This is a genomic window from Azospirillum picis (genome assembly GCF_017876115.1).
GTDB lineage: Bacteria > Pseudomonadota > Alphaproteobacteria > Azospirillales > Azospirillaceae > Azospirillum > Azospirillum picis.
Genome location: NZ_JAGINO010000005.1, coordinates 229125 through 344467 on the forward strand (window position 1 = coordinate 229125; position 115343 = coordinate 344467).

Below are 115343 nucleotides of genomic sequence, written 5' to 3' on the forward strand. Positions count from 1 at the left end.
GCAACCGACGCCCGATACACGCCGTCCACCCTGAACCTCGGTCAACGATCCAGAACGCGGATTCGCGCACATCGCGAATCCGCGTTTGTTTTTGCACCGCAATAGGCAAGAACTCGGTCACATTTTTGTCTGAAAATTCGACGAAGCTGCGCCAAAGGAGAAAGGATAAAAGGGGAGACCTCGCCCGAATGGACAGTCGAACCTCGGCCAAACAGCACAGGTCCTCCCGATGAAACGACCGATCTTTCTGCCTATTCTGGCGGCACTGACGATCTTTTCAGCCGGGTCGGTTTCAGCGGACATTCTCTACAAGAAGGATAGCATTTCTGATCAGAAGCGCTTCTTTCAGGTCGATGTTTCCTGGGGGGAATTGGAAATCGGCCAGACCGACGGTGCGCGCAGCCGGCTGGTGGCAGCCGGGGCATTGCCGCTGACGGCGGCACCGGGAACCGGCACGGCCAAGCTGACCTATTACACGCCGCCGGTGCGTGGCTTCGAACTCGGCGCCAGCTATACGCCGCTGCCGCGCGGCGCCGCGGAACTCCCCGATCCGCGGGAGGCGCTGCATCTCGTCGAGGCGGCGATCCGGAAGACCGTCACCGTCGGCGGCGTCAATGCGCGGCTGACCGCCGGGACCAGCCGGGCGCGGGTGCGCGGCGACAGCTACCGCCTGCCGCGCCAGTCCTGGATCGTCGGGACGCAGTTCACCTGGCAGAGCGTGACCTTCGACGGCGACCTGCGCCAGCAGGAGGACTCCGGCGGCGTGGCAATGCGCAGCCTCAATGCGGCGCTGGCTTACGGCCACGGCAACATGAAGCTGTCCCTGCGGGTGCGGCATTCCGAGGCGGAAGGGGCGGACACCACGGACCGCTATCTTGCGGACCTGTCCTACCAGCTCACGCCGCGCTGGCAGCTCATGGCCGACACGGCGGTCGACAGCGGCGGCGAGTCATCGGGCACGGTCGTGAAGGTGGGGGCGCGCCTGGTGTTCTGAGGCCGGGATGGGGGGGCGGGAGACACCGCGGCCTCCCTTGCCCCTCCTCATGCGCGGCCTCAGGCCGCGCGGATGCCAGAGAGGAAGCGCTCCACCTCGGTCTTCATCATTTCCGACTGGCGGGACAGTTCGCCCGCCGCGCCCAACACCTGGGAGGCTGCCGAGCCGGTCTGGGTGGCGCCGCGGCTGACGTCGGTGATGTTGAGGGTGACCATCTCCGTGCCGCGGGCGGCCTCCTGCACGTTGCGAGCGATCTCGCCGGTGGCGGCCCCCTGCTCCTCGATCGCCGAGGCGATGGTGGTGGCGATCTCGTTGATGCTGCCGATGGTGGCGCCGATCCCGGTGATCGCCGACGCGGCCTCGCCGGTTGCCTGCTGCATCGCAGAGATCTGGCCGGCGATCTCGTCCGTGGCCTTGGCGGTCTGGTTGGCGAGGTTCTTCACCTCGCTCGCAACCACGGCGAACCCCTTGCCGGCCTCCCCGGCGCGGGCCGCCTCGATGGTGGCGTTGAGCGCCAGCAGGTTGGTCTGGCTGGCGATGTCGGTGATGAGCTGCACCACCTCGCCGATGCGTTGGGCCGCCTCGACCAACCCCTGGACGCGGCCGTTGGTCGCCTCCGCTTGGTTCACCGCCTGCCCGGCGATCGCCGTGGAACGAGCCACCTGAGCGCTGATCTCGCGGATCGAGGCCGACAGCTCGTCGGTCGCCGCGGCAACCGTCTGGACGTTGACCGATGCCTGTTCGGCGGCGGCGGCGGTGCTGGCCGCTTGGCTGTTGGTCTGTTCGGCGGTCAGCGTCATGCTTTGCGCGGTGGCGTCCAGCTCGGTCGCGGCGGCGCTGACGGTGCGCAGGATGCCGGACATGCCGTTGTCGAAGCCCTCGATCAGGCGCTCTACCGCGGCAGCCCGCTGCTCCTTGGCCTGGCGTTCGGCCTCCTCCGCGGCTGCCATGCGTTCACGGTCGATGGCGTTGCTCTTGAAGATCTCCATGGCACGGGCCATGCCGCCGATCTCGTCGCCACGCTCGCTGCCGACCACCGCGACGCCGAGGTCGCCATGGGCGAGGCGCGTCATGGTTCCGGTGATTTCCGAGATGGGACGGGCGATGCCGACACGGGAGATCACGATGCTGCCGGCCAGTGCCGCACCGATGCCGCCGACGCCGATGACCAGCATCAGCGTCAGCATGCGCGTGCTGTAGGCGTCCAACTCGTCGTTGGCACGCTGGATGCCCAGGTAGTTCTGCTGCGACCGCCGCTCCAGCTCCTCGCCGAGAGCCTTGCGGTTGGCGCGGGTGGCATTGGTGTTCCCGTATTTGTTCGCCTCGTCCGGTCCAGCCTCGGCGCCGAGGCGCGCCGTCTCGTTGCGAAGCTGGACGAACTCGCCGACGGCCTTCTCCAGCGCCGCAAAATCGGCCTTGCGGTCGGGCGGCAGCAGGGTCTTCCACTCGGCCATCCGGCTTCCCATCTGTGCGGTCGACTCGGTGATGGCCTTGGCGAAGCTCTCGATTTCGGCTTTCGATTGGGCGGCATAGAGGCCGCGGCTGTCCATGACCACCTTGTAGATCAGGCCATTCATCTGCTCGCCGAGCAGTGCCCGCTTGGACTGGCCCTGGATGTCGTCGACACGCTCGTTGTAGGTCCCCATTGCGACAACACCGAGAGTGCCCAGAAGGGCAGCCGTCAATGCCATCCACACGACCACGGCGCCGATTTTCATGCTGATGCTGAAGCGTGCGAGGAACCTGCTCATGCCCTGCCCCCAATCCCTAACATATGCCGTATGGCGGGTAGCATACCACCGTATGAGTTTCGAGAAGGTTACGGGTTGCGTCTAATTGAAACGATTGGTTATCAAGTCACACAATAGTCGCATGTCCAACGACCTGTTGGAATAATGCTCCTTTCCCGCAGCCATCATTTCGCCCGGCCGTGATCGATGGCGGGAAGTGCTGCGGCAGGAAGGACTGGCAATACGACTTTGGTCCCCATGGTGAAGCAATGGTTTCGACCCTTAACGAAATCCCGGCAGCTTGCCGCATCTGGGAAACTGCATGGTTCTTCAGAGCCGCATAGGCTTGATGACTGACGGGGCTATGCACGGAAGACCGGAGGCCGCCGGTCGCGACTGCTGTCGACGGGGTGCCAGGGCCCTCGGCACCATGATCCGCGACTGGCCCGGATAGCCGGCGACTGGGTGGAAGCGCCCCTGACGCCCTTGGCGAGGCTGGCCGTTTCCGCCGGAGCCATGATAGATCTTGCGGCTCTCCTATCGCGAGGGTCCCCCATGTCCCTGACCGACCTGCTCCTGCCCACTTACCGCAACATGCTGCGGACGCTTGCCGGGCTGCTGGCCAAGATGGAGCGGCAGATGCCCGATCGGGCCGAAAGCCTGCTGTCCGCGCGTCTGGCGCCCGATATGTACCCACTTGCCGCCCAGGTCCGCTTCGCCGCCTACCAGGCCCAGGAGGCGACCTTCCGCCTGCGCGGGGAGGCTGTTCCCGCATATCTCGATGCCGTGCTCGCCGAAGCGCGCAACGCGGGCGACAACCCCGGATCCTTCGGGGATGCGCAGGTGCGGGTCAGCGAAGCCCTGTCGTATCTTGATGGCCTCGCCGACGACGCCCTGGACGCCGGTGCGGCTCTGCCGATCGCGATCGAGCTTCCGGGCGGACTGACCTTCGACATGACCGGGGAGCAGTTCGCCCGTGACTGGGCGTTGCCGCAGTTCTATTTCCACACCGTCGCAGCCTATTCGATCTTGCGGAACCAGGGAGTCGAGGTCGGCAAGGCTGACTACGTGCCGCACATGTTCGCCTATATCCGGCCCGGGCCGGTGCCCGCGGCATAGTCGACCGGCAGGGTTCGCCCCGCTCGCGCGTTCGGCGCCCCGCGCGACCTGCGGCAGCCGAAGTCATATCACCCGATCCCGGCGCCTTTGCGATGGAGAGGCTCCGGATCGGCGAGCACCGCGGCGAGCCGGTCGGCGGCCCGGTCCACCTCCTCCGCCGTCGTTCCGTGGCCCAGGCCGAAGCGCAGGCTGCCATGGGCATCGCCGGCAGTCAGCCCGATGGCCAGGAGGACGTGCGACGGCTCGCCGCTGCCGCTGTGGCAGGCCGAACCGGTGGCGACGGCGATGTCCGGCAGGTCGAGAAGGCGGTCGGCGGCATCGACGCCCGGCAGCGTGATATGCAGGCAGCCGGCCAGGCCGTCCTCAGCACCGTTGCGCCGGATGCCCGGCAGCCGGTCCCGCAGGGCCAGCCACAGCCGTTCCCTCAGGGTCCTGAGGCGAAGGGCCTGCTCGTCGCGCCGCTCGCGCGCCAGGCGGCAGGCGGCCCCGAGCCCGACGCAGAGCGGCGTCGGCAGGGTGCCGGGCCGCCGGCCGCGCTGTTGTCCGCCCCCGGGGGCGGCCGGAACGGGACGCAGAGGCGCACGAGCGACCAGCGCCCCGATCCCCATCGGTCCGTACATCTTGTGGCCCGACAGGCTCAAGCCCTGCAACCCCAGCGCCGTCATGTCCACCGGCACCGTCGTCACCGCCTGCACGGCGTCGCTGTGCATCACCGCGCCATGCCGGGCCGCGACGTCGGCGAGCGCCGCCAGCGGCTGGAGGGTGCCGATCTCGTTGTTGGCCGCCATGACCGAAACCAGCGCCGGCTCACCGCCGCAGCCGGACAGGGCGTCGTCCAGGTCGTCCGGGGTCACGCAGCCGGCGCCATCCACCGGCAGCATTTCGACCGGATGGCCGCGCCGCCGCAATTCCGGCAGGCAGGCGAGCAGGCTGGGATGCTCCACCGCGGAGACGACGCAGCGTCCGCCGGGCGGCAGGCCGCCCAGCAGGGCCAGCATGTTCGCCTCGGTAGCGCCCGAGGTGAAGACCACGTCGCCCGGCTGCGCCCCGACCAGTGCTGCGACCTGCTGCCGGGCCTCCTCGATGGCGTCGGCGGCGCGCCAGCCGGCAGCGTGGGCGGCATGGGGGTTGCCGACGGAGCCCGGACGCATCCAGGGCAGCATGGCATCGAGCACCAGCGGATCGAGCGGCGTCGAAGCGAGATGGTCGAGATAGATCATCCCGCCAGTATCGCGCGATCAGGGCCGGAAGGGGAGGGGGGCCGCCGGCTTCTCCGTCGGCCCCTCCGCCGATTGCGGCGATCCGCTGCCGCTGACCCGCCAGACGGCGTTGCCGACATCGTCGGCGACCAGCAGGGCGCCTCGCCCGTCCAGTGCGACGCCCACCGGCCGGCCGAGCGCCTTGCCATCCTCGGAGAGAAAGCCGGTCAGCACGTCCACCGGCGGGCCGGAGGGCTTGCCGTTCGCGAACGGCACGAAGATCACCTTGTAGCCGCTGGGCGGCTCGCGGTTCCAAGACCCGTGCTGGCCGATGAAGGCACCATGGGTCAGCGCCTGCGGCAGGCTGCCCGGGCGCGAGAAGGCCAAGCCCAGCGACGCGGTGTGCGGGCCGAGCGCATAGTCCGGCGGAATGGCCTTGGCGACCAGGTCGGGACGCTGCGGCTCCACGCGCTTGTCGATATGCTGGCCGTAATAGCTGTAGGGCCAGCCGTAGAATCCCCCGTCCTTCACCGAGGTCATGTAGTCGGGAACGAGGTCGCTGCCGATCTCGTCTCTTTCGTTGACGGCGGTCCAGAGGATGCCGCTTTCCGGTTCCCATGCCATGCCGTTGGGATTGCGCAGGCCGGATGCGAAGATCCGGTGGGCTCCGGTCTTCAGGTCGATCTCCCAGATTGCCGCGCGGTCCTGCTCAGCCGAGATGCCGTTCTCGGCGACGTTGCTGTTGGAGCCGACTGTGGCATAGAGCCTGCCGCCGTCGGGGCTGGCGATAATGTTCTTGGTCCAGTGGTGGTTGATCGGCCCGCCGGGCAGGTCGACCACCTTGAACGGCTGGCCGGTGGCCTTGGTGTCGCCCTCGCGGTAGGGCACCTTCACCACCGCGTCGGTGTTGGCGATGTACAGGTCGTTGCCGACCAGCGCCATGCCGAAGGGCGAGCGCAGCCCCTCCAGGAACGGCGTGCGGCTGTCGGCACGGCCGTCGCCGTCGGTGTCGCGCAGCAGGGTGATGCGGTCGGCGCTCGGCGTCTTGGCGCCGGCCTTGCCCATCAGCAGGCCCATGACCCAGCCGCGGATGCCCGTGCCGTCCTCGGGCTTGGGCGGGGCGTTCGTCTCCGCCACCAGCACGTCGCCGTTGGGCAGGGGGAGCAGCCAGCGGGGATGGTCCAGCCCGGTGGCGAAGGGGGTGACGCTCAGTCCCTGGGCGGCGGTGGGCTGCCCTCCCTGCGGCCAGCCCACGGCATCGGCGATCTTCACCGTCGGGATCAGCGATGAGCGGGGGGCGGGCAAGGTCGGGTTCGGCCCGGTGCCCGCCGAAACCGGCAGCGTCGCCTCGTCGCCGCACCCGGCGAGCGCAAGCGCCGTCATCGCGGCGCCGAACGTGAAGGCAAGTCGTCGAGGGCTGAGCATGCGCCGCCTCCCGCAAGTGTTGGGCCGCTCCGGCATCGCACGCTCAACGACGGGGGGATTGTTTGGTTCCCCAGGGGAGGCGGCACAGGTCTTCCAGGTCGACCACGACGCCATGGCGGCGCAAAACACCTTGCGCATAGACCGTGTAGAGATGAGCAAGCGCCATGCCGGCGTCGAAGCCCGCTGCCGTGCCGGAGGCACTGGCTGCGCCGACCGCCTGCTCGACGTCCGCGATCACGCGGCGTATCGCTGTCGGATCGATTATCGACGCTCTCCGCAGTGGCGGGGGTGAAGGAGCATTTCGCCCCGGCATCCTCGCTGCCGGTGCCGTCGCTGCCACCCGGGGAACCAGGACCGTGCGCTCGGCGGACGACAGGATCATCGCTGCAATTCGCGCCAAATACAATCAGCAACCGGTTACAATGGTGTCATGCATCGCCGGCGCACAACCGCCGGAGTTCGCCGGCCAGGGCGATCGCCTGCCGCGGACCGTCGCACAGCGGGCCCTCGGCCATCCGTGCCCGCAACGTCCGCCGCAGCTCGGCCAAGCCCTGCGGATCGGACGCCCAGGCGACGGCCCGCTCCACATAGGCGGCGGGATCGGCGGCGACGCATCCCTCGACCCCGGCCACGCTCAGGAAGGCCAGGGAGTGGCGGCTGGAGAAGGTCTCTCCGGGCAGGGTGACGACCGGCACCCCCATCCACATCGTCTCCAGAGTCGTCGTGCTGCCGGAGAAGGGGAAGGGATCGAGAGCCACGTCGACCAGGGCGCAGTGACGCATATGGTCCAGGCTGGAGCTGCCGCCGGCCATCGTGACCCGGTCCGGCGCGATGCCGGCGGCGGTCAGGCGGGCGCGCCACAGCGCCGCCGTGTCCGGGCACGACAGCGCCTTCGTCTTCATCAGCAGCCGCGCCTGCGGCAGCCGGGCGAAGATCGCGGCCCAGGCGGCCAGAACGGCATCGTTCAGCTTGGTCAGGATGTTGAAGTAGCCGAAGGTGACCGGCGCCCCCGTCAGGCAGGGGGGGGGCGTCAGGGCCAGCGCCTCCTCCTCGACGGGCAGGCCGCCGGGAGGGTCGTAGGCGATGAAGGCGCCCGGCAGGCGCAGGATGCGCTCGGTGTAGAAGGGCTCCATGCCTTCCGGGACATGATGGCGGTCGGCGACCAGCGCATCCATGGCGGCCAGCCCGGTGGTCGCCATGTAGCCGGACCAGGCCACCTGGACCGCCGCCGGCTTGCGCGCGAACACCCCCGGCCGGCCGCGGGCGTTATGGCCGGCGAGGTCGATCAGCACGTCCGGCCGGTCCTGGCGGATGCGCGCCGCCAGTTCCGCGTCCGACAGGCCGGCAACCGGAATCCACCGCTCCGCCGCCCGGCGGAACCGGTCGGTCACGTCGTCGGAGTCCGTCTGGTTGGCGTAGAGTGCCAGACGGATGCCCTGGGCCGGCAGCGCCTCCACCGTGCGGACGGCGAACAGGCCGGCGGGATGGCGGCGGAAGTCTCCGGACAGGATGGCGACGGTCAGCGGCCCCGCCGCGGCGGTTGCCTGGGCCGCCGCCTTCCCCTTCGCCGCCACTGCCACCGTGCCTTTCCCTCGGGCCGACCGCCGCGGCCTCGCCCAGTGCCCGCGGTGCGGCGCGCCGTGCACGGCGTCCCAGTCGCGGTGCGCGGCGAGGACGGCCGCCAGGGTCACCCCCGGCCGGAAGAGCTGCAGATAGGCAAGGTTGGAGCGCACGTCGGCAAGCCCGGGGTCGAGCGCCAGCGCCCGGCGGTTGCCGGCCTCCGCCGCGTCCAGCAGCCCCTGGATCTGCCGGACCAGGGCCAGGCTGGCGTGCGCCTCCGCCAGCGCCGGATTGCGGACGAGGGCTGCGGCATAGACCTCCGCCGCCTTCCCCAGCCGGTTCCCCTGCTGGAGCACCTCTCCCAGCCGCAGCAGCGCCTCGTCCCGGTCGGGCCGGACCGCGACGGCCCGGCGGGCCGCGCGCTCCGCCGCTTCCCGCTCGCCCAGGGCCAGCAGTGCAGCCGCAAGGTTGGCCAGCGCCGGGGCATGGTCGGGCCGAAGGGCGAGCGCGCGGGCGAGTGTCGCGGCGGCATCGGCCGGGCGGCTCATCGCCAGAAGCAGTTGGCCGCGATTGGCATGCGCTTCGACGAAGCCGGGGTCATCGGCGACGGCGGCGCGCAAGGCGCTGTCGGCTTCCTCGCGTCGCCCGAGGGCAGCCAGCACGTTGCCGAGGTTGAAGCGCGCCTTCGCATAGCCCGGCTTGCGCGCCGCCGCCTGGCGGAAGGCTGCCGCCGCCTCGTCGAGGCGGCCGAGCGCCTCCAGCGCGTTACCGAGATTGTAGAGCGCCTGGGCGAAATCCGGCCGCAGCCGCAGGGCCTGCCGGTGCGCCGCCGCCGCGTCCTCCGGCCGGCCGAGCGCCTTGAGGGCGCTGCCGAGGTTGTCATGGTAGTCGGCGACGCGGTGGTTCGCCTGGATGGCGGTGCGGATCAGGGCGGCGGCCCGCTCGGGCTCGCCGGACTGGAGGTGGACGACCCCCAGCAGGTGGGCGGCGTCGGCATGGCCCGGCGCGGCGTCGAGCACGGCGTGGTACAGTGCTGCCGCTTCGGCCAGACGGCCGGCCTGGTGGTACGCCAGCGCCGCGTTCAGCGCTTCCTGGATGGTCGCCATGCCCTCCGTCTTAGCGGCTGCCCGCACCGGGCGCCAGTGCTTTCCCGGCCCGGCGCCCGGGCGATGGCGGAGCGGCCCGGAGCCGCCTCGTCCGGCGGACAGGTTTTCAACACTTGACCCGGCGGGCCGGGACGGTCAGCTTGCGGCCCGAGTGTTTCCCCGGCCGACGTCCATGAACCGACTGCAACGGTATCTGTTCCGCAACCTGCTGATCGCCACCCTCTACTCGACGGCGGGCCTGACGCTGACCATCTGGCTCAGCCAGTCCCTGCGGCTGATCGAGATCGTGGTCAGCGCCGGTGCGCCGATGGGCATGTTCCTGTGGCTGCTGCTGCTGACGGTTCCGACCTTCCTGGGCATCGTGCTGCCGCTGGCGCTGGTCGGCGCCATCCTGTTCACCTACAACAAGATGGCGGCGGACAGCGAGCTGGTGGTGATGCGCGCCGCCGGCGTCGGCCCCTTCTCCCTGTCCAAGCCGGCGATCCTCCTGGCCCTGGGGGTGATGGCGGTGGTCTTCACGCTCAACATCTGGATCACGCCGGCGGCCCATCGCGAACTGGTGCGCATGGAATATGCCGTGCGCAGCGACTACTCGCAGCTCTTCCTGCGCGAGGGCGTGTTCAACGAGGTGGGCGACCGCTTCAGCGTCTTCCTGCGCGACCGCGATTCCGACGGCAACCTGCACAAGGTGCTGATCCATGACGGCCGCCAGCCGGACAAGCCGGTCACCATCATGGGCGACAGGGCGGTGATGCAGACCGGGCCGGACGGCACGCGCTTCGTCGTCTATGACGGCAACCGCCAGGAACTGGACCGCAAGACCGGCCGCCTGTCCCAGCTCTATTTCGAGCGCTACGCCGTGGACCTGAAGGCGGTGGCCCCGCAGGAGGCCGACCGCTGGCCCGACGCGCGCGAGCGCTCGACCACCGACCTGATGTCGGGGAACGCGCCGGCCCAGGACGACCGCATGCGCCGCGGCCTGATCGCGGAGCTCCACCACCGCTTCTCGTCCCCCCTCCTGGCGCTGTCCTACGCGCTGGTCGCGCTGGCCTCGCTGCTGTCCGGCGAGTTCAACCGGCGCGGACAGTCTTCCCGCGTCACCATCGCCGTCCTCCTGGTGATGGGGCTGCAGGCGGCGGCATTGGGCCTGACCAGCCTCGCCGGCAAGGCGACGGTGTTCGTGCCGCTGATGTACGCCATGCCGCTGGCCGTCCTGCTGCCGGCACTGTGGGTGATGTCGCGCGGACTGATGCTGAGGGGCGGCCGGCCGAAGGCCGGAGGCGGGCAGGACGACGACCCGCAGCGGAGCCGGGAGGCCGGGGTGGCCGCGAAGGGAGCGTCATGAGTCGCATCCTCTTCATCACCTCCAACCGGCTGGGCGACGCCGTTCTGTCGACCGGACTGCTCGGCCACCTGACCGAGCGCTTCCCCGGCGCGCGGCTGACGGTGGCCTGCGGGCCGCTGCCGGCGCCGCTGTTCCGCGCGGTGCCGGGGTTGGAGCGGCTGATCCCGCTGCCCAAGCGCTCCTTCGCCCGGCACTGGCTGCGGCTGTGGCTGGACTGCGTGACGACCCGCTGGGACCTCGTGGTGGATTTGCGCAACTCGGCGGTCGGGCGGCTGGTGCCGGCCCGGCGCCGTGCCTTCCATGCCAAGGCCGCCCGCCCGATGCACAAGGTGGAGGAGAATGCCGCGGTGCTCGGCCTGTCGCCTCCCCCGGCACCACGGCTGTGGATCGACGCCGCCGCACGCGCCGAGGCCGATGCGCTGATCCCGGCCGGCACCGGCCGCTTCCTCGCCATCGGGCCGACGGCCAACTGGCAGGGCAAGGAATGGCCGGCGGACCGCTTCGCCCGGCTCGCCCTGCGGCTGACCGGGGCGGGCGGTCCGCTGGAGGGAGCGCGGGTCGCGGTTCTTGCCGCCGGACCGGAGCGCGAGCGGGCGCTTCCGGTGCTGGAGGCGCTGGGACCACGGGCGATCGACCTGACCGGCCGTACCGATCCGATGGCCGCCGCAGCCTGCCTGGAGCGGGCCGCGCTGTATGTCGGCAACGACAGTGGGCTCATGCACATCGCGGCCGCGGCCGGTGTGCCGACGGTAGGGCTGTTCGGGCCGGGCTATCCCGAGATCTACGGCCCCTGGGGTTCGGGGGGCCGCGCGGTGACCGGCAGCGTGCCGCGGGCGGATCTGCTGGCCCTCGTCGCCGCGGATGCCGGTGCCCGCGGGCTGATGGACGGGATCGCGGAGGACGCCGTGGCAGCCGCCGCGGACGATCTCCTGGAGGCGCGGCGCGCGGCCCGGCCCCCCGGGACGGCTGCAGGGTGTGACCAGTTTGCGGCAACGCCCGGAGAGGCGGTGGAAGTACCCCCGTTGCGTTGACAAAACCGGGCGGATCATCGACACTTCGGAAGCAACGTAAGGGGCAGGTACGCCCCGATCGGATGGGTTCTCCCCCGAAGGGTCTTGGAATGAAGCCGACTCCCACCTACGCCAACAAGCCGACCTCGGACAATCCGCGCGACGTCGAGGCGTGGGCCCTTGCAGAAGCGGCGCGCCGCATGATCGCCGCCGCCCATGCCAAGGATGAAAAGGCTTTCCGCGAAGCCCTTCAGCTCAATCAGCGGCTGTGGACGATCTTCCAGGCGGCGATCACCGAAGAGGATTGCGGTCATCCGCCGGAGGTGCGGACCAACATCGCCGCGCTCTCGCTGCTGGTCGACCGCGAAACGACCAGCCGCCTGGTGGACCTGGATTTCTCCAAGATCGACACGCTGGTCAACATCAACCGCAACGTCGCCAGCGGCCTGACCGCCCAGGGCGAGTTCGTCGCCGCCCAGCAGGCCGCAGCGGCGCCGGTGGCCGCCCCGGCGGCCCAGCCGCCGGCACCCGCCGCGCCGGGTGCCATGGCCGGGCGCCCGGCCATGCCGCCCCGCCCGCTGACGTCGTCGGTGTCCGATGCCCCGCCGGCCAGCCGGGAGTCGCTGCGGATTTCGATCTGACCATCTCCGGACATCGAGAGGGTTCCATGGAAGGCCGGCGCTTGCAAAACAGCGCCGGCCTTGCCGTTTCCGCCCCCGGCCTCGGGGATGCACGCCGCCGCGCTGTCCTCGGGCTTTGCCGCATCCTGCTCCCCATGGTCGGCCTCGCCGCCTGCACGGCCATGCCGGCCGAGCGGCTCGCCGAAGCCGATGCGGCGGCGCGCTCGGCGGGGCTGCTGCCGCACCGCTTCGACGCGCCGCCCTTCACGCTGGCCGGCTGGCTGCGGGCGGGCAACGAGGGGCCGCTGGTCGTCTACATCGAGGGGGACGGCTACGCCTGGCTCTCCCCGACCCAGCCGTCGAACGACCCGACGCCGCTCAATCCGGTGGCGCTCCGGCTCGCCCGCCGCGATCCGGCCGCGCGGCTGCTCTATCTCGGGCGGCCGTGCCAGTATGGCGGGGTGTCGGCCGATGCCGCCTGCCAGCCGCGCTACTGGACCTCGCACCGCTTCTCGCCGGAGGTGCTGGCCTCGCTCGGCCATGCGCTCGACGAGGCCGAGCGGCTGAGCGGTGCCGGGCAACTGGTGCTGGTCGGCTATTCGGGCGGGGGCGTGGCGGCAGCGCTGCTGGCGGCGCGGCGGAACGACGTCGCGGCCCTGGTCACGGTGGTGGCGCCGCTCGATCTGGCGGCCTGGGCCAAGGCCAAGGGGCTGACCCCGCTTTCGGGCTCCCTCGACCCGGCGCAGGAGGCCGGCCGTCTCGCCAGGGTGCCGCAATGGCACATCGCCGGCGGCAAGGACCGGGTGGTTCCGGCGATCGTCCAGCGCGGCTTCGCCGCCCGCATCGCCGCGCCGGTCACGGTGGTTCCGGGGATGGAGCATGACGGCGACTGGCCGGCGATCTGGCCGGACCTGCGCGCCGCCTTTCCACCCGCCGGCGCTTCCGCCGTGCGCCCTCCCTCCTTGCGGTGAGCGCGGGGTATTGCTCCATCGGACCGGGGTGGGCGAAACCGGGGTGGGCTAACCGGGACAGGCAGGCCGGCACCGGCAGATGCCCCGGCAACCGCCTCAACGCCTCAGGGGGCGGTGCTCCAGCTCCCGCAGATAGGCGCAGACCATATCGGCCATGGCATCGGCGAAGGCATTGATCTCTTCGGGCGTACGCGAGCTTTCGGAAAAACGCTTTCCCACCTGGCTGAGCGTCGTGGTGACAAGGTCGGCTGCCAGCGCGCGGGTGCTGTCCGGCGCGTTGGGCAGCGCCTCCCGCATGAAGGTCTCGACGATGCGCTTTCCCGAGGCCTTCACCTCCTGCGCCTCGGGCGCATCGCGATAGAATGGGGCGGCGTCATGGAGCGCCACGCGCATGCCGGCTTCGTCGCACTCCGAACGCACGAAGGCGTGAACCAGGGCGCGCAGCCGGTCGAGTGGTGCCTTGCCGGTGTCTTCGAGAATGGTGCGCAGCATCTCGCTGGTCTGCCGCCATTCCTCGCATTGGAGCCGGAAGAGGATCGCCGCCTTGTTCGGGAAATACTGGTAGAGCGAACCGATGCTGACGCCGGCCTTCTCGGCCACCCGCGCGGTGGTGAAGCGCGGTGCGCCCTCCTTGGCCAGAACCTGAGCCGCAGCCTCAAGGACGGCTGCGACGAGATCGGTGGAGCGGGCTTGCTTGGGCTGTTTCCGCGAGGAAATCAGCGCGGTTCGGCCGACGGTCATGGCGGCTCCGGCAATGCGAATAGGGAACCTGACGGATTAGTCGTATTTTCGGTCGGGCGCAACACCGCGCTCCATCCGGACCGGAGACCTGCATGAACACCCTGACCACCACGCCGCTTGCCCCACTTCTGCAGCGGCTGTTCGACGAGGCGGAGGCGAGCTCTCCCTTGGCAAGCCCTGCCTTGGCCACCCTGTCCCCCGCGGAACAGGCACGCCTGATGACGAGCAGGACCGATTACCCCGACTTCTACGGCCGGCTGAAGGATTTCCCGCTCGCGGTCTCCCGCGAGACCGGCCGGCTGCTCTACATGCTGGCGCGCAGTTGCCGGGCGCAGGCGATCGTCGAGTTCGGGACGTCCTTCGGCATCTCGACCCTGCATCTGGCGGCGGCGCTGCGCGACAATGGCGGCGGCCGCCTGATCACCAGCGAGTTCGAACCATCCAAGGTGGCGAGGGCGCGCGACCATCTGACGGCCGGCGGGCTCATCGACCTCGTGGAGATACGTGAGGGCGATGCCCTGCGGACGCTCGGCCGCGACCTGCCCGAGGCGGTCGACCTGCTGCTGCTCGACGGCGCCAAGGCACTGTATCCCGAGATCCTGGCGCTGGTGGAGGCCCGCCTGAAACCCGGCGCGCTGATCGTTGCCGACAATGCGGGCGACAGCCCGGACTACCTGGCCCATGTGCGCTCGCCAGCCGGCGGCTACCTGTCGGTTCCGTTCGGCGGCGACGTCGAGCTGTCGATGCGGGTCGGCTGAGGGCGGCGTCCCGGAGGCGGATGCGGGTGCCGTATTGACGCTGCCCGTGGGCCTCGACTAGGCTCCATCATTGCCGGATGATGCCCGAAGGGGAATTCCGGTCGTAAGCGTTTACGTCAACCAACGCACCCATCGACCCGCGTTCCGGCGGGGAGGGTGCGGATGTCTGCGTACCGCACTCCCGCTGGACGATGGTCTCCATGCGGAGTGTGCGAAGGTGTCTTCCACTGATCGGCCCGAGTTGGCCTATCGCCGCGTCGTCACCCTGACGGCGACGCTGTTCCTGTCCTATCTTGCCGTTGCGATGTCGCTCCCGGCGGTGCCGGTGCATGTCGTACAGGAGCTCGGCCTCAACAACAGCCTCGGCGGCTTGACGGTCGGGATTGCCTTTCTGTCCACGATCCTGACGCGCAACTATGCCGGCGTGCGTGCCGACCGGACGGGCGGCAAGCTGTGCATGCAACGCGGCCTGATCCTGTATGCGGCCGCCGGGCTGATCTGCCTGGCGGCCGGCCTGCCGGGCATGCCGGTGGCCGGGGGCTATGCCGTGCTGGTTGCCGGCCGCCTGCTGCTCGGCCTGGGCGAAAGCCTGACCATGGTGGGAATGGTGAGCTGGGCGATCGGCCTGGTCGGCCATGCCCGGTCCGGCAGGGTGATGTCGCTGGTCGGGATCGGCATGTACGGCGCCTTCGCGGCCGGCGGCCCGCTCGGCCTTGCGCTGCTGGACCGCCTGGGCTTCGCCGGGCTGATGGGCGTCTGCACGGTGCTGCCGCTGCTCGGCCTCGCGGCTGTCCACTGGATCCCGGCGGTGGCACCCCATGCCGGCCAGCGCGAGTCCTTCTGGCGCATCATCGGCCGGATCTGGCGGGCCGGCGCCGCCGTCGGCCTGCAGGGGGTCGGCTTCGCTGCGCTGGGCGCCTTCTTCTCCCTTTATTTCCTCAGCCGCGGCTGGCCCCATGCCGGGCTCGGGCTGACCTTTTTCGGCGTCGGCTTCGTCCTTGTCCGGCTGCTCTGCGGCCATCTGCCTGACCGGATCGGCGGAACACCGGTCGCCATCGCCTCGCTGGCGGTCGAGGCCGGGGGCCAATACCTGCTGTGGCTGGCTCCCGGTCCGGTGCCGGCGCTGGCCGGCGCCCTGCTGACCGGGATCGGCTGCTCGATGGTGTTCCCGGCCATGGGGTCGGAGGTCGTCAAGCAGGTGCCGCCCCACCTGCGCGGCACGGCGGTCGGCGGCTTCGCAGCCTTCCAGGATCTCGCCTACGGCGCGACCGGACCGCTGGTCGGCATGCTGGCTGACGCCAATGGCTATTCATCGGTGTTCCTCGTCGGCGGCCTCGCCGCGACGCTGGGCCTGTGGATGGCGATGAGGGCGCACCAGATGGCCCGCCGCCCGGTCGCCGCATGACGGGGGGACGCCGTTCCACGCCCCTCCATTGCCAGACGCGGATGCAGACACTATGATTTTGGGGCGGTCCGGGTCTGGTGCCCGGCGCGCAGCGCCGAGCCCCGTCGGGGCCGCTCGAGACATCGGAAGATCTGCATGGACCTTAACGACCTTTCCCTGGACGACAACCGCACCATCCAGGCCATCGGGATTCTCGCCGACGTGCTGGACGGTGTGGAGGGGCCGGGCGGGCTCGACACCGTGCTGGTGTCCAAGGCACTGCGTCAGGTCATCGCCACGAAGTCGCAGCCGGCCTTCGAGTTCGCCTCGCGCGCCTTCAACACGCTGGATCCGGAAGTGCGGCGCGAAGTGGCGGAGAAGTCGGACGAGGCGGCGCAGCATGCGGTGGAACTGCGCGGGCGCGTCGGCGGCTTCCTGTCGACTGCCCCAAAGAAGCCGGTCGCCCAGGGTCCTGTGGTCGGCCAGCAGCCGAACTTCATCACCGCCTTGAACCTGCGCTCCCGCCGCCGGCCCAACACGCCGTCGTAACGCCCGCCTTCACTGTTCGGACGCGCCTGCCTCCTGCGGCAGCGTGTCCAGCAGCGCACAGTCCCAGTACGGGCGCGTGCCGAAGCGCTGCACCAGGAAATCGACGAAGACGCGCACCTTGGGCGACAGGTGGCGGTTCTGCGGATAGACGGCGTTCACCGACAGGTCCGACCGTACGGCATGGTGCAGCACGCTGACCAGCTCGCCCCGCGACAGCGCCTCGCCGCACAGGAAGGTCGGCAATATCACGAAGCCAAGCCCGGCGACCGCCGCCTCGCGCAGCAGATCGCCGTTGTTGACGCGGACCGGACCCGAAACCCGGATGTTGCGCAGCTCCCCGTCCACGGTGAACTGCCAGAGATCGGGCGAGGGGACGTTGGTGTAGATCAGGCAACGGTGCTGCGTCAGGTCTTCCGGCGTCTGCGGGATGCCGTGCGCCTTCAAATAGGCCGGGCTGGCGCACAGCGCCATGCGGGCCGGCGCCAGCCGGCGGGCGATCAGCGAGCTGTCGCGCAGCCGGCCGATGCGGATCGCCATGTCGTACCCCTCGTCGATCAGGTCGACGTAGCGGTCGTTCAGGTCCATGTCGATCTCGATGGCCGGATAACGCTCCAAGAACTCGGCCACCGCCGGGGCCAGATGCAGGATCCCGAAGCTGACCGGCGCGTTGAGCCGCAGCCGCCCCCTCGGGGCGGCGTGCAGGTCGGCGACCGCCTGCTCCGCCTCCTCCAGGTCGGCGAGGATGCGGGTGCAGCGCTCGTAATAGGCCTGCCCGACCTCGGTCAGGCTGAGCTTGCGGGTGGTGCGGTTGAGCAGCCGGGCGCCGAGCCGGTTCTCCAGCTCGCCGATGCGGCGGGAGACGACCGATTTCGACAGGTTCAGCCTGTCGGCGGCGGCGGTGAAGCTCTTGGTGTCCACCACCTTGATGAAGGCGAGCATATCGTCGAGGCGATCCATGGCATTGTTCTACACCCGGAAACAATGAGGTGCCAAGATCCGGGATTACCGGACGCTCTTCCATGCCCTATGTCTGTTGGACCGCGGCCGGCCCCGCCGGCGGCGCGGTTCCGCAACGACAGACGACAGGGAGTGATGACGATGGCCAAGGTTCTCGTCCTTTACTACAGCAGTTGGGGCCATGTGTCGGAGATGGCGCAGGCGGTGGCCGACGGCGCCCGTTCGGTCGCCGGGACCGAGGTCGCGGTCAAGCGCGTGCCGGAACTGGTGCCGGAAGCCGTCCGCCAGGCCGCCCACTACAAGGACGAGAGTGACGTTCCCGTCGCCACCGTCGACGAACTGGCGCAGTACGACGCCATCGTCATCGGCACGCCGACCCGCTACGGCAACATGGCCTCGCAGATGAAGAACTTCCTCGACCAGACCGGCGGCCTATGGGCCAAGGGCGCTCTGGTCGGCAAGGTCGGTGCCGCCTTCACCTCGACCGCCACCCAGCATGGCGGGCAGGAGAGCACCATCCTCAGCACCCACACCGTGCTCCTGCATCTCGGCATGGTCATCGTCGGGCTGCCCTATTCCTTCCAGGGCCAGATGGGCGTGTCGGAAGTGATGGGCAACTCGCCCTACGGCGCCAGCACCATCGCCGGCGGCGACGGCTCGCGCCGGCCGAGCGCGGTCGAACTGGACGGCGCCCGCTACCAGGGCCGGCATGTGGCCGAGATCGCGGCGAAGCTGCACGGCTGATCGCCGCGCGACACTGACGAAAGGGAGGGAGCCGTGGGCCTGTTGATCGACGGACGGTGGCATGACCAGTGGTACGACACCAGCAAGAGCGGTGGTGCCTTCGTGCGGACCGAGGCGCAGTTCCGCGACCGCGTGTCGGCGGACGGCTCCACTCCCTATCCGGCGGAGGCCGGGCGCTATCACCTGATGGTGTCGCTGGCCTGTCCGTGGGCACATCGCACCCTGGTCTTCCGGGCGCTGAAGCGGCTGGAGGGGGTGATCGGCGTCAGCGTCGTCGAGCCGCTGATGCTGTCGGAGGGCTGGACCTTCGCCGGGCCGGAGCCGGTCACCGGCGTCACCCGCCTTTACGACCTGTACCTGCGCGCCAAGCCCGGCTACAGCGGCCGGGTGACGGTGCCGGTGCTGTGGGATGGGAAGACGAACACCATCGTCAACAACGAGTCGGCGGAGATCATCCGCATGCTCAACCGCGAGTTCGACGCCTTCACCGACGTCCGCGCCGACTACAGCCCGCCGGAGCTGCTGGAGGAGATCGACCGGGTCAACGCCTTCGTCTATGACCGGATCAACAACGGCGTCTACAAGGCCGGCTTCGCCACCGCCCAGGACAAGTACGAGGCGGCCTTCGACGCGCTGTTCGCGGCGCTGGACGAGGTCGATGCCCGGCTGGCAACGCAGCGCTGGCTGGTCGGCAACCGCCTGACCGAAGCGGATTGGCGGCTGTTCACCACGCTGGTGCGCTTCGATGCCGTCTATGTCGGGCATTTCAAGTGCAACCAACGGCGGATCGCCGACTACCCGCACCTGTCCGGCTATCTGCGCGACCTGTACCAGGTGCCTGGCATCGCGGCGACGGTCAGCTTCGACCACATCAAGCGGCACTATTACGGCAGCCATGCCACCATCAACCCCACCGGCATCGTGCCGAAGGGGCCGGCGCTCGACCTCGACGCGCCGCATGGCCGCGCTGCGCTGGGTCCCGATCCCGCGGAGGCGTGACGGAAACCGGTTCCGCTGGTTGTACCTGTGAAGGACAACCGAGCGAGGAACGCAACCGATGCGCACCTATATTCTTGCAGCCGCGGCAGCCCTGGCCCTGTCGTCGCCGATGGTGGCCAATGCCCAGACCGGCCAGTCCCAGAACAACGGCTGGGGCGGCGCGCTCGACCAGTTGAACCGCGCCGTCAACCCCAACAGCTACCCGCAGGACCGCACGGCCGAGGACCGGAACGTCAACCGAGACGGCCGCCGCTATGAGGGCTCCTCCGGCAACACCCGCCGCAGCGCCTACAGCGATTATTCCGACCGCGACCTGCGCAGCCAGTACGACCGGCTGGGCGAGGAGCAGCGCCAGATCCGCCAGGACCGCCGCGCCATCGAGGACGAGATGGAGCGCCGCGGCCTGAACCGCTAGAGTGTGATCGTTTCAAGCGGTAGCGCTTGAACCATGAATCAAACGGGAAGAGCAAAGGCCTAGCGTGTGGCTTTCCAACGGGTGCGCGGCGAAGCACCCGTTGGACCCCCGCGGCCTGCCGTCAGGGCTTGTAGCAGCGGGCCATGTCCTCCGGGTTCCCCATGGCCTCGCATTGGTAGCCGTTGGAAAACTTGAAGCGCAGGGGCCCGGTCTTGCGGACGCTCACCACCGGCTGCTTGCCGGCGTCCTGGAATTCCACCCAGGCCGAGCTGTCGAAGCGGGTCTGAAGGCCGTTGCTCAGGCGCACCCGGCCCTGGCTGTCCTTGATCACCCGGATGCCGGTGCTGAACAGCAGGTTCGGCCCGTCCTCCTTCGCCGACAGGCCGTTGGTGCAGTTCACCCCCTCGGGCTTGACCGCCACGCATTCGTAGGCATTGGGATGGCTTGCGGTGAGGACCATCGCGTAGACCGCGACCTCGAGGACATTCATCGGCATCGGCGTCGACCCGCGGAACAAGGAAACGGCGGCGCAGGCCCGGCCGGGCGGCGCCACCGTCCGTCTTACGGACATCCTGGTTACGAAAAGGATAATGCCGCGCCCACGGTCGCGCCCGCCGAAACCGTGGCGGACGGCGTCCGTGACCTTGGCCGCCCGTGCTCCCCGGTGCCTGGACTTGTGCGGTCCGGACCGGTAGAAGCGAAGGGAAAGTCGAACGGACGAGCCGAAAGGGCGGGCACATTCCCATGACGTTCCAACAACGTTTGATCCTTCTGGTCACCGGACTGGTTCTTCTGGCTGTGGTGGCGGTCACCGCCGCGATGGCCTGGACGACGCATGCCGCGCTGACCGGGCGGATCGAGACGGAGGCGCGTCTGGCGGCCGGCCTGCTCGCCCGCGGCGGCGCCCAGACCCGCGACATCCCGCAGGAGGTGGATGCCCTGCTGTCGGAACGCCTGTTGTCGGAGGCGACGCTGACCGCCCATCTGGTGGCGCTGGCTGAGGCGGCGAAACAGTCGCCGCGGGCGATCAACGACCGGCTGAAGCAGATCGCCGAGGCCGGCGGCCCGGACGAGATGTGGGTCACCGACAACCGCGGGCGCGCCTACCTGCACAACCAGCCGGGGCCGGATCCGACCTTCGGCCAGGACGCCAAGTCCGGCCCGCGCCATGCCGCTTTCGCCAATCTGCTCAATCGCCAGCCGACCTCGATGGTCACCGAACCGGCGATGGAGAACGGGCGGCTGATGAAGTTCGCCGGCGTCGCCGGCGTGGACAGGCCGCGCATCGTCCAGGTCGGTGCCGACGTCGGGCGCCTCGGCGACATCGTGCGCCGGTCCGGCACCGACGGGTTGATCGACGGGCTGCTCGCCGCCCGCGCGGTGGAGGCGGCCTGGCTGCTCGACCGCGACGGGCGCGTGCTGGCGCGCGGCGCCGTGGTCGGCGATGCCGCCGCCCGGCCGCTGTCGGAGGCGGCGACCGCCGCGGCCAGGACGGTGGCGCTCGGCAGCGACATGGAAATCCGGATCGATAGCGGCGGGCTGCTGGCGCTGGCGCCGGTCCGCTACGCCGCTTCCGCCCCCGCTGTTGCCGCAGGTTCCGGGGCCGCTCCGGCCGGCTCCCCTGCCGTGGCCGTGGTGCGCCTGCCCTATGACGAGCCGGGAGCGATGGTCCGCCGCCAGTTGAAGATCGGCGGGCTGCTGGCCGCGGCCGTGCTGGCCTTGGGCTTCTGGGCGGCCACGCGCTTCGCCCGCGACCAGATGGCGCCGGTGGAGCGGCTGAGCGAAGCGGTGAAGGCGGCCGAGGCCGGCCGGTTCAATCCCTTCACCCTCAACGAGGCCGCGGACCGCGACGACGAGTTCGGCCGGCTGTCGCGCATCTTCCGACGCATGGCGATGGAGGCGACGGCGCGGGAGGAGACGCTGGACGCCCAACTCGTCATGCGCGCGGCCGAACTGGAGACCAAGAGCGAGAAGCTGTCCGCCGCCGAACACCTGATCGAGGAGGAGCAACGGGCTGCCCGCGACGTCCAGACCAACCTGCTGCCGCGACAGCTTCCGGCCGGGCGCGACAGCCAGTTCTTCGGCACCCTTCTGCCGGCCCATGCCGTCAGCGGCGACTTCTACGACGTGGTGGAACTGGACGACCGCCACAGCCTGCTGCTCGTGGCCGGGGTGTCGGGCGGCGGCGTTCCGGCGGCGTTCCTGATGCTGATGGTGCGCGGCGCCCTGCGCGAGATGGCGCGTCCCGGCCTTTCGCCGGCGGCCATCCTGGCAGTGGCCAATGACCGGCTGTGCGGCGAAAGCCCGTTCAACGGCTTCGCCAGCGCCTTCGCCGCCGTCTATGACCGGCAGACCGGCACGCTGGTCCATGCCGCCGCCGGCCATCGCGGTGCCTGCCGCGTGGGCGTGGACGGTACGGTGCAGTTCCTGACCACCGCCGGCGGCCCGGCGCTGGGCGTGCGCCGCGGTGCCTCCTACGCCGAGGCGTCGGTGGTCCTGAACCAGGACGAGGCGCTGTTCCTGTGCACCGACGGCATCCTGCGGTCGGCCGACGGCCAGCACGAGCCCTTCGGCGAGGAACGGCTGGCCGCAGCCCTTGCCCTCGGCCGCGGCATGTCGGCCCGCGACCGGGCGGAGGTGGTGCTGCGCTCCGTCCAGGCCCATGCCGGCACCACCGGCGTGATCGCCGGCGATCTGGTGTGCCTCGTCATGCGCCGGCTGCTGCCGGTGGAGGGGGAGGCCGAGGCGGCGGAAGCCGCGGCGGTGTGACGGCGGGAAGAACAGGCCGGCCGGGCTCCGCCTCCCGGCCTTACCCTGCCGGCCTCTTTCCCGGCGCGGCCTCGCGCTTGCGCGGCGTGGTCTCGCGCTTGCGCGCCGTGGTTTCGCGCTTGCGCGCGGCGGTCTCGCGTTCCAGCCGCCCGCGCAGGAAGGCCAGCACCGCGGCCTCCTCGCCGTCGAGGCCGGACAACTCGTCGCGCAATTCGTCCTCGACCTCATGCTTCAGCGATTCCAGGAGGCTGCCGTCGAGATAGGCGTCCAGCACTTCCGGGTGGACGTAGCTCTTGCGGCAGACGCTGGGGGTGTTGCCGAGCCGCCCCGCCACCTGCTCGATCGCGCGGGTGACGTTGCGCTTGGCGGCGGCGGCGCTGTCGAAGGTCTCGAACTCCTTCAGCGCCATCGCCGCCAGCACGGTGCCGGCCCAGGTCCGGAAATCCTTGGCGGTGAAGTCGGCGCCGGTGGCCTCGCGCAGGTACGCGTTGACGTCGCCGGACGTGATGCTGTGCCGTTCCCCGGCGGGATCGAGGTACTGGAACAGCTCGTCTCCCGGCACGTCGCGGCAGGCGCGGACGACGCGGGCCAGACGGCGGTCGCGCAGCGAGACGTTCCAGGCCTTGCCCGACTTCCCCTTGAAGGAGAAGCGCACCTCCGATCCTTCGATCTCGGTGTGGCCGTCCCGCAGGGTGGTCAGGCCATAGCTCTTGTTCTCGCGGACGTAGCTCTCGTTGCCGACGCGGATCAGCGTGGTTTCCAGCAGGCGGACCACCGCGGCCAGCACCTTCTCCCGCGGCAGGCCGCGGCGGCCCAGGTCGGCGTCCACCCGTTCGCGCAGGCCCGGCAGCGCGCGGCAGAAATCGAGCATGCGGCCGAACTTGGTGCCTTCGCGCAACTCGGTCCAGCGCCGGTGGTAGCGGTACTGCTTGCGGCCGCGGGCATCGCGGCCGGTCGCCTGCAGGTGGCCGTCGGAGTCGGGACAGATCCACACGTCGCGGTAGGCCGGCGGGATGGCCAGCTTGCGGATGCGGTCCAGCGTGTCCTCTTCCGTCACCGTGGCGCCGTCGGGCCAGAGGTAGCGGAATCCCTTGCCGGCGCGCCGTCGTCGGATGCCCGGCGTGTCGTCGCAACTGTAGGTCAGGCCGGCGCAGGCCGCCTCCTGTTCGAAGGAGGCGGCATCGGCGGCATCGGCGGCGGTCCCGGACTTCGGCGCAGGCAGGGTGGTGTCCATGCTGCCTTCAACGGCCGGGACCGACTTTGGTTGCCGCCCCCTCCTTTGGGGAGGGTTACTTCGCAGTTGCGAAACCCATATCCTGGCATCACCGATCTCTGGAGGAACCGCGCGCATGGACCGCAAGCCGGACGAAACCACGCTGACCGCCCGCCTCCCCAACCTGGAGATCAGCATTCACCATCGCGACAGCCCGGAAGACGGCGCCGAGCTGGTCGCCATCCAGATCCGGGCGACACCGTCCTTCGACGCCGTCGCCGGCCTGCTGGGATCGGCGGTGTTCAATCCCCTGCTGCTCGCCGGTCCGGCTGCGGCGCTTCGCGGGCCGGCCGCCGAGACTGCCGACCGGATGGCCGGACCGGACGCCGCCGCGATGGCGGAGCTCTGGCTGGCGCCGATGCGGATGTGGGGCGATCTCGTCCGGCAGGCATGGCAGCCGTGGCTGTCCGCGCCCTGGATGACCGGCCCCCGCCGTCCCGGCCGCTGACCGGCGGGACAGGCATACGGCCGGGCCGGAGCCACGGGGTTCGAAGGCGCCGTGCCGGAAGGCGGGGCGTGGGGAAGGGGGCGGGTGGCGATACGGCCTGTTGCCGTGACGGAGGATGTGGGAGATCCTGGGGGCTCGCATCCTCTTTCGCTTTCCGTGCCGGGAAAACCAACGATGATCGCCGATGACGGGAATGGATCTGCCGGCCGCTGCCTGGTCGACGGCCATGCCGTCGGCAAGCTGCTCCATACCGATATGCCGCTCAGCTTCTGGGGTGGGGTGGACTCCTTCACCGGGCAGGTGATCGATCGTCATCATCCGCTCAGCGGCCGTTCGTTGGTCGGCAGCGTCCTCGCCCTTCCCAGCGGGCGGGGATCCTGCTCGGGGAGCGGCGTGATGCTGGAGCTGCTGTTGAACGGGAATGGTCCGGCGGCCCTTGTTCTGGAGCGGCCGGACGACATCCTGACGCTCGGCGTCGTCGTCGCCGAGGAAATGTTCGAACGGTCCATTCCGGTGGTCGTGGTCGGACCCGAACAGTTCCGGTCCTTGGCACGGGCTGCCTGGGTGGAGGTGTCGGGCTCCGTCGTCCGGCGGCTTTCCCGGCCGGAACAGGCTGACGGGGCAGCCGCTCCCGGCAGCGTGCCGAAGGAACCGCCGCCCGGCGTCCAACTGACGGAGGCCGACCGCGCGCTGCTGGCGGGGGCGGGCGGCCGCGCGCGGCAAGCCGCGATGCGCATCATCCTGCGCATGGCCGGCTTCCATCAGGCGCGGCGGCTGATCGACGTTCGTCAGGCGCACATCGACGGTTGCCTCTACACCGGGCCGGCGGGGCTGCGCTTCGCCCGGCTGCTGTGCGACTGGGGCGGCCGGGTCCGCATCCCCACGACCCTGAACGCGATCTCGGTCGACCGCCGCAACTGGCGCCGGCAAGGGGTCGACGCGGCGGTCGGCGAGCCGGCCGGCGCGCTGGCCGATGCGTATGTGGAGATGGGGGCGCAGCCGACCTTCACCTGTGCCCCCTACCTGCTGGACGGGGCACCAGGACGCGGCGACGACATCGGCTGGTCTGAATCGAATGCGGTGGTCTACGCCAACAGCGTGCTGGGCGCCCGCACCATGAAGTATCCCGACTATCTGGACATCTGCGTCGCGCTGACCGGCCGGGCGCCGCTGTCGGGATGCCATGTGGAGGGCAACCGGCGGGCGACCCTGCGGATCACCGTCCCATCCTGCCCCGAGGCCGACGACTCCTTCTATCCGCTGCTGGGCTATCATGTCGGCGCCGTTGCCGCCGACCGCATCCCGGCGATCGCCGGCCTGGAGCAGGCAGGACCGGGCGCCGACGACCTCAAGGCCTTCGGTGCCGCCTTCGCCACCACATCGAGCGCCCCGATGTTCCACATCGCCGGGATCACGCCGGAGGCGACCACCCTGGAAGCGGTGCTGGAGGACGGCGCGGAGAGCCACGAGGTCAGCCTGGCGGATCTCGCGGCGCACTGGACCGCCTTGAACACGGCACTCCATACGGCATCCGGCACGGATTCGGACTCCACGGCCGGTCTGCGGATCGATCTGGTGTCCCTCGGCAACCCCCATTTTTCGTATGCGGAGTTCAAGCGCCTCGCCGCGCTCTCCCGCGGCCGCGCCAAAGACCCGGACGTTCAGGTCGTCATCACCTGCGGCCGCGCAACGCTGGAGGCGGCCGCCGTCGACGGCATCGTCGCCGAACTGGAACGCTTCGGCGCGCGGATCGTCACCGACGTCTGCTGGTGCACCATCGGCGAGCCGCTGTTCCCAGTTACCGCGCGCGTGGTGATGACCAACTCGGCGAAATACGCCCATTACGGGCCGGGCCTTAGCGGGCGGCCGGTCCGCTTCGGCAGTCTCGCCGATTGCGTGGCGGCGGCCTGCTCGGGACGGGCAGCCGGGCAACCCCCGGGCTGGTTGGGTGTGGCGGCGAGTGGATCGGCGGGCTGAGCGACCCTGGTATGTGGACAATGCATCCATTGTACGTTGGTAACGCCCCGCGGGGTTCATGCATCCTGGCGTCCTGTCCGTCCCGCGCAACCGGGAGCGGTTGCGAAAGATGGGGCGGCAGGCCAGTGCCGCATCGAACCGTATCGCGGTCGATCCGGTCGACAAGAAGAATGCGGCCGCCGCCTCGTTCCAATCCATGGCGGCCGGGCAGGGGAGTGGAAGGATGAAGGTGGCAGGATTGCCGGATGACGGCCTCGCTGGCTCCGACAAGGGCGCCTCGCTGCAGGAGCGGGCCTATCGCCTTCTGAAAGCGATGATCGGGGATGGCCGGATCGGACCCGGAGAGCGCCTGCTGGAAGCCCAGGTTGCCAAGGCCTTCGGCATCAGCCGCTCACCCGCCCGCCATGCCTTGCGGACGCTATGTGCCGAGGCCCTGCTCGAGGAGCATGACGGCAAGGGGTTCGTGGTCGCCGGGTGCGGGACCGGCGGGGGCGACGGGCTGCTGGCGAGCCTGGAGCCGGTCAGGATCCAGTCGCCCCCCCAATGGGAACGCATCTACAAGGAGGTCGAGCAGGAGCTGTTCATCCGCATCCTGTTCGGGGCGGTGAGGATCAACGAGAAGCAGTTGGCCCTGCATTTCGACGTCAGCCGCACGGTGACCCGCGACCTGCTTGCGCGCATGCACGGGATGGGGCTGATCGAGAAGGACGATGCCGGCCATTGGCTGTCGCGCCGCATCACGCCCGAGCATATCCGCGACCTTTACGAGATGCGGCGCCTGCTGGAACCGAAGGCCCTGCAGAAATCGCTGCCCCACCTGCCGGCGCCGGTGCTGCACCAGGCCCGTGACCGCGTCCTGCTGGCGCTGAAGAGCGACACCCCCGACAGCGCCGCTTTCGACCGGATCGAACGCGACCTGCATGTGGACGTGCTGTCCGGCTGCCAGAACAAGGAGATCCTGCGGGCGCTGGAGCGGACCCAACTGGTGTTCGGGCCGACGCGCTATCTCTTCCACCCCTTTCTCGGCGTCCCGGTCGAAATGATCGACGGCGCCTTGAAGGAGCATCTGGAGATCCTCGACCGCGCCTTGCGCGGCGACGCCGACGGTGCCGCGCAGGCGCTGCAGGACCACCTGAAGGTCGCCGACGACCGCTGGCTCAGGCGTTTCGAGATCATCGCGAGCACGACGCGGCTGCAGTTCCCAGCCTACCTCTCGCCGGCCGGCGGGTGAGGGGCGCCGGCCGGTCCGGCGCACTCGCGCGTTTCCCGCCTTCACTCCCGCCAGGGCACGATGGTCTGCCGCTGCCGGCCCAGGCCCTGGATGCCGAGGGTGACGACGTCGCCCGCCTTCAGCCAGACCGGTTCGGGCTTCCTGCCCATTCCCACCCCCGGCGGCGTGCCGGTGGCGATGATGTCGCCCGGAAACAGCGTCATGTAGGCGCTGCAGTAGGACAGCAGGGCGGCGACCCCGAAGATCATGGTGCGGGTGCTGCCGGTCTGCATGCGCCGGCCGTTGACGTCCAGCCACATGTCCAGCGCCTGTGGGTCGGGGACCTCGTCGGCGGTGACGAGCCACGGGCCGACCGGCGCGAAGCTGTCGCAGCCCTTCCCCTTGTCCCATTGCGACGACTGCATCTGGAAGGCGCGCTCCGACACGTCGTTCACAACGCAATAGCCGGCGACGTGGCCGAGCGCCTCGGCCTCGCTGACATGGCGGGCGGTCCGGCCGATGACGACGCCCAGCTCGACCTCCCAGTCCAGCTTGGTGGAACGCGGCGGCTGGATGGTGTCGTCGTCCGGGCCGCAGAGCGCCGAGGTCGCCTTCAGGAAGACGATCGGTTCCGTCGGGATGGGCAGGCCGGTTTCCGCGGCGTGGTCCGAGTAGTTCAAGCCGATGCAGACGATCTTGGAAACGCCGTGGTAGGGCACGCCGAGGCGGGGCGAGCCGTCGACGAGCGGCAGCTCGCGGGGGTCGACCGCCGACAGCCGGGACAGGCCGTCCGGTGACAGGTCCTCCGGCGTGAAGGCGCCGCGGAGGCCGGACAGGTCGCGCAGCCGGCCCTCCTCGTCGACCAGGCCGGGCTTCTCCCGGCCCGGATCGCCAAACTGGCAGAGTTTCATCGCCGTGGATCCCCGTATGATGGCTGGTGTGGAGGCTGGCTGCCGGTCAGGCGACTGTGGAGCCGGCATCGACCGTCCAGGCGGCGCCGTTGACGTGGCGGGCCTGGTCCGACAGCAGGAAGCAGATGACGCCTGCGACATCCTCGGGCTGGCCGTAGGCGGCCGCTCCAGCCCGCCGGATGCCGCCCGACCTGCCGGCCTGTTCGTCGAGGGAGCGGATCATGCGCGTCTCGACCGGCCCCGGCAGGACCGCGTTGACCCGGATGGCCGTACCCGCCACATCGAGCGCCGCCACCCGGGTCAGGCCCAGCACGGCGTGCTTGGTGGCGACGTAGCCGGCCAGCCCGGCCCGTCCCCTGACCGCCGAGGTGGACGCCGTGTTGACGATCGCACCCTCTCCGCGCGGGATCATGCGGGCGAGGACATGCTTCAGGCCGAGGAAGACGCCCTTGGCGTTGACCTGCAGGAGCCGGTCGAAGACGTCGTCGGGGTAGAGGTGGAGCGGAGCGACGACACCCTCGATGCCGGCATTGTTCGCGAAGGCGGTGATCGGTCCCAGCAGCCGCTCGACCTGGTCGACCGCCTCGCCCATCTGGGCGCCGTCGGAGACGTCGGTGCGCAGGAACAGCGCCCGGCGCCCGGCCGTCTCCACCAGCGCCGCGGTCTCGTCCCCCAGGCCGGCGTCCAGGTCGAGGATGGCGACGTCGGCACCGGCCGCGGCGAGCGCCACCGCCGTCGCCCGCCCGATCCCGCCGCCGCCGCCGGTCACCAGCGCGACGGTCATTGTCCCACCAGCGGGCATCCGCCGTCCTTCAGCGGCCGCCACACCTGGTCGGAGGGGATCACCTGCTTCACCTTGTAATAGTCCCAGGGATAGTTGGATTCGGCCGGGGTCTTGACCTCGAACAGGTACATGTCGTGCAGCTTGCGCCCGTCGACCCGGATGCTGCCCTTGCCGAACAGGGGATCGTCGGTCGGGAGCTCCTTCATCTTGGCGACGACCGCCTTGCCGTCGGCGGAGTCGCCGCCGGCCGCCTCGACGGCCTTCAGGTAGTGAAGGACCTCGGCATAGACGCCGGCCTGGAGCTGGCTCGGATATTTGCCGCCGTTGCGCTCGGCGAAGCGCTTGCTCCACTGCCGGGTCTGGTCGTTGAGGTCCCAGTAGAAGGCGGCGGTGAACTGCAGTCCCTGCGCGATCTTCAGGCCGAGCGAATGGACGTCGTGGAGGTACAGGACCATGGCGACCAGGCGCTTGCCGGAATCGGTGAGCCCGAACTCGGTCGCCTGCTTGATCGAGTTGATGGTGTCGCCGCCGGCATTGATCAGGCTGACGACCTTGGCCGGCGATGCCTGCGCCTGAAGCAGGAAGGAGGCGAAGTCCTGGGTGTTGAGCGGGGTGCGGACGCTGCCGACCATGGTGCCGCCAAGCTCCTTCAGGACGTTGCGGACGTCGCTCTCCATCGCTTGGCCGAAGGCGTAGTCGGCGGTCAGGGCGAACCAGGTCTTGTCGCCGGCGCCGACCACCGCCCGCGTGGTGCCGACCGCCAGCGCGTAGGTGTCGTAGGTCCACTGGACGGTGTTGGGCGAGCATGCCTTGCCGGTCAGGTCGGAGGTCGAGGCCCCGGCGACCAGCATCGCCTTGTTCTTGTCGCGGGCGATGGTATTGACCGCCAGGGCGACCGCGGAGTTCGGCAGGTCGACGATCACGTCGACGCCCTTGGTGTCGATCCACTCGCGGGCGAGCGAGGCGGCGATGTCGGCCTTGTTGAGGTGGTCGGCGCTCAGCACCTCGACCGGGCGCATCTTGTGGCCGGCCGTGAAGTCCTCCACCGCCATCTGGGCGGCGACGACCGAGCCGTTGCCGGTGATGTCGGCATAGAGGCTCGACATGTCGGTCAGCACGCCGATGCGCAGGGGGGCCTGGGCCTGGGCTTGGGTTTGGGCGCCTGCTTCCGGCGCCGCGACGGCGGCCAAGCAGAGGAGCGCGGCGGCCGATCCCATCACGCGGCGGCGGAGCGGCCAAGTCGATGTCGTCATGATTTTCCTCCCGATCGTTTGGGAACGTGCTTCGGCGGATTCAGTCCGCTTCTGCCCGGCCGCCGGCGGTGGCTGTCGCCGGCGGCCGGCGGTCGGGCCGTTCCGGGGTATGGATTGCGCGGCCGGCGGTCAGGGAATGAGGCGTTTCAGCAGGCGGCGGTCCTCGACCGCGAAGCCGCCGCCATAGACGTCGGAGGACATGAAGTGCGCGCCGAGGATTTCCGGCTCCAGCGCGGCGATCGGGTCGTAGTCCGACGGATGCAGGGTCATGCTCACCCGGCCCTGGCGCGGCGGCGAATAGGCGAGCGGCGTCCGCCGGTAGACGATGTCGGCATAGACCGGCTCCGGACGTTCCGGGTGCGGCACCCGCCGGACATGGATCTCGCCGGCCGGCTGCTCGGCGCCGTCGACCAAGGGCACCAGGGGCGCCTCCGGGTCGGGGGTGAAGCTGAAGTCGGCCAGCGGCGTGCCGCGGCGCTTGACCCAGCCTTCGACCCTTCCGTCCGGCGCCTCGTTGAAGCGGTAGGTCGCGTCCTTCTTGGTGTAGCCGAACACCTCGCGCCCGGCGGCGATACCCATCGGGTCGGAGCAGTACATGAAGATGTGGGTGTGGGTGAACAGGCCGTCGTAACGGACGGGGACCGAGACCATCAGGTCGAACATCTCGCCGGCATGGATCGCCAGCGTGTGGCCCGGCGACAGCATGAAACGGAAGGCGACGCGATCGTTCACCAGTTCGAACGGCGTGTCGGACAGCAGCTTCGCCACCTTGGCCTGGTCGACCCGGGTCACCACCTCCACCGTCCGCAGCGGGCATTCCCATTCCAGCGGATAGGCCGGCGCGTAGGGCGGATTGACGCCGCTGTTCTCGTGCATCTTGTACTTGCCGAACATCTCGTGTCCTTCTCTCTTCATGCCGGCCTTCTTGGGTCCGGCCGGCCCGGGGCGAATGGAAAGGCTGTGAGGGCGTCAGGCCGCGGGGACGGCCGCCGTCGCCGGCCTGCGGTCCGGCGGCATGGCGGCGGGGAACCGCGGCCCATGCCCGGCGCCGACCGCCGGGGCGTCGTCGAGCAGGATCGTCCGGTCGGCCGCGACGATGGAGGTGACGCCGCACAGCCCCATGGTCAGGTCGAGCTCGCGGTGCAGGATTTCCAGGCAGCGGGTGACTCCGGCCTCGCCCAGGGCGCCCAGCCCGTAGAGGAAGGCGCGTCCGACCAGGACGCCGTCGGCGCCGAGCGCCACCGCCTTCAGGATGTCCTGGCCGGAGCGGATACCGCTGTCGAACAGCACCTCGGTCCGCTGCCCGACGGCATCGGCGATCGAGGGCAGCATGGCGATGCTGGACGGCGCGCCGTCGAGCTGCCGGCCGCCATGGTTGGAGACGACGATGGCGTCGGCACCGTTCTCCACGGCCAGGATGGCGTCGCCGGGGTCCAGGACGCCCTTCACGATCAGCTTGCCGTCCCATTTCTTCCGGATCCAGCGGACATCCTCCCAGGACAGCGTCTGGTCGAACTGCTGGCTGACCCAGGCGGCGAGCGAGCCGACGTCGGACACGCCGGAGACATGGCCGACGATGTTCCCGAAGCTGCGGCGCCTGGTGTTGAGCATGCCGAGGCACCAGCGCGGCTTGGTCGCCAGGTTCATCAGGTTGCGCAGCGTCGGCTTGGGCGGCGTCGACAGGCCGTTCTTCAGGTCCTTGTGGCGCTGTCCCTGGATCTGGAGATCGAGGGTCAGCACCAGGGCGGAACAGCGGGCCGCCTTGGCGCGATCGATCAGCCGGGAGACGAAGTCGCGGTCCCGCATCACGTAGAGCTGGAACCAGAAGGGTTTCCGCGTGGCGGCGGCGACATCCTCGATCGAACAGATGCTGACGGTCGACAAGGTGAAGGGAACGCCGAATTTTTCCGCCGCCCGCGCCGCCAGGATCTCGCCGTCGGCGTGCTGCATGCCGGTCAGCCCGGTCGGCGCCAGCGCCACCGGCATCGTCACCGTTTCGCCCAGCATGCTGGTGGCGGTGGAGCGCCCGGCGATGCTGAGGCCGATGCGCTGGCGGAACCGGATGGCGGCCAGATCGGCCGAATTGGCGCGGTAGGTGCCTTCGGTCCAGGAGCCGCAATCGACGTAGTCGTAGAACATTCGCGGCACCCGACGCTGCGCGAGGAGGCGCAGGTCTTCGATGCAGGTGATGAGCGGTTCGGGCGGGCGCATTCTTCATCCCATGAGTTGCGTCGGACGCCTGCCGGCCCCGCCGCGTCCCGGAGGGGCGGCGGAACCGCCGGCTGCGACCGATCGTTCGAATGGGTGCCGTTTCCGGCGTCGTCCAGGGTGCTGCTTGCGATACTGTTCGTACATTGCATCCAAAGTACGTTCAAAGCATGCCGCCTCGTGGCCTTCCCTGTCAATGGGGGCATCGAACAATTTGAACGAAGACAGTTCGCGGCCTGCGCCACCCGGAGGCGGGCGGGTACGGGCACCGACTCCGCGAAAGGAGTCGCCGTCGCTTGGGGCGTCAGGGAAAATAGGGAAGGGGGGCGCCGGGCGGTCCGCCCATGCCGCGGCGATGTCGCGGGGCCGTCACGGCCTCGCGAGGCAAAGGCGCCAACCATGGGAGGATGCCGGACCGCGCGATGTCTTTGGTTTTCCGTGCGATTCCCGCCCCGGGTGACGGCGTCCGAAGCGGTCGAGAACTAGGGCCACTTCACTTCGGGCGGCAGGCTCATCAGAATCGCCTCGGTGTTGCCACCGGTCTTCAGGCCGAAGGTGGTGCCCCGATCGTACAGCAGGTTGAATTCGACGTAGCGTCCGCGGCGGACGAGCTGATGCTCGCGCTGTTCGGCCGTCCAGGGCCGGTTCATGTGCCGGCGCACCAGCGCGGCGTACGTGTCGAGGAAGCCGGTGCCGACGTCGCGGGCGAAGGCGAAGTCGGCCTCCCAGTCTCCCGAATCCAGGTTGTCGAAGAAGATGCCGCCCACCCCGCGCGCTTCGCCCCGGTGCGGCAGGTAAAAGTAGCGGTCGCACCAGTCCTTGAAGCGCGGATAATAGTCGGGATGGTGGCGGTCGCAGGCGGCGCGCAGGCCGGCGTGGAAATCGGCGGTGTCGCCGTCGTCCGGGATCATCGGGGTCAGGTCGGCGCCGCCACCGAACCATCCGACGCTGGTCACGATGTGGCGCGTGTTCATATGGGTCGCCGGAACCAGCGGCGAGCGCATGTGCGCCACCAGGCTGATCCCGGATGCCCAGAATTCGCCCGTTTCGGCGGCACCCGGTATGTTGCCGCGGAATTCCGGGCTGAAGGTGCCGTGCACGGTCGAGATGTTGACGCCGACCTTCTCGAACACCCGGCCCTTCATCACCGACATGGTGCCGCCGCCGCCTTCGCCGCCGCCATGGTCCGGCCGCGTCCATGCCTTGCGCTCGAACCGGCCGGGGGGCAGGTCGGCGTGGGTGCCGGTCAGCTCGTCCTCCAGCGCTTCGAAGGTTGCGCAGATGCGGTCGCGCAGCTCCCGGAACCAGGCGGCCGCCCGCGCCTTGCGCTCTTCGACGAGACCGGCGCAGCCGGGGGTGCAATCTGGGGCGCGGTCTGGGCCGGCGTCGGTGGTCATGGCGTGTTGGTGTCCGGCGGTGCAGGGGCTTGGAACCCGGGTGCGGCGGTCTGCCGCAAGGCTTCACCCAACACCATTGCGGCACTGACCGCAACGTTCAAGGAGCGTGCATGCGGCTGCATCGGGATGACCAGCCGGGCATCGGCTGCGTCATGCACCTCGTCCGGCACGCCGGCACTCTCGCGGCCGACCAGGATTCGGTCATTGGCGGCGAAACGGAAGGAGGTGTAGGGAACGGCGGCGCGCGTGGTCAGCAGCACCAGCCGCCCCGGGCGCGGGGCGGCGACGTAGGAGGACCACGAACTGTGCCGGGTCCAGTCGAGATGGTCGAGATAGTCCATGCCCGCCCGGCGCAGCCGCCGGTCGTCGAGCACGAAGCCGCAAGGCTCGATCAGATCGAGCGCCACGCCAAGGGCAGCCGCGAGTCGCATCAGCGTGCCGGTGTTCTGCGGAATGTCGGGTTCGAACAGGATGATACGCAACGTGGGCCTTGCTTCGAAGTGTTTGTTTTGCATACAAATATTCAAGCCCCCCGCACACGCGACAAATTGTCTCCCGGCCAAGGACTTTTCAAGATGTCGACGCGACGGTATACCGCACCCGATACCTGGAACGCTTGCGCTCCGGGCCGGCGCGGCTGTCTTGAGGGTTTCCCATCGGGCGGGCAGGCCGGTCGCGTCATGCATTGAGAACGGTCCATCGGTCGTCCGGCGCGGGCAAAGGGCGTCGGGCATGCCTTGAGGAGAAACAGGCTTATGGCTCAGACCACGCATCCGCCCGGGACGGGTGGCCACGCGGCCTCCGGCGGCGAGGGTAGTTCCCGCCGCGATTTTCTGTATCTTGCCACCGGTGCGGTCGGCGTTGTCGGGGTCGCCTCGGTGGCCTGGCCCTTCATCGACAGCCTGAACCCGGCTGCCGACACGCTGGCGCTCGCTTCCATCGATGTCGATCTCGCCCCTGTCGCCGAGGGGCAGGCGATCACGGTCACCTGGCGCGGTAAGCCCGTCTTTGTCCGCCACCGCACCGCCGAGGAGATCGAGTCCGCCAAGAAGGTCAACCTGGGCGACCTGCGCGACCCGGTCGCCGACGACGCCCGGGTGAAGAAGCCGGAATGGCTGATCGTCATCGGCATCTGCACCCACCTGGGCTGCGTGCCGCTGGGCCAGAAGGTCACCGATCCGCGCGGCGACTACGGCGGGTGGTTCTGCCCCTGCCACGGCTCGCACTACGACACCGCTGGGCGCATCCGCAAGGGCCCGGCCCCCGCCAACCTCGTCCTTCCGACGTACGCCTTCACCGGCGATACCAAGATCCGGCTCGGTTAAGCGGCCCAACGGTTCTGGAGACCCCCCAGATGGCTCAGGCTCAAGCCTCGAAATTCAAGAATCCGGTCGTGAACTGGATCGACAGCCGGCTGCCGATCTTCACGATGCTGGATCACGAGTACAACCATTACCCGATGCCGCGGAACGTCAACTACCTGTGGGCGTTCGGCGCGATTGCCGGCATCATGCTGGTGATCATGATCGCCACCGGCCTGTTCCTGGCGATGCAGTACTCCTCGCACACCTCGCTGGCCTTCGATTCGGTCGAGCGCATCATGCGCGACGTGAATTACGGCTGGCTCATGCGCTACGTGCACGCCAACGGCGCGTCGATGTTCTTCATCGCCGTCTACATCCACATGTTCCGCGGCCTGTATTACGGTTCCTACAAGGCCCCGCGCGAAATCCTGTGGATCCTGGGCGTCATCATCTTCCTCGTGATGATGGGCACCGCCTTCATGGGCTATGTGCTGCCCTGGGGCCAGATGAGCTTCTGGGGCGCCACCGTCATCACGAACCTGTTCTCGGCCTTCCCGATCGTCGGCGACCCGATCGTGACGCTGCTGTGGGGCGGCTTCTCGGTCGACAACCCGACGCTGAACCGCTTCTTCGCGCTGCACTTCCTGCTGCCGTTCGTGCTGCTGGGCCTGGTGATCCTGCACACCGCCGCCCTGCACGTCTGCGGCTCGAACAACCCGCTCGGCATCGACGCCAAGGGGCCGCAGGACACCGTGCCCTTCAACCCCTACGTCACCATCAAGGACGGCTTCGCCGTGGTGATCTTCCTGATCATCTACGCGATCTTCGTGTTCTTCATGCCGAACTACATGGGCCATCCGGACAACTACATCCCGGCCAACCCGCTGGTGACGCCGGCCCACATCGTTCCGGAATGGTACTTCCTGCCCTTCTACGCGATGCTGCGCGCCATCCCCGACAAGCTGGGCGGCGTGCTGGCGATGTTCGGCTCGATCGCGCTGCTGGCCTTCCTGCCGTGGCTCGACCGCTCGAAGGTCCGTAGCTGCAAGTTCCGCCCGGTCTACCGCCAGTTCTTCTGGATCCTCGCCATCGACGCGCTGGTGCTGGGCTATGCCGGCGCCATGCCGGCCGAAGGCGCCTGGCTGATCATCGCCCGCATCGGCACCTTCTACTACTTCTTCCACTTCCTGGTGCTGCTGCCGGTCCTCGGCAAGCTGGAGCGCCCGCGTCCGCTCCCGACCAGCATCGCGGAGTCCGTTCTGAAGGGTGGGGGCGGCATCGCCGCCGGTGCCCATGCCAAGCCGATGGAGAAGGCGTGATGCGCGCGTTGAAGACTGCAATCCTTTCGGCGGCGCTGGCTCTCGGCATCGCCGGGGCCGCGCAGGCCGCCGAAGGGGTCCACATCCCGAAGCAGGACTGGCCGCACAGCGGCATCTTCGGCACCATCGACAAGGCGTCGGCGCAGCGCGGCTTCCAGATCTACAAGGAAGTCTGCTCGGCCTGCCACTCCATGCGCCTGGTCCCGATCCGGACGCTGGCCGGCATCGGCTACAACGAAGAAGAGCTGAAGGCCATCGCCGCCAGCTACGAGGTGCAGGCCGGTCCGAACGACCAGGGCGAGATGTTCATGCGCCCCGGGCTTGCGTCCGACCGCTTCCCGTCGCCCTTCCCCAACGACCAGGCCGCCCGCGTGGCGAACAACGGCGCCCTGCCGCCGGACCTGTCGCTGATGGCGAAGGCCCGGGTCGGCGGCGAGGATTACGTCTACGCCTTCCTCACCGGTTTCGAGGAGGCGCCGGCCGACGTCCACCTGATGCCCGGCATGAACTACAACAAGGTGTTCCCCGGCCATCAGGTCGGCATGCCGAACATCCTGCAGCCCGACGGCGTCACCTTCGCCGACGGCACCAAGGCGACGGTCGAGCAGCAGGCCCACGACGTGGCGACCTTCCTGACCTTCGCCGCGGAACCGCACCTGGACGCCCGCAAGCAGATGGGCGTGAAGGTCGTGCTGTTCCTGATCGTGCTGGCCGGCCTGATGTACGCCGTCAAGCGCAAGCTGTGGAGCACGCTGCACTGAGCCAGGGCGCCCCGCCGCTCAGGCGGCGAGCGTTTTTCGACTGGACAGGGCGCCCCTCGGGGCGCCCTGTTTCTTTTGGGGGTTCGGTCGTTCGGGCAAACCGCGGCAGAGGTGACGCATGGTGGACAGGCTGATCGACGAGATCGTGGATTTCTGGTTCGACGAGGCGACCAAGCCCTACTGGTTCCGCCAGTCCGGCAGCTTCGACCGTGCGGTCGCCGATACGCTGGGACCGCACCACGAGGCGGCGGCGCGGGGCGACTACGACCATTGGATGGACGATGTCGATGGCTGCATCGCGCTTTGCATCCTGCTCGACCAGGTGCCGCGCAACATCCACCGGGGCGACCGGCGCGCCTTCGCCACCGATGCCAAGGCGCTTGCGGTCAGCGACCACGCGATCGCCAACGGGTTCGACCTGGAGTGCAACGCCGACGAGCGGACCTTCCTCTACCTGCCCTACGAGCATCAGGAGGACCTCGCCAGCCAGGAGCGCTCGGTCGTCCTGTTCACCGAGCGGGTGGACGACCCGGAGGCCATCGACTATGCGCTGCGCCACCGCGAGGTGATCCGCCGTTTCGGCCGCTTCCCCCACCGCAACGCCGTGCTGGGCCGGCCCGGGACGCCGGAGGAAGAGGCGTTCCTGCAGGAGCCAGGATCGTCCTTCTGAGGCGTCACGGCACCAGCCAGCGCTCCAGCGCTCCCAGCAGGTCGGCGCGGCGGACCGGCTTGGTCAGGTAGTCGTTCATGCCGGCCGCCAGGCAGCGGCTGCGGTCGTCCGGCTGGGCGTTGGCGGTGACCGCGATGATCGGGATGTGGGCACGCTCGCCGTCCAGCGACCGGATGGTCATGGTGGCGGACACCCCGTCCACGTCGGGCATGGCAACATCCATCAGCACCGCCTCCGGCGGCAGCGGCGACCGGACGACGGCGTCGACCGCCTCGGCGCCGCCGGTGGCGGTCTCGACCGAGAAGCCGGCCTTGGCCAGCAGCCCGGCCACCACCATCCGGTTGGTGGGGCTATCGTCCACCACCAGCAGGCGGCCGCCGCGCGAGCGGGCCCAGTCCATCAGCCGGTCGGTATCGGCGCCGCGTGACGGCCGCGCCAGCGGCCGTTCGAGCACCGCTTCCAAGGGGCCGCCGGTTCCGGAGCCCGGCGCCAGGTCGGCGCCGAGCGCTTCCGGCGCGAAGGACCCTCCCCGCCGGGTTGTGGCATGATGCAGAATGTCACCGTCCATGGCCCGCCATTGGCAAAATGCAACGCAGCTTGCAGCGACCGGGCCGGCGACTCCGCAGGGAGGCTGCCGGCGATGGTCTTGCAAGCCATTCTCAGCAAATGGTGGGCCAAGCCGGAGGTGCCGCCGCCTGGCGGAGGATCCGTTGCCCAGACGCTCGGCACCGATCTGGCGGTGATCTGGCGGCGATCACTGCGGCGACCGGTCCGGCGGGTTGAACAGGTAGGGCACGAAGCTGCGGTGGTGCTCGTCGACCCGCAGCTCGCTGCCGATCGGGGGAAAGGCGCGCTGCTGGCAGTCGGTGCGCTCGCATAGCCGGCAGTTCACTCCGATCGGCACGGCCGCCTTCAGGTCGGCGATGTCGATGCCGGCGGCATAGACCAGCTCCGGGGCGTGGCTCGCCTCGCAGCCCAGGCCGACGGCGAACTGCCGCGACGGCTTCAGGTAGGCGCCGCCGCGCTTGGTCACGGTGCGGGCGATGCTGATGTAGGCGGTGCGGTCGGGCATCTGGGCGAACTGCACCAGGATCTTGCCGGGCTGGGCGAAGGCCTCGTGGACGTTCCACAGCGGGCAGGCGCCGCCGAAGCGGGCGAAGTGGAAGCGGGTGGCCGAGTGGCGCTTGGTGATGTTGCCGGCCATGTCGACCCGGACGAAATAGAAGGGCAGGCCGCGCGCGCCGGGGCGCTGCAGGGTCGACAGCCGATGGCAGACCTGTTCGAAGCTGGCGGAGAAGCGGCTCTGCAACTGCTCGACGTCGTGGCGCAACGCGCGGGCCTGCGCCGCGAAGGCGCGGTAAGGCATCACCAGCGCCCCGGCGAAATAGTTGGCCAGCCCGACCCGGCAGATCGACCGGGCGTCCTCGCTGGAGAATTTCGCCTGCTCCACCAGCCCGTCGATGACGTCGCCGAACTCCAGCAGGGCGATCTGGTTGGCCATGTGGAAGGCGCGGCTCGCGCCGTTCAGCAGCGCCGACAGCCGCAGCGTCCCGGTGGAGGCATCGTAGCTGCGCATGGCGGTGTCGCCGGCTTCGTCGGCGACCATCTTCACCCGCACGTCATGGCGGCGCTTCAGGTAGGCGGCCAGCTCGTTCAGCAGCGCCCCCGAATGGATCTTCTCCGCATCCCACAGCCGCTCGGCCGCCTCGTCCAGCGGGCCGATATAGTTGTTGTTGTAGTGGAAATAATCCCGCACCTCCTCGTAGGGGAACTGCGGTCCGGCGAAACTGTCGCCCTGCTCGCGGTTGGACAGGCTGTCGGCCAGCGACTGCACCCGCTCGTGGAGCTTCTGGTAGGCCTGGTGCAGGCCGAGCACCCGGCGGGCCAGTTCGGGGCTGGAGCCGACGGCACTGCGCAGTTCCGCCATGGTCGGCGGCGGTCCGGCGAACAGCGGGTCGGCCAGCGCCTCGCGCAGGTCGGAGACCAGGCGGCTGTCCTCGTCCTCCAGGAAGGCCGACAGTTCCAGTTCGAAGGTCGCGGCGATCCGCATCAGCACCGGCAGCGTCAGCGGCCGCTGGTTGTTTTCCAACTGGTTGAGATAGCTCGGCGAAAGCTCCAGCGCCTTGGCCAGCGATGCCTGGGTCAGGCCGCGCTGCTCGCGCAGGCGGCGCAGCTTGTAGCCGAGGAAGAGTTTCTTTTGCATGGCCGGAAAAACGCCCTCCCGGATCGGCTTATGGGATTCCGCCGCTTCTTCGCAAACTTAACAGCCGCCAATCCGCATTTGCAAAGGGCTTCGCAACTTCGCACCTTTTTGCGAAGAGGTGGTTTGAACGGGTGCGAAGTTTGTGAATAATCCGCGACGTTCCGGCGAATGATTGCGTTGCCCGAGCCGGAGCGGGGTCCGACACATGAGGCGGCGCAAAGGATTGGAAACGCCCGATGCAGGATATTCTGGCCAAGTTGGAGTCCAAGCGCGCCGGGGCGCGGCTGGGCGGCGGTGAGAAGCGCATCGCCAATCAGCACGCCAAGGGCAAGCTGACCGCGCGCGAACGCATCGACCTGTTCCTCGACGAGGGATCGTTCGAGGAGTTCGACATGTTCGTCGAGCACCGCTGCGTCGACTTCGGCATGGAGGGCCAGAAAATCCCCGGCGACGGCGTCGTCACCGGCCACGGCACCGTCAACGGCCGCCTGGTCTTCGTCTTCAGCCAGGACTTCACGGTCTTCGGCGGCGCGCTGTCGGAAGCGCATGCCGAGAAGATCTGCAAGATCATGGACCAGGCGATGAAGGTCGGCGCCCCGGTCATCGGCCTGAACGACAGCGGCGGCGCCCGCATCCAGGAGGGCGTCGCCTCGCTCGGCGGCTACGCCGAGGTGTTCCAGCGCAACGTCGACGCCTCGGGCGTCATCCCGCAGATCTCGCTGATCATGGGACCCTGCGCCGGCGGTGCGGTCTACTCGCCGGCGATGACCGACTTCATCTTCATGGTGAAGGACAGTTCCTACATGTTCGTCACCGGCCCGGACGTGGTGAAGACGGTGACGCACGAGGTGGTGACCGCCGAGGAGCTGGGCGGTGCCGTCACCCATTCCACCAAGTCGGGCGTTGCCGACCTCGCCTTCGAAAATGACGTCGAGGCTTTGCTGCAACTGCGCCGCTTCATCGATTTCCTGCCCTCCTCCAACCGCGAGAAGGCGCCGACGCGTCCTTGCGCCGACCCGATCGACCGTGAGGACTTCTCGCTCGACACGCTGGTGCCGGAGAACCCGAACAAGCCCTACGACATGAAGGAGCTGATCCTCAAGATCGTGGACGAGGGCGACTTCTTCGAGCTGCAGCCCGAGTTCGCCAAGAACATCCTGATCGGCTTCGCCCGCATGAACGGCTCGACGGTCGGCATCGTCGCCAACCAGCCGATGGTGCTGGCCGGCTGCCTGGACATCGACAGCTCCAGGAAGGCGGCGCGCTTCGTGCGCTTCTGCGACGCCTTCGAAATCCCGATCCTGACCCTGGTCGACGTCCCCGGCTTCATGCCCGGCACCAGCCAGGAGTATGGCGGCATCATCAAGCACGGCGCCAAGCTGCTGTACGCCTACGCCGAGGCCACCGTGCCGAAGGTGACCGTCATCACCCGCAAGGCCTACGGCGGTGCGTACGACGTGATGTCGTCCAAGCACCTGCGCGGCGACGTCAATTACGCTTGGCCGTCGGCCGAGATCGCGGTGATGGGCTCCAAGGGCGCCGTCGAGATCATCTTCCGTGCCGACATCGGCGACCCGGCGAAGATCGAGGCGCGGACCGAGGAGTACAAGCAGAAGTTCGCCAACCCCTTCGTCGCCGCCTCGCGCGGTTACATCGACGACGTCATCATGCCGCACGGCACCCGCCGGCGCATCACCAAGGCGTTGTCCATGCTGAAGAACAAGCAGCTCCAGAACCCCTGGCGCAAGCACGACAACATCCCGCTGTGAGGGCCGGCAGCATGTTCGAGAAGATCCTCATCGCCAACCGCGGCGAGATCGCCTGCCGCGTCATCCGCACGGCGCGCCGCATGGGCATCAAGACCGTCGCGGTCTATTCCGATGCCGACAGGAACGCGCTGCATGTCGAGATGGCCGACGAGGCCGTCCACATCGGTGCCGCCCCCTCGGCGCAGAGCTACCTGCTGATCGACAGGATCGTGGATGCCTGCAGGAAGACCGGCGCCCAGGCGGTCCATCCCGGCTACGGCTTCCTGTCGGAGAAGCGCGAGTTCCAGGAGGCGCTGGCGGCGGCCGGCATCGCCTTCATCGGACCCGATGCCCACGCCATCCAGGCGATGGGCGACAAGATCGAATCCAAGAAGCTGGCCAAGCAGGCCGGCGTCTCGACCGTCCCCGGCTATCTCGGCGTCATCGCCGACGACGGCGAGGCGGTCACCATCGCCCGCGACATCGGCTATCCGGTGATGATCAAGGCGTCGGCCGGCGGCGGCGGCAAGGGCATGCGCGTGGCCTGGAACGACGAGGAGGCGCGCGAGGGCTTCCGTTCGGCCCAGAACGAGGCGCGCTCCAGCTTCGCCGACGACCGCGTCTTCGTCGAGAAGTACATCCAGCAGCCGCGCCACATCGAGATCCAGGTGCTGGCTGACGGGCAGGGCACCTGCCTGTATCTGGGCGAGCGCGAATGCTCGATCCAGCGCCGCCACCAGAAGGTCATCGAGGAGGCGCCCAGCCCCTTCCTCGACGCCGCCACCCGCAAGGCGATGGGCGAGCAGGCCGTCGCCCTGGCCAACGCGGTGCAGTACAAGTCGGCCGGCACGGTGGAGTTCATCGTCGACGCCGAGCGCAACTTCTACTTCCTGGAGATGAACACCCGCCTCCAGGTGGAGCATCCGGTCACCGAGCTGATCACCGGCCTCGACCTGGTCGAGCAGATGATCCGGGTGGCCGCCGGCCAGAAGCTGACGATCCGCCAGGAGGACGTCCGGCTGCATGGCTGGGCGGTCGAGGCGCGCGTCTATGCGGAGGACCCCTTCCGCAACTTCCTGCCCTCCACCGGCCGCCTGACCCACTACCGGCCGCCGGCCGCCGATCCGCATGTGCGCGTCGACACCGGCGTGTTCGAGGGCGGCGAGATCTCGATGTACTACGACCCGATGATCGCCAAGCTCTGCACCTGGGGCTCGACCCGCGATGCGGCGATCGGTCGGATGCGCGAGGCGCTGGACCAGTATTACATCCGCGGCGTCAGCCACAACATCCCGTTCCTGGCCTCTCTGATGGCCAACCAGCGCTTCGTCGACGGGCGGCTGACCACCAACTTCATCGCCGAGGAATATCCCAGCGGCTTCCACGCCTCCGACCTGCCGCCGGAAGATCCGGCGGTGCTGATCGCGGTGGCCGCCGTCATCCACCGCAGCCACAACGACCGCGACATCCAGATCTCCGGCAAGATGCCGGGCAGCAAGGTCAAGGTGCGCGACGACTGGGTGGTGGTGCTGGACGGCACCGCCCATCCCGTGCACCTGCACCCGGCCGACGGCAGCCCGCAGCGCATCGGCTACGCCGTCGACATCGAGGGCCGGCACCACACGGTGTGGAGCGATTGGCAACTCGGCGAGCCGCTGTTCCGCGGCACCGTCAACGGCGAGCATGTCTGCGTCCAGATCGACCGCGTCGGCATCGGCTACCGCCTGCACCACGGCGGTGCGCAGGCGGTCGTCAAGGTGCTGACCCCGAAGGCGGCCAAGCTCGACGCGCTGATGCCGGTGAAGGCGCCGCCGGACATGTCGAAGTTCCTGCTGTCGCCGATGCCGGGTCTGCTGGTGTCGCTGGCGGTGACGGAAGGCCAGGAGGTCAAGGCCGGCGAGGTGCTGGCCGTCGTCGAGGCGATGAAGATGGAGAACATCCTGCGCGCTGCGCAGGACGGAACGGTCGCGAAAATCCACGCAGCCCCGGGCGGCAGCTTGGCGGTCGATCAGAAGATCGTGGAATTCGCTTAGCCGCAAGAAGAAAGTACCGAGAGGAAACGCGCCCCTGCCCCCTCCCTCCCTCCCTCCCCCCGCCGTCGGCGGTGGAGGGGCCGGATCCCCTCTCCCGCGGAGCGGGGGAGGGTTAGGGAGGGGGCAGACCACCCGGCACCTGTCAAAAATCAGCGTGCGACAACACCGCCACGTCAGGAGGCGTCGATGACCGAGTTCCCGAAGAAGACCCTGGCCGATTGGGACAAGCTGGCCGCCAAGGATCTCGGCGCCGATGGCGACCTTGCCAAGCTGACCTGGAAGACCCCGGAAGGGCTGGACGTCAAGGCGCTCTATACTGCCGCCGACCTGGAAGGGCTGGAGCTGGACACGCTGCCGGGCTTCCCGCCCTTCACCCGCGGCCCGCGCGCCACGATGTACGCGGTGAAGCCCTGGACCATCCGGCAATATGCCGGCTTCTCCACCGCCGAGGAATCGAACGCCTTCTACAAGGCCAACCTGAAGGCCGGCCAGATGGGCCTGTCGGTGGCCTTCGACCTCGCCACCCACCGCGGCTACGACAGCGACCATCCGCGCGTCGTCGGTGACGTCGGCAAGGCCGGTGTCGCCATCGACAGCGTCGAGGACATGAAGATCCTGTTCCAGGACATCCCGCTCGACAAGATGTCGGTGTCGATGACCATGAACGGGGCGGTGCTGCCGATCCTCGCCGGCTACATCGTCGCGGCGGAGGAGCAGGGCGTCAGCCAGGACAAGCTGAGCGGGACCATCCAGAACGACATCCTCAAGGAGTTCATGGTCCGCAACACCTACATCTACCCGCCCGAACCCTCGATGCGGATCATCGCCGACATCATCGAGTACACCTCCCAGCACATGCCGAAGTTCAACTCGATCTCGATCTCCGGCTACCACATGCAGGAGGCCGGCGCGACGGCGGTGCAGGAGTTGGCCTTCACCATCGCCGACGGGCTGGAATATGTCCGCGCCGCGATGTCGAAGGGGCTGCCGGTCGACAAGTTCGCGCCGCGCCTGTCCTTCTTCTTCTCCATTGGCATGAACTTCTTCATGGAGATCGCCAAGCTTCGCGCCGCGCGCCTGCTGTGGTCGAGCCTGATGCAGGAGAAGTTCCAGCCGAAGGACGCGCGCTCGCTGGCGCTGCGCACCCACTGCCAGACCTCGGGCGTCTCGCTGACCGAGCAGGACCCCTACAACAACGTCATCCGCACCACCATCGAGGCGATGGCCGCGGTGCTGGGCGGCACCCAGTCGCTGCACACCAACGCCTTCGACGAGGCGCTGGGCCTGCCGACCAAGTTCTCCGCCCGCATTGCCCGCAACACCCAGTTGATCGTCGCCGAGGAGACCGGGGTCACCAAGGTGGTCGATCCGCTCGGCGGCTCCTACTACGTCGAGAACCTGACCCACAGCCTCGCCAAGGCGGCGATGGAACTCATCGAGCGGGTCGAGGAGATGGGCGGCATGACCAAGGCGGTCGAAAGCGGCATGCCCAAGCTGCTGATCGAGGAGGCCGCCGCCCGCCGCCAAGCCCGTGTCGACCGCAGCGAGGAGGTGATCGTCGGCGTCAACAAATACCGGCCGGAGAACCCCGAGATGGTCGACGTCCTCGACATCGACAACACCGCCGTCCGCGAGGCGCAGATCGCCCGCCTGCAGCGCATCCGCGCCACCCGCGACGAGGCCAAATGCCGGGAGGCGCTGGCCGCCCTGACCGAGGCCGCCGCGGCGAAGACCGGCAACCTGCTGGCCCTGTCGGTCGAGGCGACCCGCGCGCGCGCTACCGTCGGCGAGATCTCCGACGCTCTGGAGAAGGCCTTCACCCGCCATGTCGCGGTGATCCGCTCGGTGTCCGGCGTCTACGGCTCGGCCTACGAGGGCGACGCCGGCTTCAAGAAGATCCAGGAGGAGGTCGCCGCCTTTGCCGCCGAGGAGGGCCGCCGGCCGCGCATCCTGGTGGTCAAGATGGGTCAGGACGGCCACGACCGCGGCGCCAAGGTGATCGCCACCAGCTTCGCCGACATCGGCTTCGACGTCGACATCGGGCCGCTGTTCCAGACCCCGGACGAGGCCGCCCGTCAGGCGGTCGAGAACGACGTCCACGTCATCGGCGTGTCGTCTCAGGCCGCCGGCCACAAGACGCTGGTGCCGCAGTTGATCGAGGAGCTGCGCAAGCAGGGGGCCGGCGACATCCTGGTGGTGTGCGGCGGCGTGATCCCGCCGCAGGACTACGACTATCTCTACCAGGCGGGAGCCGCCGCGATCTATGGCCCCGGCACCAACATCCCGAAGGCGGCGTCGGACATCCTGGGCATCCTGCGCAAGCAGAAGGCGGTGGCGTGAGGCCGTTCCCGGCAAAGGCCGGCACTTGATCCCGCCCATGGCCATGCGCATAGTGACTGCGCATGGCCATGGAGAAACCGATGCCGGACACACGCCTGCCCTTCGACGCCTCGGCCCCGAAACGGGCGACCAACGTCAGCATCAACAGCGACCTGCTGGAGCAGGCCCGGGCTATGGGCATCAACGTGTCGCGGGCCTGCGAGCGCGGCCTGGCCGACCAGATCACCGAGTTGCGGCACAAGTGCTGGTTGGAGGAGAACCGTGAGGCGCTGGACTCCTCCAACGCCTATGTCGAGGCGCACGGGCTGCCGCTGGCCCGGCATCGTCCCTGCTGATGCGCCCCTGCTGATCGGGGCCTGCCGATGGCGCGTTTCGATGTCCACCGTCGCCTCGACGGTCCCGGCTATCTGCTCGATCTCCAGGCCAACATCCTGCGCGATCTCAACACGCCCTTCGTCGCGCCGCTGCTGCCGCCGGACGAGGCGCCGCGGCCGGCTGCCCGGCTCAATCCCATCCTCACCGTCGAGGGGCGTCCGCACGTCATGGCCACCCAGTTCGCAGGCGCCGTCCGGGTCGCCGACCTCGGCCCTTGCGTCGGCAGCCTCCTGGCGGACGACACCGCCATCGTGGCGGCGTTGGACATGCTGATCGGCGCCTGACGCTCAGGCCGGGGAACCGCATCCTTTGACCATCACCGCCGAAACCGACCTCTACGCGCCGGTCAAATCCTTCCTCGAAGACCAGGGCTACGACGTGAAGGCGGAGATCCATGGCTGCGATCTCGTCGCCACGCGCGGCTCCGAGCCGCCGGTGGTGGTCGAGCTGAAGAAGCGCTTCACGCTCGACCTCGTGCTCCAGGGTGTCGACCGCTTGGCGATCAGCGACAGCGTCTACCTCGCCGTGCCGCAGCCGGGGCGCAAGGCCACCGGCCCGTCACCGCTGGACGCCGACGTGAAGAAGCTGTGCCGGCGGCTCGGCCTCGGCCTGCTGATGGTCGATCCCGGACTGGCGCAGGGGCATCGCGTCACCGTGCTGCTCGACCCGGTCCCCTACACCCCGCGGAAGGACAGGAAGCGCGCGCACCGGTTGCTGGGCGAGCATGCCCGCCGGGTCGGCGACCCCAACCGAGGCGGCTCGACCCGCGTCGCCATCGTCACCGCCTATCGCCAGGACGCCTTGCGCATCGCGCGGATGCTGCGCGACGGGCCGCTGACGGTCGCGGCCCTGCGCAAGGCGGGGGCGCCGAAGGATGTCGGGCCGATGCTGCTGCGCAACGTCTATGGCTGGTTCGAGCGGGTCGGGCGCGGCACCTACGCACTGACCCCGGCGGGCATGCAGGGGATCGAAACCTTTGCCCAGGCCCTGATCGAGGGATGACGCCACGCTCCACCCGCCTATAATCGCTTCGACCCATCCAGGACTGCTGCGGCCGGAGCCTGCCTTGTCGGACTACATCAGCAATCTGGTCGTCTTCTTCGTCGTCGTCGATCCACCGGGGCTGGTGCCGCTCTTCCTTGCGCTGACGCGCGGCTTCGACGACCGGCACAAGCGCATCATCGCGTTCCGCGGCACCGCCATCGCCTTCGTCGTGCTGGTCTTCTTCGCCTATTTCGGCAAGGTCGTGCTGGAAACCCTGGCCATCGGGATGCCGGCCTTCCGCATCGCCGGCGGGGCGCTGCTGTTCTGGATCGCCTTCGAGATGCTGTTCGCCCGGCGGTCCGAACGCAAGGAGCGCGATACCGGCGAGGCGATGACCGACGAGGATGCGCACGACGTCGCGGTCTTCCCGCTGGCGGTGCCGCTGATCGCGGGACCGGGCGCCATCACCTCCATCCTGCTGCTGATGGACCGCGCCGGCGGCACGGTGGCGGGGCAGGCAAGCGTTCTCGGGGCGGCGGCCACCGTGGTGGGCGGGGTAACGCTGACCCTGCTGGCCGCCGACCGGGTCGGCCGCCTGCTTGGCCGTACCGTGATCCACACGGTCAGCCGCGTGCTCGGCATCGTGCTGGCGGCGCTGGCGGCGCAGACCATCATTTCCGGCATCACCAGCGTCTATCCGCCGCATTGAAACCGGCCGCCGCGCGACAGGCCGCCATTCCTTGGTCGAGCGTCCGTAACACCTTACGGTTAGTCCCCTTTCCGGGGCAGAGGCTCAATCTAAATGGGAACCTGCCACGGCCACCGCCGCGCTCACGCCCGGTGACCGGCCTTTCTCGCGCCAATCACAGGAGGCGGCGGCCATGGACCTCGATCCATTGATCCTGTCGCGAATCCAGTTCGCGTTCACGATCTCCTTCCACATCCTGTTCCCCAGCTTCACCGTCGGGCTCGCCTGCTGGATCGCGCTGCTGGAGGCCTTGTGGGTGGGGACCGGCAAGGGCATCTACCGCAGCCTGTCGGAATTCTGGACCAGGATCTTCGCGCTGTCCTTCGGGCTGGGCGTGGTGTCCGGCATCGTCATGTCCTACCAGTTCGGCACCAACTGGAGCCGCTGGTCCGACACCGTCGGCAACGTGCTGGGGCCGCTGATCCAGTATGAGGTGGTGACCGCCTTCTTCCTGGAGGCCGCCTTCCTCGGCATCCTGCTGTTCGGGCGCGACCGCGTGCCGCGCGGCATCCACCTGATGGCCGCCTGCCTGGTGGCGCTGGGAACGCTGCTGTCCTCCTTCTGGATCCTCTCGGCCAACAGTTGGATGCACACGCCGGCCGGCTTCGAGATCCGCGACGGCCGCTATTTCGTCACCGATTGGTGGCAGGTGGTGTTCAACCCCTCCTTCCCCTACCGCCTCGCCCACATGGTGACGGCGATGTTCCTGACCACCAGCTTCGTGGTCGCCGGCATCAGCGCCTGGTACCTGCTGAAGCGCCGCTATCCCGACCATGCCCGGATCGGGCTCGGCATGGCGCTCGCGCTGATCACCGTGCTGGCGCCGCTCCAGATCTTCCTCGGCGACGAGCACGGGCTGAACACGCTGGAGCACCAGCCGGCCAAGATTGCCGCCATGGAGGGCAACTGGGAAGGCGGCACCCGCGCGCCGCTGGTGCTGTTCGCCATCCCCGACGTCGAGAAGGAGACCAACCATCTGGAGATCGGCATCCCCGCCCTGTCCAGCCTGATCCTGACCCATGACTTCGACGGCACCGTGCCCGGCCTGAAGCAGTTCCCGGCCGACGAGCGCCCCGACCCCCGCATCATCTTCTGGACCTTCCGCCTGATGGTCGGCATCGGGATGCTGATGCTGGCGGTGGCGGTGACGCATCTGGTCCTGCGGTTCCGCGGCCGGCTCTACAGCAGCGACTGGTTCTTCCGCATCCTGGTCGGCTGCATGCCGATCGGCTTCGTCGCCATCCTCGCCGGCTGGTTCACCACCGAGATCGGCCGCCAGCCCTACGTCGTCTATGGCCACCTGCGCACCGCGGACGCGGTGACGCCGTCGCTGACGGTGGAGGCGGCGCTGGTGTCGCTGCTGTCCTTCGTTGTCGCCTACACCATCATCTATGGCGCCGGCACCTATTACCTGATCCGGCTGCTGCGCATCGGCCCAACGCCGCTGCACGATGCGGTGCAGCCGCCGGAAGCGCAGAGCCCGAAGCGGCCGCTGTCCGCCGCCGACCAGTCCATCGAGCCCGCGGAGTGACCGATCATGGAACAGATTGCGGAAGGCAGCCTCCTCACCCTGGTCTGGGTCGGCATCGTCGGCTTCGCGGTGTTCATGTATGTGCTGATGGACGGCTTCGACCTCGGTATCGGCATCCTCTATCCCTTCGCCCCGTCCGAGGAGGACCGCGACACCATGATGAACACGGTGGCGCCGGTCTGGGACTTCAACGAGACCTGGCTGGTGCTGGGCGGCGCCGGGCTGTTCGCAGCCTTTCCCATCGCCTATGCCGTCGTGCTGCCGGCGATGTACCTGCCGCTGCTGGTCATGCTGGTGGCGCTGATCTTCCGCGGCGTCGCCTTCGAGTTCCGCTTCAAGGCGCGGGTGCGCAAGCACTGGTGGAACCGATCCTTCTTCCTGGGATCCGTGCTGGCGACCTTCGCCCAGGGGGTGGTGCTGGGGTCCTTCATCCAGGGCATTCCGGTGGAGGGCCGGCAGTTCGCCGGCGGCATGCTGCACTGGCTCTCTCCCTTCAGCCTGTTCTGCGGTGCCGCGCTGGTGGTCGGCTATGCCCTGCTGGGGGCGACCTGGCTGATCTGGCGGACCATCGGTCCGCTGCAGGACTGGTGCTACCGCACGGCACGGCGGCTGATGCTGCTGGTGCTGGCCGGGGTCGCGGTGGTCAGCCTGTGGACGCCCTTCCTGCTGCCGGAGATCGCCGACCGCTGGTTCTCGATGCCGAACCTGATCTTCCTGTCGCCGGTGCCGATCATCACCGCCGTTCTGGGCATCGCCCTGTGGCGGTCTATCGAGCGCGGGCGCGAGGTGGCGCCCTTCGTCCTGTCGATGGCGCTGTTCGGCCTGTCCTACCTCGGCCTCGCCATCAGCCTGTGGCCGCACCTGATCCCGCCCGGCATCACCGTCTGGCAGGCGGCGGCGCCACCGGAAACCCAGGTGTTCCTGCTGGTCGGCATGGCCTTCCTGATCCCGGCGATCCTCGGCTACACCGCCTATTCCTACTGGGTCTTCCGGGGCAAGGTGACGGGCGCCTTCGGTTACCATTGAGCGCCGGGCCGTCGCCGTCCTAGAACAGGCCGGTGACGAGGATTGAGGAGAGGGGGTCGGCCATGGACATCGACATCAGCTTTGCCGAGGCCATGCTGCGGCGCGGCGCCGGCCTGCTGGAGGACGGGGCCGATGCGGCGGGAAGCGATCCCTTCGCGATGCTGGCCCGCATGCTGGCCGCCGCGGCGGCCACCGATGCGCCGCTGGTGGTGCTGAGCGAGGGCGGCAGCCACCCCGCCCTGTTCGACGAGGCCGCCCGCCGTGCCGGCCAGCCGCTGACCGCCCGCCTCGCCGCCCTGGCAGCCACCCGCCAGGGCGAGCGGGCGACGATGTACGAGTTCGACGGCAGCGGTCCGCTCACCGGCAACCGCATCGTCGCCGCCCTGCTGCGGCCGGAAGACCGTCCCGACCTGCTGCATGTCTACATCGCCGTCGGCCGGCTGCGCGGCGGCGAGGCGCAGATCACGGTGGCGCCGGCCCTGCTGCGCTTCGACGCCGCCGCGCTCGGCCAGACGCTGGGCCTGCTGGGGGACGCCGTCTCCCGCAGCGCCAACGCCGCCACCGCGGCGCTGGCGCATGCAGCGGCCGTGATGCCGATGGCCGGGCATGAGGAAAGCGGCATGCCGGCCGCACTGCTGGACCTCTACTGGCATGCCCTGACCTTGGCTTCGGTGCGGGGAGAGGGTGGGGCGCCGGAGGGGCTGGCGGCGATGGCACCGAAAGGCACCGCCTGAGGGCGGGCTTGCTGCCCCCTCCCTGGCCTTCCGCCTCCGGCGGGAGAGGGATGGGAAGGGGCGCCCCGCGCGGCGCTGTCCCATACGATCATTTGAAACTCTTTCCCTCGCTGCCGATCTGGTGACAGAGTCGACGCCGGTGAAATACTGCGTCACATCGTCACCAGCTCATCGGGAGCAGCCATGCGCCAGCGCCTCCGCTTCTATCTCGGCGACGAGCTTCGGGAGATCGATGCGGTCGATCCGACCCTGACGGTCCTCGACTGGCTGCGGCTGTCGGAGCGGCGGGTCGGCACCAAGGAGGGCTGCGCGGAAGGCGATTGCGGCGCCTGCACCGTGGTGGTCGGCCGGCTCGACGGCGACACGCTGCGCTACGAGGCGGTCAATGCCTGCATCCGCTTCCTCGCCACGCTCGACGGCTGCCGGCTGCTGACGGTGGAGCATCTGAAGGGGCCGGACGGCGCGCTCCACCCGGTGCAGCAGGCGATGGTCGACTGCCACGGTTCGCAGTGCGGTTTCTGCACCCCGGGCTTCGTCATGTCGCTGCTGGCGCTCTACCTGAACGAGGAGCGCCCGGACGGCCGGCGCATCGACGACGCGCTGGCCGGCAACCTGTGCCGCTGCACCGGTTACGAGCCGATCGTCCGCGCCGCGCACGCCATGTACGACATCGGCGAGCGCGACAGCGACCGCCTTGCCGACCGTGCCGCCGTGGCGGAGCGGTTGAAGGCCCTGCGCGACGAGGAGATCCTCAGCATCGGCGCCGGCGGGCGCCGCTTCCTCGCTCCCGCCACCGTGCCGCAACTGGCGCAGCTCCTGCTCGACAATCCCGGCGCCACCATCGTCGCCGGCGCCACCGACGTCGGGCTGTGGGTAACCAAGTTCCAGCGCGTGCTGGCGACGGTGATCCACACCGGCCGCGTCCGCGCCCTGCGCCGCATCGAGGATCGCGGCGATGCGCTGGTGATCGGTGCCGGCGTCACCTACAGCGACGCGGCGGCCGGCATCGCGGCGCTCTATCCCGACTTCGGCGAACTGATCCGCCGCATCGGGGCGGAGCAGGTGCGCAACATGGGCACCATCGGCGGCAACGTCGCCAACGGCTCCCCCATCGGCGACATGCCGCCGGCCCTGATCGCCTGCGGCGCCACCCTGCGCCTGCGCCGCGGCGAGGAAATCCGCGAACTGCCGCTGGAGGAGTTCTTCATCGAGTACGGCAGGCAGGACCGCCGCGAGGGCGAGTTCGTCGAGGCGGTGATCCTGCCGAAGCCGGCGCCGGACATGCGCTTCCGCGCCTACAAGATCGCCAAGCGCTTCGACCAGGACATCTCCGCCGTCTGCGGCGCCTTCCGCCTGACGCTGGACGCCGACGGCCGGGTCGCCGACATCCGCATCGCCTTCGGCGGCATGGCCGGTACGCCCCGGCGCGCCCCCGCGGCCGAGGCGGTGCTGCTCGGCCGCCACTGGACCGAAGAGGCGGTGCGGGAGGCGATGGCGGCGCTGGCCGGCGACTACACGCCATTGAGCGACTGGCGGGCCAGCGCGGGCTATCGCTCCATGGTCGCCACCAACCTGCTGATGAAGTTCCATGTCGAGACCAGCGACCCGGCGGCGGAAACCCGCCTGGTCGGCGACCGGAGGCTTGCCCATGCCTGACGTGACGACTCCCCTGGCGCCCCCTCTGCCACCCGTCGCGCTGCCGGACCGCATCCAGGGCGCCGCCCACGACCCGCGCCGCCATGAGAGCGCGCACAAGCATGTCAGCGGCGAGGCCGTCTATGTCGACGACATCGCCGAGCCGGCCGGCCTGCTGCACGTCTATCTCGGCCTCAGCACCCGGGCGCATGCGCGCATCCGTTCAATCGACCTGTCGCCGGTTCGCCAGGCTCCGGGCGTGGTGGCGGTCTTCACCGCCGCCGACGTGCCGGGGGTCAACGACATCGGTTGCATGGGCAAGCAGGACGAGCCGCTGTTCGCCTCGTCCCTGGTCGAGCATGTCGGCCAGCCGGTCTTCGCCGTCGCCGCCGAGACCCGCGACCACGCCCGCCGCGCCGCCAGGCTGGCGGTGATCGAGTACGAGGACCTGCCCGCCGTCCTGACCATCGCCGCCGCCCGCGATGGGGAGCGCACCCTGGTCACCCCGCCGATGACGCTGCGGGTGGGCGATGCCGACGCCGCGCTGGCCGCCGCCCCGCACCGTGCCGAGGGCCGGCTCGCCGTCGGCGGGCAGGAGCATTTCTACCTGGAGAGCCAGATCGCCATGGCGGTGCCGGGCGAGGACGACGACGTACTCGTCCATGTCTCGACCCAGCACCCGACCGAGGTGCAGCACATCGTCGCCCATGTGCTGCATGTGCCGAGCCATGCGGTGACGGTGGAGGTGCGCCGCATGGGCGGCGGCTTCGGCGGCAAGGAGACACAGTCGAACCTGTTCGCCGCCTGTACCGCGCTGGTCGCCAAGCGGACCGGCCGCGCCGCCAAGCTGCGCCCCGACCGCGACGACGATTTCCAGATCACCGGCAAGCGCCATGACTTCGAGATCGACTACCGCGTCGGCTTCGACGGCAGCGGCCTGATCCACGGTGTCGACATGCTGTTCGCCGCCAGGGCCGGCTATGCCGCCGATCTGTCCGGCCCGGTGACCGACCGCGCGCTGTTCCATGCCGACAACGGCTATTTCTATCCGGCCGCCCGGCTGGAATCGCTGCCGCTGAAGACCAACACGGTGTCCAACACCGCCTTCCGCGGCTTCGGCGGCCCGCAGGGCATGGTCGCGGCCGAGCGGGTGATCGACGAGATCGCCTTCGCACTCGGCAAGGACCCGCTGGAGATCCGCAAGCGCAACTTCTACGGGGATCGGGACCGCAACCTCACCCCCTATCACCAGACCGTCACCGACAACATCCTGCCGGAACTGGTGGCGCAGTTGGAACGGACCTGTGATTACTGGACGCGGCGCGAGGACATCCGCGCCTTCAACCGGACCAGCCGCATCCTGCGCAAGGGCCTGGCGCTGACCCCGGTGAAGTTCGGCATCTCCTTCACCGCCACCCACTACAACCAGGCCGGCGCCCTGGTCCATGTCTACACCGACGGCAGCATCCAGCTTAACCACGGCGGGATCGAGATGGGGCAGGGACTCTACACCAAGGTTGCCCAGGTGGTGGCGGAGGAGTTCCAGGTCGACATCGACACCATCCGCCCGACCGCCACCAACACCGGCAAGGTGCCCAACACCTCGGCCACCGCGGCGTCCTCCGGCTCCGACCTCAACGGCAAGGCGGCGCAGGCGGCGGCCCGCACCATCAAGGAGCGGCTGGTCGCCTTCGCCGCCGAAAACTGGGGCGTACCTGCGGAGGCGGTGCGGTTCGAGCGCAACCGGGTGTGGGTGGGCGACCGCGACATGAGCTTCGCCGAGTTGGTCCGCGCCGCCTACATGGCGCGGGTGCAGCTCTCGGCCACCGGCTTCTACAAGACGCCGAAGATCCATTGGGACCGCGCCGCCGGCCGCGGCACGCCCTTCTATTATTTCGCCTATGGCGCCGCCTGCGCCGAGGTGACGGTCGACACGCTGACCGGCGAATATGTCGTCGACCGGGTCGACATCCTGCACGATTGCGGCCGCTCGCTGAACCCGGCCATCGACCGCGGCCAGATCGAGGGCGGCTTCGTCCAGGGCATGGGCTGGCTGACCATGGAGGAGCTGTGGTGGGACGCCCAGGGCCGCCTGCGCACCCACGCCCCCAGCACCTACAAGATCCCGGCCTGTTCCGACCGCCCGCGCATCTTCAACGTGGCGTTGCTGGACGACGCACCGAACCGCGAGGACACCATCTTCCGCTCCAAGGCGGTGGGCGAGCCGCCCTTCATGCTGGGCATGTCGGTCCTGCATGCACTGTCCGATGCGGTGGCGAGCACCGCCGACCACCGCCTCTGCCCGCGCCTCGACGCCCCGGCGACGCCGGAGCGCGTGCTGTCCTGCATCATGGCGCTACGGCAGCGGGCCGCAACGGAGTGCCCCCTCCCTAACCCTCCCCCGCCTCCGGCGGTGGAGGGGACTGCCGCCGCTTCGCAGACGGCACCCTCTCCCGCCGAAGGCGGGGGAGGGACGGGGAGGAGGCAACCGGTCTCCGCTCCCCCACCCGACCCGGCATGATCCCGCTCTCCACCACCCTGGCCGACCGCTTGGCCCTCGACCAGCCCACGGTCCTGGTGACGGTCGCAGAGGCGCGCGGCTCGACCCCGCGGGAGGAGGGGGCCGGCATGCTGGTCGGGCGGGACTCTTGCGCCGGCACGGTCGGCGGCGGCCGGTTGGAATGGACCGCCATCGCCGCCGCCCGCCGCATGCTGGAGGACGGCAGCGCCCTGGAGACGCTCGACCTGCCGCTGGGACCGGCGACCGGCCAATGCTGCGGCGGCCATGTCGTGCTCAGGCTGGAGCGCGCCGCCGCCGCCACCGTTGCCACGCTGCAGGAGCGGGAGCGCCGGGCGGCCGATGCCTGTCCAACCCTGCTGCTGTTCGGCGCCGGCCATGTCGGGCGCGCCATGGTGGCCGCCTTCGCCCCGCTGCCGCTGCGGCTGTGGTGGATCGACAGCCGTGCCGAGGAATTTCCCGCCGCCCTGCCCCCCGGCGTGGAGCGCGTCCTGACCGACAGCCCGCTCGACCCGCTGGCGGCGGCGCCGGCTGGCACGGGCTATCTGGTGCTGACCCACAGCCACGCCCTCGACTTCGAGATCACCGAGGCGGCACTGCGCCGGGGCGACGCCGCCTATGTCGGCATGATCGGCTCGGCGACCAAGCGCGCCAAGTTCGAACGCTGGTTCCGCGCCCGCGGCCGCGGGGAGGCGGCGCTGGCCGGGCTGACCTGCCCGATCGGCGCCGCGCTGACCAGCGACAAGCGCCCGGAGGTGATCGCGGCACTGGCCGCCGCCGAACTGCTGGTCGCCTTCACGACGCACCGCGCCACCGCCGCTCTCCCTAAGTGACCAAGCGGCCGCCGATGGCCGCCGAGCCTCTGGGAGTGGGGCCGGAACGGATCAGATGGTCTGACCGCCCGAGACCTCGATGCGCTGGCCGGTCACCCAGCGGTTGTCCGGCCCGAGCAGGCTGGCGATCATCGGCCCGATGTCGTCCGGCACGCCAACCCGGCCGAGGGCGGTCATGCCGGCGAACTGCTGGTTCATGCCGGCATCGTCGCGCACCAGCCCGCCGCCGAAATCGGTTTCTATGGCGCCCGGAGCCACCGTGTTTACGGTGATCCCGCGGCTGCCCAGTTCCCGCGCCATGTACACCGTCAGGATCTCGACCGCGCCCTTGGCCGCCGCATAGGCGGAAAAGCCGGGATAAGACACCCGGGTCAGGCCGGACGACAGGTTCACAATCCGCCCGCCGTCGGCGATGAGCGGCAGCAGCGCCTGCACCAGGAAGAAGACACCCTTCACATGCACGTCGAAGAGGCCGCCGAACTGCGCCTCGGTCGTGTCGCCGATCGCCGCGAACTCGCCATGGCCGGCATTGTTGATCAGGTGGTCGAAGCTGTCGCGGCCCCAGTGCTCCTTCAGTGCGCCGCGCAAGGCCTCCACGAAGGTGGGAAAGCCGGCGATCCGGCCGACGTCGAGCCGTAGCGCGACCGCCTTGCGGCCGAGCGCCTCGATTTCCGCCACCACCTCCTGGGCTTGCGCGTCGTTGCCCCGGTGGGCGACGACGACGTCGCCGCCATGCCTGGCGATGCTCAGGGCGGTGTTGCGTCCAAGGCCGCGGTTGGCACCGGTGACGATGGCGATCCCGGCAGGGGTCTGGGCAGTGGTCCGGGCAGTGGTCTGGGTCATGTGACCGATCCCTCTCGTTTGATGCGATGGGGAGAGAGTGGCCCGGAACGCCCGTCCCGTGTTGCCGGATGCTCGCGCGGTCTTGCCTGATCCTCCGGCGTTGTTGCGCCGGCCTCGCTCGCGCACTACCGTCCGATCATGCCAGACGCCCTGCTCGACGCCGTCCGCCGCTACGCCGATGCGCATGCCGACCGCAGCGGCATCGTGCGCACGCCGGTCTCCGGCCTGACCCTTCTGCGTGAAACGACGCCGTCGGCGCTGCAATACGCGATCTCTCAGCCGCTGGTCGCCCTGGTGCTCCAGGGCAGCAAGCGGGTCGCCATGGGCGACCAAACCTTCGATTTCAGCGCCGGAGAATCGCTGCTGATCACGACGGACGTGCCGACCGTCAGCCAGATCACCCGCGCAAGCGTCGTCGCGCCCTATTACGCCCTGGTCGTCGACCTCAATCCCGCCGTGATCGCCGACCTGGTGGCCGAACTCGGCCCGACGCCATCCTCGGCGGGTGCTCCGGTCAGGGTCGACCTCACCGATGCGGAGGTCGCGGATGCCGCGCACCGGCTGATCCGCCTGCTCGATCGTCCGGCCCATCTCTCCGTCCTCCAGACCCAACTGATGCGCGAGCTTCATGTCTGGCTTCTCACCGGACGGCACGGCGGCGCCATCCGCGCCCTCGGTGTCACCGACGGCCATGCACGGCGGATCGCCCGGGCCGTCGCGATCATCCGCGCCGGCTACGCCACGACCCTGCGGGTGGAGCGCCTCGCCGAGGCGGCCGGGATGAGCCCGTCGTCCTTCCACGAGCATTTCCGAGCCATCACCTCGCTGACTCCGCTTCAGTTCCAGAAGCGGCTGCGCCTGATCGAGGCCCGGCGCATGCTGATCGCCGAGGGCGTGATGATCGGCACCGCAGCCTATGCCGTCGGCTATGAAAGCGTCCCGCAGTTCACGCGCGACTACGGCCGCCTGTTCGGCCTGCCGCCGGCACGCGACGTCCGGGCGGCGAAGCAGCGGATGCGGCCGGCCCCGGCGGTCACCGGCGACGCGGCGGCCGGATGCAGGACAGCAGCGCCCGAAGCCTAGGGGAAAGGTTCCGGCGGTCGGGATAGTAGAGGTAGAATCCGGGAAACCGCGGGCAAAAGTCTTCGAGCAACGGCACGAGCTCACCGCGGTCGATCACCTCCCGGAAGCTCTCCTCCATCCCGAAGGTGATGCCGGCCCCGGCACGGGCGAGGCGGATCATCAGCGCCATGTCGTTGGTGGTGATCTCGGGCTCCACCGCGACGGCGAACTCCTTGCCGTCCTCCGCGAACTCCCAGCGGTAGGGGGCGATCCCCGGCGCGCTCCGCCAGCCGATGCAGCGGTGCCGCACCAGGTCGCGCGGGTGGGGCGGGGCGCCGGCACGGGCGAGATAGGCCGGCGCGCAGACCGCGACCTGCCGCTGCTCGCGCGAGACGGGGATGGCGATCATGTCCTGCCCGATCACCTCCCCCAGGCGGATCCCGGCGTCGTAGCCTTCGGCGACGATGTCGAACTCCTCGTCGGTCACCGTGACGTCGAGCTGGATCTCCGGGTTCGCCTCGGCGAAGGCGGCAAGCCAGCTTCCGGACAGGAACTCCTCGGCGATCGACGACACCGCCAGACGCAACTGGCCGCGCGGCCGGCCGCGCATCTCGCCGAGCGACGACAGCGCTGCCCCCATCTCGGCCAAGGCCGGGGCGGCGTCGTTGAACAGGCGTTCCCCTTCCTCGGTCAGCCCGACGCTGCGCGTCGTCCGCCGGACGAGCGCAACGCCGACGGTCTCCTCCAGCCGGCGGATCGTCTGGCTGACGGCGGATCTGGTCACGCCGATGCGGTCCGCCGCGGCGCGGAAGCTCCGCTCCTCCGCCACCGTCAGGAAGACGGCCAGGGCGTTCAGGTCCGGCAACATTGGTTAGCTGTCCTTTCCACTGAAGTCACGACAAGGCGGCTTATCGCGACAATGAGCCGGGGTTACCGTCCGTGCAAGCGCTGAACCGGCGCTTTGCATTCCAGAGGAAAGGAACCGGACATGTCGGATGGAAAGGTCGTTCTCGTCACCGGCGCCTCCAGCGGGATCGGTGTCGGCATCGCCCGCGAACTGGCGGCTGCCGGCTGCCGTCTGATGCTCGGGGCACGGCGCACGGACCGTCTCGCCGCCCTCGCCGCCGAGATCGCGGCGACGGGCGGCGCGGTGCGGACGCGCCGTCTCGACGTCACCGACCGTGCCGACGTCGCCGCCTTCGCGGAGGAGGCGCACGCCGCCTTCGGACGGGTCGACGTGATCGTCAACAATGCGGGAGTGATGCCGCTGTCCCTCATGGCCTCGCTGAAGGTCGAGGAATGGGACCGGATGATCGACGTGAACATCAAGGGCGTCCTCTACGGCATCGCCGCCGTGCTGCCGGAGATGACCGCGCGTGGCTCCGGCCATATCGTCAACATCGCCTCCATCGGGGCGCTCTCGGTGTCCCCGACGGCCGCCGTCTATTGCGCGACCAAATACGCCGTGCGGGCGATCTCCGACGGCCTGCGGCAGGAGCGGGCCGACCTCCGCGTCACCTGCATCCATCCCGGCGTGGTCGAGAGCGAACTGGCCGACAGCATCACCGACCCGGCGGCGGCCGAGGCGATGGCCTCCTACCGCGCGATCGCCCTGCAGCCGGACGCCATCGGCCGTACCGTGCGCTACGCGATCGAGCAGCCCGACGACGTCGACGTCAACGAGATCGTCGTGCGCCCGACCCGGTCGGCGCATTGAGACAAGACGAACTCCATCGAACTCCATCGGAGGACGCCATGACCCCTCACCCGCATTCCCAGTCCTTCGTCGGCGTCTGGGTAACCGCCGACGGCCACATCCGCCACGAGCTTCTGCCCGACGGACGCTATGACGAAGCCCGCGGCAGCCGCAGGAGCGCATATCGCGGCCGTTACGTCGTCACCGGCACCCACATCGACTATTGGGACGACACCGGCTTCACCGCCGATGGCGAATTCATCGACGGCGTCCTGCATCATGCGGGAATGATCTTCCGTCGACAGCAGCCCTGAGAAGGGCCGCCGCGCGAGCGCCGCCTTGCCCCCGCAGGGTCCGGGGTAGGGGGTCCAGGGTGGGCGGCTATGGCGGTATGGACTGAGCGGCGACCAGGAGGAGCGGGCCGGTCCGCGGCAGGGCTCAGCGCTCCTGCCCGATGCGGCTCCAGGCCAGTCCGATGCCGACCGCCACGCCGGCGGCGAGCAGCAACGCCGTCCAGAGGACGCCGCCACCGGCGCGTTCGTCGAACCAGCGCCCGGCGAGCAGCCCTGCCAGCGTCGGGACGGCCATCAGCCAGACGAGCGCCCCGATCAGGGGGACGCTGCGGCTGAAAGGCCGTTTGCCTGCCTGTGATCGGCGGCGCTCACTGCGGCGAGAGCCGCCGGACGGGGATTCCTGCTGGTCGGGTTCGGTCATGGCGCGTCCTCGCAGCTACGGCCTTGCACGAACAGGGCAAAAAAAGGACCGGCAGGCCGCACCGATGGCGGACCCGCGGCGCCGCCCACCCGGCCTTCCCCCGGCAATCGCAGGGACAGCCGGGGAAAGGGGCGCCCCGCCCGGGGCGCCGTCGGGGTGGACGGCAGAACGTCAACCGGATCGGCCACCAGGGACCAGGATAGACCCGGCTGGCCGGTTGCGGCATTGCGTCAAATCAAACCCTGCCCCAGCGAATTGGCAGGATAGCACCGGTGGCGGCGCCCCGGCCGGACCGGCTGAAACTTGCCGGCACCCCTGGGCGCCAGGCAGTTCAGCCGTCCTTGAGGGACCGGATGGGCCGTGCCGGGTTGCCGCCGACCAGCGTATCGGGCGGAACGTCCCTGGTGACCACCGAGCCGGCGGCGACGACCGAGTTCTCGCCGACCGTCACCCCGCCGATGATCGTCGCGCCGGCTGCGATCCAGACGTTTCTCTCGATCCTGATCGGCTTCCCGATGGTGGCGGCGCGCCGTTGCGAGGGGTCGAGGGGATGGCCCGTCGTGATGATGCTGACATTCGGCCCGATCATCACGTCGTCGCCGATGTCGAGCCCGCCGAGATCGTAGAAGGTGCAGTTCTGGTTGATGAAGACATTGCGCCCGACGCGGATTTCATCGCCACCGGCCGTAAAGAATGGCGGAATCAGCAGGAAGCTCTCGTCCACCGCCCGGCCGGTGAGCTGCCCGAACAGCGTGCGGACCTCGTCCGCATCGTCGAACGTCAGGCGGTTGAGCGCTGCGGTGATGGCCATCGCCCGGCGGACGTTCGCCAGCATGGCCGCCGACTCCGCGGTCCTGCCGTGGATGACGCGGGTTTTGTCGCGGTTCGTGTCGTCTTCCGACATGCGCCCTGTACCCCGTTGCGCGATCGAACGCCCACGAGGGCGCGGGGCAACGGTACCCGGAGGGCCGCGCAAGGCGAACCGAATTCCGCTCCGCCGCCGGCGACACCCGTCAAGGTGCTCCTGCGGCGGAGCGGGCAACGGTGATCGGGGCGGGCCGCCTGTTCGGCAGCGGTCCGCCCCGGAGGCGGTTTGCTCAGCCCATGATCTCGAACTTGATGCCCTGGGCCAGCGGCAGCGCCGAGGAGTAGTTCACGGTCGCGGTCTGGCGGCGCATGTAGGCCTTCCAGGCGTCGGACCCGGACTCGCGCCCGCCGCCGGTCTCCTTCTCGCCGCCGAAGGCGCCGCCGATCTCCGCCCCGCTGGGGCCGATGTTGACGTTGGCGATGCCGCAGTCGGAGCCCGAGGCCGACAGGAAACGCTCCGTCTCGCGGAGGTCGGTGGAGAAGATGCAGGAGGACAGGCCCTGCGGCACCGCGTTCTGCAGCGCGATGGCCTCATCCAGCGTGTCGTAGGTCAGGACGTAGAGGATCGGCGCGAAGGTCTCGTGCCGCACCACCTCGGTCTGGCCCGGCATCTCGACGATGGCCGGCGTGACGTAATAGGCGTCGGGGAAGCGGTCGGCCAGCGTACGCTCGCCGCCGGTCACCGTGCCGCCCTCGGCCTTGGCGGCCTCCAGCGCACGCTGCATCGCCTTGAAGGCGTCGGCATCGACCAGCGGCCCCATCAGCACGCCCTGGTCGAGCGGGTTGCCGATCTGGACGGAGGCGTAGGCCGCCTTCAGGCGCGGCAGCAGCTGGTCCTTGACCGAACGGTGGACGATCAGCCGGCGCAGCGTGGTGCAGCGCTGGCCGCAGGTGCCGACGGCCGAGAACAGGATGGCGCGCAGCGCCATGTCGAGGTCGGCGGACGGCGCCACGATCATCGCGTTGTTGCCGCCCAGCTCCAGGATCGAGCGGCCGAAGCGCTCGGCCACCAGCTTGGCGACCTCGCGGCCCATCCGGGTGGAGCCGGTGGCCGAGACGACCGGGAAGCCGGGATGGGCGACCAGCGCCTCGCCGACGGCGCGGCCGCCCTGGACCACCTGGCTCAGGTTGGCCGGGGCATCGCCGAAGCGGGCGGCGGCACGCTCGAAGATCACCTGGCAGGCGGCGGCGGTCAGCGGGGTCTTCTCCGACGGCTTCCACACCACCGGGTCGCCGCAGACCAGCGCCAGCGCCGCGTTCCACGACCACACCGCGACCGGGAAGTTGAAGGCGGAGATCACCAGGCAGGGACCGGCCGGGTGCCAGGTCTCGCGCATCGAGTGGCCGGGACGCTCCGACGCGATGGTCAGGCCGTAGAGCTGGCGCGACAGGCCGACCGCGAAGTCGCAGATGTCGATCATCTCCTGCACTTCGCCCAGGCCTTCCTGGTAGATCTTGCCGGCCTCCAGCGAGACCAGCCGGCCGAGGTCCTCCTTGGCGGCGCGCAGTTCCTCGCCCAGCAGGCGGACCAGCTCGCCGCGGCGAGGGGCCGGGACCGAGCGCCACGCCTCGAAGGCGCGGGCGGCGTTGGCGGCGATGTCCGGCACCTGGGAGGGCGCGGTTTCCGCCACCGTGGCGAGCGTGGCGCCGTCGATCGGCGAGCGGGCGGAAAGCCCGGCCCCGGACGAGGTCAAGCCGAAACGGGAGAGGATGTCGCTGTGCTGCACCGGGGTGGCTCCTTGGGTGTGATGCTGAATTTTCCCTCTCCCGCCCCGGGGGAGGGCAGGGTTCCCTAAATCACTTGCTCTTTCCCCCCGCGCGGATCTCCGAGAGGGTCCGGCCGGGGGTGAGGGCTTCTGGGTCGAGCTTGACGTGGATGATGGCCGGCAGCCCAGACGCCCGGGCGCGTTCGAAGGCCGGGGCGAACTGCTCGGTGGTCTCCACCGTCTCGCCGTGGCCGCCGTAGGCGCGGGCAAAGGCGGCGAAATCCGGGTTCTGGAGCTGCGTGCCGGAGACGCGGCCGGGATACTCGCGCTCCTGATGCATGCGGATGGTGCCGTACATGCCGTTGTCGACCACCAGCACGATGACCGCGGCGCCTTCCTGGACGGCGGTGCCGAACTCCAGCCCGGTCATCTGGAAGCAGCCGTCGCCGGCGAAGCACAGCACGTCGCGGGTGCGGTTCTCGAGCTTGGCGGCGATCGCCGCCGGCAGGCCGTAGCCCATCGAGCCGCAGACCGGAGCCACCTGGGTGCCGAAGCGGCGGAAACGGTGGAAGCGGTGGATCCAGGTGGCGTAGTTGCCGGCACCGTTGGTGAAGACGGCGTCGTCCGCCAGCCGCTCGTCCAGCCAGGACATGATCCGGCCCATCTGCACCGCGCCGGGGATCGCCTCGGGCGGGGTGCTCCAGGCCAGGTAGGCGGCATGCGCCGCCTCGGCGCGGGCGGCCCAGGCCGGCTGGGCCACGACGGCCAATCCCGCCGCCGCCTCCAGGAAGGCGCCCGGCGTGGCGACGACGCCCAGCGCCGGCCGGTAGACGCGGCCGATCTCCTCCGCGCCGGGATGGACGTGCACGATCGCCTTGCCCGGATCGGGGATCCCCAGCAGCCCGTAGCTCTGCGACGGCACCTCGGAGAAGCGGTCGCCGAGCAGGATGACGAGGTCGCTGTCCTTGACCAGGGCTGTCAGCTTGGGATTGATGCCCAGCCCGATGTCGCCGGCATAGAGCGGATGGGCGTGGTCGAACAGCATCTGCCGGCGGAAGGTGACGGCCACCGGAAGCGAGAGCCGCTCGGCGAAGGTCTTCAGCGCCGAGGCCGATTCCTTGGTCCAGCGCGAGCCGCCGGCGACCAGCAGTGGCCGTTCGGCCTTGGCCAGCAGCTCGGCGAAGGCCTTGAGCTGGCCTTGGGTCGGCGCGCTCTCCACCGGTTCGGCCTGCGGGGCTACGGCGGCGTCGGCCGTCTCGGTCAGCGTGTCCTCCGGCAGCGCCAGCACCACCGGGCCGGGGCGGCCGGCCATGGCGGTGTGGAAGGCGCGGGAAATCATTTCCGGCACGCGCTCGGCGCTGTCGATCTCGGCGACCCACTTGCACATGCCGCCGAACAGCTTGCCGTAATCGACCTCCTGGAAGGCGTCGCGGCCGCGCATGCCGCGCTCTATCTGGCCGACCAGCACCACCAGCGGAGTCTCGTCCTGCTGGGCGACATGGATGCCGGAGGCGGCGTTGGTGGCGCCAGGGCCGCGGGTGACCAGGCAGACGCCGGGGCGGCCGGTCAGCTTGCCCTGCGCCTCGGCCATCATCGCCGCACCGCCCTCATGGCGGCAGACCACCATCTCGATCGGGCTGTCGTGCAGCGCGTCCAGCACGGCGAGATAGCTCTCGCCGGGCACGCCGAACACCCGCCGCACGCCCTGCGCCTCCAGCGCCTCGACGACCAATTGACCACCGGTCTTCATCGCCCAACCGTCCCGCCTGTTCCGGATCTCCCAATGATAGCGACCCTGCACCCCGCCGTTCCAGGGTGCAAACGACTTTCTTTCCCGGCATCATGAGCTTTGGTAATGAAGTCGCATGGATCTGCAGCGCCGCCTCCTTCCATCGATGAGCATGCTGACCGCGTTCGAGGCGGCGGCCCGGACCGGCAGCTTCACCGCCGCCGCGGCCGAGCTGTCGCTGACGCAAGGGGCGGTCAGCCGCCAGGTGAAGGCGCTGGAGGAACAGATCGGCACGCCGCTGTTCACCCGGCAGGGCCAGCGGGTGGCGCTGACCCCGACCGGGGCACTCTATGCCGAGCCGGTGCGCGACGCCCTGCGCCAGATCGCGGCGGCGACGGTGCGGACCATCGCCGCCCCGAAGGGCGGGGTGCTGAACCTCGCCATCCTGCCGACCTTCGGCACGCGCTGGCTGGTGCCGCGATTGCCGGCCTTCCAGGCCGCCCACCCCCATGTCGTGATCCATTTCACCACCAAGCTGGCTCCGTTCGACTTCCGGACCCACGACTTGGACGCCGCCATCCATTACGGGCTGGGCGACTGGCCGGACGCCGTCTGCGACCATCTGCTGGACGAGGAGGTTCTGCCGGTCTGCTCCCCGGCCTTCCTGGCGGCGCATCCGGTGCGCGAGCCGGCCGACCTGCTGGCGCTGCCGCTGCTGCACACCAGCACGCGGGCCGAGGCGTGGAACGACTGGCTGGCGGCGCAGGGGTTGCCGCCGCGTCCCGGCGCCGGCATGGTCTTCGAACAGTTCGCCACCACCGCCCAGGCGGCGGAGGCCGGGTTGGGGGTGGCGCTGCTGCCGACGCTTCTGGTCCGCAATGAACTGGCCGAGGGCGCGCTGCTGCCGGCAATCGACCGCCCGCACCACAGCGCGCGGTCCTATTACCTCGTTCATCCCCGCGGCAAGGCCGACCATCCGCCTTTCGCCGCCTTCCGGCAATGGCTGCTGGCGGAGGCACGGGGGGCCGGCGCGTGACGGGAGCGCCCGCCTGCGTTGCTACTCCGCCGGGGCCAGCCTCCCGACTCCGTCGCCGTCCCGCCGCACCGACAGCTTGCGGTCATGGAAGGCGGCGAGGCTGGCGCGGTGGCCGACGCTGACCAGCGTGGTCTCGGGCAGGCGGTCGCGCAGCAGGCGATAGAGCCGCTCCTCCGTCTCGGGGTCGCAGGCCGACGTCGCCTCGTCCAGATAGAGCCAGCCGGGCCTGTGCAGCAGGGCGCGGGCGATGGCGAGGCGCTGCTGTTCGCCGCCGGACAGGCGGTTGGTCCAGTGGTCCTCCTCCTGCAGGCTGTCGGCGAAGCCGGCCATGCCGACGGCGTCCAGCACCGCCCGCACCGCTTCGGCGTCGAAGGCTTCGGGCGGTGCCGGGTAGGCGACGGCGGCATGCAGGCTGCCGATCGGCAGGTAGGGCCTCTGCGGCAGTACCATGGCGTCCCCGTTGGCCGGTAGGGCGATGCGGCCATGGCCGAAGGGCCAGATGCCGGCCACGGCACGCAGGATCATGCTCTTGCCCGACCCCGACGGGCCGGTGATCAGCACCCGCTCGCCGGGTTCGACCGTCAGGTCGGCGCGCAGCAGCGGCGGTCCGCCGCCGGGCAGCGCCGGTGCCAGCCCATCGAGCCTCAGGGTCCCGTCGGCGGCGCTCCTCCGCTCTATTCCCGCCTCGTCGCGGGCGGCCCGCCGCACCGCGCCGATCGCCTGCCGGAAACCGGTCAGGCGGCTGGTCGTGGCGTGCCAGTCCGCCAAGCTCACATAGGCGTCGATGAACCAGGACAGCGATTGCTGCACCTGCCCGAAGGACTCCGAGGTCTGGGTCAGCGCGCCGAGCGGCAGGGCACCGCTGAAATAGCGCGGGGCCGCGACCAGGAACGGGAAGATGATGGCCAATTGCCCGTAGGCGGAGGTGAACCAGACCAGCCGCTTCTGCGTGCGCATCAGGTCCCACCAGTTGGCGACCACGCGGCCGAAGCGGGCGGCGAGCCAGCGGGCCTCCTGCGCCTCGCCCCGCTGCAAGGCGACACTCTCGGCATTCTCGCGCAGGCGGACCAGGGAGAAGCGGAAATCCGCCTCGTATCGCTGCTGGTCGTAGCTGAGGCCTGCCAGCGGCCGGCCGATCCGGTGGGTGATCCAGGTGCCGGCCGCCGCATAGCCCAGCGCCACCCACACCATGTAGCCGGGCAGGTCGATGCCGAGCCACGGGATGGCGAGCGCGCCGGACAGGCTCCACAGGATCACGAGGAACGAAACCAGCGACACGAGATTGGTCAGGAATCCCAGCGACAGGCCGAGGGTGAGCTGCACGAAGCTGCGCAGATCCTCGGAGATGCGCTGGTCCGGGTTGTCGGTGCGGCCGCCGGCGAAGGCCAGCCGGTAATAGGTCTGGCCGTCCAGCCAGTCGCCGAGGTAGCGCTCGGTCAGCCACCGCCGCCAGCGGATCTGCAGCATCTGGTTCAGGTAGAGCCGGTAGACCGCCACGGCGATGAAGACCAGCGCCAGCCCGCCGAACAGCAGCAGGGAATGCACGAAGGCGCCCTGGTCCTTGTCCTGCAGCGCATTGAAGATGTCGGCATTGATCTGGGTGAACCGGACATCCATGAACACCGCTCCCAGGTTGAGGGCGATGATCGACGCCAGCAGGCGGCGTGCCACCCATTTCTCTTCCGAGAACCAGTAGGGGCGGGTCAGGCGCCAGACATCGGACAGGAAGGCGCGGGCGGCGGCCAGGCGCCCGGAGGGGGCGGTGGTGGGGGAGGCGGTGGAGGACGGCTGCGCTGGCATCGGTGGAACACCCGCGGAGAGTCGGAGCGACCCTTGCCGATTATCACTCTTCGATGCCGGGGCGGCATGAATTCGCCGTCAAGATCCTGTCATGTCGCCCCGGCCGCCGGTCCTGGCCGCTGTCTCGCCGGCCCTGCCACCGGCCTTCCCGGCATCCCCCTTCCCACCGCGGGAGCGTCCGCGAATCACATCCCAACTCGCCATCACCGCGCCGCCGGCGATCAGCGCGCAGGCCGCCCACACCGACCAGTTCCCGCTGGCCTGCCCGAACAGGATCAGCAGCAGGGTGGAGGCCGGCGGCACCGCGTAGGACATCACCCCCAGCGCCCGGATGTCGCCCCGCTTCATCCCGTGGTCCCACACGAAGAAGGCCAGCCCGTCAGGGCCGAGGCCGAGCGCCAGCAGCGCAAGCCACCCCGCCGCCTGCTGCGGCCAGACCGTCGCGTCCTCGAACAGCAGGTGCCCCGCCAGGCCGAGCATGGCGGTGACCAGGCAGAAACCGCTGACCGCCTCGGTCGGCACGTTGCCGAAGCGGCGCGACAGCACGGAATAGGCGCCCCAGATCAGGGCGGCGGACAATGCGGCGGCGTAGGCCGGAAGATTGCCGCCCTCCAGGTGCAGGCCGCCGCCGCGGCCCGCCAGGATCAGCATGGTCCCGGCAAGCCCGCAGAGCGCGCCGGCCACATGGGCCAGCTTCAGCCGCTCTCCCGGCAGCAGTGCCGAGAACAGAACGATGCACAGCGGCCAGAGATAGTTCAGCAGATTGACTTCCACTGCCGCATCGGGCGCCAGATGGAAGGCCAGGAACAGGCAGGCATGGTAGCCGAACAGCCCGCCGACCCCGACCAGCCAGACCGGCAACGGCTGGCGGACCGCTGCCAGCACGTCGCGCCCGCGGGCGAGGCCAATGGCTGTGCCTGCCGCGAACGCCAGCCCGAAGGTGACGGCGACGAGCTGCAGGGGCGGCATGGCGCTGGACAGCGAGGTCAGCAGGGCCGCGGTCGACCACAGCAGGATGGCGATCGCGCCGATGCCCGTCGCCCTCCGGACATCACCGGCGGCGGGCGGGCTGGGCTTGGCGGGGTGGGGCAGGGCATCGGCGCTCATGCCGGCTGCATAGCCGAGCCGCCGATGCTCCGCAATGGGGGTCGCGCCGGCCGGCGCTGCTCCCAGGGTCTTCCGCGTGAGTCACGTTTCAAGCGATACGGCTTGAAACGATCACGCTTTAGGGTGCGCTCCGTTCCAGGAAATACTCCATTTCCTGGATGATGCCGCTCTGGGCCGCCCACAGCGCCGCCTGGGTGCGGTTGCGGACGTTGATGGTCTGCATGATGTGGCGGACGTGCAGCTTGACCAGATCCTCGGTCATCAGCATCTCGCGCGCGATCTCCTTGTTGCTGCACCCGTCCATGATCAGCTTCAGGATGCGGGCGTGGCGCGGGTAAAGGCCAGGATAGCCGAGGAGTTCCGTCTCGTGCTGCTGGACCGAGCCGTCGTCGGACGTCCGGCGCAGCGCCGTCGGCGAGAAATACTCGAAGCACTCCTCCGGCACCACCGGCTCGCCGGCGTGGATCAGGCGCAAGGCCAGGACGAAAGCGGTCGGGGCCATGCGGTTCAGCAGGTAGCCGCGCACGCCGAAGCGCAGGGCCATGCGCATGTGATGGGCGGAGAACTCGTCGGCGATCATCGCCAGCTTCGCCTGCTCGCCGTACCAACTCCGGAAGTTCCAGGCGTCGGTCTTCAGAGAGGCGAGATCGAACAGCACGATGTCGGCCGTGCGCTCGGGCGGCTGGCCGGGTGGCCCGGCCGGCTCACGCGGTTCCAGCGTCGCGACGGACGCGTTGGCGAGGCCGGGCGATATCCGGTCCGGACCGCCGTTCAGGCGGCCGCTCCAGGACGGCCGGGGAGAAAGGCCGGCGGCGAGCCGGCTCTGCGGATCGATGACTTCGAAACAATCGTCGAGGATGTTGAGGATTGATTCACGCAGCAGTCGGCTCTGATTATGAACAATCACACGAATGCGATTGGGCATGTCCGTCTCCCCCAAAGATTTGGACGTTCGGTGCATGCCATCGCTCGGCCGTTTCGCAGGTCTTCCTCCCGGGACGCTGCGTCGTGCTTTGGCGGCATCGCGGAGTGACGGTGCAGGCGTCGCCGGTTTCTGACGTCCGGCGCCCGGCCGGTGGCTCCCCGTTCGAGCCCCGGCCGGTCGTGCTGCCGTTCCACCCCTCGATTAAGTACCGCCGCGCTGGACCGTGGCGATGACCGGATCGATGGGCGATGCACGTTGTATCTGGTGGGTTGTGCTCGCCCAATCGAATTTAAGCCGAACTATGGTCCGGCACGCACGGCATTGTCTTCAACACTTTTGGAAAGATTCCAGGTTCAGACGGATCGAACCTTACGCTGTCGAGGGAGAGCGTCCTGTCAGAAGGATTGAAATAATAAGACCTTCTGGCATTCAGGTGGAGAAGAGATAGTCCGATAAAGGGCAGGACAGATCAGGAGTATGGCCGCGGAAGTGGCAGTTCCTTAGAACAACAGGCCGAAAGATATCCATGCATAAAGAAGAGAAAGCCAATCATAAAGCAATTTCAATTAGAAATCTCTATTCCATACGGCTTCCTAGGGCGCCTTAGCTGGAAGATAATATAGACTCTTAAATTGAGTTTGCCAGAGGAATTCGCCGTCAATCATCCGTCGCTCTGCATGCCGCCGCCCGTCATGCCGTTGCCGGCGCGAACCCGCGCGTGGCGGGGCTCGCGCCGGCCGGCTGCTCAGGCGGCGTCGTGGGTGATGGCGTAAACGCCGGTGTCCCAGCGCGCGATGCTGGTGTCGAAGCCGCCGATCCCGTTCACCACGTCGAAGCTCTGGCTGGTGTGGTGGACGAGGTCCTCGACTTTGTAATGCCCGTTGGCGAGCTGCAGCTCGACATGGGTGGCGACCGCCTTGCGCGCGGCGGTGTCGTTGAAGTCGACCCGGTCGGAGGCGACGACGATCAGCCGGTCCTTCTGGTCGTAGAAGCCGTAGCCGGTGATCTGGGCGTCCGGATCCTTGTCGGTGAAGCTCAGCGGCCCGTGATAGTTCAGCGCCTCGTCGCCGATCAGCACCGGTGCCTTGGCCTTGAGTGCCGCGATCTCGGCGTCGCTGATCAGGCTGTGGCCGTCATAGCTCGCCTGCGGGATGATCCATGCGCTGGGCGCGTTGGCCGCGGTGATCGACGGCAGCGCCTCGTCGCTGACATAGTAGCCGAAGGTCACGCCGGCGTCGTGCAGCTTGGTGATCGGCTCCAGCAGTTCGCCCAGATAGGCGTTGCCGATCGAGTTGCCCGCCGGTTCCAGCGCGTTCATCGCCTTCTCGGCGTTGACGCTGTAATAGAGCGCCGGGCCGAAGGGACGCGTCGGCACGATGTCCCGCAGCATGTCCAGCCACTCCTGCTTGACCTCGCCCCAGTCGTGATAGCTGCGCGACCACTGCTCGGCGGCGCGGCGCGCGCCGCCATGGTCGTCGGCGACCATCGTCCAGCCGCTCTGGAGCCAGGTCTGCTCCAGCCGGCCCCAGCCCAGCTCCTCGCGCACCGTGCCGGTGACGCCGGTGTAGAGGCTGTCCACCGCGTTCCAGTAATCGTTCTCCGACGAGGACAGCATGTGGCCGTAGTGGGCCTCCGGCGCGCGGGCGGCATGGATGCCCAGCATCGCCTGTTCGTAGGAGGCCGGCGCCTGCTTGTGCTGCATCTCGAAGTGTTCGAGCGTCTGCACGTTGAACAGGATGTCATCCGGGTTCATCGTCTTGGCAATGACGCGGGCGTCGACGCCCGCGAACTCGCGCATCGCCGCCGGGGTGAAGGAGACCTGGGTGGTCAGCCAGGCGTTGTGGCCGGTGTTCTTGACGATGGCGTCGTCCAGTGCCTTCCAGCCATAGGCCCAGCCGTCGACGAAATAATCGAGCCACTGCGTCGGATGGTTGTCGACGATGTCGGCGGCCTGCTGCGCCAGGGTCGAGCCGGCGACCTTGATCCCGGTCTTGGCGCTGAACTCGGCGATCATGCGGCTGTTGAAGAAGTCCATCACGCCCGAATGCGGGCTACCGTCGAAGAAGTCGGCCAACTCGTAGCCGCGGGTGCCGGTCAGGGCCGACAGGCGGCCCAGCTTGTCCGCCATCCAGTCGGCGTAATGGGCGGTGCCGCCGGTCCAGCCGGCCGGCGCGTCCTTGGCGTCCAGCGGCATCAGCGGGCTGACGTAGCCCCAGCCATAGGGGTTGCTGCTGTCGGAATTGAGAACGTTGCCGTCGCCGTCGCGCCCGAGATATTGCGGGTGCGCCTTCACCCAGGTGACCCAGGCCTGGTGGCCGGGCAGGCTGGCGAACTCGCCACCGTTCTGCGAATACTCGAAGGTGTCCTCCCAAAGCTGCAGCCCGATCAGCGGCAGCACGCCATCGGCGAGGTGGCCGGCGGCGACGTCGCGGGTCTCCTTCAGGTGCGCGGCGTTCTTGTAGTCGGGCACCGAGTCCCAGAACAGGTGCTGCGGCGCCAACCCGCGGTCCGCCCCCCAGGAGATGGTGGACACGTCGGACATCAGCGGCGGCCGGTCGCTGCTGACGGCACCGGTGGCGTCATGCTCGGTCTTGGGCGGGGCCGGCGGCAGGGTGGTGGGAGGGGAGGGGGTGGTGGCTGCGGTCGACGCCAACTGCGCCGCCGTCACCGGGAAGGACAGGGTGCCGTTCCACCACATGCCCTTCTGGCCGGCGATTACGTCCCTGCCGTCCAGCGCGCCCTTGTCATAGGTGACCCCGGCGGCGGTCGAGGCGATGGCGTGGCCGTTGACGACCACCGATCCGACGCTGAGGCTGCGGTCCTGGCCGTTCACCACGCCGTCGTTGTCGTACTGGACCTGGATCTTGTGCGCCAGGGTCGGGTCGAGGTTGACCGTGAACTTGTACGCCGTCTCGGCGGCGGCGGCGACCTTGGCCTCGGCGACGGCCTTGCCGTCGACCAGCAGCTTGAAGTGCGGCGGCACGCCGCCGGCGCTGGTGCCGGAGGCGTTGACCACGATCTCGAAGGGCTTCGACGCCGACGGCGTGGCGGCGGACGATGCCGTTGCCGGGAAGAGCGACGCCGGCAGCGGCACGTTCAGGGCGCCGCCCCAGAACAGCCCCTCCTGCCCCGTCACCACGTCCTTACCGTCGACCGGCCCCTTGTCGTAGGTCACCGACTTGTCGGTCGCGGCGATCGGGGTTCCGTTCACCGACACGGTGCGGACGAAGAGGTTGCGGTCCTCGCCGTTCTTCGTGCCGTCGTTGTCGTAGACGATCTGCAGCTTGTGGGCGCTGCCGGCTTCCACCTTGGCACTGATGGTGTAGCGGCCGAGGCTGCTGCTGTTCACCGTCGCTTGGCCGATGGTGGTGCCATCGAGCTTCAGGGACAAATGCGGCCAGATGCCGCCGGCCGCGTTGCCCCAGGCATCGATTGCGAAGGTGACGTCGATGAGGTTGGAACCGGTGCTCGCCATTGGTGAGTCTCCCATTAACGAAAGATTAGGAAAAAGCCAGATCGAGGTAACAGGATCGATTGGGTTAGCCTATTCGTTCGGGAGTCTTGACATGTTGTTTGGAGTCTAGCGCATGACAATGATGAGATATGAATCTGACTCATCTTTGACTCTTCCATAAAAATCGTTTTTGGATTTGCGAATGTTTTAAAAATCAAAAGATACGGTAAAACAACGCTGGTCTTACGCCTGTTGATATCTGCTGCGCCCATTCGATTGTTTGGCGTATGCACCGGCCCCGTGGTCCACTTCGACTTGCACCGCCGCCGATACCGTCCAAGCAGCCGAGCAGGAGCAGCCGCGATGCGCATTGCCGTCGTCACGCAGAAGATTGTTCACCACGACGGCCAGGGCCGGGTGAATGCCGTGGTGGTGACCGAGTTGCTGCGCCGCGGGCACGAGGTGGTCGCCGTCGCGGCCGAGGTGGCGGCGGACCTGCGGAGCCACCCGCGCCTGCGCTGGGTGCCGGTCGGGGACGGCGGGGTGCCGACCCGGCTCGCCAAGGACCAGATCTTCGCTTGGCGGGCGGGCCGGGCGCTGGCGGAGGAGCGCCGCCGCGGCCTCGACCGGGTGGTGGCGAACGGCTTCGTCAGTTGGGCGAGGTCGGACGTCAATGCCGTGCATTTCGTCCACTCCGCCTGGCTGCGGTCACCCGCCCACCCGATCAGGAAGGGGCTCTCGCCGCTCTCGTTCTATCGGGCGCTCTATACGCTGCTGAACGTCGCCTTCGAACGCTGGAGTTTCCGCCGCAGCGGTCGCCTGGTGGCGGTGTCGCGCACGGTGCGGGACGAGCTGCTGGCCGACGGCCACGATCCCGACCGGGTGACGGTGATCGACAACGGCGTCGATGTCGGGGAATTCCGGCCCGGCCTGCCGGATCCGTCGCTGTTCGGCCTGCCACCCGGCGTCCCGGTCGCCTTGTTCGTCGGCGATGCCCGCAGCGACCGCAAGAACCTGGACGGCATCCTGCGCGCGCTGGCCGGCGTGCCGGGCCTGTCGCTGGCGGTGGTCGGCGACGAGCGGGGCGGCCCCTTTCCGGACTTGGCGCAGTCGCTCGGCGTGGCCGATCGCGTGCGGTTCCTCGGCCATCGCCGCGACGTCGCGGCGCTGATGCGGGCCGCGGACCTGTTCGTCTTCCCGACCCGCTACGAACCTTTCGGGCTGGTCCTGCTGGAGGCGGCGGCGAGCGGCCTGCCGGTGGTCACCACCCGCCTGTCGGGTGCCGGCCGCCTGCTGGAGGAGGGGGCCGTCATCCTGCTGGACGATCCCGAGGATGAGGCCGCGCTGGTTGGGGCGCTGCGGCGGCTGGCCGCCGACCCGCAGGAGCGCCGGCGGATGGGCGACGCCGGCCGCCGCATCGCCGAGCGGCAGGACTGGTCGGTGACGGCGGGGCTCTATGCCGACCTGGTGGAATCGCCGGAGCCGCTCAACCGGAGGGCCGGCGAGGGCCAAGGGGTCCTGCGCTCGACGCCGTGAAGGAGATGCGCATTCCCGACGCCTCCGTGCCCAGCGCACCCGCCCTCAACGCACCCGCCCTTAACGCACCTCCAGGCGCAGCTCCATCATCACGCTGTCGCTTCCCGCCGCGGCATCGCCCGCGGCGATCCCCACCGCCGGCAGCGGCACTCCCGCCGTGACTCCCGCCGAGGTTCCCGCCGCCATCCCCGAACCGGCGGCCGGTTCCACCCGTTGCGCCGCGCCGCTGCTCGGGCGCAGCAGGCTGCCCATGCGCACCCCCGCCCGCGCCTTGGCCACCGGGATGGTTCCGGCGGTGGCGACGGGGACGATTCCACCCGCGGGTGCCGTGGTCAGGGCGACGCCGTCGGCGGGATTGCCGGGTTCGAGGCGGCGCACCCGGTCATAATCGCGCTGCACCAGCTCCCCGGCCTCGACGCCGCCGGCCCCGGCCTTGCGGAACTCGCCGGAACAATCGACGGCCTCGAACCGGTTGCCGCGGCACGCGCCGCTCACCGCCAGCGCGGGCGCCAGCCCGTCGCGGCCCATCCGGACCAGCCGCTCGCCGTCCTCGAACCGGTTGCCGACGGCGCTGGCGGCGACGATGGTCGCGGTCTCGATGTCGGCGGCACGGTCGTTGCTGCCGTCGCCGAAACCGGCGGTGCCACCGGTGAACTGGTTGCGCTCCAGCACCCGCACCACGATCAACCCGCTGACCGGCCGCTGCGCCAGCCGGTAGTCGGGCAGCAGCGAACCGCTGCAGCCGACCAGGCTGTTGCCGAACATCTCGGCTTCCGGTCCATGGATCCAGCCGTTGCCGCAGGCTTCGAAGGCGCAGTCCAGGAACTTGTTGTTGGACAGGAAGCTGCGCTTCGGCGTCCCGTCCTCGGCCAGGATCGCATAGGGCGAAAAGCCGAAATGGCAGGAGAGGAAGCTGGAATGGTCGATGCCGTTTTCCGGCGCCACGGCGATGGAGGCCAACGTGTTGCCGGCGAGATCGGTGTCGAGGAACAGGTGGTCGCCGAAGCTCTCCGTTCCCGCCGACCAGTAGGCGCCGATGTGGTTCTTGGCGAGCTGGCAGGAGATCAGCGAGGAGTGGTCGCGCCGGACGTCCACCCCGGCGCGGAAACCGAAGACCCCGACCCGCTCCAGGAGGAAGCGCGAGGTCAGCGCCACCCCGCCCATGCCCGGCGGCGGGTCGCCCGGCCGGTTGCCGGGCCTGGGGCCGCGCAGGCTGAGATGCGCGATGCGGCTGCGCTGGTAGCCGTCGTCGTCGCGCCCGCCCTGCCGGCTGCCGGCCCTGACGGCGAAGCGGCCCTCCCCGAGGTCGCCGGTCCAGCTCAGCAGCGACGACCGCATGCCGCTGCCGACGATCTCGACCTCGTTGAAGGCGTCGTCGTAACGATCAAGGTTCGGCAGGACGACCTCGCCGTTCAGCCGGTACTCGCCGGGTGGCACCAGCACCGTTCCGCCGCGTCCGGAGCGTGACAGCTCCAGGATCGCACCCTGGAGCGCCGCCCAGTCACACTCCTGGTCGAGCGATCGGACATGCGGGTGGACGCGGCGGGCCGCCTCCAGGCTCTTGTAGCGTTCGGACAGCGGATGGCTGCGGCCGTCGCCGACGGCGCCCCGGTCGCGGATGGACAGGGCCGGGCCGGCGGCGGAAGCGGGAGGAGAAGCGCGGTCGGCCTCGCGGCTCCATGCCGGCGGCGCGGCGACGGGGAGGGCGACCGGCAGGGTGGCGACCGGCAGGGATGCCGCCGCGGCCAGGACCGCGCGGCGGCCGACCGGCGGGGGCCTCATGGCGCGCATGCCAATGCCGCATCCGGCATGCCGGCCAGCCGTGTGAGCCCGCCCTCCAGCGCCGCGCGATAGACCTCCTCCAGCCGGTCGAGATGGCGGTCCGGCGTGAAGGGATGCCGCCAATACCGTTCATAGGCCCGCCGGCCCATCCGGGCCGCCTCCTCGCCGCGCGACAGCAGGCGCAGGCATCGAGCGAGGTCGCCGGCGTCGCCGTTGCGGAACAGGATCCCGTCCTCGCCGGGAAGGACCGCGTCGGCGGCTGCGCAATTGTCGCTGACGATGACCGGAACGCCGTTGGCCAACGCCTCGTAGGCGGCGAGGCCGAAGGTCTCGTACCACAGCGAGGGCACCACCAGCGCCCGGCAGTTCCGGATCTCCCGCTGGACGGCGTCGGCCGGCAGCCAGCCGGACAGTTCAGCCGACGGGTTCAGCCTGCGCACCGCCGCGGCTTCGTCGCCGTCGCCGACGAAGCGGACCGGGCAGCCGGCGTCCGCCGCCGCCGCCGCCAGCAGCGCCGCCCCCTTCTCCCGCGACAGCCGGCCGACGAACAGCATGTGGCGGTTGGCGCCGACCTGCGCCGGTCCGAGGGCGCGGATGTCCTCGCCGACCTCGACTGGGTTGGGGACGGGCAGGGTGAGTGTGCCGGACGGCAGGTGGGGCGCGATGACCGTGCGCTGGCGGTCGCTCAGCGTCACCAGCGCCAAGCCCCCGGTGAAGCCGCCGGCCAGCGCGCCGGCGGCGTGGCGCGCCGCCCGCCACCATTTGTGATGCCGCGCCCGTGCGTCGCAGTCGGTGGCCAGGCATCCGGCCGACAAGGCGCGGTGCGGGCAGTTGGTACCTTCGGGAAAGACGAAGAAGGCGCCGTTCGGGCAGAGCGGGAAATAGTCGTGCAGCGTCATCAGGACCGGGAGGCCGGAGCGGCGGCAGACCGGGAAGATGCTGGGCGACAGCGCCTTGGCCCAGCCGTGGACATGGACCACGGTGTCTCCGGCGGGGCAGGCGGCGAGCAGCCTCTCCAGCGCCCGTGCCGCCTCGCGGTTCCACAGGCCGCGCAGCGCGGCCTGCACGCGGTTGCCATTGCCCTTCAGGTCGTCCTGCTCCAGGCAATGGACGGTGATGCCGGGGATCCGCAGCGCCGTGTCCACCGGCGCCACGGCGGCGAGGAAATGCACCCGGTGGCCGCGCCGCGCCAGGCCCGCCGCCCCGGCGATGGCCACCTTCGCCAGCCCGCCGCTGGGATGGGCGTGGTCGCAGAGGATGACGATCGTGCTCATGCCCGTATGCCCATGCTCGCCCGCTCAGGACAGGGTATCGCGGTAGACCGCGGCGGTCCGGGCGGCGATGACCGGCCAGTCGAAACGGTGGCGGACCAATGCCCGGCAGGCGGCGGCATCCGGCATCCGGCGGCTGCCGATCAATGCCTCGGCGAGGCCGGCGCCGATGGAACGGGCGTCGCTGCCTGCCAGCACGAGGTCGCCGTCCAACTCCTCCACCACCTCCGGCAGGCCGCCGACCGGGGTGACCAGCAGCGGGGTGCCGGCCGCCAGCGATTCCAGCGCGGTGATGCCGAAGCCCTCCAGGGATTGCGACGGCATCACGCAGAGGTCGGCGGCCCGGTAGGCGAGCGGGAGCTGGGCGTCCGGCACGAAGCCCAGCAGGCGCACGTGATTCTCCAGCCCGAGCGCGCCGATGCGGTCCTGCAGGGCGGCGGCCTCCGGCCCGCGGCCGGCCACCAGCAGCAGCGCGTCGGGCACGCGGCGGCACAGCTCGACCATAGCGTCGACCAGGGCCGCCAGCCCCATCCGCCTCACCAGGCGCCGCACGGTCAGCACCACCGGCCGCCCCTGCGGCCAGCCCAGCCGCGCCCGGGCGGCGGCACGGTCGTCGGGAAGGTCGAAGCGGCCGGCGTCGACCCCGCCCGGCACCCGGCTGATGCGGTCCGGGGGGACGCCGTAGCGCTCCGTCAGGATGGTGGCGAAGGCCCGCGACAGCACCACGAAGCGGGTGGCCCGGCGGTAGACCAGCCGTTCCACCAGCAGCTTCAGCCGGACGGAAAGGGCGCCGGCGCCTTCGGCGGCACTTTCCAGCGCCCAGGGGCCATGGAAGTGCACGACCAGCGGGCGGTCGCGCAGAGCCGGCAGGGCGGGCAGGGTGTTCAGCGCGAAATGCGAGGCCACGAGGTCGGGGGGCTGCCGGCGCAGGGCGGCGGCGACCGCCGCGCGCGCCGCCGCGAGGCGCTGCGGCAGCGGCGCCGTCGGTGGCGCGAAGCTGTCGATGCGCGCCCCGCCGTCCAGCACCGCCGACGCCCGGCCCAGCACCAGCCCTGCGACCGCGACGCCCTGGTGCGGCAGGTGGCGGGCCAGATGGTAGAACACGTTCTCCGCCCCGCCATGGGTTTCCGGGAACCAGCCCAGCCCGAGCTGGAGCAGGCTGACCGACGGCGTCTCCCGCGGGTGCAGGCAGCCGGGCAGGATCAGGCGTCCGTCCATCTCGCATCCTCCTGCAGCGGTTCATCCTGCCGGGTTGCCGCCTGCAGGCTCGCCAGGCCGTGGTTCTTCGCGGCGAGCGCCATGCCCAGGAAGAACCAGAATCCGACGCCGGTGACCTTCGCCAGCGTATGCTCGAACACCATGCAGACCAGGATGGTGAGCGCCGCCGCCTGGGCGCAGCAGGCGAAGGGGTCGGGCGGGGCGCCGCCGCGGCGCAGCAGGCCGACCAGCAGCGTCAGGATGCCCGCGACATAGCCGAGCGTGCCGGGCCAGCCGAGTTCGTAGGGCACCCGCAGGACGCCGCTGTCGAAATAGGCCATCGCGCCCATCTGGTTGTCTTCGTTGGTCAGCTTGGTCGCGGTGTCGACGGTGCCGAGCCCGGCGCCGCGCACCTCGGTCAGCGCCTGGATCAGGAAGCGGCCGTAGAACTCCTGCCGCTCCTGGTAGCTGCGGTCGTTCTCCATCGAGTTCAGCGTGTCGAAGCGGCTGACGATGGCCTCCTGAACCCGCGGCACGCTCAGCAGCGGCAGCGAGCACAGCACCAGCCCGACCCCCACCGCGACCAGGCGCAGCCGGTGTCGGCCGGGCATGGTCAGCAGCAGCCAGGCGAAGACGAACAGGCCGGCCAGCCAGGCGGCGCGCACCAGGCTGAGCATCAGCGAGCCCAACGCGAGGGCGCCGGCGACCGGGACCAGGATGCCGCGCGCCGCCGGCAGGATGGCCAGCCCGGTCACCAGCAGGAAGGCCAGCGGGCCGGAGGAGTTCAGGGTGCTGAACACCCGCACCTGCATCGGCAGCGGCATCCCCTGGTTGGTCATGCCGACGTTGATCAGCCAGCGGGCGTCCCAGGGCGGCATGACGAAATACTGGATCAGCCCGTAGCCGCCGACCACCGCCAGCCCCAGCACGAAGGCCCGCAGCACGGCGTCGCGGATCTGCGGGTAGATCGGCCAGTGCAGGGCGACGTAGAGGCCCAGCGCCACCGGCACCAGCCAGTTCAGCAGCGCGAAGGTGGCCGCCGCCAGCCCCGCCTGCGACACGCCGTTGACATAGGCGTAGAGCAGCCCGAGCCCGACCGGAACGAAGCCGAAGTAGGCGCGGTAGCGCAGCATCGGCAGATAGGTGCCGATCACCAGCAGCGTGAAGGCGCCGACGGCGAAGGGCGTCACCATCACCGGGCTGATGACGCTCCAGCCGGCCTGATAGTCGACCATCCGCCGCACCTCGGGCGTCAGGAACCACAGCCACCAGGTAAAGGCGGCGAAGCGCGCCGGATCGCGCGTCACCAGCAGCGCGCCGATGGCCAGCGCACCGACCGGGAAGATGATCTCCAGCAGCCCGGCCTTGCCGACCAGGATCGGCACGGCGACCAGGAACCAGAAGACGGGCGGCGCCAGCTTCGCGAGGGACGGCAGCCCGGCGATGCCGTGGCCGTCTCGATGGCCGTCTTGATGATGGATATCCGCCGCGAGGCTCATGCCGGCGCTCCCCGCCACTCCCGCATGCCGGCGAGCCGGCCGCGCAGGGTGGCGCGCAGCTTGGCCGCGGCGTGGCGGTCGCCGCGCAGGGCCAGCCGCGCCCATTGCGCCAGCCCGGGAAACTCGCAGGTTCCCATCAGCAGCGCCCAGGAAACGAAGACCGGGCGGTGGAGCGGCCCGAAATGGGCCATCAGCGCCAGCGTGTCGTTGTAGGTCGCGTTCTCCTGCGCCAGCGGATGGAAGTGTCCGGCCCCGCGCTGGTCGATGTCGTGGCGCACAGCGGGGAAATGGTCGACCGCCACCAGCGGGTCGTAGACGAGCCGCCAGCCCTCCCGCCGCAGCCGCAGGCAGAAGTCGACCTCGTTGCGCACCTGGGCGCCGCTGCCGCGCAGGCGGGTGTTCAGCCGCTTGCCGCCGATGGCGCTGCGGCGGAAGCTCCAGTTGGCGCCCTTCAGCACGTCGACGTCGCGGGCCGGTCCGGTGCCGATGTGATGGTTGCCGACGACGCGGCCGAACCATTGCAGGCGGCCGACGGTCCGGGCGGCGCCGTCTTCCAGCACGCCGTCGTGATAGACGTGGTCGCGGCCGCCGACGCCGCCGATCCGCGCGTCCGTCCGGTACCAGCGCTCGATGCGCTCGACCCAGTCGGGATGCGGTACGGCGTCGTCGTCGGTGATGGCGACGACGTCGCCCCTGGCGCCGTCGATGCCGCGGTTGATGGCGGCGACCTGTCCGGGGACGCCGATGCCGGCGACCTCCACCGGCAGCCGGTCCAGCATGCGGCGCGCGGCGTCGGCCGAGGCGGGGTCGTCATCGCGCACGGTGACGATCACCTGGGCCGGCGCCAGCGTCTGGCGGGCCAGCCCGTCGAGGCAGGCGGCGAGCTGGTCGGGCCGGCGGTAGGTCGGGACGATCACCGTGACGCCGAGCCTTGCGGGGCCGCCCGCTGCGGGGAGGGGGCCGGAAGGGATGGGGCCGGGAGGGAGGGGAATGCTCATGCCGTCGCCAGCTCCCGTCGGCGGGCGGCCTCGGCGTCGGCGGCAGCGGGCGCCGTCCGCTCCTCCGCCAGCCGGTGCTCGACCAGCCAGCGATCGACGGTCTCCCGCAGGCGGACCTTGAACAGCACCCTGTCGAAACCGGCGGCGTGGGCCTGGATCGCGGCCGGATCGAAGCGGTGGGCCTGGGCCTCGAAGCGTTCGACCGCTTCGATCAGCGCCTCCGGCGTCTGCTGGTCGAAGAACAGGCCGGACAGCCCCTCCTTCACCGTCTCGGTGGCGCCGCCGCGGCGCAGGGCCAGCACCGGCCGGCCGGCGGCCATCGCCTCCACCGGCACGATGCCGAAATCCTCGTTGGCGGTGAAGATCAGGGCGCGGCAGGCGGCATATTGGCGGTCGAGTTCCTCGGCGGAGCAATGGCCGAGCAGCTCGACCGTCGGGCCGGCCATCTGCTTCAGCCGGCGGAACTCCTCGCCCTCGCCGACCACCACCAGCCGGCGGCCCATGCGGTTGAATGCCTCGATGGCGATGTCCGCCCGCTTGTAGGGGACGAGCTGGCTGACGAACAGATAGTGGTCGCCGGGCGGCTGCGCCGTGGCGAAGCGGCGGGTCTCCACCGGCGGGTGGATCACCACGGCCTCGCGGCGGTAGACCCGCCAGATGCGCTGGGCCACGGTGGCCGAATTGGCGATGAAGCGGTCGACCCGCGCCGCGGTCGCCAGGTCCCACTGCCGCAGCCGGTGGATGGCATAGGGCATCAGCGGCCGCACCAGCGGCCCGGCGGAGGACAGGTAGTCATGATAGCCGCTCCACACGTAGCGCATCGGCGTGTGGCAGTAGCAGACGTGCAGCGCGTCCGGCCGGGTCAGCACCCCCTTGGCCGGCCCGGATTCGCTGCTGATCACCAGGTCGTAGGCGCTGAGGTCGAGCTGTTCCAGCGCCAGCGGCATCAGCGGCAGGTACTTCTGGTACATGCGGTGGGCCATCGGCAGCCGGTCGATGAAGGTCGTGGTGACCCGGTGGCCGCGGATGGTCGGGGACATGCGCTCCGGCCGGTAGACGTGGGTGAAGACGTCGGCTTCCGGATACAGCTCGCACAGGGCTTCGAGCACCTTCTCACCCCCGCGCATCCCGACGAGCCAGTAGTGGACGATCGCGACTTTCATGATGGGTCCTCCGGGAGGAGTGGGCCTTCTCAGGCGATGCGGCGCAGGCGGTAGGACCGGCCGCTCGGCGGGCGGGTGCCGTATTCGAGGTTCGCATGCTCGCGGGCGTTGACCATCGACAGCACCGCGCCGCCGATCCGCCCGCCCACCTGCCGCACCTGCTTGATGCCGGCATTGGCCAGGCTGGACGCGGTGCGCGCCCAGCGGACGACGTAGATGACGCGGTCGGCGAGCGGCGCCAGGATCAGGGCGTCCGACACCGAGAGCACCGGCGGCGTGTCGAGGACCACCACGTCGTAGCGTTCCGACAGCTCGACCAGCAGCGACAGCATCGCCTGGGAGCCGAGCAGGGTCTGCGGCCGGTCGTTCGGGCGCCCGGCGGCGATCACCGCCACCCGCCGCCGCTCGTCGATCGCCAGCACCTGGTCGAGCGTGGCGTCGCCGCCCAGCAGGTCGATCAGCCCCTTGGGCGGGCGGCCGTCGCCCAGCAGCCGGTGGACGGTCGGCCGCCGGGTGTCGCAGTCGACCACCACCACACGCCGCCCGGCGTCGGCCAGGAAGGCGGCCATCGCCACCGCCAGCGTCGTCTTGCCCTCGCCGGCGACGGAGGAGGTCAGCATGATGACCTCGCCGCCCTTGGCGGTCGCCGCCGCAGCACCGGTGCGCACCAGGTGCAGGCGGGCGCACAGGCGCCAGACGGCCTCGGCGAAATCGCCTCCGGCCTTTTCCTCCCTGCCGTCCGGATCGGACTTGCGGCGGCGGCCCAGCAGCGGCACGACCCCGACCGCCGGCTGTCCGAGCAGCGCCTCCACCTGATGCGAGCTGTAGACGCCGCGCTGACTCATCGTCCGCACCAGCGCCAGCCCGGTGGCGACCGCCCCGCAGACCAGCGCCGCCAGGGCCGCCAGCACCGTCTTGCCCGGCCCCACCGGGCCGTTCGGGACGGCGGCGGCCGAGACGATCCGCACGTCCGGCATCATCTGCAGCGCCTGGAGGACCTGGGTTTCCTTCAGGCGGGTGACCGCGCGCCGGTAATTGTCGTCCGAGGCATCGGCCTGCCGCTGCAGCTCGCGCAGCTTCACGTCGGCCTGAAGCGTGGAATAGGCCTCGTTGCGCAACTCCTCGAGGCGCCGGGTCAGGTCCTGGACCTTGGCGAACTGCTGTTCCACCTCGTCGCGCAGGCCGCGCACCACGCGGTCGACCTCGGTCGCCAGGGTGGCGTTCAGGTCGCGCAGCTCGGCCGTGGGACGGACGAGCGCCGGATGGCGCTCGCCATACTGCGCGCGCAGTTCCGCAAGCTGCGCGCTCAGCCCAGCCTGGCGCTGGCGCAAGGCCGCGATCAGCGGGTCGCCGCCGATGTCGGCGCCGGCCATCGATTCCGGATTGGCCGGCTTGACGGTCTGGAGCTGGCGCAGCCGGGCGAGCGCGTTGGCGTGGGCGCTGCGCGCCTCGGTCAACTGCGCGTTCAGCGCCGACATCGCCTCGTTCACCAGCGGGGCGTCGCGTCCCTTCATCATGCCGGACCCCGGGCGCATCGCGTCGATCGTCGCCTGCCCGGTGGCGGTCATGTCCTCGCGCAGATCGTCGATCCGGCTCTGCAGCCATTCGCTGGCCTTGAGCGTGGCATTGCGCTTCGCCTCGACCTGCATGGCAATGTAGGTCGAGGCCACGGCGTTGGCGGCACGCGCGGCAAGCTGCGGATCCTTGGCGTCGACGCTGATGCGGATCGCGCGGGACTGCACGCCCGGGCTGATGTGCAGGTTCTTCTGGAAGGCATCGGTCAGCCGCGCGATCTCCGCCTCCGCGCCGTTGGCGGCGCCGGCCGCCGGCCGCGGCGGCGGGGTCAGCAGGCCGGCCAGCGGTTCGGGCAGCATCTCGGCGACGTCGGTCAGCAGGGCGCGCCCGCCGTCGAGCAGCGCGGTCGACAGGCCGGGCTTCCCGTCGGCCGCGGCGTATTCCGGCTCCTGTCCCAGGGACAGCGTCTCGACGACCCGCCGGGCGAGATCGCGCGAGCGCAGGGTCTCCACCTCGGTGTTGACGGTGTCGAGGTAGATGCCCATCGGCTCGGCGACCGAGGGAATGTTGATGACCCGGTTGGGCTGGGGGTCGATGACCAGGACGGACGAGGCGCTGTAGACCGGCGTCATCGCGTTGATCAGCAGGACCGCCGGCAGCCAGAGCAGCGCCATGATGCCGAGGATGAGCCATTTCTGCCGCCACAGCGTCTGCGCCAGACGCTTCACGTCGACCTTGTCGGCGCCCGATCCGACCGGCGGCGCCACCAATCCGGCCGTGCCCGACGGCAGTCGGTGTTCCGGTGCTTCCATGGGCTGGACTCCTTCTCACATACGGTGCTGCAATGGGCGGTCAGGCCACTTCCGCGGGGTCGCGCGCCTTCTCGGCGGACGGTGCCCGGCTGCCGGGATCCGTCGGGGCGGGGTCTTGCGGGCCGGGGAGGCCGGACTCCGGCGCGTCGGGGAGGGGAGGGGCCAGCTTGGCGGCGCCTTCCTGCCGGGCTTCGGCCAGGATGCGGGCGTAGCGCGCCACCGTGTTCGGGGTGACGTTGATCAGCCGCCCGCTGCTTCCGCCGCCGTTGGGTCCAGCTCCGCCATCGCCCCCGCTTTCGCCGCCGGCGACCAGGCGGGCCACCTGGAACAGGGAGCGGCCCTTTTCCAGAACCTCGCCCGGCAGCATCCACAGGATGGAGTCGATGTTGGACGCCAGCCATCCCGGACCCTTGCGCAGCAGGCGCCGCTCGGCCGCGCACACCTGTGCGGTGTTGCGCACGGTGTAGAAGGGCGACCAGCCGTCCCACTCCCCGGCGGTGAAGGGCAGGGCCACGAAGCCGCCGTCAACGAGCGCCGCCGCGGCGCGGCCGAAGTCGGCCTTGGTCCACATGTAGTCGAAGCCGGCCGCCCGGACCTCGGCTGCGAGGCCGGTACGGATGGGCCCTGGACGGGCGCGGTCGTAGGGACGCCACGCCTCGTAGAAGCGGTCCAGCCGGTAGCGCCGCAGCGTCTTGCCGATCAGGCGGCGCGCGTCAATCCCGGACCGTGCCGGCGGCGGTCCTCCGCCCTCCGCCGGCCCGCTGCCGGCCGGTGTTTCCGTCGGGCGCGGCCGGGGAGAGATGCGCAGGACCGGACGGCCGTCCTCCCAGCGCAGCCGCGGGGTGCGGCCGGCAACCAGCGGCGCGTCGACCAGCGGCCACCAGCCGCGTGGCATCAGGCCGGCGGGCAGCATGGCCGCCATCTCGCGCCGCGCGTCGGCCAGCAGGCGGCCGAGTTCGCCGGGCGGCATCTCGCCCTCGGCGCAGACGCCGCGGCCCGTGCTGCCGAGCAGCAGCTCCACCCGTCCCAATACACCGCCCCGTTCCTCCGGCACCGCCAGCAGGGCGAGGTCGGCGGGGCTCGACTGGGTCAGGCTGTCGACGGTGACCACCAGGCCGCAGCGCAGGCCGGTCGCCGCCACCAGGTCGAGGATGCGCGGGATGCAGTGCAGCTCGCGGATCATGCCGGACCACAGCACCAGCGTGGCCAGAACCCGGCCTTCCGCCGCCCAGCGCCGCAGCGTGTCTTCGTCCGGCTCGAAGTCGGTGAAGGGGCACGGCGGCTCCGGGATGCGCAGGGGCACGGCGGCGGCGGCGGCGAAGGGCGGGTCGGGATCGACGATCTGAAGCCCGCGGCCCAGCCGCCCGAGCGCGAAGAAGTCGTGGTCGTCGAACTGCCGGCCGTAGACCGGGTCGGCGCCGGCGGCGATCAGGTCGGCCGCCCGTTCGATCACGTCGGTCTGCGGCCGGCCATAGAGCGGCAGCAGCCGCTTCGACGCCGCCAGCGGCAACTGCGCCGCGATCAGGTCCGGGTCGCCCAACAGGGTGCCGCGGCCCCAGCCGGCGTGGCGGCGGGCCAGGCCCGCGCTGAAGCTGGCGTAGCTCTCGCCCAGGACCTTGCCGTCGGTGGCGTCGAGCCCGCCGGGGAAGGCGCGCCCCCGCACCGGGTCGACACAGAGGCCCGTGAAGCGCCGGGAGCCCAGCCGTTCCAGCCGCTGCCGCAGGCCGGCGTCGGCCGAAACGTCGATTCCGAGGCAAGGGGTGCCGGGGCCGGGGGTGCCGGGGCCGGGGGTGCCGGGGCCTGGGGTGCCGAGGCCGGGAGCACCGAGCAGGCGCGGGTAGAGGAAGGGGGCGGCGACGATGCCGAGCGCGGTCTGCGGCGCGGCGTCCAGCACCGCCACCTCCTCCGGCAGGGGTTGGCGCAGCAGCCGGAAGGCGGCGTCGAAGAGGGCGGCCGGATCGGTGTCGCGCAGCAGCGCCTCGCCGCCCGCCTCCACCACCGGCCACAGGGGCGAGGCCGGATCGCCGAGCGCCACCACCCGGTATTGCGTGGTCAGCCACAGCGCGTGGTCCAGGTGGCGGCCGCCCGCCACCAGGCTGCCGGTGCCGATGGCGTCGGTGCCGCCGTCCTCCGCCCAGCCGCCGAAATGCCGGCCGCTGCGGCGCCCGTCGTAATAGAGGTCGAACGTCCAGCCGGCGCGTTCGGCGGCGCCGGCCAGCACCGGGGCGACCGCCATGCGGTGAGGGTCGCCGCCCCGGGCGAGATACAGGAGGAGGGAGGGTTTCGTCACGACGCCTGCCCCTCCGGCCCGTTTCCGCCGCGCCTGCACCACCACAGGTGCCACTTGGCCACCCCGGGCGGCCCGAAATGATCGGTCTTCTGCAGCGTCAGGCCGGTGGCGGCGATGGCCTTGCGCATCTCCGGCGCCCAGTGGTGGCGGACCAGCGCCTTCCATTCCGGCAGCACGCCATGGCACCGCATGGTCGCCAGCAGCCGGTCGGGCCGCCAGCGGTAGTAGCTGGGATAGGCGACGACCCAGAGCGGGTTGGCATTGGTGGTGTCGCAGGCGATCCGGCCGCCGGGCTTGACCACTCGCCGCAGCTCGCGCACGCCGGCCTCCAGGTCCGGCAGGTGGCAGAGCAGGTCCATGGCGATGACGAGGTCGAAGCTGGCGTCCGGGAAGGGCAGCTTGCGCGCGTCCGCCTGCTGCACCGTCAGGGCCGGGAACCGCTCCTTCGCCTCGTTCAGCATCTCGTGCGAGATGTCCACCAGCGTCACGTCGTGGCGCTCGGCGAAGGGGCCGGTGATGCGGCCGTAGCCGCCGCCGACGTCCAGGATGCGCAGCCGTGGCGACCGTTCCAGCTCCGCCGCGACCGCCCGCCGCTTCTCGTCGTAGATCCGGTAGAAGGGCGTGGTCGGGTGGTCGGGGCGGAAATGCCGGCGGTAGCCGTTGTTGTAGATGGTCGAGGTCGCCGCGTTGCCGCGCTCGGCCTTCGCGTGCTCCAGCAGTGCCGCCACCTGGACAGCCACGGCCTGGACGTCGAAGGCGGTGGCGCGGGCGCGGCCGGCCTCGGCGGCGGCGCGCAGTCCCTCCCTGTCGGCGAGCCGCGCGATCAGCGCGTCGCGCAGCGGCTGGGCTTCGCCCGGCGGCACCAGCCAGCCGCTCCGCCCGTCCTCGACGATCTCGGGGATGCCGCCGCAGTCGCTGGCGACCACCGGCACGCCGAGCGCCATCGCCTCCACCACCACGAAGCCGAAGCTTTCCCACAGCGAGGGCACCACCGCCAGCTCCGCGCGAGCCACCACCGACAGCGCCTCGCCGCGGGGAAGGGCGCCGAGGAAATGGACACGGTCGGCGACGGGGGCGACGTCGCGGCGGAACTGGGCGATGGCCGGGAGGCTCGCCGGATCCTCGCCGCCGACCATCACCAGGTGCAAATCCGGGTTGGCGGCCAGCACGTCGGGCAGGGCGCGGCCGAGCGGCCCGATTCCCTTGCGGCCCTCCAGCCGGCCGAAGAACACCATGTAGCGTTCGGGCAGCGGCATCGGCGGCCGGCCGGCGCCGGCGGCGCGCAGCGCCGCGAGGTCGATGCTGTTCGGCACCACCTGGATCAGTTCGGGGGCGATCTTCCAGTAGTCGGCGACGCGGCGGGCGATGGCGCGGGTGGAGGCGTAGATGGCGGCGCTGCGCCGCGTCTGGTCGCGCTCCATCGCGTTCAGCAGGTGGGTGTGCGGGACCCAGGGCTGGCTGTTGGTGTCCATCACCAGCCCGGTCGGGGTAGCGAGCCGGGTGACCACCGGCGGTCCGCCGAAGCGGGTCAGCCACCAGGCGTCGGCGTCGAATTCGGCCGCATGGACGACGTCCGGGGCGAAGGCACGCACCGCCGCGGCCAGTCGGCGGTTGGTGCGGAAGCGGTCGGCCACCGGGTGGATGCGGGCGCCGGGATCGACGCGCTCCACGGTCACGCCGTCCTCCAGGCTGGTGCCGGCGGGAGCCGGACCGCCACGCCATGGCGTCACCACCTGGACGGTATGGCCGAGGCGGGAGAGCGCCCGCGCCATGGTGCCGGTGTGGGTGGCGATACCGCCGAGCCAGTCGCCTGGAGGGTATTCGGGCGTCAAGAGCGACAGTCGCATCGTCGTTTCCTTAAGTCCGGTGGGTTCGGTCATTCGCCGCCGGCGCCGGCCTGCAGCGGCCTGCCCAGCAGGCGCCTGGGCATGGACAGCAGGAGCGGCGGGTCGGGCAGGAAGGCGCGCCAGGGCAGGCCGGTCGCGCGGCGGTAGAGGGCGGCGGCGGTCAGGAACACCAGTGCGTAGGCGACGGTGGACACCGCCGCCGCGGCCAGGATCCCGCCGTCGCGCAGGAAGAGCAGCAGGCCGGCCATCGTTGCCGCCATGCCCAGCAGGTGGGCCATGGTGGCGGTGAAGGGCCGGTTCTCGGCATAGAGCCCGTTGAGCAGGATCGACGCCGCGGCATAGAGCACAGCACCCGGCAGCAGCAGCCGCAGCGGCAAGGCGCTGGCGGCGAAGGCCGGGCCGTAGACGATGTGGATGGCGATGTCGGCGAACACGAACAGCCCGCCGCCGAGCACGCCGCCGACCAGGAAGGTCGCCTGCAGGCTGGCGAGCACGAGCTCGCGCCCCGAGCGCCCCCGGCGGGTGGCCGCCGGCATGACGACGCTGGCGAGCGCCCCCGACAGGCTGACGATCAGCCAGGACAGGCTGGTCGCCAGCGCATAGAGCCCGACCTGCGCCGCCGACAGGTAGGCCGGGATGACCAGCAGGTCGAGCCGCTGGGTGACGACGCCGCCCACCACGTCCCCATGTGTGCGCAGCGCATACCAGGCGGTGCGGCGGCCGAGCGCCGGGTCGGGCCGGCCGATGCCGTGGCGCCGGAGGATGCGCGCCGTCGCCGCGACCAGCACCAGGGCGCTCATCGCCGCCTGGGCGGCGACCGCGCTCTCGACCGTGAAGCGGCCGGCCGCCCACAGCGCCAGGTAGGCGACGGCGACACCCGCCGGCTGGATGAAGTTCAGGGCGTTGAAGGTGCGGAAATCCTGGTCGCCCAACAGCAGGCCCAGCATCAGTTCGGACAGGAGCGCCAGCGCGATTATCGGCAGGTACAGGCGCGCCAGCCCCAGCGTGTCCGCCGGCTGGGCCGCCAGCAGCGTCGGCAGCAGGAACAGTCCGGCCGCGATCGCCGCCGCCGACACCGGGATCAGCATGAGCGTCCAGGTCGACAGCAGCCGGCCCCCCGCCGCCGGGTCGCGGGACAGGGCGTAGGTCACCGCCTTGCCGCAGCCCATCCCGAACAGCCAGCCGAGAAGCTGCGTCGTGGTGAGGACGGCGGCCAGCGCGCCCCGGCCGTCGGGTCCCAGCGTTCGGGCGACCAGGATGCCGGTCAGCAGCCCCAGCGCCATCGTCGCGGCGGTGACGAGCATCGTTGCGGCGCCATCCCGGGCGAAACTGCGGGGGGCCGGCTTTGCGGGCTCGGGCCGGGCATCGATCCGAGGTTCCGAACGTGTTGGCATCGCGAGATGGTCCCCTGTGTCTGCCCCATGGCGTTGTCATCCGCCCGTTCCCGGCGTCCCCTCCCCGCGGCATCGGTGCGGCCCGTCCCCGTCGGCCTTCGGCATTGGAAGGACGACAAGGAAATACCGGCGAACACCGCCGTTCCGGACCATTTGCCGCTCAATCGTCTTTGCACGACTGCAGGGCTTTTTCGCATTATTGTGGGTTACCCAAACAAATGAGTAAGTCCAGGGAAATCGCATAGTGATGGAACATAAAACATCGCAACGGCATTATTTATCAGGATCGAGAAAGTTGTTTCGCAACTGCACACCAAACGGTAGTGGGTAACCGTAGCGACGGTCAACTCCGCTTTCGGAACTGTTCTTTGCGCACACCACGGGAGTATTTTATTCGGACCGAGCGATGGCGACTTTGTCGAATCTTCGCTTATCTATCGTGGTGGAATTGTGCCAGGCACCAATCCTCCAGCGGCCGGGGTACTCCCAAGCCCGGAAACCGGCGCACGGGCGGACGCGCCGACACGCCCGGGCAGGTCCCCCGGCTGCCAAGATCGGGACGCCCACCGGCGCCATCGGGGCATTCCTTCCCTTTCCGGAAGAGGCGAATTGTTGCCAAGCGCCGCCTTAGCCTGTAGAACCGCCGCCACATCGAGAGTTGGGGGGACGCCCAACGCCAACCTGCCGATCCGGGCAAGGTGGCGCTTCCGCAAGGAAGGATGTGGCCGGGCCGGCAACCAAGCGGACAGGACCACGGCGTCAATCCCCAGCCAAGGGCCCCGGCTACAGGGCCGGCTGCAGGGAAGGACAGACGCGACCATGCCGATCAAGATTCCCGACGATCTCCCCGCCCGGCGGACGCTCCAGGCGGAGGGCGTCGTCGTCATGCGTGAAGCCGATGCGGTCCGGCAGGACATCAGGCCGCTGCGCATCGGGCTCCTGAACCTGATGCCGAACAAGATCAGCACGGAAACGCAGCTCGCGCGGCTGATCGGCGCGACGCCGCTGCAGGTGGAACTGACGCTGGTGAAGATCTCCAACCATGTCGCCCGGCACACGCCGGCCGGCCACATGGCGTCCTTCTACCGGCCATGGTCGGACGTGCGCAACGAACGCTTCGACGGCTTCATGGTCACCGGCGCCCCGGTGGAGCGCATGCCGTTCGAGGAGGTGACCTACTGGGACGAGCTGCGCCGCATCTTCGACTGGACGCAGAGCCACGTCCACCATTGCCTGACGATCTGCTGGGCGGCCCAGGCGGCGGTCCACCATTTCCACGGCATGCCCAAGCACGACCTGCCGCAAAAGGCGTTCGGCGTCTTCCCGCACCGGACGCTGGTCCCGAACTCGCCCTGGCTGCGCGGCTTCCCCGACAGCTTCCCGGTCCCGGTGTCGCGCTGGACCGAGGTGCGGCGCTCCGACATCCCGTCGGGATCGGAGCTGGCGGTGCTGGCGGAAAGCGAGGAGACCGGCGTCTGCCTGCTCGACGATCCGGCGCACCGGGCACTCCACATGTTCAATCACCTGGAATACGACACCACCTCGCTGTCCGACGAGTATTTCCGGGACGTCGAGGCCGGGATGGACATCGGGGTCCCGGCCGGCTACTTCGCCGGCGACGACCCGAAGCGCCCGCCGGAGAATTCCTGGCGGGGCAGCGCCCACCTGCTGTTCGGCAACTGGATCAACCAGATCTACCAAACCACGCCCTTCGACCTCGCCGAGGTCGGCATCAGCGCCGGAACGCCGGGACGCGTCTGAAGAAGGGCCTGACGGGAGGGCGCCCGGACGGGGGCCGGCTCAGTCCGCGGCCTCCAGCCGGGCGCCGGTGGAGCCGCGCACCACGCAGGTTCCGGCCAGCACCAGGCGGCGGGTCGGACGGTCCGGCTGCTCCAGCCTTTCGAACAGCAGCGCCATGGCGGAGCGGCCGATCTCCTGCACCGGCTGCTCGATCACCGTCAGCCCTGGACCGACCAGTTCGGTCCAGGGCTCGTTGTCGAAGCCGGCGACCGCCAGCCGGCCGGGAATGGACAGGCCCATGCGCCGGGCGGCCTTGACCACCCCCATCAGGAACAGGCTGTTGCTGACGACGAAGGCCTCGGGCCGATCGGCGTCGGCCATCCACCGCTCCACCGCCTCCTCGGCCGCGTCGGCGTAAGGGGCGATGAAGCGGGCGGCAGGCACCAGCCCCTTCGCCGCCATGGCGGCGCGGTAGCCCTCATGCCGTTCGGCACCGGTGGTGCTGGTGTTGCCGAACAGGCCGGCGATGCGGCGGTAACCGCGCGCGTGCAGATGATCCACCAGCATGGCCGCGGCCTGCGGGTTGTCCAGCACCACCGCATCGTGGCGCCCGGCCGGGGCGTTGCGGTCGATCAGCACCACCGGGAATTCCAGGTCGAGCCGGTCGAGCCGGTCGAGCGTGGCGCGGGTCGGGGCGAAGATCAGGCCGGTGATCCGCTCCTCCTGCATCAGGCGCAGGTACAGTTCCTCCCGCTCCGGGTTCTCGTCGCTGTTGCACAGGATGACGCGCATCCCGGCATGATAGGCCGCATCCTCCACCGCCCGGCTGACCGCGGTGAAGAACGGGTTGCGGATGTCGGACACCACCAGCCCGACGGTCTGCGAATGCTGGGAGCGCAGCCGGCGCGCCGACAGGTTGGGACGGTAGCCGGTGGCGCGCACCGCATCCTCCACCCGCTTGCGCAGGGCCTCACTGACCGGCCCGTTGCCGAGCACCCGCGACACGGTTGCGACCGACACGCCGGCCGCCCGGGCGACGTCCTTGATGCTGCTGGCAGTCTTTGCGGGAGCGCTCATGTCCAACCGGGCCGATCCTGAAGGGTGCTGCCCCGAAGGGAGGGGGCGATCTTACCGATGCGGAACCCCATCCGGATAGGGGTGAAGAAAACTGAAAACGTTTCCATTGCCTTGGCGAAAACATCCCCCATTTCCGGGCGGCAGGCAAGCGGTAGTTCGATACGAAAGCCTTATGTTGCAACGCAACAGCCGTTGACAGCCGATCTGTAATCGTTTTCAGTTGCCGATAAGAGATCACACAAAAACTCGCGGAGGAGACGGTCGCCATGGCCCCCGATACGCACACCCTCAGCCTGCCGCCGGACCTGGTCCGCCTGGGAGCCCGCCCCGCGAGCAAGGAGGAGGCGATCCGCGAGGCGGCGCAGTTGCTGATCGCCGCCGGCTGCATCGATCCCGCCTATGCCGACAGCATGCTGAAGCGGGAGGCGGTGGCGAACACCTTCCTCGGCCATGGCGTTGCCATCCCGCACGGCATGGTCGACGACCGCGACATGGTCCGCCGCAACGGCATCGCCATCCTCCAGGTCCCGGACGGCGTCCATTGGAACGAGGGCCAGACGGCCAGGCTGGTGGTGGCGATCGCCGCCCAGTCCGACGCCCACATCGCCGTTCTGCGCCGGCTGACCCGGCTGATGCAGGACGAGACGACGCTGTCCGCCCTCTTCACCACCAGCGATCCCGCCGCCCTGCCGGCCGCTTTGGCCGGCGAGGGCGTTGGTCCGGCCCCGGCCCCGGCGGAGGCTGTCGATCTGGCCGAACGCTTCGACTGGGTGGTGGACTACCCGACCGGCCTGCATGCCCGTCCCGCCACCGCCTGGGTGGAGACGGCACGGGCCGCCGCCGGGCGCGTGCGCGTCCGCCATGGCAGCGAGACCGCCGACGCCAAGACGCTGGTGGCGCTGCTCCAGCTCGGCCTGCGCCCCGGCGACCGCATCACCATCTCGGCCGACGGTCCCGACGCCGCGGCGGTGCTGGGCCGGCTGCGCGCCACCATCACCGGGCTCAGCGCGCGCGAGAAGGCGGATGCCGACGCCGCAGCGCGCAAGGCCAGGGTGCCGGTACAGGGCTGGACCCCGCCGGCCGCCGCCGGCCGCCGGATGCCGGTGGTCGCCGGCCTCGGTGCCAGCCCCGGCCTCGCCATCGGCCCGATCCATGTGATGCCGAAGGCCGAACTGGCGGTTCCCGACCAGCCGGTCGCACTGATCGAGGGCGGCAACCGCCTGCACGAGGCGTTGAACCTGACGCGCCAGCAGTTGAAGGCACTCGCCGACGACACCGCCCGCCGCCTCGGCCCATCGGAGGCCGGCATCTTCAACGCCCAGGCCGAGCTGCTGAACGACACCGACCTGATCACCCTAACCTGCCAGTTGATGGTGGAGGGGCATGGCCCCGCCTGGTCGTGGAACGAGGCGGTCGAGCGCGGCGCCGCCACGCTGGCGGCCAATGCGAACCCAGTGCTCGCCGGCCGGGCCGCCGATCTGCGCGACGTCGGCCGGCGGGTGCTGGCCCGCATCGACCCGGACCTGCGCGGCGGCTCGCTGCGCGACCTGCCCGACACCCCCTGCATCCTGGTCGCCGACGACCTGTCGCCGTCCGATACCGCCGCTCTCGACATGGGTCGGGTGATCGGCCTGGCGACGGCGCAGGGCGGCCCGACCTCCCACACCGCCATCCTGGCGCGGACGCTCGGCCTGCCAGCGGTGGTGGCCGGTGGCGGCGCCCTGACCGGCATCGCCGACGGCACCATCGCCATCCTCGACGGCCAGTCCGGCCGCCTCTATCTCGAACCGGGCGAGGCCGACCTCGCCTCGGCGCTCGGCTGGATCGAGGAGCAGCGCGTCAGGAAGGCCCAGCAGGAGGAGCGGCGCGGACTGCCCGCCCGCACCCGCGACGGCCATGCGGTCGAGATCGGCGCCAACGTCAACCGGCCGGACCAGGTGCCGGTCGCCCTGTCGCAGGGGGCGGAAGGCGTCGGCCTGATGCGGACCGAGTTCCTGTTCCTGGAGCGCGGCGACGCCCCGTCGGAGGAGGAACAGTACGAGACCTACCGCGCCATGCTGGCGGCGCTGGACGGCCGCCCGCTGATCGTCCGCACGCTCGACATCGGCGGCGACAAGCAGGTGCCGCACCTGCAGCTCCCGCACGAGGAGAATCCCTTCCTCGGCGTGCGCGGCGCCCGCCTGCTGCTGCGCCATCCCGAACTGCTGGAGCCGCAGCTCCGCGCCCTCTACCGGGCGGCCAGGGACGCGGCCGCGGGAGCCGGGGAAGGCTCGCTGCTGATCATGTTCCCGATGATCACCAGCCTGCGCGAGATCGAGGCGCTGCGCGCCGCCTGCGACCGGATCCGGGCCGAGCTGGCGGCGCCGGCCGTGCCGCTCGGCATCATGGTCGAGGTGCCGGCCGCCGCCATCCAGGCCGACATCCTCGCCCGCCATGTCGACTTCTTCTCGATCGGCACCAACGACCTGACCCAGTATGCGCTGGCGATCGACCGCCAGCATCCCGAGTTGGCGGCGGAGGCCGACAGCCTGCACCCGTCGGTGCTGCGCCTGATCCGGATGACGGTCGAGGGGGCCGCGAAGCACGGCCGCTGGGTCGGCGTCTGCGGCGGCATCGCCGGCGACCCCTTCGGCGCCGCCCTGCTGGCCGGCCTCGGCGTGCGCGAGCTGTCGATGACGCCGCGCGACATCCCGGCGGTCAAGGACCGCCTGCGCGACAGCGACATCGCCGGCCTGCGGGCGCTGGCGCTGAAGGCCGTCGACTGCGAGACCGCCGACGAGGTGCGTGCGCTGGACGGAGGCGCGTCATGAACGCCAGCCCGGTCGTCACCGTCACCCTGAACCCGGCCATCGACCAGACCATCACGGTCGAGGCATTGAAGCCCGGCACCGTCCACCGTGCCGGGGCGGTGCGCCACAACGCCGGCGGCAAGGGCGTCAACGTCGCGAGCTGCCTCGCCGACTGGGGCACGCCGGTGGTCGCCGCCGGCCTGCTCGGGATCGACAACGCGGTGCCGTTCGAGGCGCTGTTCGCCGCCAAGGGCATCAGCGACGCCTTCCTGCGACTGCCGGGCGAGACGCGGGTCAACATCAAGATCGCCGACTTGGCGGCCGCCGACACCACCGACATCAACCTGCCCGGCCTGAGCGCCGATCCCGCTGCCCTGCGCCGCGTCGCCGAGACGCTGCGCGGGTTGGTGGAGGACGGCATGACGGTGCTGCTGGCCGGCAGTCTGCCCGACGGCCTGCCGGTCGACGCCTATGCGACGCTGACCGCCGACCTGACGGCGGTGGGCGCCCGCGTCGTGCTGGACAGCAGCGGCCCGCCGCTGGCGGCGGCGCTGGCGTCCGGCGTGGTGCTTCCCCACTGCATCAAGCCCAACCGCCACGAGCTGGAGGGCTGGGCCGGCCGGCCGTTGCCCACCGATGCCGACCTGCTGGCGGCGGCGCGCGATCTCCATCGCCGCGGCGTCGGGCTGGTGGTGGTGTCGCTGGGGGTGGACGGAGCGCTGTTCGTCACCGGCGACAGCGCCCTGCACGGCCGCCTGCCGCCGGTCAACGCGCTGAGCACGGTGGGGGCGGGGGACGCCATGGTGGCCGGGCTGATCGCCGGCTTCCAGGCCGGCGGCCTCGACCGCGAGGGCGGTCTGGAGACCGTGGCCCGGCTGTCGGTGGCCTTCGCCGCCGCCAAGCTGGGCTGCTTCGGCCCCAACCTGCCGGACGCCGCCGCCGTGCGGTCGCTGGCGGAGCAAGTCGTGCTCACCGCCGCCTGACGCGAAGATCGCCACCAAGGCTGTCCACCAACACTGAAATGACAGGGGCGGGCCCCGGCCCGCCAGGAGGAAACAATGGCGAACCTGTTGGCCGTGATCGCCGCCGGCGATCTCACCACCCAGGCCGTGCTGGCGGCCGAAGCCCTGCGCAAGGCGGCGGCCACGCTCGGCCATCGCATTGACGTGGAGCTGCGCACCAGCCTCGGCACCCAGTCGCCGCTCGACGCCGCGGCGCTGCCGGCGGCGCGGGGCGTCATCCTGGTCGGCGACGGCGACCTCGGCGAGGAGCGCTTCGCCGGCCTGGCGCGCACCACCGCCGGGCTCGACGCCGTGCTGACCAATGCGCGTGCCGTTCTGGAGACCGCGATCGGTGCCGCGCCCGCCGGGACCCGATCGACGCCGGCACCGGCCACCGCCGGGCCGTCCCGGATAGTCGCCATCACCTCCTGCCCGACCGGCATCGCCCACACCTTCATGGCGGCCGAGGGCATCCAGCAGGCGGGAACCGAGCTCGGCCACACGGTCCGCGTCGAGACCCAGGGCTCGGTCGGCGCCCGCGACACCCTGACCGAGGACGAGATCCGCGACGCCGACGTGGTGCTGATCGCCGCCGACACCCAGGTCGACCTGTCGCGCTTCGCCGGCAAGCGCGTCTTCCAGAGCGGCACCAAGCCGGCGATCAACGACGGGAAGGCGCTGGTCCGGCGCGCGCTGGCGGAGGCGAAGCCGCTCGGTGGCGCCGTGCCGCTGGCCGATGCGGTCAGCGCCGGCAAGGCCGAGCGGGCCGCCCAGCGCAGCGGCCCCTACAAGCACCTGATGACCGGCGTGTCCTTCATGCTGCCCTTCGTGGTGACCGGCGGCCTGCTGATCGCCATCGCCTTCGCGCTCGGCGGCATCTATGTCTATGAGGAGTCCAACGCCGGGACGCTCGGCTACGCGCTGTTCCAGATCGGCGCCAAGGCCGCCTTCGCGCTGATGGTGCCGGCGCTGGCCGGCTACATCGCCTTCTCCATCGCCGACCGTCCCGGCATCGCGCCGGGGATGGTCGGCGGCATGCTGGCATCCAGCATCGGCGCCGGTTTCCTCGGCGGCATCGTCGCCGGTTTCATCGCCGGCTACGGCACCGCCTTCCTCAACAGCCACATCAGGCTGCACCGCAACCTCGAAGGGTTGAAGCCGGTGCTGATCCTGCCGCTGCTGGGGTCGCTTCTGACCGGGCTGCTGATGATCTACGTCGTCGGCACGCCGGTGGCCGAGGCGCTGGCCTGGCTCAGCGCCTGGCTGAAGGGCATGCAGGGCAGCAGCGCCATCCTGCTCGGCCTGCTGATCGGCGCCATGATGGCCTTCGACATGGGCGGCCCGGTCAACAAGGCGGCCTACGCCTTCTCCACCGGCCTTATCGCCAGCCAGGTCTACGCGCCGATGGCCGCCGCCATGGCCGCCGGCATGGTGCCGCCGCTCGGGCTCGCGCTGGCGACCAAGCTGTTCGCCGACCGCTTCACCCATGACGAGCGCGAGGCCGGCAACGCCGCTGCCGTGCTCGGCATCGCCTTCATCACCGAGGGGGCCATCCCCTTCGCCGCCCGCGATCCCCTGCGCGTCATCCCCGCGCTGATGGCCGGCGGCGCGATCACCGGCGCCATCTCCATGGCGGTCGGGGCGGAACTGAAGGTGCCGCACGGCGGCATCTTCGTCCTGCCCATCCCGAATGCCGTGACGCATCTGTTGGGCTATGTGGTGGCGCTGGTCGTCGGCACGGTGGTGACGGCGGTCGCCCTGCGCATCCTGAAGAAGCCGGTCGCCGGCCTGGCGGCAGCAAAGCCGGACGCCGCCGGGGCCGGTGCGCACGCCTGAGTGTCGCGCTCCCCGACCGCGTCCAGATCCCGCTCCATCCCTCTCCGGCCTGCCGGGGAGGGATTTTTTCTGCCTTTCCGCACCGGCGTTCGCCGCCTCATCCGTGTGACTGGTCACGACACCGTCAGGAGTGACCATCCGATGCTCGACGAGAAGCCCGGCGCGATGAGGGGGAACATGGCTGCCCGTGAACCCACTCGCCAAGTCGGGCGAGTGGCGGCGCCTGTTCGGGGTGACGGTGCGCGACCATTTCCGCGCCGCGCCGGTGCTCGACCCGCCTTCGCCGTCGAGGTCGTTGAACTGACGGAGTCAGCCAGCAGCTCGCTCGGTTCTGTGGCGATCCGGGGAATGGGGGGCGTCTCCGATGGGCGGGCCAGCCGCGGCGGCATGGCCATTGCGTGAGCGCCGGTGTGCGGCGGGAAACCGCTTAACAAATCAACAGCAACCCAAGGCTGCAAATCCATCTTATTATTCTGCACGCGCCCGTGGAAAGTCGCCTCTGAGTGGGTCTGCACAGGCAAAGACTGTCTCAGGAGGCGGGGCTACCCCGAACTGATTGCCGCACCACGCCCAAACGGGTTGCCGCTTTGGTGGAAATCCGCATAATGAGAACCAACAGTCGAAAGAAATTCTCGGTATTGCTGTCTTGGAGGGCGCCATGTCCCTAAAAGTTGATGAAATTTCTAAAGGAGGTGGTGGCGTGCAGCTTGCCGCAGGGTTGGACGGATCGCCCGTCGACAACACCACGTTCCGCGGGATCGTTTCCGGCGATGCGGAGTTGAATTTCGCCTGGGCCGCCTTCCTGATCGACTCGCTGGTGGCGGCTGGCTGCACCCATGCGGTGATGTGTCCCGGTGCGCAGATGGCGCCGCTGTCGCTGGCCTGCCGCGCCAACCCGGACCTGTCCGTGGCGGTGGTGATCGACGAACGGTCGGCCGGCTTCTTCGCACTGGGACTGGCCAGCGTCACCCAGCGGCCGACCATCCTGATCTGCACCTCCGGCTCGGCGGTCGCCGAGTTCTATCCCTGCGTGATGGAGGCCAGCAACGGCATGGTGCCGCTGATCATCATCACCGCCGACCGCGCCCCGGAGAACCAGGACCGCAGTTCCGCCCAGGCCATCGACCAGATCCGCGCCTTCGGCCAGCATGTGCGGGCCGCCCACAACCTCCCGCTCCCCGACGCCAGCATCGATACGCTGTCGCCGCTGGCGTCGCGCATCTACGAACAATGCCTGTGGCCGACGCCGGGCCCGGTCCACATCAACCAGCCCTTCCGCGATCCGCTGATCGCCACCGGGCGGAAGAAGCGGCCGGTTCCGACGCCGCCGGTCATCACCAACCCGGTGCTCGGCGTGCCGGATGCGGTCGTCGCCGACATCGCGGAGCGGCTGTCCGGCCGCCCCGGCCTGATCCTGTGCGGTGCCAACGAGAACGCCGACGAGCCCGGCTTCGCGGAGGCGGTCTACGACCTGTCGCGGCGGCTGGGCAGCCCGATCATCGCCGACCCCTTCAGCGGCCTGCGCTTCGGGGCTCCGGCGGATGTGGCGGTGATCGCGCGTGCGGATTCCTTCCTGCGCGCCGACCGCTTCATCGAGACGCACAAGCCCGATTGGGTGCTGAATTTCGGCGGTCCGCCGATTTCCAAGCCGGTGCTGACCTATCTGCAGGGCTGCAACTGCACCGATTATATCGGCGTCGATCCGACCACCAAGTGGCAGGACCCGATCCTGCGGCTGACCCGGCTGGTCCGCGCCAGCCCGGAGGTGCTGTGCCGGTCCCTGGTTGCGACCGGGAGGCTGGAGCCGGCGCCCGACCGCTGGATGAAGTCGTTCATGGCCTGCGACAGCTTCATCGACGGCCTGTCGCACACCGCCTTCGACAAGACGCTGTGGGAGGCGCCGATCCTCCGCCGCCTCGTCCAGGCGACGCCGGAAGGGGCGGTCTTCTTCTGCGGAAACTCGATGGCGGTCCGCGACGCCGACAGCTTCTCCGGCCGCACCGCCCGCCGGCTGCGGATGTTCGCCAACCGCGGCGTCAACGGCATCGACGGGTCGATCGGCACCCTGATCGGGGTCGCCGCCGCCCAGCCGTCCGTCAAGACGCTGGCGGTGGTCGGCGACATGGCCTTCCAGCATGATGTCGGCAGCCTGTCGCTGGCCGGCGGCCGCAACATCGTGCTGGTGGTGCTCAACAATGGCGGCGGCGCCATCTTCGACTATCTGGCGACCGCCAAGGTTCCCGAATATCTCGACTTCGTGTCGCCACCCACCATCGACATCGGGCTTGCCGGCCGGGCCGCCGGTTGGGCGCACCACCGTGTCGACGACCTGCCCGGCTTCATCGACGCGCTGGCGGCGGCGATGGCCGCACCAGGACCGCAACTGATCGAGGCGGTCATCGACAGGCCGGAAAGCGTGCGCCAGCACAAGCTGTTCTGGGGGGCTGCCGACGGCATCAATGCCATCCTGCGGCTGCGCGGGCCGGATGGCATGTCGATCACCTTCGCCATGCCGCAGGACCCCGACCAGATCGAAAGCGTGATCACGGCCGACGACCGGTCGTCCGCCGAGTTCGACCCGAGCCTTCGGGACTGAGCGGCGCCTGACCGGCGCCTGATCCACTGCGTCCCGCACCCGACCGTCGGTCGGGTGCGGGACGGAGCTCCACCACCCGCGTCTTCGCAATCCCGTCCGTCAGGACAGGCGGGAAACGGCGGATCCTGTCCGGATACCGCCCCCTGTCCCGGCCGCGGCATAACTCTGAGATGGAGAGGTCATGACTTTGCCCCTGCTCCCCTGCCTGCCGTTCCCCGGCCCGCGCCCGTTCCGCCTTCGCCGGGCCGCGCTCGCGACCGTCCTGCTCGCCGCAGGCGCCCTGATGCCTCCGGCCGCCGCCACCGCCCAGTCCGGCCAACCGGTCCAGGTCGCCCAGAAGGAGATCACCATCCACCAGCCGGCGGTCGATCCGCATTCCGTGCTGGTCGACCCCGACAGCCGGGCGCCGCGGTCCGTGGTCCTGCTCGAAACCTCCGTGCACTCCGACGGCAAGCCGATCGTCTATCCCAAGGGCACGCCGCAGATCCTGGCGCGCGTCACCGAAATCCCGGTCGGTGCCAAGACCGGCGTGCACAGCCACCCGATCCCGCTGGTCACCTATATCCTGAACGGTGTGCTGACGATCCAGAGCACCAGCGGCGAGACGAAGACCTACAAGCCGGGCGACGCCTTCGTCGAGCGGACCGACTGGCACGAAGGCATCAACCAGGGGATCGAGCCGGTCCGGCTGCTTGCCGTCTATGCCGGTGAGGTCGGGGCGCCGCTGTCGATCAAGCCGTCGAACTGACGCCGCCCTCCGGCGATCGTCCGGCGACCGGCCAAAAAGGAGGGGCCGCGGGGATCAACCCCGCGGCCCCATTTCGCGTGCCGGCGGTATCGAAGCCGCCGTTCATGGCAAAACGGCCTCCGGTCGCGTGCAACCGGAGGCCGTCGTCGGTATTGGAACGTGTCGGTTCCGGAAGGGAGCCGCCCGCGCGATCGGCCCGCGGCGGACGGCGTCACGCCGCCCGGATGCGGTCCGTGAAGGAGTTGACCTCGTCCCGCAGCATCTCGGTCTGGCGGGTGAAGGTATCCGAGCTGGTCAGCATCTGCTCGGCCGAGGTGCCGGCGTCGGTCGCCTGTTGCAGCACGTGCGTGATGGTGCTGGCGACCTCGGTGGTGCCGAGCGACGCCTGGCGCAGGTTGTCGCTGATCTCGGTGGTCGCCTCGAACTGGCGCTGCACCGCGCTGGAGATGCTGATCGCGATGCTGTCCATCCGGCCAATGGTCTCGCCGATGCGCCGGATCGCGTTCACCGCGTCCATCGTGCTGGACTGGATCGCGTCGATCTGCACGCCGATCTCGCCGGTCGCGACCGTCGTCTGGTTGGCGAGGGCCTTGACCTCGCTGGCCACGACGGCGAAGCCCTTGCCGAATTCGCCGGCGCGCGCGGCCTCGATGGTGGCGTTCAGCGCCAGCAGGTTGGTCTGCTTGGCGATGTTCTCGATCATGTGGACGACGTCGCCGATCTTGCCGGCGGCTTCGGCCAGGGCGCCGACGACCGTGTTGGTCGAGCGGGCCTCTTCCACCGCACCGCGGGCGATGTCCGTCGACTCCGACGCCTGCGAACTGATGGCGGCGACCGAGCGCGAAAGCTGCTCCACCGCGTCGGACACCATGCGGACGTTGATGCTCGCCTCCTCGGTCGCCGAGGCGCCCTGGGTCGCCAGTTCCACCGTCTGTTCGGCGACCTCGGCCACCAGCTTGGCGTTGGTCTGCACCAGGCCCGATTCGCGAATGACGTTCTGGACCACGCCCATCACGGTTTCCTCGAAGGCGACAGCCAGGCGGTTCATGGTTTCCCGCTTCTCCTGCTCGTTGCGCAGGCGCTCCTCCTCCTGGGCGCTGCGCATGCGCTCCATGCGAAGCGCGTTCTCCTTGAAGACCTGGACCGCCCGCGCCATGTCGCCGACCTCGTCATGGTTTTCCGTCGCCGGGATCTCGATGCCGGTGTCGCCGTCGGCGAGCGCACTCATGGCGGCGGTCATGCTGCGGATCGGCCGGACGATCGAGGTGGCGATCAGCACCGCGAACAGGATGCCGCCGACGACGGCGACGATCGGCGTGACGACGGCCTGCCGCCAACTCGAGTCCAGCGCTGCGATCGCCCGTTCCTGGGTCTGCGACTGCGACTGCGAGAAGGCGTCGACGATGGTGTGCACGCCCTTTTCCAGTTCGGCCAGAATGCCGCGGATCCGTTCCTGGGTTTCGACCAGCGCCTGGCTGCCGGCGACCGCGTTGTCCAGCCCCTTGGCGAAGGTGGCGATCTGCGGGTCGAGCGAGGCGAGGAACCGTTGCAGGCGCTTGTTGGTGATCGCCGCCTTCGCGTCCTGCAGGGCCTCGTTCAGGCGGGTCATCTCACCCTGGGCGGAGCCGGCGTCGTTGGGATCGAAGGTCGAGAAATAGCGCGCGGCGGAGGAGCGGGTGGACTGCAGTCCCTGCTGCAGGCGCAGTGCCGCCTGCAGCGCCGGCGGCTCCCCGCCGTTGAGGGCGCCGTCGACCACCGCCGTGACCGTGGTGTTGAGCTGGGCGGCGACCAGGAAGGCTTGGCCGACGCCGTCCCGACGGCGGCCGACCGCCTCCACCACCGCGTCGAACGCGGTGCGGTAGTCCTTGGCGGCCTTGCGCAGGGCCACCATGCCGTCCTGCTCGGCCGATCCGGCCTCGGCGTCGGTTTCGGCCACCGCGCGGCCGAACGCCTCGACCTCCTTGCGCGCCGTGCCCAGGTCCACTTCGGACTGGGAGGCGATGTAGGTCAGGACCGTGCGGTCCATGCGCTCGCTCAGTTCCACGAGCCTCGCCGTGCTCATCGCCTCCCGGCCGGCGCCGATGACAAGCTCCAACTCGTGGCGGATGGCGCCGACGTTCTGTACGAACTGAACCCCCAGGAAGACGATCAGGGCGATGGTGGCCATGAAGCCGATGAGGATCTTCTGGGAAATCTTGATGCGCGAGGCGAAGTGATACATGCCGCCACCTGTACTGAGTGTCTGCGGGGACGCGGTTCAGCGGATTGCATGCATCGGTTCTTCGATACGGCAATCGGCCATGCGCAACCTGGGGTTTCGGAAGGCGCTCCCCGGCCGTCACGCCGACCGGGGAGTGCCGGGACCATTTACTTGTAGGCCTTGATTTCCTGGATCTTCTCGGCGGTGAACTGCTTCGCCATCTCGGCGTAGAAGGGCTGCAGCGCCTGCTCGAACGCCGCGCGGTCGAACTGGGCGGTCGGGGTGATCGTGATGCCCGACGCCTGCAGCGCCTTCATCCCTTCCTTGTCGCCGTTGCGGACGAAGGTCCGGGACGCCTTGCCGCCGGCCTTGGCCGCCTCGACGAAGGCGGTCTTGACGTCCGGCGGGAGCTCGTCGAACAGCTCCTTGTTGATCAGGATCGCAGCCGGCGCATAGGTGTGGTAGCTGAGCGTGATGTGGCTCTGCACCTCCTGCAGCTTGGAGGAGACGATCGTCGTGACCGGGTTTTCCTCCGCCTCGGCCTGGCCGCTCTTCAGCGCCGGATAGAGCTGGGCGAAGGCGAGGGTGAAGGGCTGGGCACCCAGCGTCTCGAACGCCTGCTTGTAGAGCTCGCTCTCGGCGATGCGGATCTTCATCCCCTTGATGTCGGCGGGCGTCTTGATGGGCCGCAGCGAATTGGTGAGCTGGCGGAAGCCGTTCTCGCCCCATGCCAGCCCGACGACGCCCTGGTCCTTGAAGGTGTCGAGCAGCGAGGCGCCGATGGGGCCGTCGAGGACGGCGTCGGCATGGGCCTCGTCACGGAACAGCAGGGCGATGTCGAGGATGCCGACCTTGGGGTTGAACTTGGACAGCGCCCCTCCGGCCGACGACATCACCATGTCGATGGTGCCGAGCTTCACGCCGTCGAGCATGGCGGGACCGGAGCCGAGCACGCTGGCCGGATGCTCCTCGATCACGTAGCGGCCATTGGTGCGGCGCTGCAGTTCCTCGTTCATCACACGCACGGCTTCGCTGAACTGGGAGCCCTTCGCCAGGACATGCCCGAGCCGAAGCTTTTCCTGGGCCAGGGCGCTTCCCGCCGTCATCAGCATGGCCGCGCACACCACTGCACCCCAAAACGCCCTCATACCAAACCTCCATGCGTGTCTTTGTCCGCCACCCCGTCTGACGGGCGCGACGTTCGATATATGATACCCCTAACGGTAGAAAATGAATTGAGGTTAGTCAAAAAATATCTCACGACGCGCGACCGATTGCGCTTTTGCGGCTTAATCATTGTTTAACAGTGAACGTTCAAAGTGAGCGTCTGGTGAGACTGTTATCAAACGCGAGAAAGTTGCGGTGCTGCGACAAAAAGGACTGTTGCAGCCGCAAGCATCATGGTGCGTGCCGCGAACGCGGATCGACTGCCACGCGCTGCGGGGGGATGGCCCGCCGACTGTGGTGCACTGGGTATGTTCGGCAAAATGGCGCCGCCGGGAAACGTCGGGTTGCAAGCCGGGCGGGGGTAGGCGGAACGCCCCGGCTTTGCGCCCCCGCTGCTCAGCCGGGAATGGATCCGGCTTCCGCCCACCGCAACAGACGCGGTGACGGCTGCCAGCGCGGGCTACCGGTTCGCCGGGCATGGCGCTCCACCGCTGCGGCGATGCGTCTCAGCCCTTCCTGCCCGGCCCAGAACAGCAGGCCACCGCGCCAGGACGGGAAGCCGTAGCCGTGCAGCCAGATGGCGTCGATGTCGACCGGGCGGGCGGCGACCCCCTCATCGAGGATCTTCGCAGCCTCGTTGACCATCACATAGAGGCAGCGCTCCCGCACGTCCTCGTCGGCGACGATGCGCGGCGTGATGCCGCGGCGGCGGCGATCCTCGGCGATCACGCTGTCGACTTCCGGGTCGGGCAGCGGGACACGGCTGCCGGCCTCGTAGCGGTAGACGCCGGCGCCGGTCTTCTGGCCATGGCGGCCGCGCTCGGCCAGCACGTCGAGCCAGTCAGGCGCCTCTGCCTCCGGATCCCCGGCCTTGCGCCGCTCCTGCCGGATCCGCCAGCCGACGTCGAGTCCGGCGAGGTCGGTCATCGCGAAATGGCCGAGCGGGAAACCGAACTCCGTCAGGACGCGGTCGACCTGCTGCGGGCTGGCGCCTTCCCCGACCAGCGCCATCGCCTCGCATCCGCGCTGGTGCAGGATGCGGTTGCCGACGAAACCATGGCAGTTGCCGACCGCCACCCCGACCTTGCCGATCTTGCGTGCCAGCGCCATGGCAGTGGCGAGCACCGTGTCGGACGTCCCGGCGCCGCGCACCACCTCCAGCAGGCGCATGACCTGTGCCGGGCTGAAGAAGTGCAGGCCCAGAACGTCGTCAGGCCGCGTGGTCGCCTGGGCGATCGCGTCGATGTCCAGCGTCGAGGTGTTCGTGGCGAGGATCGCCCCCGGCTTGCAGATGGCATCCAGGCTGCGGAAGACGGCGCGCTTGACATCCATGCTTTCGAAAGCCGCCTCGACCACGAGGTCGGCGCCGGCGACATCGTCCAGGGACGGCGTCGGCCTGATCAGCGCCATACGGCCTTCCACCTGCTCCATGGTCAGGCGGCCCTTGCGGGCGGTCGTCTCGTAGTTTCTCCGGATGGTCGCCGTCGCACGCGCGAGGGCATCGGTGCTGCTGTCCTGCAGCAGCACCGGCAGGCCGGCGTTCGCGAAGCACATGGCGATGCCGGTACCCATCGTACCGGCGCCGACCACCGCTGTCCGGCCGATGGTGCGCAAGGGTGCTTCGGTGGGCAGTCCGGGAACCTTGGCCACCTCGCGCTCGGCGAAGAAGGCATGGATCAGCCCGGCGCGCTGGGGCGAGGCCATGCACTCCAGGAACAGCGCCCGCTCGCGCGCCGTGCCGTCCGCGAAGGGAAGGGTGACGGCGGCCTCGACCGCATCCACGATGCGGTGCGGCGAGAACAGGTGCGGCGTCTTCGCCGCCAGTTCCGCCCGGCGCCGGGCGAACAGGGCGGGATCGGTGCCGGTGATCCGCCCGCTGCGGGCACTGACCGGGACGAGCACGTCCCTGCCGGCAAGCCGGCGTCGGTCGAGCAGCCGTTCTGCCGCGCGCAACCCCGCCTCCAGCGGCGTGTCCGCATCCTCGACCGCGTCGACGAGGCCGATGGCCAGTGCCTCCTCCGCGCCGACCGGATCGCCGGACAGGATCATGTCCAGCGCCTTTTCCGGTCCGACCAGCCGAGGCAGGCGCTGGGTGCCGCCGGCTCCCGGCAGCAGTCCCAGCTTCACTTCCGGCAGGCCGAGCCTGGCGCCCGGCAGCGCGACGCGGAAATGGCAGGCCAGCGCGATTTCCAGCCCGCCGCCCAGTGCCGTGCCGTGGATGGCCGCGGTCACGGGCTTGCCGGCGGCATCGAGCCACGCCACCACCTCCGGCAGGGTCGGCGGGGCCGGCGCCTTGCCGAATTCGCGGATGTCGGCGCCCGCCATGAAGGTGCGTCCGGCGCAGACCAGGAGCAGCGCCTCCGCGGCCAGGTCGGCCAGTCCCTCATCCAGTGCCGCCACCAGGCCGCCGCGCACGCCCTGGCTGACCGCGTTCACCGGCGGATGGTCGACCGTGATGACGCCGATGCGGCCATGGCGCTCATAAGTTACCGGCAGCCCGCCGGCTGCATCGGTCGGGGCGGGCGATGCCATCGTCACTCTCCGAACATCCGGACTTCCGGGCGCCATGGCCCGGCGGCGGTCAGTCTAGCAGGCGGTCCGCCCGAGGCAAGACGCCGGGATGGCGTTGCCGCCGGCGGAACAGCTATTCCGCCACCCGCAGATCGGTCTTGCGGTGGTGCGTCTGGGACCGCCGCCCCATGGTGATGTTCTTGGGCGCCCGGACGTCCGGGTTGCGCCAGGTCCAGCACTCGCCAGTGTCGTCCTGGAAGCAGACCCAGCACAGATGATGCTCCGGCCCGTAGTCGATCAGGAAATGGGCGAGTGCCGGTCCCTTGGGCGTTTCCAGGGGCAGCGGCGGATTCAGTTGCATCATGGCGGGGCCTCGGCTGTGGGGGCGGCACCGGTCGGTGTGCCTGCCTGTGGAACGGCCGGGACCCGGTGCCGTTCAGCGGTCGCGTGGAGGTGATCCGATTGCGTCATGCCGACTGCGCCATTTGCGAGCAGCCGGCGGGGCCGGCTTCTCAGGCATTCGACCAGCGGGTCAGCCACCCCGCCAGACGGTCGAAACCGGCATCGATCACCACAGCCAGCGCGGCGACGATCAGCGCCCCCTGGATGACGTAGGCCTGGTTCGACCCGTTCAGGCCGACGATGATCGGCAGGCCCAGCGTCTTGGCGCCGACGGTCGAGGCGATGGCGGCGGTGCCGACATTGATGATGACGGCGGTGCGGACCCCCGCCAGGATCACCGGCGCGGCAAGCGGCAGTTCCACCCGGAACAGCACCTCCGCCGGCCCCATGCCGAGACCTCGGGCGGCGTCCAGCACGGCCGGCGCCACGCCTTCCAGCCCGGCGACCGTATTCTCGACCACCGGCAGCAGGGCGTAGAGGGTCAGCGCGATCAGCGCCGGTTCGGGGCCGAAGCCGATCACCGGCACCGCCAGCGCCAGTACCGCCACCGGCGGGAAGGTCTGCCCCATGGTGGCGACCGTTTCCAGCAGGCCGCGGAATTCCCGCCCCCAGGGGCGGGTGACGGCGATGCCGGCACCGGTCCCGATCAGGATGGCGGCAAGGCTGGAGCCCCCCACCAGCGCCATGTGGTCCAGGGTGAGCCGGACGAAGCTGTCGGCCTCGTAGAGCGGCCGGTCCAATCCGGGATAGAGTGCGGCGAACAGCGGCTTCAGCGACGGCATGCCCAGCACCAGCGCCACCAGCGCCACCATGCCCAACATCAGCCGGTCGGTCAGCCAGTCCCGCGGGGACATCCCGGCCATGCCGGTCATGCCCGCCCGCCCGCCTGGCCACCCGCCGCATCGTCCGGCATCGACCGCACGAGGTCGGAAAGGTGGAGCACGCCGGCCGGGCGGCCGTCGCCGTCCACGACCGGAAGCCGCTCCGTGCCGCGGGCCACCATTTCCGACAGGGCGCGGTGCAGCGGAGTTTCGACCGGCAGGGCGATGCCGCCGAGCCTCTCCTGCCGGCGCGCGCGGTCGCCGGCTGTCTCCACCGCCAGCCGCTTCAACCCCCACTCCTCGCGCCCGACGAGGTCACGCACCAGTGGGCTGGCCGGCCGGGTCAGAATCTCCAGCGGGGTGGCGCACTGGATCATCCGGCCATGGTCCATCACCGCGATGCGGTCGGCGAGCCGCAGCGCCTCGTCCATGTCGTGGGTCACGAAGACCACGGTGGTGCCGGTGCGGTGGCGGATCGCCGACAGCTCCGACTGGAGGCTGGCGCGGGTGATGGGGTCGAGCGCGCTGAACGGCTCGTCCATCAGCAGGATGCGCGGCTCCGCCGCCAGGGCGCGGGCGACGCCGACGCGCTGCTGCTGCCCACCGGAGAGCTGATGCGGATAGGCGCCGCGGTAACGCCGGGGGTCGAGGTTCAACATCTCAAGCAGCTCGGTCACGCGGTCACGGATGCGGGGCTTCGGCCAGCCGAGCAGCGCCGGAACGGTGGCGATGTTGCGCTCCACCGTCCAGTGCGGGAAAAGCCCGACGGACTGGATGACGTACCCCATGCGCCGGCGCAGCTCCTCCGGCTTCAGGCTGACGATGTCCTCGCCGTCGATGCGGATGGCGCCCCCGTCGGCGGGGATCAGCCGGTTGATCATCCGCAGTACCGTCGACTTGCCGGACCCGGACGGACCGATCAGGACGCGGAACTCCCCCTCGTCGACGGTGAAGGACACGGTGTCGACCGCAGTCCAGGAGCCGAAGCGCTTGCTGACGCGCTCGAACTGGATCATTGGGCACTCCTTGCCTGGACGTCGCCTGGCTGGTTGGGGGGCTGGCTTGGTGGCTGGTTCGGGGCGTGGTGGGCTGTCCGGCCGCCGGCCCCGCGGGCTGCGGCCGCGATGCCGATGGACAACAGGGCGTCGGCGGCGACGGCGAGCAGGATGACGGGAACGGCGCCGAGCAGCACGAGGTCCAGGGCGTTGGCGAAAAGGCCCTGGAACATGATGGCGCCGAGGCCGCCGGCACCGATCAGCGCCGCCACCGCCGCCAGTCCCACCGCCTGGACCAGGGTGACGCGCAGGCCCGACAGGAAGACCGGCAGGGCGAGCGGCAGGTCGACGCGCAGGAAGATCTGGCCCGGCGTGAGGCCCATGCCGCGCGCCGCCTCGCGCACCCCGGCGGGGACGCCCTCCAGCCCGACCGCGGTGTTGCGGACGATCGGCAGCAGCGAATAGAGCGTCAGCGCGATCACCGCGGGCAGCGGCCCCACCCCGCTGATCCCCGCTCCCGGCAGCAGGGCGCCCAGGGCGGCCAGCGGCGCCATCAGCAGGCCGAAGAGCGCGATGGAGGGGACCGTCTGCACCACGTTCAGCACCGGGAACACCGCCCGCCCGATCGCCGCCCTCCGGTGGGCCGCCACTCCCAGCGGCACGCCGACCAGCAGCGTCGGCACCAGCGCCGCCGCCACCAGCAGGACATGGCGCAGCACGGCGTCGGCGAACACGTCGCGACGGTTGGCGTATTCCTTGAGAAGCGAGAGATGGTCGAGATGCCCGGAGGCGAGCAGCGCCGCCACCAGCGCTGCGACCGACCCGCCGACCGCCAGGCGTCCGGCGGTCCCCAGCCCCATCCGCCGGGCGCCGTCGACCGCGGCCAGCAGCCCGGCCGCCGCCATCACCCAGAAGCCCGAGGCGAAGGAGGTGCGGGCGGCGGGCGACGCGCCGGCCGCCAGCCGCGCCGCCTGCTCGCCGGCCAGCCAGACAAGGGCCGCCGCGAGCAGCGCGCCCGCGACGACGGTCAGCCCCAGTGCGGCGCGCGTCGGCCGCAGGAAGGGGGTGCCCAGCAGGACGAGGCCCGGCAGCAGGGCGCCGATGTCCGCGACCGTCTGCACCGCGGCCCACAGCGGCACCGGCCGGCCGGAAAGCAGGCGGTTGGGCGCGAAGCCGAGGAAGGGCAGGAGGGCGCCCGCCACCGCCGCCACCGCCATCAGCAGGGCGACGCGGTTGTGGACGACGGTGCCGGAAAGGCCGCGATGCAGGGTCACGTCATCGGCTTACTTCAGGAAGCCCTTGGATTTCAGGTACTCGGCGGCGACCTGCTTCTGGTCCTGGCCGTCGACCGAGATCTTGGCGTTCAGCGACCGCAGCGTCTGGGCGTCGAGCGAGGCGAAGACGGGCGTCAGGAGGTCCCGGATCTTCGGGTTCGCCTCCAGCACCGGCGCGCGCACGGTCGGTGCCGGCTCGTAGACCATCTGCGCGCCCTTGGTGTCCTGCATCACCACGAGGTCCAGGGCGGCGATTGCGCCGTCGGTCCCATAGACCATCGCCGTGTTGACGTCGGAGGTTCCCTCCGCCGCCGCGCGGATCGTGGCGGCGGTGTCGCCGCCGGCCAGCACCAGCAGTTGGTCCGGGCGCATGGCGAAGCCGTAGGTCTGCTGGAAGGACGGCAGGGCCGCCGGGCTCTCGACGAACTCGGCGGAGGCGGCGATCTTCGCCTTGCCGCCGCCGGACACCCACTTTGCGAAATCCTCCATCGTCTTCAGCTTGTTGGCGTCGGCGACGTCGCGGCGCACGGCGAGCGCCCAGGTGTTGTTTGCCGGCGCCGGCTTCAGCCAGACGATGTTGTTCTTCTCCTTGTCGAGCGTGCTGACCTTCTCGTAGCCGGCTCCGGCGTTCTTCCAGGCCGGGTCGCTGTCCAGGTTGAGGAAGAAGGCGCCGTTGCCGGTGTATTCGGGGTAGAGGTCGATCTCGCCCGACAGCAGGGCGCCGCGCACGATCTTGGTCGGGCCGAGCTGGACCTTGTTCTCGGTGCGGATGCCGCCGGCTTCCAGCACCTGCAGGATCATGGTGCCGAGCAGGCCGCTTTCGGCGTCGAGCTTGGAGCCGACCCGCACCGTGTCCGCCGCCTGTGCCGACCCGGCGAGAAGGCTGAGCGCCAGCGCCGCGCCCATCATGGCACGGCCCGTGTTGAACAGTTTGAACACCCCTGATCCTCCCCCGAAGCACGTCACGGCCGGCGGTTTGGCGGCCAAGCTTGTGGAAGAGCATGGGGCGGCCATCGGTCCGCGGCAAGCCGAGCTTTCCGATAGTCCGGTCTGGCCTATGCTCTTGCGCCTATGGCGCCGGCGTCCGGCAGGAACCACGGAGGCGACGGGCCTGTTTACCGTGCAACGGCAGTCACAGGAGGACGCGATGTCCCAGGGCGACAAATCGAAATACACCGACAAGCAGAAGCGTCAGGCCGAGCACATCGAGGAAAGCTACGAGAAGCGCGGCCTGTCCGAGCCGGAGGCCGAACGCCGCGCCTGGGCCACCGTCAACAAGCAGGACGGCGGCGGCAAGAAGGGCGGCTCCGGCCACGACTGACCGGCGCCGGTGCCGTCACAGCCGCCCGAGGATGCCGGCGGTGGTGGCGACCTCGCAGAACTCGAAACCCAGCGTGGCGACGTGGACGGCCTGGACCTGTTCGGCGGGGATCGTCCCGCCCCGGCCATCCGGCAGCTCGAAGCAGTCGCAGGCATCGGCCGCCAGCGTGATCTTCCATCCCATGTTGGCGCCGGTGCGGACGGTGGTCGAGACACACATGTCGGTCGAGATGCCGAACACCACCAGCCGCTCGACGCCGAGCCGGCGCAGGCGGAGGTCGAGGTCGGTGCCGATGAAGGCGGCGTTGACGCTCTTGCTCACCACCCCCTCGCCGCCGCATGGCTCGAAGCCGTCACGGAAGCGGTTGCCGTCCTGGCCGGGGCGCAGGCTGGAGTCCGGCTCGGCCGAATCGTGACGCACATGGAGGATCGGCCGGCCGCTGCGCCGCCACCCCTCCAGAAGCCGCAGCCCGTTGCGGTCGGCCTCTCGGTTCCAGCGGCGCGGCCATGACGGCCCGTCGAAGGCGCGCTGCATGTCGACGGCGAGCAGAAGGGTCGCCGGAGGGAACTGGATCATTGGATGCTCCGCTCAAATCGTCCATGGTCCTTCTCGCCCGGACGGGAGCCGGTTGCACCCCGGCATGATGCCGGTGCGGCCGGCGGATCGCCGGTGGCAGGCGGAGGTGCGGGATGGGCGATCGGGATGGACGATAAGGACAGGCTGCTGGTGGCGGCCCTGCGCAAGGATGGCCGCCGCACGCTGGTGGCGCTGGCCCGGGACCTCGGGCTGTCGCGCAGCGCGACCCAGGAGCGGCTCGACCGGCTGCTGCGGACGGGGGTGATCCGCGGCTTCACCACGGTCGAGGAGGATCGGCGGCGCGGTGGCGCCTGCGCGCACTTCCTCTTGCGCCACCGGCCGGGCCGGACCTGCGCCCAACTCGTCCCCAAGCTGCACCGCGTTCCGGGAATCGTCTCGCTCCACTCCGTCGCCGGCGCCATCGACATGGTCATCCAGGCGGAGGGCACCGACACCGCCGCCATCGAGGCCATCCGCGCCGCCATCGTCGAGCTGCCGGAGGTGGCGGAGGTGACCACTCTGATGGTGCTGGAGCGTTTCCTCGACTGAAGCGCGGAATCGGGGTCACATCCCCCGGTAGGTCCACTCCGTGCCCAGCGCCGCGGCGTCGCGGTCGCGCAGCACCGCCACCTCGGCGTGGGCCGGCGACAGTTCGCACACCGGGTCGGTGGCGTCGGCGCTGCCGGCCAGCGCCAGCGCCTGGCAGCGGCAGCCGCCCCAATCCTCCTCCTTGTGGTCGCAGGACCGGCAGGGGTCGGGCATCCAGTCGGTGCCGCGGTAGCGGGCGAAGGCCGGCCCGTCGCGCCAGATTTCCGACAGGCTGCGGTCGTGCACGGTTTCGAACGCCAGCCCCGGGATCGTCTCCGCCGCATGGCAGGGCAGGACGCGACCGCGCGGGGTGACGTTCATGAAGCGGCGCGCCCAGCCGCCCATGCAGCTCTTCGGCCGGCGGGCGTAATAGTCCGGCACCACGTAATCCACCACGATCCGGCCCGCCAGCTCCGGCAGGCGCGCACGCACCGCGGCGTCCATTGCCAGCAACTGCTCGCGCGACGGCATCAATGAGGCCCGGTTGGCCAGCGCCCAGCCGTAATACTGCACGTTGGCGATCTCGATCCGGCCGGCGCCGAGCTCCATCGCCAGGTCGATGACCTCGTTGACCCGCTCGATATTGTGGCGGTGCAGGACGGCATTGATGGTCAGCGCCAGACCCTGCGCCACCACCATGCGGGCAACCTCCAGCTTCTTGCCATGGCCGCCGCGGAAGCCGCCGACGCGGTCGGCGCCGGCCGCTTCGGAGTCCTGCAGGCTGATCTGCACATGCTGGAGGCCGGCCCGCTTCAGCCGGTCCAGCCGCGCCGCGTCCAGCAGCACCGCCGAGGTGATGAGGTTGCTGTAGAGCCCGACCTCGGTCGCATGGGCGACCAG

At 70.0% G+C, this 115343-nt stretch carries 95 protein-coding genes and 1 riboswitch (1 of these 96 only partly in view); of the genes, 46 read left to right on the plus strand and 49 right to left on the minus strand.

Annotation, left to right across the window (positions count from 1 at the left end):
- The first annotated feature begins 322 nt into the window (after window positions 1-322).
- Complete coding sequence (locus tag J2850_RS09870; RefSeq protein ID WP_343206879.1) at window positions 323-994, plus strand: porin; 672 nt, start codon at window positions 323-325, stop codon at window positions 992-994.
- A 59-nt stretch (window positions 995-1053) separates the two neighbouring features.
- Here the strand turns inward: J2850_RS09870 and J2850_RS09875 are convergent, their stop codons facing one another.
- The gene (locus J2850_RS09875; protein ID WP_209981100.1) at window positions 1054-2745 is read right to left on the minus strand and encodes a methyl-accepting chemotaxis protein; all 1692 of its coding nucleotides are present in this window, start codon (window positions 2743-2745) and stop codon (window positions 1054-1056) included.
- Between the two features lie 534 nt (window positions 2746-3279).
- On the opposite strand from J2850_RS09875, the gene J2850_RS09880 reads away from it, so the two are divergent.
- Window positions 3280-3843 (plus strand): DUF1993 family protein, encoded by a 564-nt coding sequence (locus J2850_RS09880; protein ID WP_209981103.1) that lies wholly within the window; start codon window positions 3280-3282, stop codon window positions 3841-3843.
- Between the two features lie 68 nt (window positions 3844-3911).
- On the opposite strand, the gene J2850_RS09885 is transcribed toward J2850_RS09880, so the two are convergent.
- The 4 genes from J2850_RS09885 to J2850_RS09900 all read right to left on the minus strand — a co-directional run bounded on the left by J2850_RS09885 (window position 3912) and on the right by J2850_RS09900 (window position 9133).
- Window positions 3912-5063: a cysteine desulfurase family protein gene (locus tag J2850_RS09885; protein WP_209981105.1), complete on the minus strand. Its 1152-nt coding sequence runs from the start codon at window positions 5061-5063 to the stop codon at window positions 3912-3914.
- 18 nt (window positions 5064-5081) lie between these two features.
- On the minus strand, window positions 5082-6467 hold the full coding sequence (locus J2850_RS09890; protein WP_209981107.1) for a PQQ-dependent sugar dehydrogenase: 1386 nt from the start codon (window positions 6465-6467) through the stop codon (window positions 5082-5084).
- A gap of 43 nt (window positions 6468-6510) precedes the next feature.
- Window positions 6511-6705 carry a hypothetical protein gene (locus tag J2850_RS09895; protein ID WP_211113849.1) on the minus strand — a complete coding sequence of 65 codons (195 nt, stop codon included), beginning with the start codon at window positions 6703-6705 and terminating at the stop codon, window positions 6511-6513.
- A gap of 190 nt (window positions 6706-6895) precedes the next feature.
- Window positions 6896-9133, minus strand: coding sequence for an O-linked N-acetylglucosamine transferase, SPINDLY family protein (locus J2850_RS09900; RefSeq protein WP_209981108.1), 2238 nt, complete (start codon window positions 9131-9133; stop codon window positions 6896-6898).
- A 172-nt stretch (window positions 9134-9305) separates the two neighbouring features.
- On the opposite strand from J2850_RS09900, the gene lptF reads away from it, so the two are divergent.
- The 4 genes from lptF (at window position 9306) to J2850_RS09920 (ending at window position 13079) form a co-directional block, all read left to right on the plus strand.
- Complete coding sequence (gene lptF, locus J2850_RS09905; protein WP_246512952.1) at window positions 9306-10478, plus strand: LPS export ABC transporter permease LptF; 1173 nt, start codon at window positions 9306-9308, stop codon at window positions 10476-10478.
- Window positions 10475-11509: a glycosyltransferase family 9 protein gene (locus tag J2850_RS09910; protein ID WP_209981110.1), complete on the plus strand. Its 1035-nt coding sequence runs from the start codon at window positions 10475-10477 to the stop codon at window positions 11507-11509. The genes lptF and J2850_RS09910 overlap by 4 nt, the downstream gene beginning before the upstream one ends.
- Window positions 11510-11598: 89 nt before the next feature.
- On the plus strand, window positions 11599-12129 hold the full coding sequence (locus J2850_RS09915; RefSeq protein WP_209981112.1) for a flagellar biosynthesis regulator FlaF: 531 nt from the start codon (window positions 11599-11601) through the stop codon (window positions 12127-12129).
- Window positions 12130-12170: 41 nt separating this feature from the next.
- On the plus strand, window positions 12171-13079 hold the full coding sequence (locus tag J2850_RS09920; protein ID WP_209981114.1) for an alpha/beta hydrolase family protein: 909 nt from the start codon (window positions 12171-12173) through the stop codon (window positions 13077-13079).
- Window positions 13080-13175: 96 nt separating this feature from the next.
- On the opposite strand, the gene J2850_RS09925 is transcribed toward J2850_RS09920, so the two are convergent.
- A complete protein-coding gene (locus tag J2850_RS09925; protein ID WP_209981116.1) occupies window positions 13176-13820 on the minus strand; it encodes a TetR/AcrR family transcriptional regulator in 645 nt (214 codons plus the stop codon).
- A gap of 92 nt (window positions 13821-13912) precedes the next feature.
- On the opposite strand from J2850_RS09925, the gene J2850_RS09930 reads away from it, so the two are divergent.
- From J2850_RS09930 to J2850_RS09940, 3 genes are all read left to right on the plus strand, one after another.
- A complete protein-coding gene (locus J2850_RS09930) occupies window positions 13913-14578 on the plus strand; it encodes an O-methyltransferase (protein WP_209981118.1) in 666 nt (221 codons plus the stop codon).
- 217 nt (window positions 14579-14795) lie between these two features.
- A complete protein-coding gene (locus J2850_RS09935; protein ID WP_209981119.1) occupies window positions 14796-15983 on the plus strand; it encodes an MFS transporter in 1188 nt (395 codons plus the stop codon).
- A gap of 135 nt (window positions 15984-16118) precedes the next feature.
- Window positions 16119-16511, plus strand: coding sequence for a hypothetical protein (locus J2850_RS09940; protein WP_209981121.1), 393 nt, complete (start codon window positions 16119-16121; stop codon window positions 16509-16511).
- 9 nt (window positions 16512-16520) lie between these two features.
- Here the strand turns inward: J2850_RS09940 and J2850_RS09945 are convergent, their stop codons facing one another.
- Window positions 16521-17468, minus strand: a complete 948-nt coding sequence (locus J2850_RS09945) for a LysR family transcriptional regulator (protein WP_209981123.1) — start codon at window positions 17466-17468, stop codon at window positions 16521-16523.
- Between the two features lie 141 nt (window positions 17469-17609).
- Here J2850_RS09945 and wrbA point away from each other — a divergent pair, with 141 nt between their 5' ends.
- Genes wrbA through J2850_RS09960 form a run of 3 tightly spaced genes read left to right on the plus strand, consistent with a single transcriptional unit; the run spans window position 17610 to window position 19626 of the window.
- Complete coding sequence (gene wrbA / locus J2850_RS09950) at window positions 17610-18212, plus strand: NAD(P)H:quinone oxidoreductase (protein WP_209981125.1); 603 nt, start codon at window positions 17610-17612, stop codon at window positions 18210-18212.
- A 33-nt stretch (window positions 18213-18245) separates the two neighbouring features.
- Window positions 18246-19211, plus strand: coding sequence for a glutathione S-transferase family protein (locus tag J2850_RS09955; protein ID WP_209981127.1), 966 nt, complete (start codon window positions 18246-18248; stop codon window positions 19209-19211).
- Window positions 19212-19269: 58 nt separating this feature from the next.
- Window positions 19270-19626 (plus strand): hypothetical protein, encoded by a 357-nt coding sequence (locus tag J2850_RS09960; RefSeq protein WP_209981129.1) that lies wholly within the window; start codon window positions 19270-19272, stop codon window positions 19624-19626.
- A 121-nt stretch (window positions 19627-19747) separates the two neighbouring features.
- Here J2850_RS09960 and J2850_RS09965 read toward each other — a convergent pair whose 3' ends face one another.
- Window positions 19748-20122 carry a hypothetical protein gene (locus J2850_RS09965; RefSeq protein WP_209981130.1) on the minus strand — a complete coding sequence of 125 codons (375 nt, stop codon included), beginning with the start codon at window positions 20120-20122 and terminating at the stop codon, window positions 19748-19750.
- 248 nt (window positions 20123-20370) lie between these two features.
- Here J2850_RS09965 and J2850_RS09970 point away from each other — a divergent pair, with 248 nt between their 5' ends.
- Entirely contained in the window at window positions 20371-22395 is a 2025-nt protein-coding gene (locus J2850_RS09970) for a PP2C family protein-serine/threonine phosphatase (protein ID WP_209981132.1), read from the plus strand.
- Window positions 22396-22435: 40 nt separating this feature from the next.
- On the opposite strand, the gene J2850_RS09975 is transcribed toward J2850_RS09970, so the two are convergent.
- A complete protein-coding gene (locus J2850_RS09975; RefSeq protein WP_209981134.1) occupies window positions 22436-23629 on the minus strand; it encodes a DNA topoisomerase IB in 1194 nt (397 codons plus the stop codon).
- A gap of 115 nt (window positions 23630-23744) precedes the next feature.
- Between J2850_RS09975 and J2850_RS09980 the strand changes: the two genes are divergently transcribed.
- The 3 genes from J2850_RS09980 to J2850_RS09990 all read left to right on the plus strand — a co-directional run bounded on the left by J2850_RS09980 (window position 23745) and on the right by J2850_RS09990 (window position 27324).
- Complete coding sequence (locus tag J2850_RS09980) at window positions 23745-24116, plus strand: hypothetical protein (RefSeq protein ID WP_209981136.1); 372 nt, start codon at window positions 23745-23747, stop codon at window positions 24114-24116.
- 174 nt (window positions 24117-24290) lie between these two features.
- Window positions 24291-26093, plus strand: a complete 1803-nt coding sequence (gene lhpI, locus J2850_RS09985) for a cis-3-hydroxy-L-proline dehydratase (protein WP_209981138.1) — start codon at window positions 24291-24293, stop codon at window positions 26091-26093.
- 223 nt (window positions 26094-26316) lie between these two features.
- Window positions 26317-27324 carry a GntR family transcriptional regulator gene (locus J2850_RS09990; protein WP_209981139.1) on the plus strand — a complete coding sequence of 336 codons (1008 nt, stop codon included), beginning with the start codon at window positions 26317-26319 and terminating at the stop codon, window positions 27322-27324.
- 41 nt (window positions 27325-27365) lie between these two features.
- On the opposite strand, the gene J2850_RS09995 is transcribed toward J2850_RS09990, so the two are convergent.
- From J2850_RS09995 to J2850_RS10025, 7 genes are all read right to left on the minus strand, one after another.
- The gene (locus J2850_RS09995; protein ID WP_209981141.1) at window positions 27366-28214 is read right to left on the minus strand and encodes a fumarylacetoacetate hydrolase family protein; all 849 of its coding nucleotides are present in this window, start codon (window positions 28212-28214) and stop codon (window positions 27366-27368) included.
- A 46-nt stretch (window positions 28215-28260) separates the two neighbouring features.
- On the minus strand, window positions 28261-28998 hold the full coding sequence (locus tag J2850_RS10000) for an SDR family NAD(P)-dependent oxidoreductase (protein ID WP_209981145.1): 738 nt from the start codon (window positions 28996-28998) through the stop codon (window positions 28261-28263).
- The gene (locus tag J2850_RS10005; protein ID WP_246512953.1) at window positions 28995-30251 is read right to left on the minus strand and encodes an ABC transporter substrate-binding protein; all 1257 of its coding nucleotides are present in this window, start codon (window positions 30249-30251) and stop codon (window positions 28995-28997) included. Before J2850_RS10005 ends, J2850_RS10000 begins: the two co-directional genes overlap by 4 nt.
- A gap of 129 nt (window positions 30252-30380) precedes the next feature.
- The gene (locus J2850_RS10010) at window positions 30381-31166 is read right to left on the minus strand and encodes an acetoacetate decarboxylase family protein (RefSeq protein ID WP_209981146.1); all 786 of its coding nucleotides are present in this window, start codon (window positions 31164-31166) and stop codon (window positions 30381-30383) included.
- 54 nt (window positions 31167-31220) lie between these two features.
- Window positions 31221-32462 carry an alpha-hydroxy acid oxidase gene (locus J2850_RS10015; RefSeq protein ID WP_209981148.1) on the minus strand — a complete coding sequence of 414 codons (1242 nt, stop codon included), beginning with the start codon at window positions 32460-32462 and terminating at the stop codon, window positions 31221-31223.
- 479 nt (window positions 32463-32941) lie between these two features.
- On the minus strand, window positions 32942-33856 hold the full coding sequence (gene hemF, locus J2850_RS10020) for an oxygen-dependent coproporphyrinogen oxidase (protein ID WP_209981150.1): 915 nt from the start codon (window positions 33854-33856) through the stop codon (window positions 32942-32944).
- Window positions 33853-34338 (minus strand): tRNA (cytidine(34)-2'-O)-methyltransferase, encoded by a 486-nt coding sequence (locus J2850_RS10025; RefSeq protein WP_209981153.1) that lies wholly within the window; start codon window positions 34336-34338, stop codon window positions 33853-33855. Before J2850_RS10025 ends, hemF begins: the two co-directional genes overlap by 4 nt.
- A gap of 273 nt (window positions 34339-34611) precedes the next feature.
- Between J2850_RS10025 and petA the strand changes: the two genes are divergently transcribed.
- From petA to J2850_RS10045, 4 genes are all read left to right on the plus strand, one after another.
- A complete protein-coding gene (gene petA, locus J2850_RS10030; RefSeq protein WP_209981155.1) occupies window positions 34612-35181 on the plus strand; it encodes a ubiquinol-cytochrome c reductase iron-sulfur subunit in 570 nt (189 codons plus the stop codon).
- A gap of 29 nt (window positions 35182-35210) precedes the next feature.
- A complete protein-coding gene (locus J2850_RS10035) occupies window positions 35211-36479 on the plus strand; it encodes a cytochrome b (protein ID WP_209981157.1) in 1269 nt (422 codons plus the stop codon).
- Window positions 36479-37240: a cytochrome c1 gene (locus J2850_RS10040; RefSeq protein WP_209981158.1), complete on the plus strand. Its 762-nt coding sequence runs from the start codon at window positions 36479-36481 to the stop codon at window positions 37238-37240. The genes J2850_RS10035 and J2850_RS10040 overlap by 1 nt, the downstream gene beginning before the upstream one ends.
- Window positions 37241-37358: 118 nt before the next feature.
- Window positions 37359-37910, plus strand: a complete 552-nt coding sequence (locus J2850_RS10045) for a DUF924 family protein (RefSeq protein WP_209981160.1) — start codon at window positions 37359-37361, stop codon at window positions 37908-37910.
- Window positions 37911-37914: 4 nt separating this feature from the next.
- On the opposite strand, the gene J2850_RS10050 is transcribed toward J2850_RS10045, so the two are convergent.
- Window positions 37915-38478 carry a response regulator gene (locus J2850_RS10050; protein WP_246512954.1) on the minus strand — a complete coding sequence of 188 codons (564 nt, stop codon included), beginning with the start codon at window positions 38476-38478 and terminating at the stop codon, window positions 37915-37917.
- A gap of 186 nt (window positions 38479-38664) precedes the next feature.
- Window positions 38665-40113, minus strand: a complete 1449-nt coding sequence (locus tag J2850_RS10055; RefSeq protein WP_209981162.1) for a helix-turn-helix domain-containing protein — start codon at window positions 40111-40113, stop codon at window positions 38665-38667.
- Window positions 40114-40349: 236 nt separating this feature from the next.
- Here J2850_RS10055 and J2850_RS10060 point away from each other — a divergent pair, with 236 nt between their 5' ends.
- The 13 genes from J2850_RS10060 to xdhC all read left to right on the plus strand — a co-directional run bounded on the left by J2850_RS10060 (window position 40350) and on the right by xdhC (window position 56618).
- Complete coding sequence (locus tag J2850_RS10060; RefSeq protein ID WP_209981163.1) at window positions 40350-41882, plus strand: acyl-CoA carboxylase subunit beta; 1533 nt, start codon at window positions 40350-40352, stop codon at window positions 41880-41882.
- Between the two features lie 11 nt (window positions 41883-41893).
- On the plus strand, window positions 41894-43894 hold the full coding sequence (locus J2850_RS10065) for an acetyl-CoA carboxylase biotin carboxylase subunit (protein WP_209981165.1): 2001 nt from the start codon (window positions 41894-41896) through the stop codon (window positions 43892-43894).
- Between the two features lie 186 nt (window positions 43895-44080).
- Entirely contained in the window at window positions 44081-46234 is a 2154-nt protein-coding gene (gene scpA / locus J2850_RS10070) for a methylmalonyl-CoA mutase (protein ID WP_209981166.1), read from the plus strand.
- Window positions 46235-46314: 80 nt separating this feature from the next.
- Entirely contained in the window at window positions 46315-46569 is a 255-nt protein-coding gene (locus J2850_RS10075; protein ID WP_246512955.1) for a type II toxin-antitoxin system CcdA family antitoxin, read from the plus strand.
- Between the two features lie 27 nt (window positions 46570-46596).
- The gene (locus tag J2850_RS10080) at window positions 46597-46893 is read left to right on the plus strand and encodes a CcdB family protein (protein WP_209981170.1); all 297 of its coding nucleotides are present in this window, start codon (window positions 46597-46599) and stop codon (window positions 46891-46893) included.
- A 25-nt stretch (window positions 46894-46918) separates the two neighbouring features.
- On the plus strand, window positions 46919-47611 hold the full coding sequence (locus J2850_RS10085; RefSeq protein ID WP_209981172.1) for a DUF2161 domain-containing phosphodiesterase: 693 nt from the start codon (window positions 46919-46921) through the stop codon (window positions 47609-47611).
- Between the two features lie 64 nt (window positions 47612-47675).
- A complete protein-coding gene (locus J2850_RS10090; protein WP_246512956.1) occupies window positions 47676-48302 on the plus strand; it encodes a MarC family protein in 627 nt (208 codons plus the stop codon).
- A gap of 172 nt (window positions 48303-48474) precedes the next feature.
- Entirely contained in the window at window positions 48475-49872 is a 1398-nt protein-coding gene (locus J2850_RS10095; RefSeq protein WP_209981174.1) for a cytochrome ubiquinol oxidase subunit I, read from the plus strand.
- 6 nt (window positions 49873-49878) lie between these two features.
- A complete protein-coding gene (cydB, locus tag J2850_RS10100) occupies window positions 49879-50898 on the plus strand; it encodes a cytochrome d ubiquinol oxidase subunit II (RefSeq protein WP_209981175.1) in 1020 nt (339 codons plus the stop codon).
- A gap of 62 nt (window positions 50899-50960) precedes the next feature.
- Entirely contained in the window at window positions 50961-51632 is a 672-nt protein-coding gene (locus J2850_RS10105; protein ID WP_209981178.1) for a hypothetical protein, read from the plus strand.
- Between the two features lie 183 nt (window positions 51633-51815).
- Window positions 51816-53288 carry a xanthine dehydrogenase small subunit gene (gene xdhA / locus J2850_RS10110; RefSeq protein ID WP_209981180.1) on the plus strand — a complete coding sequence of 491 codons (1473 nt, stop codon included), beginning with the start codon at window positions 51816-51818 and terminating at the stop codon, window positions 53286-53288.
- Window positions 53281-55788 carry a xanthine dehydrogenase molybdopterin binding subunit gene (gene xdhB, locus J2850_RS10115; protein ID WP_246512957.1) on the plus strand — a complete coding sequence of 836 codons (2508 nt, stop codon included), beginning with the start codon at window positions 53281-53283 and terminating at the stop codon, window positions 55786-55788. Before xdhA ends, xdhB begins: the two co-directional genes overlap by 8 nt.
- The gene (gene xdhC / locus J2850_RS10120; protein ID WP_209981182.1) at window positions 55785-56618 is read left to right on the plus strand and encodes a xanthine dehydrogenase accessory protein XdhC; all 834 of its coding nucleotides are present in this window, start codon (window positions 55785-55787) and stop codon (window positions 56616-56618) included. Before xdhB ends, xdhC begins: the two co-directional genes overlap by 4 nt.
- 51 nt (window positions 56619-56669) lie before the next feature.
- Here xdhC and J2850_RS10125 read toward each other — a convergent pair whose 3' ends face one another.
- A complete protein-coding gene (locus tag J2850_RS10125; protein WP_209981184.1) occupies window positions 56670-57461 on the minus strand; it encodes an SDR family NAD(P)-dependent oxidoreductase in 792 nt (263 codons plus the stop codon).
- A gap of 138 nt (window positions 57462-57599) precedes the next feature.
- Here J2850_RS10125 and J2850_RS10130 point away from each other — a divergent pair, with 138 nt between their 5' ends.
- Window positions 57600-58544: an AraC family transcriptional regulator gene (locus J2850_RS10130; protein ID WP_209981186.1), complete on the plus strand. Its 945-nt coding sequence runs from the start codon at window positions 57600-57602 to the stop codon at window positions 58542-58544.
- Here J2850_RS10130 and J2850_RS10135 read toward each other — a convergent pair.
- Window positions 58495-59391: a LysR family transcriptional regulator gene (locus J2850_RS10135; RefSeq protein ID WP_209981188.1), complete on the minus strand. Its 897-nt coding sequence runs from the start codon at window positions 59389-59391 to the stop codon at window positions 58495-58497. The genes J2850_RS10130 and J2850_RS10135 overlap by 50 nt on opposite strands.
- A gap of 120 nt (window positions 59392-59511) precedes the next feature.
- Between J2850_RS10135 and J2850_RS10140 the strand changes: the two genes are divergently transcribed.
- Window positions 59512-60240 (plus strand): SDR family oxidoreductase, encoded by a 729-nt coding sequence (locus J2850_RS10140; protein ID WP_209981190.1) that lies wholly within the window; start codon window positions 59512-59514, stop codon window positions 60238-60240.
- A 38-nt stretch (window positions 60241-60278) separates the two neighbouring features.
- The gene (locus J2850_RS10145) at window positions 60279-60533 is read left to right on the plus strand and encodes an Atu4866 domain-containing protein (RefSeq protein ID WP_209981192.1); all 255 of its coding nucleotides are present in this window, start codon (window positions 60279-60281) and stop codon (window positions 60531-60533) included.
- Window positions 60534-60657: 124 nt separating this feature from the next.
- Here the strand turns inward: J2850_RS10145 and J2850_RS10150 are convergent, their stop codons facing one another.
- From J2850_RS10150 to J2850_RS10165, 4 genes are all read right to left on the minus strand, one after another.
- Window positions 60658-60933, minus strand: a complete 276-nt coding sequence (locus J2850_RS10150) for an AtpZ/AtpI family protein (protein ID WP_209981194.1) — start codon at window positions 60931-60933, stop codon at window positions 60658-60660.
- Window positions 60934-61264: 331 nt separating this feature from the next.
- A complete protein-coding gene (locus tag J2850_RS10155) occupies window positions 61265-61837 on the minus strand; it encodes a sugar O-acetyltransferase (RefSeq protein WP_246512958.1) in 573 nt (190 codons plus the stop codon).
- A 193-nt stretch (window positions 61838-62030) separates the two neighbouring features.
- Window positions 62031-63527 carry an L-piperidine-6-carboxylate dehydrogenase gene (gene amaB / locus J2850_RS10160; RefSeq protein ID WP_209981196.1) on the minus strand — a complete coding sequence of 499 codons (1497 nt, stop codon included), beginning with the start codon at window positions 63525-63527 and terminating at the stop codon, window positions 62031-62033.
- Window positions 63528-63597: 70 nt separating this feature from the next.
- A complete protein-coding gene (locus J2850_RS10165) occupies window positions 63598-65256 on the minus strand; it encodes a thiamine pyrophosphate-binding protein (RefSeq protein WP_209981198.1) in 1659 nt (552 codons plus the stop codon).
- 115 nt (window positions 65257-65371) lie between these two features.
- Between J2850_RS10165 and gcvA the strand changes: the two genes are divergently transcribed.
- Window positions 65372-66271 carry a transcriptional regulator GcvA gene (gcvA, locus tag J2850_RS10170; RefSeq protein WP_209981200.1) on the plus strand — a complete coding sequence of 300 codons (900 nt, stop codon included), beginning with the start codon at window positions 65372-65374 and terminating at the stop codon, window positions 66269-66271.
- 21 nt (window positions 66272-66292) lie between these two features.
- On the opposite strand, the gene J2850_RS10175 is transcribed toward gcvA, so the two are convergent.
- From J2850_RS10175 to J2850_RS10190, 4 genes are all read right to left on the minus strand, one after another.
- Window positions 66293-68071 (minus strand): ABC transporter ATP-binding protein/permease, encoded by a 1779-nt coding sequence (locus J2850_RS10175; RefSeq protein ID WP_209981201.1) that lies wholly within the window; start codon window positions 68069-68071, stop codon window positions 66293-66295.
- Between the two features lie 78 nt (window positions 68072-68149).
- Window positions 68150-69178: an aromatic amino acid exporter YddG gene (yddG, locus tag J2850_RS10180; protein ID WP_209981202.1), complete on the minus strand. Its 1029-nt coding sequence runs from the start codon at window positions 69176-69178 to the stop codon at window positions 68150-68152.
- Between the two features lie 118 nt (window positions 69179-69296).
- Window positions 69297-70103 carry a LuxR C-terminal-related transcriptional regulator gene (locus J2850_RS10185; protein ID WP_209981204.1) on the minus strand — a complete coding sequence of 269 codons (807 nt, stop codon included), beginning with the start codon at window positions 70101-70103 and terminating at the stop codon, window positions 69297-69299.
- Between the two features lie 745 nt (window positions 70104-70848).
- Window positions 70849-73578, minus strand: a complete 2730-nt coding sequence (locus J2850_RS10190) for a carbohydrate-binding domain-containing protein (RefSeq protein ID WP_246512959.1) — start codon at window positions 73576-73578, stop codon at window positions 70849-70851.
- A 342-nt stretch (window positions 73579-73920) separates the two neighbouring features.
- On the opposite strand from J2850_RS10190, the gene J2850_RS10195 reads away from it, so the two are divergent.
- Complete coding sequence (locus J2850_RS10195; RefSeq protein ID WP_209981207.1) at window positions 73921-75093, plus strand: glycosyltransferase family 4 protein; 1173 nt, start codon at window positions 73921-73923, stop codon at window positions 75091-75093.
- Window positions 75094-75153: 60 nt separating this feature from the next.
- On the opposite strand, the gene J2850_RS10200 is transcribed toward J2850_RS10195, so the two are convergent.
- From J2850_RS10200 to J2850_RS10245, 10 genes are read right to left on the minus strand one after another with little or no spacing between them, the layout of a single operon-like run.
- A complete protein-coding gene (locus tag J2850_RS10200) occupies window positions 75154-76884 on the minus strand; it encodes a hypothetical protein (protein ID WP_209981209.1) in 1731 nt (576 codons plus the stop codon).
- Window positions 76872-78149 (minus strand): glycosyltransferase family 4 protein, encoded by a 1278-nt coding sequence (locus tag J2850_RS10205; RefSeq protein ID WP_209981211.1) that lies wholly within the window; start codon window positions 78147-78149, stop codon window positions 76872-76874. Before J2850_RS10205 ends, J2850_RS10200 begins: the two co-directional genes overlap by 13 nt.
- Window positions 78150-78173: 24 nt before the next feature.
- Entirely contained in the window at window positions 78174-79364 is a 1191-nt protein-coding gene (locus J2850_RS10210) for a glycosyltransferase family 4 protein (protein WP_209981213.1), read from the minus strand.
- Window positions 79349-80842 (minus strand): O-antigen ligase family protein, encoded by a 1494-nt coding sequence (locus tag J2850_RS10215; RefSeq protein ID WP_209981216.1) that lies wholly within the window; start codon window positions 80840-80842, stop codon window positions 79349-79351. The genes J2850_RS10210 and J2850_RS10215 overlap by 16 nt, the downstream gene beginning before the upstream one ends.
- Window positions 80839-81840 carry a glycosyltransferase family 2 protein gene (locus J2850_RS10220; RefSeq protein WP_209981217.1) on the minus strand — a complete coding sequence of 334 codons (1002 nt, stop codon included), beginning with the start codon at window positions 81838-81840 and terminating at the stop codon, window positions 80839-80841. The genes J2850_RS10215 and J2850_RS10220 overlap by 4 nt, the downstream gene beginning before the upstream one ends.
- Window positions 81837-83003: a glycosyltransferase gene (locus J2850_RS10225; RefSeq protein WP_209981219.1), complete on the minus strand. Its 1167-nt coding sequence runs from the start codon at window positions 83001-83003 to the stop codon at window positions 81837-81839. Before J2850_RS10225 ends, J2850_RS10220 begins: the two co-directional genes overlap by 4 nt.
- A gap of 29 nt (window positions 83004-83032) precedes the next feature.
- Window positions 83033-85330, minus strand: coding sequence for a GumC family protein (locus J2850_RS10230; RefSeq protein WP_209981221.1), 2298 nt, complete (start codon window positions 85328-85330; stop codon window positions 83033-83035).
- A gap of 40 nt (window positions 85331-85370) precedes the next feature.
- The gene (locus J2850_RS10235) at window positions 85371-87620 is read right to left on the minus strand and encodes a hypothetical protein (RefSeq protein ID WP_209981223.1); all 2250 of its coding nucleotides are present in this window, start codon (window positions 87618-87620) and stop codon (window positions 85371-85373) included.
- On the minus strand, window positions 87617-89467 hold the full coding sequence (locus tag J2850_RS10240) for a glycosyltransferase (protein WP_209981225.1): 1851 nt from the start codon (window positions 89465-89467) through the stop codon (window positions 87617-87619). The genes J2850_RS10235 and J2850_RS10240 overlap by 4 nt, the downstream gene beginning before the upstream one ends.
- Window positions 89468-89496: 29 nt before the next feature.
- Window positions 89497-90861, minus strand: coding sequence for a lipopolysaccharide biosynthesis protein (locus J2850_RS10245; protein ID WP_209981227.1), 1365 nt, complete (start codon window positions 90859-90861; stop codon window positions 89497-89499).
- Between the two features lie 643 nt (window positions 90862-91504).
- Window positions 91505-91612: riboswitch (SAM-I-IV-variant riboswitch) on the plus strand.
- A gap of 68 nt (window positions 91613-91680) precedes the next feature.
- On the opposite strand from J2850_RS10245, the gene J2850_RS10250 reads away from it, so the two are divergent.
- Entirely contained in the window at window positions 91681-92622 is a 942-nt protein-coding gene (locus tag J2850_RS10250) for a homoserine O-succinyltransferase (protein ID WP_209981230.1), read from the plus strand.
- Between the two features lie 39 nt (window positions 92623-92661).
- Here the strand turns inward: J2850_RS10250 and J2850_RS10255 are convergent, their stop codons facing one another.
- On the minus strand, window positions 92662-93678 hold the full coding sequence (locus J2850_RS10255) for a LacI family DNA-binding transcriptional regulator (protein ID WP_209981232.1): 1017 nt from the start codon (window positions 93676-93678) through the stop codon (window positions 92662-92664).
- A 266-nt stretch (window positions 93679-93944) separates the two neighbouring features.
- Here J2850_RS10255 and ptsP point away from each other — a divergent pair, with 266 nt between their 5' ends.
- The 5 genes from ptsP (at window position 93945) to J2850_RS10280 (ending at window position 102648) form a co-directional block, all read left to right on the plus strand.
- Complete coding sequence (gene ptsP / locus J2850_RS10260) at window positions 93945-96488, plus strand: phosphoenolpyruvate--protein phosphotransferase (RefSeq protein ID WP_209981234.1); 2544 nt, start codon at window positions 93945-93947, stop codon at window positions 96486-96488.
- Entirely contained in the window at window positions 96485-97450 is a 966-nt protein-coding gene (pfkB, locus tag J2850_RS10265) for a 1-phosphofructokinase (RefSeq protein WP_209981236.1), read from the plus strand. Before ptsP ends, pfkB begins: the two co-directional genes overlap by 4 nt.
- Window positions 97451-97525: 75 nt before the next feature.
- Window positions 97526-99304 (plus strand): PTS fructose transporter subunit IIC, encoded by a 1779-nt coding sequence (locus J2850_RS10270; protein WP_209981238.1) that lies wholly within the window; start codon window positions 97526-97528, stop codon window positions 99302-99304.
- A 700-nt stretch (window positions 99305-100004) separates the two neighbouring features.
- The gene (gene menD / locus J2850_RS10275) at window positions 100005-101900 is read left to right on the plus strand and encodes a 2-succinyl-5-enolpyruvyl-6-hydroxy-3-cyclohexene-1-carboxylic-acid synthase (protein WP_307354297.1); all 1896 of its coding nucleotides are present in this window, start codon (window positions 100005-100007) and stop codon (window positions 101898-101900) included.
- Between the two features lie 181 nt (window positions 101901-102081).
- Window positions 102082-102648, plus strand: a complete 567-nt coding sequence (locus J2850_RS10280; protein ID WP_246512961.1) for a cupin domain-containing protein — start codon at window positions 102082-102084, stop codon at window positions 102646-102648.
- A 211-nt stretch (window positions 102649-102859) separates the two neighbouring features.
- Here J2850_RS10280 and J2850_RS10285 read toward each other — a convergent pair whose 3' ends face one another.
- The 8 genes from J2850_RS10285 to osmF all read right to left on the minus strand — a co-directional run bounded on the left by J2850_RS10285 (window position 102860) and on the right by osmF (window position 112957).
- On the minus strand, window positions 102860-104869 hold the full coding sequence (locus J2850_RS10285; RefSeq protein ID WP_209981241.1) for a methyl-accepting chemotaxis protein: 2010 nt from the start codon (window positions 104867-104869) through the stop codon (window positions 102860-102862).
- Between the two features lie 146 nt (window positions 104870-105015).
- Window positions 105016-105996, minus strand: a complete 981-nt coding sequence (locus J2850_RS10290) for a TRAP transporter substrate-binding protein (protein ID WP_209981243.1) — start codon at window positions 105994-105996, stop codon at window positions 105016-105018.
- Between the two features lie 415 nt (window positions 105997-106411).
- On the minus strand, window positions 106412-108547 hold the full coding sequence (locus J2850_RS10295; RefSeq protein WP_209981245.1) for a 3-hydroxyacyl-CoA dehydrogenase NAD-binding domain-containing protein: 2136 nt from the start codon (window positions 108545-108547) through the stop codon (window positions 106412-106414).
- A 112-nt stretch (window positions 108548-108659) separates the two neighbouring features.
- Window positions 108660-108890 (minus strand): hypothetical protein, encoded by a 231-nt coding sequence (locus J2850_RS10300; protein ID WP_209981246.1) that lies wholly within the window; start codon window positions 108888-108890, stop codon window positions 108660-108662.
- 148 nt (window positions 108891-109038) lie between these two features.
- Window positions 109039-109791, minus strand: coding sequence for an ABC transporter permease (locus tag J2850_RS10305; RefSeq protein WP_281414971.1), 753 nt, complete (start codon window positions 109789-109791; stop codon window positions 109039-109041).
- Between the two features lie 5 nt (window positions 109792-109796).
- Window positions 109797-110765, minus strand: a complete 969-nt coding sequence (locus J2850_RS10310) for an ABC transporter ATP-binding protein (RefSeq protein ID WP_209981248.1) — start codon at window positions 110763-110765, stop codon at window positions 109797-109799.
- Entirely contained in the window at window positions 110762-112018 is a 1257-nt protein-coding gene (locus J2850_RS10315; protein ID WP_307354292.1) for an ABC transporter permease, read from the minus strand. The genes J2850_RS10310 and J2850_RS10315 overlap by 4 nt, the downstream gene beginning before the upstream one ends.
- A 9-nt stretch (window positions 112019-112027) precedes the next feature.
- Window positions 112028-112957 carry a glycine betaine ABC transporter substrate-binding protein OsmF gene (osmF, locus tag J2850_RS10320; protein ID WP_307354290.1) on the minus strand — a complete coding sequence of 310 codons (930 nt, stop codon included), beginning with the start codon at window positions 112955-112957 and terminating at the stop codon, window positions 112028-112030.
- A 208-nt stretch (window positions 112958-113165) separates the two neighbouring features.
- Here osmF and J2850_RS10325 point away from each other — a divergent pair, with 208 nt between their 5' ends.
- Complete coding sequence (locus tag J2850_RS10325; RefSeq protein WP_209981252.1) at window positions 113166-113339, plus strand: hypothetical protein; 174 nt, start codon at window positions 113166-113168, stop codon at window positions 113337-113339.
- A gap of 15 nt (window positions 113340-113354) precedes the next feature.
- On the opposite strand, the gene J2850_RS10330 is transcribed toward J2850_RS10325, so the two are convergent.
- Window positions 113355-113915, minus strand: a complete 561-nt coding sequence (locus J2850_RS10330) for a cysteine hydrolase family protein (RefSeq protein WP_209981254.1) — start codon at window positions 113913-113915, stop codon at window positions 113355-113357.
- Window positions 113916-114041: 126 nt separating this feature from the next.
- Here J2850_RS10330 and J2850_RS10335 point away from each other — a divergent pair, with 126 nt between their 5' ends.
- Complete coding sequence (locus tag J2850_RS10335; protein WP_209981257.1) at window positions 114042-114464, plus strand: Lrp/AsnC family transcriptional regulator; 423 nt, start codon at window positions 114042-114044, stop codon at window positions 114462-114464.
- A gap of 15 nt (window positions 114465-114479) precedes the next feature.
- On the opposite strand, the gene pqqE is transcribed toward J2850_RS10335, so the two are convergent.
- A protein-coding gene (gene pqqE / locus J2850_RS10340) for a pyrroloquinoline quinone biosynthesis protein PqqE (protein ID WP_209981259.1) crosses the window boundary here: on the minus strand, window positions 114480-115343 show its 3' portion. Its footprint extends 252 nt past the window's final position; 864 of the gene's 1116 nt are visible here — the last part of the coding sequence; its start codon lies off the right edge, out of view; it ends in the stop codon at window positions 114480-114482.

What these genes read in the sequence shown, in the direction of transcription:
- J2850_RS09875 (WP_209981100.1), bottom strand. Translation starts at nt 2,745, where the DNA reads ATGAGCAGGTTCCTCGCACGCTTCAGCATCAGCATGAAAATCGGCGCC.
- J2850_RS09880 (WP_209981103.1), top strand. Translation starts at nt 3,280, where the DNA reads ATGTCCCTGACCGACCTGCTCCTGCCCACTTACCGCAACATGCTGCGG.
- J2850_RS09885 (WP_209981105.1), bottom strand. Translation starts at nt 5,063, where the DNA reads ATGATCTATCTCGACCATCTCGCTTCGACGCCGCTCGATCCGCTGGTG.
- J2850_RS09890 (WP_209981107.1), bottom strand. Translation starts at nt 6,467, where the DNA reads ATGCTCAGCCCTCGACGACTTGCCTTCACGTTCGGCGCCGCGATGACG.
- J2850_RS09900 (WP_209981108.1), bottom strand. Translation starts at nt 9,133, where the DNA reads ATGGCGACCATCCAGGAAGCGCTGAACGCGGCGCTGGCGTACCACCAG.
- lptF (WP_246512952.1), top strand. Translation starts at nt 9,306, where the DNA reads ATGAACCGACTGCAACGGTATCTGTTCCGCAACCTGCTGATCGCCACC.
- J2850_RS09910 (WP_209981110.1), top strand. Translation starts at nt 10,475, where the DNA reads ATGAGTCGCATCCTCTTCATCACCTCCAACCGGCTGGGCGACGCCGTT.
- J2850_RS09915 (WP_209981112.1), top strand. Translation starts at nt 11,599, where the DNA reads ATGAAGCCGACTCCCACCTACGCCAACAAGCCGACCTCGGACAATCCG.
- J2850_RS09925 (WP_209981116.1), bottom strand. Translation starts at nt 13,820, where the DNA reads ATGACCGTCGGCCGAACCGCGCTGATTTCCTCGCGGAAACAGCCCAAG.
- J2850_RS09930 (WP_209981118.1), top strand. Translation starts at nt 13,913, where the DNA reads ATGAACACCCTGACCACCACGCCGCTTGCCCCACTTCTGCAGCGGCTG.
- J2850_RS09940 (WP_209981121.1), top strand. Translation starts at nt 16,119, where the DNA reads ATGGACCTTAACGACCTTTCCCTGGACGACAACCGCACCATCCAGGCC.
- J2850_RS09945 (WP_209981123.1), bottom strand. Translation starts at nt 17,468, where the DNA reads ATGGATCGCCTCGACGATATGCTCGCCTTCATCAAGGTGGTGGACACC.
- wrbA (WP_209981125.1), top strand. Translation starts at nt 17,610, where the DNA reads ATGGCCAAGGTTCTCGTCCTTTACTACAGCAGTTGGGGCCATGTGTCG.
- J2850_RS09960 (WP_209981129.1), top strand. Translation starts at nt 19,270, where the DNA reads ATGCGCACCTATATTCTTGCAGCCGCGGCAGCCCTGGCCCTGTCGTCG.
- J2850_RS09965 (WP_209981130.1), bottom strand. Translation starts at nt 20,122, where the DNA reads ATGCCGATGAATGTCCTCGAGGTCGCGGTCTACGCGATGGTCCTCACC.
- J2850_RS09970 (WP_209981132.1), top strand. Translation starts at nt 20,371, where the DNA reads ATGACGTTCCAACAACGTTTGATCCTTCTGGTCACCGGACTGGTTCTT.
- J2850_RS09975 (WP_209981134.1), bottom strand. Translation starts at nt 23,629, where the DNA reads ATGGACACCACCCTGCCTGCGCCGAAGTCCGGGACCGCCGCCGATGCC.
- J2850_RS09980 (WP_209981136.1), top strand. Translation starts at nt 23,745, where the DNA reads ATGGACCGCAAGCCGGACGAAACCACGCTGACCGCCCGCCTCCCCAAC.
- lhpI (WP_209981138.1), top strand. Translation starts at nt 24,291, where the DNA reads ATGATCGCCGATGACGGGAATGGATCTGCCGGCCGCTGCCTGGTCGAC.
- J2850_RS09990 (WP_209981139.1), top strand. Translation starts at nt 26,317, where the DNA reads ATGAAGGTGGCAGGATTGCCGGATGACGGCCTCGCTGGCTCCGACAAG.
- J2850_RS09995 (WP_209981141.1), bottom strand. Translation starts at nt 28,214, where the DNA reads ATGAAACTCTGCCAGTTTGGCGATCCGGGCCGGGAGAAGCCCGGCCTG.
- J2850_RS10000 (WP_209981145.1), bottom strand. Translation starts at nt 28,998, where the DNA reads ATGACCGTCGCGCTGGTGACCGGCGGCGGCGGCGGGATCGGGCGGGCG.
- J2850_RS10005 (WP_246512953.1), bottom strand. Translation starts at nt 30,251, where the DNA reads ATGACGACATCGACTTGGCCGCTCCGCCGCCGCGTGATGGGATCGGCC.
- J2850_RS10010 (WP_209981146.1), bottom strand. Translation starts at nt 31,166, where the DNA reads ATGAAGAGAGAAGGACACGAGATGTTCGGCAAGTACAAGATGCACGAG.
- J2850_RS10015 (WP_209981148.1), bottom strand. Translation starts at nt 32,462, where the DNA reads ATGCGCCCGCCCGAACCGCTCATCACCTGCATCGAAGACCTGCGCCTC.
- hemF (WP_209981150.1), bottom strand. Translation starts at nt 33,856, where the DNA reads ATGACCACCGACGCCGGCCCAGACCGCGCCCCAGATTGCACCCCCGGC.
- petA (WP_209981155.1), top strand. Translation starts at nt 34,612, where the DNA reads ATGGCTCAGACCACGCATCCGCCCGGGACGGGTGGCCACGCGGCCTCC.
- J2850_RS10035 (WP_209981157.1), top strand. Translation starts at nt 35,211, where the DNA reads ATGGCTCAGGCTCAAGCCTCGAAATTCAAGAATCCGGTCGTGAACTGG.
- J2850_RS10040 (WP_209981158.1), top strand. Translation starts at nt 36,479, where the DNA reads ATGCGCGCGTTGAAGACTGCAATCCTTTCGGCGGCGCTGGCTCTCGGC.
- J2850_RS10045 (WP_209981160.1), top strand. Translation starts at nt 37,359, where the DNA reads ATGGTGGACAGGCTGATCGACGAGATCGTGGATTTCTGGTTCGACGAG.
- J2850_RS10050 (WP_246512954.1), bottom strand. Translation starts at nt 38,478, where the DNA reads ATGGACGGTGACATTCTGCATCATGCCACAACCCGGCGGGGAGGGTCC.
- J2850_RS10055 (WP_209981162.1), bottom strand. Translation starts at nt 40,113, where the DNA reads ATGCAAAAGAAACTCTTCCTCGGCTACAAGCTGCGCCGCCTGCGCGAG.
- J2850_RS10060 (WP_209981163.1), top strand. Translation starts at nt 40,350, where the DNA reads ATGCAGGATATTCTGGCCAAGTTGGAGTCCAAGCGCGCCGGGGCGCGG.
- J2850_RS10065 (WP_209981165.1), top strand. Translation starts at nt 41,894, where the DNA reads ATGTTCGAGAAGATCCTCATCGCCAACCGCGGCGAGATCGCCTGCCGC.
- scpA (WP_209981166.1), top strand. Translation starts at nt 44,081, where the DNA reads ATGACCGAGTTCCCGAAGAAGACCCTGGCCGATTGGGACAAGCTGGCC.
- J2850_RS10075 (WP_246512955.1), top strand. Translation starts at nt 46,315, where the DNA reads ATGCCGGACACACGCCTGCCCTTCGACGCCTCGGCCCCGAAACGGGCG.
- J2850_RS10080 (WP_209981170.1), top strand. Translation starts at nt 46,597, where the DNA reads ATGGCGCGTTTCGATGTCCACCGTCGCCTCGACGGTCCCGGCTATCTG.
- J2850_RS10095 (WP_209981174.1), top strand. Translation starts at nt 48,475, where the DNA reads ATGGACCTCGATCCATTGATCCTGTCGCGAATCCAGTTCGCGTTCACG.
- cydB (WP_209981175.1), top strand. Translation starts at nt 49,879, where the DNA reads ATGGAACAGATTGCGGAAGGCAGCCTCCTCACCCTGGTCTGGGTCGGC.
- J2850_RS10105 (WP_209981178.1), top strand. Translation starts at nt 50,961, where the DNA reads ATGGACATCGACATCAGCTTTGCCGAGGCCATGCTGCGGCGCGGCGCC.
- xdhA (WP_209981180.1), top strand. Translation starts at nt 51,816, where the DNA reads ATGCGCCAGCGCCTCCGCTTCTATCTCGGCGACGAGCTTCGGGAGATC.
- xdhB (WP_246512957.1), top strand. Translation starts at nt 53,281, where the DNA reads ATGCCTGACGTGACGACTCCCCTGGCGCCCCCTCTGCCACCCGTCGCG.
- xdhC (WP_209981182.1), top strand. Translation starts at nt 55,785, where the DNA reads ATGATCCCGCTCTCCACCACCCTGGCCGACCGCTTGGCCCTCGACCAG.
- J2850_RS10125 (WP_209981184.1), bottom strand. Translation starts at nt 57,461, where the DNA reads ATGACCCAGACCACTGCCCGGACCACTGCCCAGACCCCTGCCGGGATC.
- J2850_RS10130 (WP_209981186.1), top strand. Translation starts at nt 57,600, where the DNA reads ATGCCAGACGCCCTGCTCGACGCCGTCCGCCGCTACGCCGATGCGCAT.
- J2850_RS10135 (WP_209981188.1), bottom strand. Translation starts at nt 59,391, where the DNA reads ATGTTGCCGGACCTGAACGCCCTGGCCGTCTTCCTGACGGTGGCGGAG.
- J2850_RS10140 (WP_209981190.1), top strand. Translation starts at nt 59,512, where the DNA reads ATGTCGGATGGAAAGGTCGTTCTCGTCACCGGCGCCTCCAGCGGGATC.
- J2850_RS10145 (WP_209981192.1), top strand. Translation starts at nt 60,279, where the DNA reads ATGACCCCTCACCCGCATTCCCAGTCCTTCGTCGGCGTCTGGGTAACC.
- J2850_RS10150 (WP_209981194.1), bottom strand. Translation starts at nt 60,933, where the DNA reads ATGACCGAACCCGACCAGCAGGAATCCCCGTCCGGCGGCTCTCGCCGC.
- J2850_RS10155 (WP_246512958.1), bottom strand. Translation starts at nt 61,837, where the DNA reads ATGTCGGAAGACGACACGAACCGCGACAAAACCCGCGTCATCCACGGC.
- J2850_RS10165 (WP_209981198.1), bottom strand. Translation starts at nt 65,256, where the DNA reads ATGAAGACCGGTGGTCAATTGGTCGTCGAGGCGCTGGAGGCGCAGGGC.
- gcvA (WP_209981200.1), top strand. Translation starts at nt 65,372, where the DNA reads ATGGATCTGCAGCGCCGCCTCCTTCCATCGATGAGCATGCTGACCGCG.
- J2850_RS10175 (WP_209981201.1), bottom strand. Translation starts at nt 68,071, where the DNA reads ATGCCAGCGCAGCCGTCCTCCACCGCCTCCCCCACCACCGCCCCCTCC.
- yddG (WP_209981202.1), bottom strand. Translation starts at nt 69,178, where the DNA reads ATGAGCGCCGATGCCCTGCCCCACCCCGCCAAGCCCAGCCCGCCCGCC.
- J2850_RS10185 (WP_209981204.1), bottom strand. Translation starts at nt 70,103, where the DNA reads ATGCCCAATCGCATTCGTGTGATTGTTCATAATCAGAGCCGACTGCTG.
- J2850_RS10190 (WP_246512959.1), bottom strand. Translation starts at nt 73,578, where the DNA reads ATGGCGAGCACCGGTTCCAACCTCATCGACGTCACCTTCGCAATCGAT.
- J2850_RS10195 (WP_209981207.1), top strand. Translation starts at nt 73,921, where the DNA reads ATGCGCATTGCCGTCGTCACGCAGAAGATTGTTCACCACGACGGCCAG.
- J2850_RS10200 (WP_209981209.1), bottom strand. Translation starts at nt 76,884, where the DNA reads ATGCGCGCCATGAGGCCCCCGCCGGTCGGCCGCCGCGCGGTCCTGGCC.
- J2850_RS10205 (WP_209981211.1), bottom strand. Translation starts at nt 78,149, where the DNA reads ATGAGCACGATCGTCATCCTCTGCGACCACGCCCATCCCAGCGGCGGG.
- J2850_RS10210 (WP_209981213.1), bottom strand. Translation starts at nt 79,364, where the DNA reads ATGGACGGACGCCTGATCCTGCCCGGCTGCCTGCACCCGCGGGAGACG.
- J2850_RS10215 (WP_209981216.1), bottom strand. Translation starts at nt 80,842, where the DNA reads ATGAGCCTCGCGGCGGATATCCATCATCAAGACGGCCATCGAGACGGC.
- J2850_RS10220 (WP_209981217.1), bottom strand. Translation starts at nt 81,840, where the DNA reads ATGAGCATTCCCCTCCCTCCCGGCCCCATCCCTTCCGGCCCCCTCCCC.
- J2850_RS10225 (WP_209981219.1), bottom strand. Translation starts at nt 83,003, where the DNA reads ATGAAAGTCGCGATCGTCCACTACTGGCTCGTCGGGATGCGCGGGGGT.
- J2850_RS10230 (WP_209981221.1), bottom strand. Translation starts at nt 85,330, where the DNA reads ATGGAAGCACCGGAACACCGACTGCCGTCGGGCACGGCCGGATTGGTG.
- J2850_RS10240 (WP_209981225.1), bottom strand. Translation starts at nt 89,467, where the DNA reads ATGCGACTGTCGCTCTTGACGCCCGAATACCCTCCAGGCGACTGGCTC.
- J2850_RS10245 (WP_209981227.1), bottom strand. Translation starts at nt 90,861, where the DNA reads ATGCCAACACGTTCGGAACCTCGGATCGATGCCCGGCCCGAGCCCGCA.
- J2850_RS10250 (WP_209981230.1), top strand. Translation starts at nt 91,681, where the DNA reads ATGCCGATCAAGATTCCCGACGATCTCCCCGCCCGGCGGACGCTCCAG.
- J2850_RS10255 (WP_209981232.1), bottom strand. Translation starts at nt 93,678, where the DNA reads ATGAGCGCTCCCGCAAAGACTGCCAGCAGCATCAAGGACGTCGCCCGG.
- ptsP (WP_209981234.1), top strand. Translation starts at nt 93,945, where the DNA reads ATGGCCCCCGATACGCACACCCTCAGCCTGCCGCCGGACCTGGTCCGC.
- pfkB (WP_209981236.1), top strand. Translation starts at nt 96,485, where the DNA reads ATGAACGCCAGCCCGGTCGTCACCGTCACCCTGAACCCGGCCATCGAC.
- J2850_RS10270 (WP_209981238.1), top strand. Translation starts at nt 97,526, where the DNA reads ATGGCGAACCTGTTGGCCGTGATCGCCGCCGGCGATCTCACCACCCAG.
- J2850_RS10280 (WP_246512961.1), top strand. Translation starts at nt 102,082, where the DNA reads ATGACTTTGCCCCTGCTCCCCTGCCTGCCGTTCCCCGGCCCGCGCCCG.
- J2850_RS10285 (WP_209981241.1), bottom strand. Translation starts at nt 104,869, where the DNA reads ATGTATCACTTCGCCTCGCGCATCAAGATTTCCCAGAAGATCCTCATC.
- J2850_RS10290 (WP_209981243.1), bottom strand. Translation starts at nt 105,996, where the DNA reads ATGAGGGCGTTTTGGGGTGCAGTGGTGTGCGCGGCCATGCTGATGACG.
- J2850_RS10295 (WP_209981245.1), bottom strand. Translation starts at nt 108,547, where the DNA reads ATGGCATCGCCCGCCCCGACCGATGCAGCCGGCGGGCTGCCGGTAACT.
- J2850_RS10300 (WP_209981246.1), bottom strand. Translation starts at nt 108,890, where the DNA reads ATGATGCAACTGAATCCGCCGCTGCCCCTGGAAACGCCCAAGGGACCG.
- J2850_RS10305 (WP_281414971.1), bottom strand. Translation starts at nt 109,791, where the DNA reads ATGGCCGGGATGTCCCCGCGGGACTGGCTGACCGACCGGCTGATGTTG.
- J2850_RS10310 (WP_209981248.1), bottom strand. Translation starts at nt 110,765, where the DNA reads ATGATCCAGTTCGAGCGCGTCAGCAAGCGCTTCGGCTCCTGGACTGCG.
- J2850_RS10325 (WP_209981252.1), top strand. Translation starts at nt 113,166, where the DNA reads ATGTCCCAGGGCGACAAATCGAAATACACCGACAAGCAGAAGCGTCAG.
- J2850_RS10330 (WP_209981254.1), bottom strand. Translation starts at nt 113,915, where the DNA reads ATGATCCAGTTCCCTCCGGCGACCCTTCTGCTCGCCGTCGACATGCAG.
- J2850_RS10335 (WP_209981257.1), top strand. Translation starts at nt 114,042, where the DNA reads ATGGACGATAAGGACAGGCTGCTGGTGGCGGCCCTGCGCAAGGATGGC.